113 protein-coding genes and 2 pseudogenes (2 of these 115 only partly in view) are annotated in these 112884 nt (G+C 53.7%); 56 read left to right on the top strand and 59 right to left on the bottom strand.

The window, feature by feature from the left end:
* The 4 genes from EC836_RS03160 to EC836_RS03145 form a co-directional block, all read right to left on the bottom strand.
* Positions 1-980, bottom strand: the 5' portion of a protein-coding gene (locus tag EC836_RS03160) for a protein-disulfide reductase DsbD (RefSeq protein ID WP_123330024.1). 253 nt of this gene lie to the left of the window's left edge; only the first 980 of its 1233 coding nucleotides appear in the window; its start codon is at positions 978-980; its stop codon lies beyond the left edge, outside the window.
* Positions 981-995: 15 nt separating this feature from the next.
* Complete coding sequence (locus tag EC836_RS03155; RefSeq protein ID WP_199734998.1) at positions 996-1565, bottom strand: peroxiredoxin; 570 nt, start codon at positions 1563-1565, stop codon at positions 996-998.
* 94 nt (positions 1566-1659) lie between these two features.
* Positions 1660-2988 (bottom strand): glycoside hydrolase family 10 protein, encoded by a 1329-nt coding sequence (locus tag EC836_RS03150; protein WP_199735025.1) that lies wholly within the window; start codon positions 2986-2988, stop codon positions 1660-1662.
* Positions 2989-3281: 293 nt separating this feature from the next.
* Positions 3282-4301, bottom strand: coding sequence for an alpha/beta hydrolase (locus tag EC836_RS03145; protein WP_123330018.1), 1020 nt, complete (start codon positions 4299-4301; stop codon positions 3282-3284).
* 591 nt (positions 4302-4892) lie between these two features.
* On the opposite strand from EC836_RS03145, the gene EC836_RS03140 reads away from it, so the two are divergent.
* The 7 genes from EC836_RS03140 (at position 4893) to EC836_RS03110 (ending at position 12283) form a co-directional block, all read left to right on the top strand.
* A complete protein-coding gene (locus EC836_RS03140) occupies positions 4893-6329 on the top strand; it encodes an FAD-binding oxidoreductase (RefSeq protein ID WP_199734997.1) in 1437 nt (478 codons plus the stop codon).
* A gap of 230 nt (positions 6330-6559) precedes the next feature.
* Positions 6560-7519, top strand: coding sequence for a LysR family transcriptional regulator (locus EC836_RS03135; protein ID WP_123330016.1), 960 nt, complete (start codon positions 6560-6562; stop codon positions 7517-7519).
* Positions 7520-7708: 189 nt separating this feature from the next.
* Positions 7709-8983, top strand: coding sequence for an amino acid permease (locus EC836_RS03130; RefSeq protein WP_123330014.1), 1275 nt, complete (start codon positions 7709-7711; stop codon positions 8981-8983).
* A 41-nt stretch (positions 8984-9024) separates the two neighbouring features.
* Positions 9025-10203 (top strand): cystathionine beta-lyase, encoded by a 1179-nt coding sequence (gene metC / locus EC836_RS03125; protein WP_123330012.1) that lies wholly within the window; start codon positions 9025-9027, stop codon positions 10201-10203.
* Positions 10204-10381: 178 nt separating this feature from the next.
* On the top strand, positions 10382-10579 hold the full coding sequence (locus EC836_RS03120) for a hypothetical protein (RefSeq protein ID WP_123330010.1): 198 nt from the start codon (positions 10382-10384) through the stop codon (positions 10577-10579).
* The gene (locus tag EC836_RS03115) at positions 10580-11347 is read left to right on the top strand and encodes a hypothetical protein (protein WP_123330008.1); all 768 of its coding nucleotides are present in this window, start codon (positions 10580-10582) and stop codon (positions 11345-11347) included. It abuts the gene before it with no gap.
* A gap of 186 nt (positions 11348-11533) precedes the next feature.
* Positions 11534-12283 (top strand): YoaK family protein, encoded by a 750-nt coding sequence (locus tag EC836_RS03110; RefSeq protein ID WP_123330006.1) that lies wholly within the window; start codon positions 11534-11536, stop codon positions 12281-12283.
* Between the two features lies 1 nt (position 12284).
* Here EC836_RS03110 and EC836_RS03105 read toward each other — a convergent pair whose 3' ends face one another.
* Entirely contained in the window at positions 12285-12893 is a 609-nt protein-coding gene (locus tag EC836_RS03105) for a TetR/AcrR family transcriptional regulator (RefSeq protein ID WP_123330004.1), read from the bottom strand.
* A gap of 221 nt (positions 12894-13114) precedes the next feature.
* Here EC836_RS03105 and EC836_RS03100 point away from each other — a divergent pair, with 221 nt between their 5' ends.
* Positions 13115-14344 (top strand): MFS transporter, encoded by a 1230-nt coding sequence (locus EC836_RS03100; RefSeq protein WP_123330002.1) that lies wholly within the window; start codon positions 13115-13117, stop codon positions 14342-14344.
* A gap of 88 nt (positions 14345-14432) precedes the next feature.
* On the opposite strand, the gene EC836_RS03095 is transcribed toward EC836_RS03100, so the two are convergent.
* Both EC836_RS03095 and EC836_RS03090 read right to left on the bottom strand, forming a co-directional pair.
* Positions 14433-15527 (bottom strand): Fic family protein, encoded by a 1095-nt coding sequence (locus EC836_RS03095; RefSeq protein ID WP_123330000.1) that lies wholly within the window; start codon positions 15525-15527, stop codon positions 14433-14435.
* Positions 15528-15707: 180 nt separating this feature from the next.
* Positions 15708-16154 (bottom strand): VOC family protein, encoded by a 447-nt coding sequence (locus tag EC836_RS03090; protein WP_123329999.1) that lies wholly within the window; start codon positions 16152-16154, stop codon positions 15708-15710.
* A 109-nt stretch (positions 16155-16263) separates the two neighbouring features.
* Between EC836_RS03090 and EC836_RS25095 the strand changes: the two are divergent.
* The 3 genes and pseudogenes from EC836_RS25095 to EC836_RS03075 all read left to right on the top strand — a co-directional run.
* A pseudogene (locus EC836_RS25095) lies at positions 16264-16380 on the top strand (Tn3 family transposase); the annotation flags it as partial.
* A gap of 605 nt (positions 16381-16985) precedes the next feature.
* Positions 16986-17198 (top strand): annotated as a pseudogene (locus EC836_RS03080) (ISNCY family transposase); the annotation flags it as partial.
* 213 nt (positions 17199-17411) lie between these two features.
* A complete protein-coding gene (locus EC836_RS03075) occupies positions 17412-18962 on the top strand; it encodes an amidase (RefSeq protein ID WP_123329997.1) in 1551 nt (516 codons plus the stop codon).
* 230 nt (positions 18963-19192) lie between these two features.
* Here the strand turns inward: EC836_RS03075 and EC836_RS03070 are convergent, their stop codons facing one another.
* The 7 genes from EC836_RS03070 to EC836_RS03040 form a co-directional block, all read right to left on the bottom strand.
* Positions 19193-20539, bottom strand: a complete 1347-nt coding sequence (locus tag EC836_RS03070) for a carbohydrate porin (protein ID WP_370346452.1) — start codon at positions 20537-20539, stop codon at positions 19193-19195.
* A gap of 96 nt (positions 20540-20635) precedes the next feature.
* On the bottom strand, positions 20636-21829 hold the full coding sequence (locus EC836_RS03065) for a lactonase family protein (protein WP_123330746.1): 1194 nt from the start codon (positions 21827-21829) through the stop codon (positions 20636-20638).
* An 11-nt stretch (positions 21830-21840) separates the two neighbouring features.
* Positions 21841-22959 carry a xylose isomerase gene (locus EC836_RS03060; protein WP_123329994.1) on the bottom strand — a complete coding sequence of 373 codons (1119 nt, stop codon included), beginning with the start codon at positions 22957-22959 and terminating at the stop codon, positions 21841-21843.
* A gap of 10 nt (positions 22960-22969) precedes the next feature.
* Complete coding sequence (locus EC836_RS03055; RefSeq protein WP_123329992.1) at positions 22970-23422, bottom strand: DUF6379 domain-containing protein; 453 nt, start codon at positions 23420-23422, stop codon at positions 22970-22972.
* A 23-nt stretch (positions 23423-23445) separates the two neighbouring features.
* Entirely contained in the window at positions 23446-24738 is a 1293-nt protein-coding gene (locus EC836_RS03050) for an MFS transporter (protein WP_123329990.1), read from the bottom strand.
* 333 nt (positions 24739-25071) lie between these two features.
* Positions 25072-26235 (bottom strand): ROK family transcriptional regulator, encoded by a 1164-nt coding sequence (locus tag EC836_RS03045; protein WP_233599090.1) that lies wholly within the window; start codon positions 26233-26235, stop codon positions 25072-25074.
* 182 nt (positions 26236-26417) lie between these two features.
* Entirely contained in the window at positions 26418-28088 is a 1671-nt protein-coding gene (locus EC836_RS03040; RefSeq protein WP_123329987.1) for a GMC oxidoreductase, read from the bottom strand.
* A 248-nt stretch (positions 28089-28336) separates the two neighbouring features.
* On the opposite strand from EC836_RS03040, the gene glk reads away from it, so the two are divergent.
* The 6 genes from glk (at position 28337) to EC836_RS03010 (ending at position 35066) form a co-directional block, all read left to right on the top strand.
* On the top strand, positions 28337-29296 hold the full coding sequence (gene glk, locus EC836_RS03035) for a glucokinase (protein WP_123330745.1): 960 nt from the start codon (positions 28337-28339) through the stop codon (positions 29294-29296).
* Between the two features lie 122 nt (positions 29297-29418).
* A complete protein-coding gene (locus EC836_RS03030) occupies positions 29419-30576 on the top strand; it encodes a Gfo/Idh/MocA family protein (protein WP_123329986.1) in 1158 nt (385 codons plus the stop codon).
* Between the two features lie 59 nt (positions 30577-30635).
* Positions 30636-31343, top strand: a complete 708-nt coding sequence (locus EC836_RS03025) for a DUF554 domain-containing protein (RefSeq protein ID WP_123330743.1) — start codon at positions 30636-30638, stop codon at positions 31341-31343.
* A gap of 241 nt (positions 31344-31584) precedes the next feature.
* On the top strand, positions 31585-32922 hold the full coding sequence (locus EC836_RS03020; protein ID WP_123329985.1) for an MFS transporter: 1338 nt from the start codon (positions 31585-31587) through the stop codon (positions 32920-32922).
* A 21-nt stretch (positions 32923-32943) separates the two neighbouring features.
* A complete protein-coding gene (locus tag EC836_RS03015; protein ID WP_123329983.1) occupies positions 32944-33915 on the top strand; it encodes a PDR/VanB family oxidoreductase in 972 nt (323 codons plus the stop codon).
* An 11-nt stretch (positions 33916-33926) separates the two neighbouring features.
* The gene (locus tag EC836_RS03010) at positions 33927-35066 is read left to right on the top strand and encodes an aromatic ring-hydroxylating dioxygenase subunit alpha (protein ID WP_199734996.1); all 1140 of its coding nucleotides are present in this window, start codon (positions 33927-33929) and stop codon (positions 35064-35066) included.
* A gap of 63 nt (positions 35067-35129) precedes the next feature.
* Here the strand turns inward: EC836_RS03010 and EC836_RS03005 are convergent, their stop codons facing one another.
* Entirely contained in the window at positions 35130-36347 is a 1218-nt protein-coding gene (locus EC836_RS03005; RefSeq protein WP_123329982.1) for a LysR family transcriptional regulator, read from the bottom strand.
* 130 nt (positions 36348-36477) lie between these two features.
* Here EC836_RS03005 and galB point away from each other — a divergent pair, with 130 nt between their 5' ends.
* The 4 genes from galB to EC836_RS02985 are packed head-to-tail and all read left to right on the top strand — an operon-like array spanning position 36478 to position 39927.
* Positions 36478-37215, top strand: a complete 738-nt coding sequence (gene galB, locus EC836_RS03000; protein WP_123329981.1) for a 4-oxalmesaconate hydratase — start codon at positions 36478-36480, stop codon at positions 37213-37215.
* Positions 37212-37934 carry a 4-carboxy-4-hydroxy-2-oxoadipate aldolase/oxaloacetate decarboxylase gene (locus tag EC836_RS02995; RefSeq protein WP_123329979.1) on the top strand — a complete coding sequence of 241 codons (723 nt, stop codon included), beginning with the start codon at positions 37212-37214 and terminating at the stop codon, positions 37932-37934. The genes galB and EC836_RS02995 overlap by 4 nt, the downstream gene beginning before the upstream one ends.
* Complete coding sequence (locus tag EC836_RS02990; protein ID WP_123329977.1) at positions 37931-39028, top strand: 4-oxalomesaconate tautomerase; 1098 nt, start codon at positions 37931-37933, stop codon at positions 39026-39028. Before EC836_RS02995 ends, EC836_RS02990 begins: the two co-directional genes overlap by 4 nt.
* Entirely contained in the window at positions 39025-39927 is a 903-nt protein-coding gene (locus EC836_RS02985; protein WP_199734995.1) for an NAD(P)-dependent oxidoreductase, read from the top strand. Before EC836_RS02990 ends, EC836_RS02985 begins: the two co-directional genes overlap by 4 nt.
* Positions 39928-40018: 91 nt before the next feature.
* Here EC836_RS02985 and EC836_RS02980 read toward each other — a convergent pair whose 3' ends face one another.
* Both EC836_RS02980 and EC836_RS02975 read right to left on the bottom strand, forming a co-directional pair.
* Complete coding sequence (locus EC836_RS02980) at positions 40019-41122, bottom strand: porin (protein ID WP_123329976.1); 1104 nt, start codon at positions 41120-41122, stop codon at positions 40019-40021.
* An 11-nt stretch (positions 41123-41133) separates the two neighbouring features.
* Entirely contained in the window at positions 41134-42444 is a 1311-nt protein-coding gene (locus EC836_RS02975; RefSeq protein ID WP_123329974.1) for a beta-propeller fold lactonase family protein, read from the bottom strand.
* 469 nt (positions 42445-42913) lie between these two features.
* Here EC836_RS02975 and EC836_RS02970 point away from each other — a divergent pair, with 469 nt between their 5' ends.
* Positions 42914-43888 (top strand): VOC family protein, encoded by a 975-nt coding sequence (locus EC836_RS02970; protein ID WP_123329972.1) that lies wholly within the window; start codon positions 42914-42916, stop codon positions 43886-43888.
* An 89-nt stretch (positions 43889-43977) separates the two neighbouring features.
* Here the strand turns inward: EC836_RS02970 and EC836_RS02965 are convergent, their stop codons facing one another.
* Entirely contained in the window at positions 43978-44913 is a 936-nt protein-coding gene (locus tag EC836_RS02965) for a LysR family transcriptional regulator (protein WP_123329971.1), read from the bottom strand.
* 98 nt (positions 44914-45011) lie between these two features.
* Between EC836_RS02965 and EC836_RS02960 the strand changes: the two genes are divergently transcribed.
* Both EC836_RS02960 and EC836_RS02955 read left to right on the top strand, forming a co-directional pair.
* Entirely contained in the window at positions 45012-45446 is a 435-nt protein-coding gene (locus tag EC836_RS02960) for a DMT family transporter (protein WP_123329969.1), read from the top strand.
* 9 nt (positions 45447-45455) lie between these two features.
* Complete coding sequence (locus tag EC836_RS02955; RefSeq protein WP_123330737.1) at positions 45456-45941, top strand: DMT family transporter; 486 nt, start codon at positions 45456-45458, stop codon at positions 45939-45941.
* Positions 45942-46031: 90 nt separating this feature from the next.
* On the opposite strand, the gene EC836_RS02950 is transcribed toward EC836_RS02955, so the two are convergent.
* A complete protein-coding gene (locus EC836_RS02950) occupies positions 46032-47177 on the bottom strand; it encodes an MFS transporter (RefSeq protein ID WP_123330735.1) in 1146 nt (381 codons plus the stop codon).
* Positions 47178-47380: 203 nt separating this feature from the next.
* Between EC836_RS02950 and EC836_RS02945 the strand changes: the two genes are divergently transcribed.
* The 3 genes from EC836_RS02945 to EC836_RS02935 all read left to right on the top strand — a co-directional run bounded on the left by EC836_RS02945 (position 47381) and on the right by EC836_RS02935 (position 50508).
* Complete coding sequence (locus EC836_RS02945) at positions 47381-48127, top strand: IclR family transcriptional regulator (RefSeq protein ID WP_123329967.1); 747 nt, start codon at positions 47381-47383, stop codon at positions 48125-48127.
* Between the two features lie 190 nt (positions 48128-48317).
* Positions 48318-48671: a hypothetical protein gene (locus EC836_RS02940; protein ID WP_123329965.1), complete on the top strand. Its 354-nt coding sequence runs from the start codon at positions 48318-48320 to the stop codon at positions 48669-48671.
* A 271-nt stretch (positions 48672-48942) separates the two neighbouring features.
* Positions 48943-50508, top strand: a complete 1566-nt coding sequence (locus tag EC836_RS02935; RefSeq protein ID WP_123329963.1) for an ATP-binding cassette domain-containing protein — start codon at positions 48943-48945, stop codon at positions 50506-50508.
* Here EC836_RS02935 and EC836_RS02930 read toward each other — a convergent pair.
* Complete coding sequence (locus EC836_RS02930; protein ID WP_123329961.1) at positions 50503-50673, bottom strand: nitroreductase family protein; 171 nt, start codon at positions 50671-50673, stop codon at positions 50503-50505. The two genes, EC836_RS02935 and EC836_RS02930, sit on opposite strands and share 6 nt — an antisense overlap.
* Before the next feature lie 36 nt (positions 50674-50709).
* The gene (locus EC836_RS02925) at positions 50710-51582 is read right to left on the bottom strand and encodes an EamA family transporter (RefSeq protein ID WP_123329959.1); all 873 of its coding nucleotides are present in this window, start codon (positions 51580-51582) and stop codon (positions 50710-50712) included.
* Between the two features lie 74 nt (positions 51583-51656).
* Between EC836_RS02925 and EC836_RS02920 the strand changes: the two genes are divergently transcribed.
* On the top strand, positions 51657-52154 hold the full coding sequence (locus EC836_RS02920; protein ID WP_123329957.1) for a MarR family winged helix-turn-helix transcriptional regulator: 498 nt from the start codon (positions 51657-51659) through the stop codon (positions 52152-52154).
* Between the two features lie 52 nt (positions 52155-52206).
* Here EC836_RS02920 and EC836_RS02915 read toward each other — a convergent pair whose 3' ends face one another.
* The 3 genes from EC836_RS02915 to EC836_RS02905 form a co-directional block, all read right to left on the bottom strand.
* Positions 52207-53232 (bottom strand): Gfo/Idh/MocA family protein, encoded by a 1026-nt coding sequence (locus EC836_RS02915; RefSeq protein ID WP_123329956.1) that lies wholly within the window; start codon positions 53230-53232, stop codon positions 52207-52209.
* A 69-nt stretch (positions 53233-53301) separates the two neighbouring features.
* Positions 53302-53676, bottom strand: coding sequence for a glyoxalase/bleomycin resistance/extradiol dioxygenase family protein (locus EC836_RS02910; RefSeq protein ID WP_123329954.1), 375 nt, complete (start codon positions 53674-53676; stop codon positions 53302-53304).
* A 173-nt stretch (positions 53677-53849) separates the two neighbouring features.
* Entirely contained in the window at positions 53850-54743 is an 894-nt protein-coding gene (locus EC836_RS02905) for a LysR family transcriptional regulator (protein WP_123329952.1), read from the bottom strand.
* Positions 54744-55048: 305 nt separating this feature from the next.
* Here EC836_RS02905 and EC836_RS02900 point away from each other — a divergent pair, with 305 nt between their 5' ends.
* The 7 genes from EC836_RS02900 (at position 55049) to EC836_RS02870 (ending at position 63725) form a co-directional block, all read left to right on the top strand.
* Positions 55049-55393, top strand: coding sequence for a helix-turn-helix domain-containing protein (locus EC836_RS02900; RefSeq protein ID WP_123329950.1), 345 nt, complete (start codon positions 55049-55051; stop codon positions 55391-55393).
* Between the two features lie 42 nt (positions 55394-55435).
* A complete protein-coding gene (locus EC836_RS02895) occupies positions 55436-56599 on the top strand; it encodes an efflux RND transporter periplasmic adaptor subunit (RefSeq protein WP_123329948.1) in 1164 nt (387 codons plus the stop codon).
* Positions 56599-59730, top strand: coding sequence for an efflux RND transporter permease subunit (locus EC836_RS02890; protein WP_123329946.1), 3132 nt, complete (start codon positions 56599-56601; stop codon positions 59728-59730). Before EC836_RS02895 ends, EC836_RS02890 begins: the two co-directional genes overlap by 1 nt.
* Positions 59731-59867: 137 nt before the next feature.
* Entirely contained in the window at positions 59868-61013 is a 1146-nt protein-coding gene (locus EC836_RS02885) for a multidrug effflux MFS transporter (protein WP_123330733.1), read from the top strand.
* Between the two features lie 131 nt (positions 61014-61144).
* Positions 61145-61822, top strand: coding sequence for a heavy metal response regulator transcription factor (locus EC836_RS02880; protein WP_123329945.1), 678 nt, complete (start codon positions 61145-61147; stop codon positions 61820-61822).
* Positions 61823-61836: 14 nt separating this feature from the next.
* Positions 61837-63222 carry a heavy metal sensor histidine kinase gene (locus EC836_RS02875; RefSeq protein WP_123330731.1) on the top strand — a complete coding sequence of 462 codons (1386 nt, stop codon included), beginning with the start codon at positions 61837-61839 and terminating at the stop codon, positions 63220-63222.
* A 116-nt stretch (positions 63223-63338) separates the two neighbouring features.
* Entirely contained in the window at positions 63339-63725 is a 387-nt protein-coding gene (locus EC836_RS02870; RefSeq protein WP_123329944.1) for a DoxX family protein, read from the top strand.
* A gap of 131 nt (positions 63726-63856) precedes the next feature.
* Here EC836_RS02870 and EC836_RS02865 read toward each other — a convergent pair whose 3' ends face one another.
* Positions 63857-64111, bottom strand: coding sequence for a DUF1471 domain-containing protein (locus EC836_RS02865; protein WP_123329943.1), 255 nt, complete (start codon positions 64109-64111; stop codon positions 63857-63859).
* A 650-nt stretch (positions 64112-64761) separates the two neighbouring features.
* Here EC836_RS02865 and EC836_RS02860 point away from each other — a divergent pair.
* Positions 64762-65397 (top strand): carbonic anhydrase, encoded by a 636-nt coding sequence (locus EC836_RS02860; protein ID WP_123329942.1) that lies wholly within the window; start codon positions 64762-64764, stop codon positions 65395-65397.
* Positions 65398-65603: 206 nt separating this feature from the next.
* Here the strand turns inward: EC836_RS02860 and EC836_RS02855 are convergent, their stop codons facing one another.
* On the bottom strand, positions 65604-66707 hold the full coding sequence (locus EC836_RS02855; protein WP_123329941.1) for a YncE family protein: 1104 nt from the start codon (positions 66705-66707) through the stop codon (positions 65604-65606).
* A gap of 134 nt (positions 66708-66841) precedes the next feature.
* Positions 66842-67771, bottom strand: a complete 930-nt coding sequence (locus EC836_RS02850) for a nucleoside recognition domain-containing protein (RefSeq protein WP_123329940.1) — start codon at positions 67769-67771, stop codon at positions 66842-66844.
* Between the two features lie 234 nt (positions 67772-68005).
* Between EC836_RS02850 and EC836_RS02845 the strand changes: the two genes are divergently transcribed.
* Positions 68006-68755 carry an HAD-IIB family hydrolase gene (locus tag EC836_RS02845; RefSeq protein WP_233599088.1) on the top strand — a complete coding sequence of 250 codons (750 nt, stop codon included), beginning with the start codon at positions 68006-68008 and terminating at the stop codon, positions 68753-68755.
* Positions 68756-68794: 39 nt separating this feature from the next.
* Here the strand turns inward: EC836_RS02845 and EC836_RS02840 are convergent, their stop codons facing one another.
* Entirely contained in the window at positions 68795-69397 is a 603-nt protein-coding gene (locus EC836_RS02840; RefSeq protein ID WP_123329938.1) for an XRE family transcriptional regulator, read from the bottom strand.
* Between the two features lie 43 nt (positions 69398-69440).
* On the opposite strand from EC836_RS02840, the gene EC836_RS02835 reads away from it, so the two are divergent.
* Positions 69441-70136, top strand: a complete 696-nt coding sequence (locus EC836_RS02835) for a B3/4 domain-containing protein (protein WP_123329937.1) — start codon at positions 69441-69443, stop codon at positions 70134-70136.
* A gap of 71 nt (positions 70137-70207) precedes the next feature.
* On the opposite strand, the gene adhP is transcribed toward EC836_RS02835, so the two are convergent.
* Complete coding sequence (adhP, locus tag EC836_RS02830) at positions 70208-71233, bottom strand: alcohol dehydrogenase AdhP (RefSeq protein ID WP_123329936.1); 1026 nt, start codon at positions 71231-71233, stop codon at positions 70208-70210.
* A 27-nt stretch (positions 71234-71260) separates the two neighbouring features.
* Positions 71261-72781 carry an aldehyde dehydrogenase family protein gene (locus tag EC836_RS02825; RefSeq protein WP_123329935.1) on the bottom strand — a complete coding sequence of 507 codons (1521 nt, stop codon included), beginning with the start codon at positions 72779-72781 and terminating at the stop codon, positions 71261-71263.
* Positions 72782-73059: 278 nt separating this feature from the next.
* On the opposite strand from EC836_RS02825, the gene EC836_RS02820 reads away from it, so the two are divergent.
* Positions 73060-74847, top strand: coding sequence for a sigma-54-dependent Fis family transcriptional regulator (locus EC836_RS02820; RefSeq protein ID WP_123329934.1), 1788 nt, complete (start codon positions 73060-73062; stop codon positions 74845-74847).
* 3 nt (positions 74848-74850) lie between these two features.
* Here EC836_RS02820 and EC836_RS02815 read toward each other — a convergent pair whose 3' ends face one another.
* A complete protein-coding gene (locus EC836_RS02815) occupies positions 74851-75309 on the bottom strand; it encodes an RES family NAD+ phosphorylase (protein ID WP_123329933.1) in 459 nt (152 codons plus the stop codon).
* Positions 75306-75749, bottom strand: a complete 444-nt coding sequence (locus EC836_RS02810; protein WP_123329931.1) for an antitoxin Xre/MbcA/ParS toxin-binding domain-containing protein — start codon at positions 75747-75749, stop codon at positions 75306-75308. Before EC836_RS02810 ends, EC836_RS02815 begins: the two co-directional genes overlap by 4 nt.
* Positions 75750-75992: 243 nt before the next feature.
* On the opposite strand from EC836_RS02810, the gene mqo reads away from it, so the two are divergent.
* A complete protein-coding gene (mqo, locus tag EC836_RS02805) occupies positions 75993-77648 on the top strand; it encodes a malate dehydrogenase (quinone) (RefSeq protein ID WP_123329929.1) in 1656 nt (551 codons plus the stop codon).
* Positions 77649-77743: 95 nt separating this feature from the next.
* Here the strand turns inward: mqo and EC836_RS24560 are convergent, their stop codons facing one another.
* The 5 genes from EC836_RS24560 to EC836_RS02780 all read right to left on the bottom strand — a co-directional run bounded on the left by EC836_RS24560 (position 77744) and on the right by EC836_RS02780 (position 81026).
* The gene (locus tag EC836_RS24560; protein ID WP_148050352.1) at positions 77744-78709 is read right to left on the bottom strand and encodes a hypothetical protein; all 966 of its coding nucleotides are present in this window, start codon (positions 78707-78709) and stop codon (positions 77744-77746) included.
* A gap of 170 nt (positions 78710-78879) precedes the next feature.
* The gene (locus tag EC836_RS02795) at positions 78880-79155 is read right to left on the bottom strand and encodes a VF530 family DNA-binding protein (protein ID WP_123329925.1); all 276 of its coding nucleotides are present in this window, start codon (positions 79153-79155) and stop codon (positions 78880-78882) included.
* Positions 79156-79221: 66 nt separating this feature from the next.
* Positions 79222-79488, bottom strand: a complete 267-nt coding sequence (locus EC836_RS02790; protein WP_123329923.1) for a barstar family protein — start codon at positions 79486-79488, stop codon at positions 79222-79224.
* A 1-nt stretch (position 79489) separates the two neighbouring features.
* Positions 79490-79996 (bottom strand): ribonuclease domain-containing protein, encoded by a 507-nt coding sequence (locus EC836_RS02785; RefSeq protein WP_123329921.1) that lies wholly within the window; start codon positions 79994-79996, stop codon positions 79490-79492.
* Between the two features lie 112 nt (positions 79997-80108).
* Positions 80109-81026, bottom strand: coding sequence for a sugar ABC transporter substrate-binding protein (locus tag EC836_RS02780; protein ID WP_123329919.1), 918 nt, complete (start codon positions 81024-81026; stop codon positions 80109-80111).
* Positions 81027-81238: 212 nt separating this feature from the next.
* Between EC836_RS02780 and EC836_RS02775 the strand changes: the two genes are divergently transcribed.
* On the top strand, positions 81239-81427 hold the full coding sequence (locus EC836_RS02775; RefSeq protein WP_199734994.1) for a hypothetical protein: 189 nt from the start codon (positions 81239-81241) through the stop codon (positions 81425-81427).
* A gap of 93 nt (positions 81428-81520) precedes the next feature.
* On the opposite strand, the gene EC836_RS24805 is transcribed toward EC836_RS02775, so the two are convergent.
* On the bottom strand, positions 81521-81667 hold the full coding sequence (locus EC836_RS24805; RefSeq protein ID WP_199734993.1) for a hypothetical protein: 147 nt from the start codon (positions 81665-81667) through the stop codon (positions 81521-81523).
* A gap of 164 nt (positions 81668-81831) precedes the next feature.
* On the opposite strand from EC836_RS24805, the gene EC836_RS02770 reads away from it, so the two are divergent.
* The 7 genes from EC836_RS02770 (at position 81832) to EC836_RS02740 (ending at position 85653) form a co-directional block, all read left to right on the top strand.
* Positions 81832-82155, top strand: a complete 324-nt coding sequence (locus tag EC836_RS02770; RefSeq protein WP_123329918.1) for an antibiotic biosynthesis monooxygenase — start codon at positions 81832-81834, stop codon at positions 82153-82155.
* Positions 82148-82540 (top strand): amino acid-binding protein, encoded by a 393-nt coding sequence (locus EC836_RS02765; RefSeq protein ID WP_123329917.1) that lies wholly within the window; start codon positions 82148-82150, stop codon positions 82538-82540. The genes EC836_RS02770 and EC836_RS02765 overlap by 8 nt, the downstream gene beginning before the upstream one ends.
* Before the next feature lies 1 nt (position 82541).
* A complete protein-coding gene (locus EC836_RS02760) occupies positions 82542-83279 on the top strand; it encodes a helix-turn-helix transcriptional regulator (RefSeq protein ID WP_123329916.1) in 738 nt (245 codons plus the stop codon).
* A gap of 518 nt (positions 83280-83797) precedes the next feature.
* Positions 83798-83914, top strand: a complete 117-nt coding sequence (locus tag EC836_RS25070) for a small membrane protein (protein ID WP_148050351.1) — start codon at positions 83798-83800, stop codon at positions 83912-83914.
* 440 nt (positions 83915-84354) lie between these two features.
* Positions 84355-84660, top strand: a complete 306-nt coding sequence (locus EC836_RS02755; RefSeq protein ID WP_123330727.1) for a type II toxin-antitoxin system RelE/ParE family toxin — start codon at positions 84355-84357, stop codon at positions 84658-84660.
* Positions 84657-84947, top strand: a complete 291-nt coding sequence (locus EC836_RS02750) for an addiction module antidote protein (RefSeq protein ID WP_123329914.1) — start codon at positions 84657-84659, stop codon at positions 84945-84947. The genes EC836_RS02755 and EC836_RS02750 overlap by 4 nt, the downstream gene beginning before the upstream one ends.
* A gap of 214 nt (positions 84948-85161) precedes the next feature.
* Entirely contained in the window at positions 85162-85653 is a 492-nt protein-coding gene (locus tag EC836_RS02740) for a GNAT family N-acetyltransferase (RefSeq protein WP_123329910.1), read from the top strand.
* A gap of 240 nt (positions 85654-85893) precedes the next feature.
* Here the strand turns inward: EC836_RS02740 and pckA are convergent, their stop codons facing one another.
* Complete coding sequence (gene pckA, locus EC836_RS02735) at positions 85894-87513, bottom strand: phosphoenolpyruvate carboxykinase (ATP) (protein ID WP_123329908.1); 1620 nt, start codon at positions 87511-87513, stop codon at positions 85894-85896.
* Positions 87514-87669: 156 nt separating this feature from the next.
* Here pckA and EC836_RS02730 point away from each other — a divergent pair, with 156 nt between their 5' ends.
* Positions 87670-88557 carry a LysR substrate-binding domain-containing protein gene (locus EC836_RS02730; RefSeq protein WP_123329906.1) on the top strand — a complete coding sequence of 296 codons (888 nt, stop codon included), beginning with the start codon at positions 87670-87672 and terminating at the stop codon, positions 88555-88557.
* A gap of 71 nt (positions 88558-88628) precedes the next feature.
* Here the strand turns inward: EC836_RS02730 and EC836_RS02725 are convergent, their stop codons facing one another.
* A complete protein-coding gene (locus tag EC836_RS02725) occupies positions 88629-89516 on the bottom strand; it encodes a LysR family transcriptional regulator (RefSeq protein WP_123329904.1) in 888 nt (295 codons plus the stop codon).
* A gap of 185 nt (positions 89517-89701) precedes the next feature.
* Here EC836_RS02725 and EC836_RS02720 point away from each other — a divergent pair, with 185 nt between their 5' ends.
* A complete protein-coding gene (locus tag EC836_RS02720) occupies positions 89702-90370 on the top strand; it encodes a sulfite exporter TauE/SafE family protein (RefSeq protein ID WP_233599124.1) in 669 nt (222 codons plus the stop codon).
* Between the two features lie 302 nt (positions 90371-90672).
* Here the strand turns inward: EC836_RS02720 and EC836_RS02710 are convergent, their stop codons facing one another.
* Positions 90673-91374 carry a lecithin retinol acyltransferase family protein gene (locus tag EC836_RS02710; protein ID WP_123329898.1) on the bottom strand — a complete coding sequence of 234 codons (702 nt, stop codon included), beginning with the start codon at positions 91372-91374 and terminating at the stop codon, positions 90673-90675.
* A 253-nt stretch (positions 91375-91627) separates the two neighbouring features.
* Between EC836_RS02710 and EC836_RS02705 the strand changes: the two genes are divergently transcribed.
* Positions 91628-92068, top strand: a complete 441-nt coding sequence (locus EC836_RS02705; RefSeq protein WP_123329896.1) for a GNAT family N-acetyltransferase — start codon at positions 91628-91630, stop codon at positions 92066-92068.
* Positions 92069-92298: 230 nt separating this feature from the next.
* Here EC836_RS02705 and EC836_RS02700 read toward each other — a convergent pair whose 3' ends face one another.
* The 8 genes from EC836_RS02700 to EC836_RS02665 form a co-directional block, all read right to left on the bottom strand.
* Positions 92299-93258, bottom strand: a complete 960-nt coding sequence (locus EC836_RS02700; protein ID WP_123329894.1) for an AEC family transporter — start codon at positions 93256-93258, stop codon at positions 92299-92301.
* Between the two features lie 18 nt (positions 93259-93276).
* Positions 93277-94296, bottom strand: coding sequence for an AI-2E family transporter (locus EC836_RS02695; RefSeq protein WP_123329892.1), 1020 nt, complete (start codon positions 94294-94296; stop codon positions 93277-93279).
* Between the two features lie 75 nt (positions 94297-94371).
* Positions 94372-95031 carry a methionine ABC transporter permease gene (locus EC836_RS02690; protein ID WP_199735023.1) on the bottom strand — a complete coding sequence of 220 codons (660 nt, stop codon included), beginning with the start codon at positions 95029-95031 and terminating at the stop codon, positions 94372-94374.
* The gene (locus EC836_RS02685; RefSeq protein ID WP_123329890.1) at positions 95028-95819 is read right to left on the bottom strand and encodes a methionine ABC transporter ATP-binding protein; all 792 of its coding nucleotides are present in this window, start codon (positions 95817-95819) and stop codon (positions 95028-95030) included. Before EC836_RS02685 ends, EC836_RS02690 begins: the two co-directional genes overlap by 4 nt.
* 1 nt (position 95820) lies before the next feature.
* The gene (locus EC836_RS02680) at positions 95821-96576 is read right to left on the bottom strand and encodes a MetQ/NlpA family ABC transporter substrate-binding protein (protein ID WP_370346713.1); all 756 of its coding nucleotides are present in this window, start codon (positions 96574-96576) and stop codon (positions 95821-95823) included.
* 68 nt (positions 96577-96644) lie between these two features.
* The gene (locus EC836_RS02675) at positions 96645-97676 is read right to left on the bottom strand and encodes an isopenicillin N synthase family oxygenase (RefSeq protein ID WP_123329886.1); all 1032 of its coding nucleotides are present in this window, start codon (positions 97674-97676) and stop codon (positions 96645-96647) included.
* Positions 97677-97695: 19 nt separating this feature from the next.
* Positions 97696-98745 (bottom strand): PLP-dependent cysteine synthase family protein, encoded by a 1050-nt coding sequence (locus EC836_RS02670; protein ID WP_199734992.1) that lies wholly within the window; start codon positions 98743-98745, stop codon positions 97696-97698.
* Positions 98735-99550 carry an ABC transporter ATP-binding protein gene (locus EC836_RS02665; RefSeq protein WP_123329885.1) on the bottom strand — a complete coding sequence of 272 codons (816 nt, stop codon included), beginning with the start codon at positions 99548-99550 and terminating at the stop codon, positions 98735-98737. The genes EC836_RS02670 and EC836_RS02665 overlap by 11 nt, the downstream gene beginning before the upstream one ends.
* Before the next feature lie 193 nt (positions 99551-99743).
* Here EC836_RS02665 and EC836_RS02660 point away from each other — a divergent pair, with 193 nt between their 5' ends.
* Complete coding sequence (locus tag EC836_RS02660) at positions 99744-100787, top strand: ABC transporter substrate-binding protein (RefSeq protein WP_123329883.1); 1044 nt, start codon at positions 99744-99746, stop codon at positions 100785-100787.
* A gap of 9 nt (positions 100788-100796) precedes the next feature.
* On the top strand, positions 100797-101810 hold the full coding sequence (locus tag EC836_RS02655) for an ABC transporter permease (protein WP_123329882.1): 1014 nt from the start codon (positions 100797-100799) through the stop codon (positions 101808-101810).
* Positions 101811-101869: 59 nt separating this feature from the next.
* Here the strand turns inward: EC836_RS02655 and EC836_RS02650 are convergent, their stop codons facing one another.
* From EC836_RS02650 to EC836_RS02635, 4 genes are all read right to left on the bottom strand, one after another.
* Positions 101870-102211, bottom strand: coding sequence for a helix-turn-helix domain-containing protein (locus tag EC836_RS02650; RefSeq protein ID WP_105593739.1), 342 nt, complete (start codon positions 102209-102211; stop codon positions 101870-101872).
* Positions 102212-102484: 273 nt separating this feature from the next.
* Positions 102485-102940 carry an Rrf2 family transcriptional regulator gene (locus EC836_RS02645; protein ID WP_123329880.1) on the bottom strand — a complete coding sequence of 152 codons (456 nt, stop codon included), beginning with the start codon at positions 102938-102940 and terminating at the stop codon, positions 102485-102487.
* Between the two features lie 211 nt (positions 102941-103151).
* Positions 103152-104024: an NAD(P)-dependent oxidoreductase gene (locus tag EC836_RS02640; protein ID WP_123329878.1), complete on the bottom strand. Its 873-nt coding sequence runs from the start codon at positions 104022-104024 to the stop codon at positions 103152-103154.
* A gap of 221 nt (positions 104025-104245) precedes the next feature.
* Positions 104246-105106, bottom strand: a complete 861-nt coding sequence (locus tag EC836_RS02635) for a helix-turn-helix transcriptional regulator (RefSeq protein ID WP_370346710.1) — start codon at positions 105104-105106, stop codon at positions 104246-104248.
* A 109-nt stretch (positions 105107-105215) separates the two neighbouring features.
* Between EC836_RS02635 and EC836_RS02630 the strand changes: the two genes are divergently transcribed.
* A complete protein-coding gene (locus EC836_RS02630; RefSeq protein ID WP_123329874.1) occupies positions 105216-106697 on the top strand; it encodes an MFS transporter in 1482 nt (493 codons plus the stop codon).
* Between the two features lie 20 nt (positions 106698-106717).
* Here the strand turns inward: EC836_RS02630 and EC836_RS24705 are convergent, their stop codons facing one another.
* On the bottom strand, positions 106718-106894 hold the full coding sequence (locus tag EC836_RS24705; RefSeq protein ID WP_158612766.1) for a hypothetical protein: 177 nt from the start codon (positions 106892-106894) through the stop codon (positions 106718-106720).
* A 164-nt stretch (positions 106895-107058) separates the two neighbouring features.
* Positions 107059-107985: a glutaminase B gene (glsB, locus tag EC836_RS02620; protein WP_123329870.1), complete on the bottom strand. Its 927-nt coding sequence runs from the start codon at positions 107983-107985 to the stop codon at positions 107059-107061.
* 272 nt (positions 107986-108257) lie between these two features.
* Between glsB and EC836_RS02615 the strand changes: the two genes are divergently transcribed.
* Entirely contained in the window at positions 108258-109442 is a 1185-nt protein-coding gene (locus tag EC836_RS02615; protein WP_123329868.1) for a sugar transporter, read from the top strand.
* 69 nt (positions 109443-109511) lie between these two features.
* On the opposite strand, the gene EC836_RS02610 is transcribed toward EC836_RS02615, so the two are convergent.
* Complete coding sequence (locus EC836_RS02610) at positions 109512-110420, bottom strand: LysR family transcriptional regulator (RefSeq protein ID WP_123329866.1); 909 nt, start codon at positions 110418-110420, stop codon at positions 109512-109514.
* 125 nt (positions 110421-110545) lie between these two features.
* On the opposite strand from EC836_RS02610, the gene EC836_RS02605 reads away from it, so the two are divergent.
* A complete protein-coding gene (locus EC836_RS02605; protein WP_123329864.1) occupies positions 110546-111103 on the top strand; it encodes an NAD(P)H-dependent oxidoreductase in 558 nt (185 codons plus the stop codon).
* Positions 111104-111236: 133 nt separating this feature from the next.
* On the opposite strand, the gene rhaM is transcribed toward EC836_RS02605, so the two are convergent.
* The 3 genes in view from rhaM to EC836_RS02590 are tightly spaced (at most 10 nt apart) and all read right to left on the bottom strand, a layout consistent with a single transcriptional unit that may run on beyond the window.
* On the bottom strand, positions 111237-111551 hold the full coding sequence (rhaM, locus tag EC836_RS02600) for an L-rhamnose mutarotase (RefSeq protein ID WP_123329862.1): 315 nt from the start codon (positions 111549-111551) through the stop codon (positions 111237-111239).
* The gene (gene rhaD, locus EC836_RS02595) at positions 111541-112383 is read right to left on the bottom strand and encodes a rhamnulose-1-phosphate aldolase (protein ID WP_123329860.1); all 843 of its coding nucleotides are present in this window, start codon (positions 112381-112383) and stop codon (positions 111541-111543) included. The genes rhaM and rhaD overlap by 11 nt, the downstream gene beginning before the upstream one ends.
* 10 nt (positions 112384-112393) lie before the next feature.
* Positions 112394-112884: the final stretch of an L-rhamnose isomerase gene (locus EC836_RS02590; RefSeq protein ID WP_123329858.1), read on the bottom strand. Its footprint extends 766 nt past the window's final position; 491 of the gene's 1257 nt are visible here — the last part of the coding sequence; its start codon lies off the right edge, out of view; the stop codon is at positions 112394-112396.

Raw genomic sequence — 112884 nt, 5'->3', positions numbered from 1 at the left:
ACCTGACAGGTTATACACCAGGAGGCGGTAAAGTTCACAAAGATAGCTTTACCCTTTCCGCGCTGGGCGGCAACGGTCTGCGGCGTCCATTTTTCCTGCGTGACTTCCGTTGCAGCGGCTTCTCCGGGCAGAGCATCCCCCGGCTTGATCAGGCCGGGAAGCGGGGCCAGCACGGCGACGATCAGCACGGCGGTCACCGCATACATCAGCTTATGGCCTTTCCCCTGCAGGTGACGATGCTGCGCCATACCGTACAGCCAGGCCGCAAAGCTCAGCACCACGGAGGCGGCCAGCAGCGTGGCCAGCGCACCGCTGCCCGCCTGCTGCGCCAGTACCCACACCAGCCAGGCGTACGCGCCAAACATCGGGAAGGCCAGCGCGCGCTTAAGAATATCCATCCATACGCCGGGTTTGGGCAACAGCCGTGCGAGCGCCGGGAACAGCGAAATCAGGGTAAAGGGCGCGGCAAAGCCCATCGCCAGCGCAAAGAAAATCACCAGTGCCACCGCCGGTGGCTGCACCAGCGCATAGCCAATGGCGCTGGCCATAAACGGCGCGGCACAGGGGGTAGCGACAATAATCGCCAGCGCGCCAGTCAGCGCGGAGCGAACAAAAGCGCCGCGCCCGACGTCAAGCGCGCCCACGCGCTGCGCCGACAGGCCGACTTCAAATACGCCCAGCAGGTTCAGCGCCGCGGCAAGGATCACCAGCGACAGCAGGGCGATCACCAGCGGTGACTGCAGCTGGAATCCCCAGCCCACAGCCGCGCCTCCCGCACGGGCCGCCAGCAGGATCCCCGCCAGCGCCATCATGGTTACCGTCACGCCCAGCAGAAAGCCCAGCCCCTCGCGGCGGGTGCTGGCGGAATTATCCGCATGGCGCAGCAGCCCGAACGCCTTAAGTGAGATCACCGGGAACACGCAGGGCATGAAGTTCAGAATAATGCCGCCAATAAAGGCGGCCAGCATGGCAGTTAACATCGCTGGCCTCGTGGCTTAGTGGGTACGTGGATGAGCCGTGTCGTACTGCTTCACGGCGGCCAGCGTTTTCTCGATATGGGTTTCCGGATTTCTGTCAGTGTAGCTCAGCAGAATCTTACCATCCGGGGCGATGACGTAAGAGGTGCGGTCGGAAAGGGTTTTGCCTTTCATCTGCATCTGGGTCTGATATTCACCGGCCACTTTCGCACCCGGATCGGCGGCTACCGCAAACTTGTCGCGGCACTCCAGCTTGGAGAAATCGCTGACCTGCTCGGTATTTCCGGCGGTCACGCCAATCACCGTTGCACCCATTTTCGTGAAATCATCGGTCGCTTCGGCAAAGTCGTGGGCTTCGATGGTGCAGCCCGCGCTGAAGGCCGCCGGGAAGAAGTACAGGACCACCGGGCCTTTTTGCAGCGCGTTTTGCAATGAGAAGGTAATCGGCTTGCCGGCCAGCGCGCCCTGCAATTCGAAATCAGGCGCTTTCGCCCCGGCGGGCAGTGCGGCGCCGGCATTAAAGGCGAGGGCGGACAGGCCCAGCGCGGCGGAGAAGGTCAGTGTAGAGGCGATTTTTTTCAGTTTCATTATCTGCTCCTGCGAAGTAAGTGAGTGCCGGTTTGGTTGACTCCTTTATCAGTTCGCAGCAGCAGACAGAAAAGTTGCGGCGGGGAGAAAAAAATTATTCTCCCCAGCGTTTTCTCAGGTAGTTGACCGCGTCCTGCGTCTGCGGTTGATTGAGGTAGTTCTCCCTGAAGAGGATGGTGCCACTGATTTGCGGCAGCGACTCATTCAGATCCAGCTGTTTCTTCAGCTCCGGCACGCCACCGCCGATGGTCCAGTCCGGCTCGTTCTTCGACGGCTCGCCGACTTTATACAGAGCAATGCCGATATAGAGACGGGTTTTGGTCGGTTTCACCACCTCCGCCCACCATTTTGCCAGCACGTCATAGCGGGCGGCATCGCGGGCGAAAGGCCAGTAGATCTGCGGCGCAATGTAGTCCAGCAGCCCCTGCTGCACCCAGCGCCGGGTATCCGCATAGGATTCGTCATAGGCGGCCGCGCCCCGCGTGTCGGAACCTGCCGCATCGTGGGAGCGATTGCGCCACACGCCTGCCGGGCTGACGCCAAACTCCACATTCGGTTTCAGCTGTTTAATGGTGCGGGAAACCTGCTCAATCAGCATCTGGGTATTGTGCCGCCGCCAGTCGGCTTTAGAGGCAAAGCCCTGGCCGTACTGCCTGAAAGTCTGACTGTCGTTCAGCGCCGAACCGGGCGACTCGGTATAGAAGTAATCGTCAAACTGCACGCCGTCCACCGGATAGCGCGCCACCACCTCGGCAACGATGCTGGTGATCCAGTCGCGGGCGTCGGGAATACCCGGGTCGAGAACATAACGATCGCCCGAAGTGCGGATCCAGTTGCGGTGCAGCACAAAAACGCTGGCCGGATTCTGCGACAGCGTGCGGTTCAGCTCCGTAACGGTTCCGGGTTTGGTATTAACGGTGACGCGGTAGGGGTTAAACCAGGCGTGAACCTTAATGCCGCGCCGGTGCGCTTCATCGAGCATAAACTGCAGCGGATCGTAGCCCGGATCCCGGCCAATTTTGCCGGTCATCATATCCGACCACGGCAGGATTTTTGACGGCCACAGCGCGGTGCCGTCGGGTTTCACCTGGAAGAACACCGCATTAATGCCAAGGCTTTTCAGCTTATCCAGCTTGTCGGTCAGCGCTTTTTTCTGCTGGCTGATGCGCTGGGCGTCATTACTGATATTCACCGACGCGATCGGCGGCCAGTCCAGGCGGGAAACGGTGGTTAACCACACACCCCGCATCGGCTGCTGGCTTTGCGGCACGGTCGGCTGCGGCGGATGGGCCACGGTCGGCAGCGGCGTGACGAGGGAAACCGGCGGCTTTCCGGCACAGCTGGCAAGGAGCAGCCCGGCCGCGATAAGCAGGCCTGACCGGCCTTTAGACCGAGGAGAGAGATGACGGAACCGGACGATGATCGACTTCCTTTTTCATATCAGCACAGTGGGAGGTATTTTCTGATTATCTGCAACGTTGTCAATGTAGCATCTTACGCACGATTCAGCGCTTCGCTTCCGGCATAAATTTACACGCTAAACGCCCACGATGATAACGCGTGAGCATGATTAATCTCAGTAAAATCGAAAACCGGGGATTTCAGGAAAGGTTAAGCGGGAAACAACAGCGGGGATGTGAAACAGTATCGATCCGGGCAAGCTCAGTCATTACCGCCGTTATAAACAGACCAGAGCTGAACCTGCCCGGGATGACACTATTTCAGATGCTGTTGCAGTTCGGCAGCGGCCTGCGACAGGGCCGTTTTCACCGTAGGCTCTTCGCTTAACGCGTTCAGTAAGCCATAGTCATGGATCATGCCATTGTAGCGGGTGACGGTCACCGGCACGCCTGCGGCATCCAGCTTACGGCCAAAGGCTTCACCTTCGTCACGAAGCACATCCAGCTCGGCCGTCTGGATCAGCGTCTGCGGGAAGCCTTTCAGCTGATCCGTGCTGGCCCGCAGTGGGGAAGCCAGAATGTTGTTACGATCCTCCGCGCTGTTGGTGTAGTTATCCCAGAACCACTTCATCATGTTGCGGGTCAGGAAGTGGCCGGTGGCGAACTGACGGTAGGACGCATCATCGAAGTTCGCATCGGTTACCGGCCACAGCATGACGTTATAGCGGATTTTTGGTGCGCCAAGCTGTTTCGCCTGCAGGGCAACCGCCGCCACCATATTTCCGCCCACGCTGTTACCGACCAGAGCCAGGCGAGTGCCGTCAACGCCGATTTCACTGCCATGCTCGGCCACCCAGCGGGTCGCCTGATAGGCCTGGTTGATCGCCACCGGGAAGTGCGCTTCCGGGGAAGGGGTGTAATCCACATACACGGCGGCCGCGCCGGAATCACGCACCAGATCGCGGATTAAACGTTCATGAGTCGGGTAATCGCCCAGCACCCAGCCGCCACCGTGGAAGAACATAAACACGGGGAGGGTACCTGTTGCATTTTCCGGCTTGACGATTTTCAGCCTGATGTTCTGACCGTTCACCTCAATGATCTTATCTGTGACCTGTGCGGCGGGGAGTTTTGCCCCCTGCTGAGCGCCGATCAGTACCTGGCGGGCTTCCTGCGGGGTCATCTGTTCCATCGGTTTACCTTTGCCTGAATTCAGCACGTCCAGAAAAGCTTTTACACCGGCGGTAGGGGCAGGCGTGTTTAGTGGCTGAGTGGTCGCTGCGGAAGCGGCTGAAGCAAAGACGGCGGATGTTAACAAAATCGATGCAATTCTCATTTTCGTAATTCGTCGCCATTCCTAAGCAGATGCGCTGCTTTATGCGCATGGACGATGAAGAGCTGGACATGCTGCGAACCTTCTCGAAAAAGCTGCTGGAAGACCTCTGACAGAAGCGATCTGCGCCAAAAGTTATCGTGAGCAGATCGCCTGTTTCTCCTTCATTAATCTTCTGTTTTCCGCTTAGTCCACCAATCATATACCGATAGACATCTCATCCAAACTTGCTGAAATCGCGCGCGGGATCGCCGCGCCGATCGCGGTCATTGCCGCTGTAAATTTCTTTCAATGCCAGAATCCAGCACTTCCCTCGTTTAAACCATTTTTAGCGTTTTCCGTCTGTCATTCACGATTTAGCGCAACTCCGATCGGCTTTAGGCCGGATACCGAAGTCGAACTCAAGAACAACCTAAACCCCTGATCTTAGTGTTACAAATCTGTTTAAAAGTGTCATAGCTGGTTGACAGAGTATTTACAAATGTAAATAATAAAAATACTTAGTGTATACATGTAATACACATAACAAATGCATGAAGCCTCGCTCTCGGGTTCTTCAAGGCATATCTGTTCTCATCACGGAGTTTATTCTTAATGGGTATTTCACGAAGAAAATTGCTGGTTGGTACCGGTATTGGCGCGGGTATCGTTGCAGCGGGAGGGGGAGCTTCCCTGCTGACCGACAATCTTCCCGCCGCACCGGATTCGTTGCTGAAAATTGATGCGCTGCCTTCAGACGACCCGACGCCGGGCTGGTTCCACACCAGCCGTAAACGTCAGCCGCAGCCTGCGCTGGTGGGCGATGCGAAGGCACCGTGGGTGGTGATTGGCGCCGGCTTTACCGGCCTGGCCGCCGCACGCCAGCTGGCGCTGAACTTCCCGGATGACCAGATTATCCTTGTCGAAGCCCAGCAGGTTGGCTTCGGTACTTCGGGCCGTAACGCCGGATTCCTGATCGACGTACCCCACGATATCGGCGCGCCGGACTATATCGGCGATAAGAAAATTGCCCGTAATATCCTGAACCTGAATCAGACCGGCCAGCGGATCCTGAAAGAGCAGGTGGAAGAGCACAACATCGTTGATGCGCAGATGCGCCACTCAGGTAAATATCAGGCCGCGGTGGAAGACAGCGGTATCGCGGTGCTGGAAGCCTATCGCGGCGGCCTGGAGTCGCTGGGACAGCCTTGCAAGATCATCGAAGGTAAGGATCTGCCTGACCATCTCGGCACCAAATTCTACCGTAAGGCACTGTACACCCCGGGCACCATCCTGGTTCAGCCATCAGGACTGGTGAAGGGCCTGGCGGACAGCCTGCCGGCCAACGTCAAGCTGTATGAAGAGACGCCGATCACCGCCATTGAATATGAGCCGGAAATCGTGCTGCATCACGCAACGGGCCGTATCTTTGCCGACAAGCTGATCCTCGCCAACAATGCGTTTGGTACGCACTTTGGTTTTGGCGAACGCACTATTTTCCCGATCTTCACCTATGGCAGCCTGACGCGTCCGCTGACCAAAGCGGAGCAGGACAGCATTGGCGGTCAGGAGTTCTGGGGCGTGATCCCGGCCGACCCGTTCGGTACCACCTCGCGTCGTACCCACGATAACCGCATCCTGATCCGTAACAGCTTCAGCTTTAACTCGGACGGACGCTACAAACCGGGCTATACCGAGAAGTATCGCTCAAACCACCGTCAGTCGTTTGAGCGCCGTTTCCCAACGCTGCAGGATGTGAATTTCGAACATACATGGGGCGGTGGCCTGGGGATGACCCGTAACGGTTCAAGCCTGTTCGGCGAACTGAGAAAGAACGTTTACGGCTCGCTGGGCTGTAACGGGCTGGGTACCGTGCGCGGCACCGCGATGGGCACCATGCTGGCCGACTGGCTGGCGGGCAAAAGCAACGACACCATCAACTTCCTACTGTCGCTGCCAAAACCAGAGTGGAACCCACCGGAACCGCTGTTGACTATGGGCGTAAACTTCACCCTGCGTAAAGGGATGCACGACGCGGGGGAGGAAGCCTAAGTCAGCCCCCCGGCACGTTATTGATGGCCGTATTCGTTAAGCGGATACGGCCATTTTTTCATCCGTTATAAATTGCATGATCTGCATTGCATGTTGAAAATAACACACTGCATAAAATGTGTGGGATAGATTAGACTCGATTTTTAATATCTGATTATATTGAAGAAAGAGATAAATATGCATTTCAGGGACATCCGCATATCACATTTATCAACGCACGACGGTGATAAATGAACATTCCAAACCTTTCCGGTTATCTGAATCAGTTTCAGATCTTTATTAAAATCGCCGAAACGGGCAACCTTTCCCGGGCCGCCAGAGAGCTGGGGCTGACGCCCTCCGCGGTGAGTAAAAGCCTTTCGCAGCTTGAAAGCATTACCGGCCATCTGTTAATCAACCGTGAGAGCCGCCCCTTCCAGCTGACCCTCGATGGACGCCGCATTCTGCAACTGGCGCAGCGGGTTATTGCCGATATTGAAAGTATTGCCGACGGCAGCCGCTTACCGGGCATGCAGGGCGAAACCCTGCGCATCAGCTGTTCGCTGGCCTTTGGCTGTACGCATATTCCCAGACTGTCGGGGGATTTTCAGGCGCTGTATCCGGGCGTCAGTATTGACGTTATGCTCGACGATCGCTTTATCAACCTTGAACGCGAAGATATCGACGTGGCGTTCAGAATTACCTCCGAGGCGGTGACGCAGAACGATGATGCGGAGCCGCTGATGGATATCCGCTGGTTCTACTGTGCTTCCCCCGACTATTTACGCCGCCATCCGCCGATTACCGTTCCTGCCGATTTACGCTTTCACCACTGCCTGGTGTATCCGCAGATGACGCACGAGGGTAAATGGATGTTTCGTCAGCATGCAAAGAGTGAAGCGGTGGCGGTGACCCCGCATCTTTCCTGTAATTCGAGCCTGTTGCTTTTGCAGAGGGCGCTGCTGCATGGGGGGGTGGCCTGCCTGCCGGACTATCTGGCGAGTCATTACATTCACGGCGGCAAACTCGTCCGGGTGCTGTCTGAGTACGATCCCGGGGTGACTCACCAGCTGCAGGCGAGGATCCGTCATTCGGCCAAAGAGAACAAAACGCTGCGCCTTTTTCTGGCCTTTATTCAGAACCGGCTGACGAAAAACTGTGATCAGACAATCACTCCCCGCGACACTAACTGTGAACCGTATTCACAGTAGACGGCCATAAAGCCGCGCCTGTCACAAATCATCTTTGCCGTGAAAAACACTTCATGGCAAACGATCGCCGTTCACGGAATATAAGTCTGCGGAACGAAGGAGTAAAAACTTCTGACGCGAGTTCTATTTCACTGCGGTTTTCTGCAATGCAGAACATTCGCAGGTATGTCTCTTGAACCGAGGTTTAAAATGACGATAAATAGTGAAGAGGCGGTAAATAATTATAAGATCCCATTCACCCGTTACGATCTGGGCTGGGTGGTGTTATGTATTGGCATGGCGATTGGCGCAGGGATTATTTATATGCCCATTCAGGCCGGTGTGAAGGGGATTTGGGTCTTCGTTTTTGCCATTATACTGAGCTATCCGGCAATTTACTGGCTGCAGGATCTGTATCTGAAAACGCTCACGCAGACCAAATCCTGTGACAGCTACGCCGAAATTATTACCCAGTATCTGGGGAAGAACTGGGGGGGCCTGCTGGGAATCGCCTATTTCCTGATGCTGCTGATGGGCATTCTCAATTATTCGATGAGCCTGGTCAACGACAGCGCCACGTATTTGCACAGCTACCGGCTTACCGAAACGTTCCTTTCAAAGACCAGCTGGTATCCGTTAATCCTGCTGGCGATCATCGTCGCGATTGCGAATCAGGGGGAAAGGCTGCTGTTTCGTATATCCGGGCCGATGATTCTGTTCAAGCTGGGGGTGATTGTATTCCTGGGTCTGGTCATGATGCCTTACTGGAGCCTGAGCAACATTTCGGCGTTCCCACCGCTGCTGACATTTTTACGCGATGTCCTGCTGACGCTGCCGTTTACGCTGTTTTCCATCCTGTTTGTGCAGATCCTCAATCCGATGAATATCGCTTTTCGCAAGGTAGAACGCGACCCGCTGGTGGCCTCATATCGTGCGGTCAGGGCAACGCGCATTGCCTATATCGTGCTGGCGGTCAGCGTGCTGTTCTTTGCATTCTCCTTTAGTTTTGCCATCACCAAAGAAGAAGCGATTTCGGCTTTAGATCAGAATATCTCCGCGCTGGCGCTGGCTTCACAAATTATGCCGGGCGATCTGGTTAATATTCTGTCGGTAACGCTGAATATTTTCGCCATCCTGACCGCATTCTTCAGTATTTATCTGGGGTTTAAAGAGGCCGTTGTCGGCCTGGCGGTAAATCTGATTTCACGGATTGCCGGCACGGATAAGGTTAACCGGGCGAAATTATCCTTCACCGTTGCAATCGGCATTGTCATTTTCCTCTGGGTTTGGGTCAGCTTTGATTTTTCCGTCATGCTGCTGATGCAAATTTCCGGGCCGATATTCGGGCTGGTGGCCTGTTTAATTCCCTTTTATCTGGTGGCGAAGGTTCCCGCGCTGGAAAACCTTCGGGCTAAACGGAATTACTATATTGCCTTCTATGGCATCCTCCTGTGCATATCGCCTTTTTTAAAATTCGTCGAATAATTCGCTGGCAGAGGCTGGTGGCACACTAAATGGACGTAACTATGAAAGACATGAAATCCGAAAAATTAACCTTAGCAACCCGACTGACACAGATCGGCAGAAACACGCAGGATCAGCGGGGCTTCGTCAACTGCCCGGTATATCGCGGTTCAACGGTTGTGTTTAACAGCGTGGAGGATCTTGAACACAGCCGGGCAGAGTTCGCCTACGGCACGCTGGGAACGCCAACGATTAAAAATCTTGAAGACGCCTGGACCGAGCTGGCGGGTGCGGCGGGAACGGTGATGTCACCCTCCGGTCTGGGAGCCGTGGCGCTGGCGCTGATGACCACGCTGAAGGCGGGCGATCATCTGCTGATGCCGGATACGGTTTACCGACCCACGCGAAACTTTTGCGATCTGACGCTGAAAAAATTCGGCGTGACGACAGATTATTACGATCCGCTAATCGGGGAAGGTATTGTCAACCTGCTGCGGCCGGAAACCACCACGCTGTTCCTGGAATCGCCGGGGTCACAAACCTTTGAGATTCAGGATGTGCCGCTGATGACCCGCATCGCCCGCGAGCGCGGAATTAAAACGATTATCGACAATACCTGGGCCACGCCGGTGTTCTTCCAGGCGCACCGCCACGGCTGCGATCTCTCTGTAGAGGCGGGAACCAAGTACCTGAGCGGCCACTCCGATTTGCTGATGGGGATGGTGAGCGCCAATGCCGAAACCTGGCCCGATCTGCGGGCTACCTATGACAGCATGGCGATGCTACCCGGCGCGGAAGACTGTTTCCTGGCGCTGCGGGGGCTGAGAACGCTGCATATCCGCCTGAAGGAAGCGGAAACGCGTGCGCTGAATATGGCGACCTGGCTGGCGGAGCAGCCGGAGGTGAAGACCATCTTACATCCCGCCTTCGAGAGCTGCCCCGGGCACCACCTGTGGAAGCGCGACTTTAGCGGTTCAACAGGGCTGTTCTCGATCGTCCTCGACCCGGCGTTCGATAAACCCGCAGTCACCCGACTGCTTGACGGTCTTGAACTGTTCGGCATGGGCTACTCATGGGGCGGATTTGAAAGCCTGATCATCCCGTTCAACTGCCGGGAGTACCGTACCGCAACGCAGTGGAAGGAGCAGGGTGCCACGCTACGCCTGCAAATTGGCCTGGAGGATCCGCAGGACCTGATGGCAGATTTACGCGCGGGCCTCGACCGCCTGCATGCGAAGTGATGGCGTTTCAGAAGGTGATTAATGCGGTAGATTAACGTTTACCTCCCGGTCCTGAATGACCGCAATCAGGACCGGGAACCTGAGATAAATCTTTAAACAGGTGACAGGCCCGGTGATATCCGTCATCAAGTGCCATACTGTTCTATTCAGTTTTGTCACAAGGATTTGTCCTCTTAATATGAAAAACTTATTTTCCTCACTGTTTGCCAGCCCCGAATCGCTGCTTCAGGTGATGAGCCGCCAGGATATTATGGAATCTATTCAGGAGGGCGATCGCATCATCGTTGATGAAGACGGCAATGTCTCCGTTAATCCGACCAGCCCGGAAGTGCAGGAGAGTTTCTTTCAGCACGTCCACACGTTAAAGGATGTCTGAATGGGTACCGCGATTTTTATGGTGCTGATGGTTTGTGGATACTGGTATACCAGCCGTGACCTCTCTACGCGGATTAAAATTAAACGCTCATTCGGCTGGGACGTATACTTCCTTGTGGCGCTGTACGGCTGCATATTCGTATTACAGGGCGTACTGGCGACCGCTATTATATGGCTTGGTTTACTGACTATTTCCACGATAAATAATCTGCTAAATCCCGCACCCGCCGCGCATCTCAGCCTTCACAGTGAGTTTATGACCTGGAGTTTTCTGGGCATCCAGGCACCCGTGGTGATCATGCTGGGGCTGGCAATTATCTTTTGCCTTTATCGCTCAAACTGGGCGGGCAGCGCCAGGTTGAATGCCGGTAGCAGGAAGGATCTCTATCAGCGGCTATCACGCTCTAACGGCCTCGAACAGCTGCTTTTTCAATGCATGGAAGAGGGCGAACTGGCCTGGGTGACGCTCAAGTCTCGCCGGATCTACATCGGGATGATCCATGCGGCCACCTTTGAAAACGAAGGGACGGCCAATATTGTCCTGATCCCGATGCTGAGCGGCTATCGCGATTCGAGAACCTTAAAGCTGGCGATCGAGCATAATTACAGCCACTGGTATGAACAGCATGGGATTGATTTCACCTCGCAGCCCAAAAACGTACTGTCATTCCGCAAGGTTATCCTGGTTTCACAGATTGAAAGTTTATCGCTGTTTGACCCGGCACTCGCTAATGCGCTGGCGCCAGAAAGCGGTATTGAAAAGGAGTAATATCCGTCCAGGCAGGCTTATTTATTGACATTAACTTAACTAACTTTTTATTAATTTTCATTGCGCCTTTCAGGCATAGGAATTATCTATTTATGCCGGTTAACCCCGCAATCATGCCCTATACTCAGCGTTCAAGAGGGTATGCTGTATGCCCTGAATGAAGCAACACCTGTGGAGACGTTAACGATGTTGCAGATGCTCATAAAGCGAAAGAAGGGCCGAACGCACAATGAAGACCGTAATTTAGCCTTATTATTAGCGACCACTGCCGGTATTCTCAACGCGATGGCACTGGGCGCTTTTGGTATATTTCCCTCCCATATGTCAGGAAATACCTCGCAGATTTCTTCTGAAGTCTCTAATTCTGATTTAGGTGATTTATCGTTTCTTGCCGCAATTATTATCGCCTTCGTTGTCGGGTCAATGGCCTCGCGGATGCTGGTAATTAGCGGCATCCGAAATAATATCCGAACGATATTCAGCATTATTCTGCTGCTAGAGGGGATCGCTCTGGCAATGATGTCGCTGTTTGAAAAGTTCTACTACTCCCACGCTAACAACCGTGAAGTGATTGTGTTTCTCGGCTTTCTGATGGGCCTGCACAACTCAACCTCCACGCAGCTCTCTAACGGGCGAGTGCGCTCAACGCATATCACCGGCACGCTGACCGATGCCGGTATCGCGCTGGGGTCGCTGCTGTGCGTCAGCCTGCGCAGGGATCCATCGCGCGACCTCCGGGGGCACAGCAGCCAGCTTTTTACTCATTTGGTAACCATTGTATCCTTCCTGGGCGGCGGCATCTGCGGCCTGCTGCTGTTCCAGCTGTTTGGTTTTAATTCCATGATTGCGATGGGTATTTTCCTGACTCTGGTCGCGATGCTGTCAATTTCCGCGACGGTTTATCAGGTAAGGCGGCGCGGCTTAAGTCCCTGCTAATTTATACTGAGGCATCCCATAGCTGCATGATCTGAGTAATCGCGCTATTGAGCCGATCGAGGCTGGCGCCATCTCGTGCCTGGATAGAGATTCCGAACAGGAACGTGGTGAACAGCATGGCGAGGGTGGTAACGTCAGTCTCCTTTTTCAGCTCTCCGCTGGCAACAGCGCGCTGAAAAGCGGACAGGATCCCTTCACTGGTCCGGTTACGCGAGCGGGCCAGCGGCTCGACAACATCGGCGTGCTCGGCGGAGGTCGCACTCATCGTGCCCAATGCCACCATACATCCCGGTGGATGGCGGGGATCAAACTGCATTTTTGCTGACGATCGCAGCGTGGTTTCTACCGCTTCACGCGGTGACAAACGGCGATCCCATAGAAATTCGGTAACCTGTCCGTAGGTGGCCAGATATCTCTGTACGCACTCGCGAAACAGCGCCTCTTTTGACCCAAACGCCGCATAGAAGCTGGGCGCGGAGATGCCACTGTTAATCGCGGCCTTGAGCTGGGCGAGTGATGTTGACTCGTAACCGTGCTGCCAGAACAGGTGCATGGCATCATCAATCGCTTTATCCCTGTCAAACGTTCTTGGTCGTCCCATCGTGGCCATTTCTTCCTCCGTTACCCGCGTGTGCGCATTACTATACTAAACGATACATATCTCGTTGACAAAAAAATTGCCACCCACTAATGTACCGATCGATACTTAAGTGGGATGACCAGAGAGTTATCAATAACCAATCAGCTATCGGCCGGTTAATTTGAGTGGCTGAGGGATGATTCATCGCCAAATATATACCGATCGATACATATACTAAATGAGAAGGACGTATGGAGAAAGAACTCGCTTTACCTTGTTCCACTGAAAAAGCCGCTTCACGATCGCACACTGAAGCGCAGGCACTGCCGGTTTCCGCGCTGCTGGCGCTGGCGATGACGGGATTTATCTGCATCATCACGGAGACCCTGCCTGCGGGATTACTGCCGCAGATGGCGGCAGGGCTGAACATTTCAAACTCACTGGCTGGGCAAACCGTAACGGCCTACGCTCTGGGATCGCTGCTGGCCGCCATTCCGTTGACCATTGCCACCCAGAGCTGGCGCCGCAGGAATGTGCTTTTACTTGCGATCGCGGGATTTTTTATTTTCAACAGCATTACCGCATGGTCCTCAAACTACTGGCTGACCCTTGCCGCACGCTTCTTTGCGGGCATGGCAGCCGGGCTGTCGTGGAGTCTGCTTGCCGGTTACGCGCGGCGGATGGTGGCCGTTCATCAGCAGGGGAAAGCGATGGCCATAGCGATGGTCGGGACGCCGATCGCCTTATCCGTGGGATTGCCGCTGGGTACCTGGCTTGGCGGCATAATTGGCTGGCGCAGCATTTTTTCGGCCATCTCCGCCCTGACCATCATACTGGCAGTCTGGGTGCTGGCCAAAGTGCCTGATTATCCGGGGCAGTCGCGCCATGAACGTATGCCGCTACGTCAGGTGTTAACTACGAAGGGAGTGCGACCGGTGCTTGCCGTGGTCATTGTCTGGATGCTTGCGCATAACATTCTCTATACCTATATTGCGCCGTTCCTCGCATCCGCAGGTCTGGCATCCTCCGTTGATACTATGCTGCTGATCTTTGGGCTGTCCGCGCTGTTGGCGATTGCCGTCACCGGGAAGTTGGTGGATCGACATCTGCGCAGCAGCGTACTGGTCAGCCTTGCGGTATTTGCGCTGGTTTCACTGATCTTTATGTTCTTTTCTCAGCAGCCTGTAGCGATCTACCTCGGTGTGGCGGTCTGGGGATTGAGCTTTGGCGGCGCGGCCACGCTGCTACAGACCGCGCTGGCCGATACGGCAGGCGAGGGTGCGGACATCGCGCTGTCGATGAACGTGGTGGCATGGAATGGGGCGATTGCGGCGGCGGGTATCACCGGTGGGATCCTGCTGGATAACTGGGGATCACCGGCGCTGCCGCCGGCACTGATTCTGTTACTGGTCGTCGCTTTTGTTATTACCTGGCGGGCAAGACAGCATGGCTTTCGAAAGGGAGCGCGAATGGGGCATTAATTCACACGCTGCCCGCTCTGCGGAGAACATCGTAACGCCGTGGCCGCTCTCGCAGGCACCTGAATAAATCACGGTTCGTATCCTTCATTCAGAACTGGCTTAAACCGTAGCGAGTGCTGCGCCCGCCGCCGGGACAGGCCAGCAGATATCCCAGTTCAACCAGCTGTGCCAGATGGCGCGTGGCGGTGGCCCGGCTGACCTTCGCTACCGCCTTATACTGGCTGTTATTGATGCCGTCGCTAAAGTCACCGTCCAGCAGGCGGTTCAGCACTTTAATCTGTTCGGCGCCAATCTGCGCGGCGTCGAACCGCTGCCAGTAGCGGGTTTTAAACACCGTTTTATCGATAACCGCCAGCGTTTCTTCTATCGACGCTCTGAGCATATCGATAAACCAGCTGAGCCAGACGGTGATATCCAGCTCGCCGCGCTGGGTATTTTCCAGCACCTGATAATAGTCCTGGCGATGCAGATTAATCGTGCGGGACATCGCATAGAGCCTGACAGTGTTGCTTTCCGCCTGCGCCAGCGCCAGGTCCATAATCAGACGGCCGATCCTGCCGTTACCGTCCTCAAAAGGATGGAGCGTTAAAAACCTCAGATGGGCTATTCCGGCTCGCAGCAGCGGATCCAGTCCCGGATCGTTGCGGCTGGCGTTAAACCACTGTAAAAACGCATCGACGTCGTCGGCAATGGCGGCGCTGTCCGGCCCTTCGAAATGAACGACCGGTTTTTCAAGGCGGCCCGAAACGACCTGAACCGGACCACTGCGCAGCTGGCCGCCGACGATCGGATACAGCAGCCCGGAGCCAGCGGGGAAGAGCAGGGCGTGCCAGTGCAGTAATCGCTCCAGAGACAGCGGCTGGTCCAGGTTTTCGATGGCGTCCAGCGCCGATGCCACCAGGCCTTCGGTTTTTTTATCTACCGCATAGGTCATGCCGTCCTCGATGCCGAGGTGATGCGCCAGCGAGGATCGCACCGAATGGGCGTTAACGCGTTCTCCTTCGATATCACTGGAATAGAGAATGTTGGCCAGAACGTTATCCAGCGTGCTTCTTGTTTCATCCAGCAACATGCTGCTACCGTAGAGTTTCCCCTGCAAAAAACGCGTGGCGCGCAGCAGCGGTTCGATCCGCTGACGGTCCCAGCTGAACGCCGGCCAGTTTTCCTGCTGCCAAATCCACATGATGCGGCTCCTGAGCTGAATAGAAGTCTTATTCTACTCATGTAATGAGTCAAATGTCATGAGTATTTGCATCATGGCGTGATGAAGATGAAATGGTGTCGCTACGTGAATTGTTCCTGGTTATCCCACACAATAAACTGCAGAATTCGCGTAGCATTGCCCGGAGACCGGGCAATTTCTTTACACTTTCTGAGCGATATCCCAGATAAAGCCAAATGGGTCTTTCACGCGGGCTTTCAAATCACCCCAAAACATTTCGGTGGGTTCATTCAGAATAGTCGCGCCAGCTTCAACCATCTCATTTACCAAAGTGACCGCATCATCAACGTACATGTAAAATATAAAAGGAGCCGGCGCTCCTGAAGTCACTGGACTGCTCAGGTCAGAATCCCATCCTTCTTTGTTGAGGGTAAAGTTGGTGCCACGATAGCGGATACGTGCAAACAAAATATCCCCGTTTTCCTCCTCAAGTTCTGCAATCGCCACCATCTTCATTGCCCCAGAATAAAAACTAACGGCAGCTTTCACATCAGGCACATTGAGTGCAGTTGTCAACCATGTCAGTCCCATACCTTCCCAGGGGTGAGTGCGATCTTCTACGTTATTGAACCAGTCCAGCTTACTCATTTCATTTTTCTCCTGAAAACAGCCAATTTTGTATCAAGGGTGGATGTTCACTTGCGGTACATAATTATACCTTTGCGGTGCAAATACACTGTATAAAATTCCAGTAAAAGCACGCAATGCGCAATGTTCAGCCCGTGATCCCAACTTTGTACTGGAAGGGATTCTGGAACAGCAGGCCGGGCTGAATCCGGTAGAAATTATGACGGACACGGCAGGTTCCAGCGATAACACTTTACATGCAGGAGGCGTTGTCACATCTTCGCAGATAGGAAAAAACTCCTGAAGAGGAGAATTTGGCAAGAGTAGGCCATCTTATGAGGGTAGAGGTGATATGGATGAGTTGGGTGCTGCTTCTGAGAGTTAATTTAACATAATATACATTATGCGCACCAATTCTGTAAGTCCCATTTGATAATGTCACTTTTTAGCTAGTTTATAATGTCACCCAGATGCGGCGCGTTTGCCACCTTTTCTGGGAGATTTCTGCTGATGCTGGTGACCATGTCGAATAAAGAACTTCACCGTCTTCCCGTCATTCAGGCTGTTATCGAAAAACGTCTGGATGAACTTGTCCGCCTCTGGCTATATTGAAATGCCCGCTTTATCGTCCTTTTATGAGTTCACGGCTGAGGACGCAACTGATGATGCAACTGATGACGGCTTACGGTTCGGAGTGCTTTACGATGAATGAAGTTAACCGCCTCAAGATCCTGCAGGATGTGATTGATTATCCGCGATAACTACGACGACTTTGGTCCGACGCTCGCCTGCGAGAAGCTGGCCGAGCTTCATGATGTTGTACTGACTAAATCTGCTTGAAGACAATGATAAAGTCGCCGGGTTATGGGGAAATATATTGAGGTTTACCATTATCCTGACGGAAGAATCGAACTCCGGGGAAACGATACTGCACTTCCCTGCTCTGCCTATGATCGACTGGCGGAGGTCGACCAGGGGGCGATTGTAGAGAACAAAAGGCTGGGACATGTTCTGGCGCTGGCTAAGCCACAAAAAAACTCAGAGAACGCCACCATATATCAATCTCCGTAGAGACTGTTCGTCACTGGATGATTGCCGACGGCCTCTAACCACCTGTTCTTGCCCTAACCTAGTGCGAGCGCTTATTTTTAGTGCAAACAATATTAGAAAAAATTATCAAAAATCACATCAAGGTCATTTCATACTCGCTATTTAGCTGTGCATCTTGGCACAAAAATTGCTTCACTCCTGAGATGCTACTATTCTTTAGGATGCAAAATGTTTAAAAAAAATTTATTGATTTCTGTCATTTCTCTTGTTTTTTCAGGGGCTTCACTTGCGTCAACGATAAGTAATGCACAAATTACCAGAATGAACCTGTCGGAATTACGTAGTGCGCTGGATAAAAAAGATATTACTTCAGAGCAGATTGTCAGTGCATATATGGCTGCGATTGATAAAGACAATCATCATGGTAAAAAAATCAATGCATTGATAACACTGAATACTGATGCACTGTCACAGGCAAAAGCGTGGGATGAAGCTAATCATGGAGGTAAGGCAAACGCACCTCTTGCTGGTATTCCTTTCATCGTCAAAGATAACTACGATACGAAAGGTATTCTTACCACAGGAGGAAACCTTACCCTTGAGACCAACAAACCAGCCAGGAATTCTTTTGTCGTACAGAAATTACTAAACGAAGGGGCAATTCTTATTGGTAAAGCCAATATGTCAGAACTGGCAGCATCCTATGGGTGGATGGGGTACAGCTCAGTCGGTGGGCAAACAGTAAATCCCTATAATCCTCTCCGTGATACATCCGGTTCGAGTAGTGGTTCTGCAGCAGCAGTTGCTGCCGGATTTGCCCCTTTTGCTCTGGGCACAGACACCAGTGGTTCAATTCGTGGGCCAGCCAGTGTTACCGGAACGGTTGGCCTTAGACCCACACTCGGATTAACCAGTCGTTCCGGGGTTATTCCACTCTCTCTGACATCGGATGATGTAGGGGCAATTACCCGTACAGTCAGTGATCAGGCTATTGTGCTGGATGCTATTCGCGGAATTGATCCGAGTGATAAAGCCACTGAGTTTGTGGAGCACCCAGTAGATAAATTCAGCCACTCTGTTGCTTCCGGCAGTCTTAAAGGGAAAAAATTTGCTGTACTGGATAACTTTGACGGAGGAAATCCAGATATAGACCGTATTAAAAATGAAGCGGTAAATCAGCTAATACACGACGGTGCATCAGTTACGCATATACGCCTGCCTGCGGAGTTTGAGAACCTCTGGAGCCTTGTTTTAGGGCCGGTAGGCACAGCAGAATTCCGTCCTCAGTTTGATGCTTATCTTACTACGCTGGGTAATGGTCAGCCTAAAAATAGTACTGAATTTTTATCTGTACTTAATAAATTGACCGATAATGGTAAAAAAACAATCAATCCGGGGCGTTATAAAGGGCTTATTGATAGTATTGAAACGATAACAACCGATTCACCTGAATATATCGGGATTCTTACACAAAGAATTCCACACCTTCGCAGTGAATTGTTAAAAATAGTGCAAGAGGGTGATTATGATGCCATCATTTTCCCAACGATGAGCTGCCCTGCCTCTGTGATTCACGGTAAAAGTGATAAAGATTATATCTGCAAATCTTCTGACAGCTATGCAGCTTCATATATCGCCTCTTCAACTGGATTCCCTGAGATTTCAGTTCCGGCCGGGAAAGCTATAGGAAATGTCCCTGTTGGTTTTTCCTTTATGGGGAAAGCAGGAGACGATCTGAAAATTATGCAGTTTGCTTATCAGTTTGAGAAAAATAATTGAGAGATAATCATCTCAATAGTTATACAGGCTACTTGTGATGAGTAGCCTTGATGTGCTCTCTATTGAGAGACACAGAAACGATAGCCACCTGCCCACCCTGCTCTTTCAGACTTAATCACAATAAAGGTGATATTTTTAACTTTGGAACTGAAAAACCCCATGCACGTTTCATTGCACGGGGTTTCTTTTTTAGAAAAATATAATAATTAAATTACGCAACTATTTAGCCTTCAGAAACGGACCGCAGTTTTAAGACCGACAACGACGGCATCCTGCGTTTCCTTGATTGCGCCAGGATGAATCCAATACTGAATATCAGGCTGAATATCTAACCAGGGGACCGGTCGGAAACGGTAATACAGATCAAGCTGAATGGAATGGCCAACGACCGGCGTGTAGCCCGGGTCGCTATAATCACTGATGCCATTTAAGGTGTTTTGTAAACGCTGCGCTCTTGCCTGATATTTACTCATGTCCAGATAACTTACGCCTAATCCTATCCAGTCGTTAGGTAAAGCATCAAACAGTCCTCTGTACCGCGCTGAAAGTGACGCAGCCACATGGAATGGATCGGTTCGCTGATCGCCTAATGCAAAACCACCGGCTAAACTCATCCCCCTGTTCAGAGCATCATGAGAACGCGTGATTTGCTGGTTGAATCCTGCCCACATAAACCAGGTGTTATTATGGCTCCTGGTTTCGTCTCCCGGGGCCGTATAAAGTTCATATTGGTCCGCATTGTTATACATCACCCCCAAATTGTATAAACCGGGTAGCCCGTTGACTTGGGTTTTGTACTGAGCTTCAACAGGTATCAGGACCCCTTTGCTTCCATGTGTAGAGAATGACCATGTACGGCCACGTTGTGTAGAAAGGTTATTCTTTTCCAGTACACCGGTTTTAAGCGTCAGTTCGGGGGTCACATCATAGGCAAAGGTTGTTCCCCATGTGTGAATATTCCATGTATCCCAGCTTCGTGCATATGATGACTTACCGCCACAAAGTGACAGCGTCTGGAAATCACAGGGGGCGATCTGGTCAAATGTTTGCTGATAATTCATCTGACCCACACGCCAGTGAAGGCGACGATCGTCAAAACTACGGCTGAAAGACAGGTATCCCAGACGTGTTATCGACCCGCCACCCCACACCTCCTGATTAAGGTCATTAAAGTAAGCGCGTGAATCCTGTACACGTTGGGTTGTTAAATTATTATCGTGGTTACGGTTGGTAATCAAACCTTCGATTTTAGCATCAGGAATACCGGTATAGCGTTCAAGGTCCTGTTCAAAAATGAAAACGACCTGATCAACGTAGGCAAGGTGATTGTCATGATTATATCCGCCGGCAACATTCGTCGCTGATTCACTGGTATAAACCAATCCAAAGTTAAACCCTTTTTCGGATAATCCAGATCTGATTCCAGCAGCATCGCCTAACATACCAGAGCTATTAGGTTCAAACCCAATAACAGAACCATCCCAGGTCGTTTGTTTTCCATCCTGTGCAAAAATTGAATGTGAACAGAGAGCACTTACGGCCACAGCCAATAAGAGTGCTTTGTTTTTATATTTCATTTTCATTCTCGCCTGTAGAGTAATGGATTTAGAGCGTGCATAAAAACCCCTCCTTTTTATTGCAAAAAGGAGGAGATTACTGCAGTTTATTAATATTTAAAGTGTAATAATTTCAATAAATGCAGGATTAGGCACATTGTAACTTGACTGATACTTTAAACTGCCATCTTCACTATCAACCAGGTAGGACTTAATGCTGTTATCTGAACGATCGGCCACAATTAAAAAGTCACCATCAGGCGAAAATGTGAAACTGCGTGCGGCGAGACCCGGATGAATTGATTTGGCCAGTTCAACATGACCTAGTCGTAATAACTTCCCTTCAGTTGTCACGCTAAACCATGAAAGAGAATCCTCACCCCGGTTGTTTAAATAAATGAAACGTCCGTTCGGGTGAACCCTTATTTCAGCGGGCTCATTCAACTCGCCGAAGGTATCAGAAACAGTCTGGATTTTATCCAGAAGCTCTAGCTGTCCCGTAGCGGAATCAAAGTTCATTGACGCCAGCTCAGATGAAATTTCGCACGTCAAATACACACGACTACCACCCGCGAATTCAAGATGACGCGGTGCCGTTTCAGGTGGAAACGGGTAACTGTGCACCCGTTCAAGGTTAGCGCCTACGGCATAGACATGAATACAGTCAGTTCCCTTGTCACAGACCAGAAGGAAGGTGCCATCCGGTGAAAAGACAGCACTGTGTGCATGCGGGCTGGCTTGCGCGTGGCCACCGGCTTGTGGTGACCGGTTAGGGTCGGTACCGTGTCCCTGAAGCACGATCACATCACTAATGCCGCCGATTTTTCCATCATCGTCCAACGAGTACAAAATAACAGTGGAATCATCATAAACATACTCCGATACCCATTTGCCATTTTTATGTACCACCTTCTCAACATGTTCAAAGTCACCATGATTTGCACACGCGAGACGGCGATTTTTACTGTCAAGGTTGAGATAGGTTGGACGAGGCCCCGGTGCCAAATGACTGTCGATTTTAGTCAGCACACCGGATTGACGGTCCACTCGAAATGCCACAACGCTTGCAGGTGGCTCTACGGGCCCTCTCCCATCATTTTTACGTTCATCAACGGAATAAAGCGTGTATGTTTTAGGATCAAACGACAGATAACCCGCAAGCTTAGGTGCTGTCGTACGGCTGACCGGTAAAAAAACTTCGCCATCACCCGTAACTTCTACAGCGAAAATTCCCCCGGGATCGTGTTCATCTCCATAAGTGCCAACGTAGGCGATGGTTTTTCTCTGGGTTGAGTGATGCTTCTGGCTCATATTTTTCTCACTCACGCTGAAATTAAACGCGTTAACATTTCCTGATGGCGACGAACCTGTTCGATCTCACTCATCATGTTTTCACGGCCACGGTCATGAAAATACCGCTGGCCTTCATACTCTGAATTCAGGTATCCCTGGAATCCGGCCTCTTTGAGCGCTGCAATTGGAGAAGCATAGTCAATAGAGATGTCCTGATACCGATCGGTAGTACCTGGAATTAAGGACATATTATAAAATTTAGCGTGAATATGCGTAATATGCTCGCTGATATCTTTCAGAGTATTCGCCGACGTTTGCGATAGCATTAATCCCTCGGCAGCAACGGTGTAGTCGATATCCTGTGGCGATTTAACCGCCTGTTCAGTCATCTCCTTGATTGCAGCAAAGCAAGGGCGGAATTCATCCGTGCAAACACCTGTTTTAACGTAGCGATTAAATTCCGAGCGCACGTTTCCTGCCGTGTGCCGCGCCATATCGACAACCTTGAAGGGGGCATCATTACGCTGGATCAGTTCGGCAAGTTTAACTGCGACTTCCGTTGCTTCTTGCTGAGCTCCACGGCGGATAAACCAATCAAGCATAACTTCAGAAGGCCGGGTTCCGAAAATGCCAAAGTCTGGGACTACGCCTAAATGGCGGGTGTGGTTTTTTTCGCAAAACTCAATGATCTCGTTAACGTTTTGACCTTCGAGAGGCATTGGCTGATGAATTTCACGACCAATTCGAATGTCGAGTGCTTCCGCGAGAGGCAGCGCCTTAATCATTATTTCGACAGGTACGACAGAAAGAACTCTCACAATTGAAAAACCGAGGCTGTGAGCAAGTTTAATGTCACTACGTAAGCGCTCTGCACATTCGTCATAGCTCATAACATGAGTACGGAACTGCAGGACATCCATGCCGGCATCCAGTGCAACGGGTTGTAGCTCATTGCGGTCGATTAAATCATACCACTTTTGCATAAACGCTTTGCCTGGCGCAGGATATTGCAAAGACATCTCATCGATGACTTCAATACCCCTTGCGCCATTAAGATTATTGGCAACTTCTTCAATTTGAGAATCCAAATTAGTTTCGCCAAAAAATTGGGACTGCTGATAGCTATATAAAGATACACCGCGTTTCATTGATATTTCCTCAGGCCAGTTCAAGGTCGTAGCTGACAATCTGCGGGGCTTTGTCGGATCCCGCACCGCTGCCAGGAACTGGCGGTGTTTTTACCCACTCTTCATCTGTTGGCAAATAGCCATATGCTGCCAATACCGACTGCTGGAATCGGACGGTGTGGCTCCCCGCATCAAGCCCCCCCGGATAAGCGACGTGGAGGATCCCTTCATCTCCATAGTCCCAGTGTTCATAAACCGCATTAGCAATTTCACCGAAATCACGCGGCGGTTTGCCATTGATTTCGAACGTTTGTAATTCACGTCCAAACTCCTGGCCATCGACCGAGATGAAGTAGCCGTTATGCAGTGAAAGGAAAACTCCCCGATAGTTGGCATTTCTTACCGCTAATTTGAAGCCAATTACCTTACCGTCAACCGTTTCATTTTTCAGGCTACCGGGTCGGATCAAAAAATTATCAAACATAACTACTCCTATACCGCAATACGCTATTTGAAATATCCGGTCAGCCCGGCTGCATTTCGTTTAAAGCCGACAAGCCAGACGATGGATGTGACGACGGCAATACCGATCGGTACGATCCACAATTGAGTCCAGGCAAGTGGGTTGTCTACCTGATTGCTGGCAACAATGCCGCCAAAAATATTTCCTGATACAACAGCACCAATACCTGAGCCCACGCCTGAAATGGCAATGATTAGCCAGCTCTGTGCCTGAGCCTTCATCTCTTTTGGGGTGATTTTGTCGATATACATAGCACTGAGAACAATAAAGAAGTCATTGCAGATACCATGTAATGCAATTCCAACTATCGCCCACTCTTTATCACTATGAGCGGCAACAATAAAGATAATGAATCGGACTCCCCACATCCCCATACCAATTAACAGGCCAAACTTCATGCCGATCTTCATCAACACAAATGGGACAAGTGCAATAAAGATCACCTCAGTAACCTGCCCTATAGCAAGAACGGCGGCGATATTTTCAATTTTAAGGGCGCCCAGGTAAGCGGAGGCAAAGGAGTTATAAAAACCCAAAGAGATGGATGTCATCACGGCACACAGCATCAGCACCGAAAAATTTCGCATTTTAAATAATGGGAAGGAGTGAACCCCAACAATGTCCCCCCAGTTAAGACGCGCATTTTTCTTCGTTGGAGGAGTTTTAGGGAGTGTCAGTGCATATAGGCCCATCACCACACTTGCGCCGCCTGCCAGCGTGAAAATATGGGGTGAAGCAGACAGCCCCAGCACGCCTACAGTGATACCCGCCAGAACCCAGGCAAGAGTGGCAAAGATGCGCAGGAATGGGAAAAGTTTTTGATGTTCACCGAGATGTTCAAAGCAGACTGTATTCGCTAATCCCAGGGTTGGCTGGAAGCAGAGCATGTACAGAAAAATCAGCACCAGCACCCATTCAGAATGGCCGCCCAGCACCATTGAAGGGAGTGCGAACTGAATGGCCGCACCTATAAAGCTGGCAATCGCCAACAATTTTTCGGCAGAAATGAACCGATCGCCAAGCGCTCCTACGAATGCGGGTGAAAACAGTGCAGCCACTGCGCTCAGGGCATAGGCAAATCCAACGATACCAGACAGGTTGTTAGTGATTAGCACCAGGCCCAGAGTTGAGAACCATGATCCAAACACGACGAACTGAATGAACATCAGCAGCCCCAGGCGTATGAATACAGGCTTTACATCGTAATTTAAGGTATTTGTTGTCATTTTATTTCCATCAGAAGTGCCTGACGCTTGGCCCGCCACTGGGTTACTCATTAAGAGTCTCTCCACGAAGGTGTTGAACTACATTAGGGGGAAATCGGGCAAAGGCTGCCCCGCCATACAGCATGAATAATTACAGAGAAAGGATTCAGTCATCAACGCGTCTTTGTGAAAAATGTGATCTAATCGTTTAAATTATGAATTTATATCCAGATCATACCGCAAAAACAATTCATATCATGAATGATTGGTTAATCTTAATTCGAGTTGATTTGATAGGCTTGACAAGGGGGTGTTCAGGCCGTGTGGGTAACCTGATATGGAAGGATTATGACAGAAGGTGACACGGCTAAAGAGCTACGCGTGTCACACGGGAATGGCCGGACTTCACATTGCTGTAGGAAAAGCCGATTGAGCAGAACCGCTTTGAGTCATCCATAATGGCAGGTCGCTGATACCCTGCCCTGAGATTGATAGCAGCGAAGCAATGCCCCCCAGAAGCACAGCATCTTTAGTCAGGATACCAGGAACAAACTGAATACCCGGTGATACGTTATCCAGATTATTTTCTTCGGTGGCCACGCGCAGACTATCTTTAATAAACTGCCATGCGCTCCCCAGCTCTCCCCCGATGGCAATTATGCCCGGAGCGACGATCTTAGCGGTATTTGCCAGAGCCTGACCGATATGATGGCCGGCTTCATACAGAACGCGCTGGCAGGCGGCGTCACCATTATGGGCGCTTTTTATCACTTCAGTCAGGGATGATTTTGCGTTCTCGGACCCCTCAAGAATGCGGAGAATGGCGCGCTCTGATACCAGCGTCGTCAGGCAACCGCGAGAGCCGCAGAAACAGACTGGCCCTCCTTTATCGATGACCAAATGCCCCAGCTCTCCCGCCATGCCGTTGCTTCCGTTATGCACTTTGCCATCGATGATCAACCCGCTCCCAATTTGTCTTGAACAGGAAAGATAAAGGAAACAATCAACGCCCCTACCGGCCCCCCATGTCCATTCGGCATAAGTGGCAAGATTGGCGTCGTTATCCACAAATACATCCACCTTCAGCAATGATTCAAGTCTTTCCTTAATGGCAATGTCTTTCCAGCCAGGAAGCCGTCCTGAAGACCAAACCGCAATAGTGCCTGTTTTTTTATCGACGGGTGCCTGAATAGAAACAGAAATACCCGCAACCGAACCCACTGAAACGCCTGCTTGTTTGGCCAATTGCTCAATGAACAGCACGAGTGATTCGGGGGTACTTTGTTGGCCAAGAAGATTCTCGGGATAAACAAGCAGATCGTGACGTACTTGTTCCTCAAAACTGAAAACGGCGCCCTGAATGTAATCGGCTCCGACCATGACAGACATCATCACGCCTTTGGTCGAAATCAAGGTAACAAGTGCTTCTCGGCCATTTATCCATTCAAAATCCGCGACTCCCTCTTTACGAAGCAACTGAATAACGTTGTTCACCGTAGCGGGTGACAGACCGGTTTTGCGGGCAATTGAGGCCTGGGAGGTGGGGCCTTCATTTCGCAGCAAATCCATTACGAGACCTACGCTTACGTTACGTAAGACCCTTTTGCTTGTTGTCATGAAGTCACCACTTGGAAAAATTTAGGGAAATGAGGGAAAAACGCATCTTACCGTTCAGAATTTGAATAATCAACCTGAGTTCCCTGCGGTTGTAAAGTGGCTGCGATCGTATAAACCGCAGCCTTATGAGAGGGTTATTTAAACTTGCCTTCGGCGTGGCCCCTGGCAATATATTCACAGGCGCGTACTGTGACGGCCATAATTGTCAACGTCGCTCCGGATACGCCGCCTGACGGGAAACTGCTGCCGTCAGTGACAAACAGATTAGGTACATCCCAAGACTGATTATAACGGTTAAGTACAGAGGTTTTAGGGTCATCACCCATGCGCGCCCCACCCGTCTCATGGATTGCTGCGCCCATACACATGCTTTTGCGAAAGTTCAAACGAAACAACAATCTGCTGAACCAGTCTGCATCAGGAAACGCCCCACGACCAAATTCTTCCACTCCTAAATACGAACCGCAGAACTCCAGTTCAAAGCCAGCATTCACCAACATGTCTTTAATTGCTTCAGTTTGAGCTTTTAATAATCTTTTCTCGTTGTCGTGCATATAACAGGAAATATGCGGTACCGGAATACCATAGGAATCCTTCTTTTTAGGATTCAGAGTGATGGTATTGTCCGCATAAGGGAGCATTTCCCCGAAGCCCATAATCCCAAATTTTGCATCTTTATCGTCACGTGCGTACAGGCGGCCAATTGTCCCCTGGAAAGCGTAACCCCGAACGAACTGGTTATTGCTGACCTTATCCAGATTTTCAAAGCGTGGAATGTAAACACCGCCTGTTACACCGTAGAAAGGATCCACTGGATGAGTATCATCGCCCTCAAAACCTTTTTTCCCCGGGATAGTACCGAAAATCATACTTGGCACCTGATCCATAAAATACTTTCCTAAGGTACCAGAGCTGTTGCCAAGACCATTCGGATGCTGTTGAGTCGCTGAATTCAGGAGTAATCGCACTGACTCAATGGTTGAGCCACACAGCACAACGATACTGGCCTGCAGCGTACCGACTTCCCTGGTTTCACGATCAATATATTCGACACCCGTCGCTTTACCCGTACTCACATCAACCCGTATCTTTCTAACCACCGCATTTGTTCGGATCGTTAAGAGACCGGTCTCCTGCGCGGCGATAATAGGCTGCGGAATACGTTTAATATTGGGTGGCATATAACGCCATGGAATGGGCTTTCGATCGCTCCAGCGTTCCTGAGTTTTCGCTTTAAAAAGAGCCTCTGCTGAGGTGAGTTTTGAATTTCCCATAAACTGACCATCAGGCACGTTCGCCAGAGACTCTTTAGTGCCATAGATACCCAAAAATTTTTCAACTTTATCGTAGTAAGGTGCCAGCTCGTTGTAAGAAAGTGGCCAGTCCTGCCCCTTGCCATCACGGCTGGCTGCTTTGAAGTCATAATCAGACCATCTAAGCAGCATACGCCCATAGGTGTGCAGACGACCACCAAGCTGCTTGCCACGGATCCATAGAAAAGGTTTATCCGCAGGCGTCGTATAAGGGTTTTCCCTGTCGTTAACGAAAAGATGGCGCTGCTGGCGGCCATACATCGCCACTTTAGACTGAATATGTTGACCAGTAACGGCTGCTTTAGCACGAGCCCAGAGCTGTATGCCCTTTTCTTTCGGCCCCTTAAAGTTCGGATTAAAATCTTCCGTCGAGATATTTCGGCCAGCCTCAACCAGCACCACCTTCAAACCTTTTTCGGTTAATTCTTTAGCGGCAAAACTACCTGCGGCCCCGGAGCCAATGACTAGCGCGTCGTAGTGAATGTTTTCCATCAAATCCTTCCGGCATCAATTTTTTATAGAATATTCAATTAGTGAATGGTTAGAGCAGTAACAGGCCATATCTTTATCACATTTTACCGAACGTTTTGTGAGATCACACGCACAAATGTATAAATAATATTTTTATTGAACGATTATGCCGGTTGTTGTAGAAAGAAGGTTCACTATTTGAATAATTACATACTTTTGATGGCTGAACGTTGATTATTTTAATCAATCTTCAGCAGTTGGAGCTGATGATGCCTGCTTATGCTTTGATTGGAGATATCGGTGGAACAAACGCACGCCTCGCCGTGTGTAATCTTGAAACAGGGAAAATTTCAAATGCTCAGCGATTTCTCACCTGTGATTATCCCTCTCTCGAAACGGTAATTGCTCGTTTCCTACACGAAACACCGCTGAAACTTCAGTATGCCTGCCTGGCAATCGCCTCTCCCGTTCAAGGCGAATGGATAAGCATGACCAATAACAGTTGGTCATTCTCTCCCGCTGCGATCAAAAAGCAGTTCGCCTTTGAGCAACTGGAAATCATCAACGATTTCACCGCGGTCTCAATGTCTATTCCGTCATTAAGCGAAGAATGTGTGATCAAACTGGGAGGCGGTGAAGGTGAACGCGACCAGCCCATTGCAGTTTATGGCGCCGGTACGGGGTTAGGGGTTTCCTGCCTCATTGAACGCAATGGCTGGATGGTCATTCCTGGCGAGGGTGGCCATGTTGATTTCGCCGCTACGACAGATGAAGAAGAGATCATTTGCAGCATTATGCGTTCACGGCTGGGCCACCTCTCAGCAGAAAAACTCCTGTCAGGCCAGGGGTTGGTCAATATTTATCAGGCAGTTGTGTTAGCCGATAAGCGCCAACCAGAAGCGCTTTCTCCCGCTGAGGTTACCGCTCGTGCCCTTAGCAACAGCTGTAAGGATTGTTCCAAAACTCTTACGTTCTTTTGTACGGCTATGGGCCATTTTGGTGGCAATCTTGCGTTGACCTACGGTGCGGCCGGTGGTGTTTATATTGCCGGTGGAATTGTACCCAAAATAAAAGATTTCTTCCTTAATTCTGGTTTCCGCAGTGCATTCGAAGACAAAGGGCGTTTCGGAAAATGGTTAAAACACGTCCCTGTCTATCTCATTATTCATGACTCACCGGGTTTGACCGGCGCGGCCGCATGGCTTCAACAACTACGTATTCCCCATTAACAACGGCTGGTGCTGGCTTAACGTCAGTGCTCGTACCCCTGACTGAACGGCGGATCTGGGTTCTAAAGCGCCACAGACCCATATCTCCTCCACAAGATTGAAATTTAATAACGGAGAAAACAATGATCAAGGTTGGCATAGTCGGTGCCGGATTTATCGGTCCAGCCCATATTGAGGCTATACGTCGTTTAGGCGTAGCTGAAGTTATCGCGATTGCGGCCCATACTCAGGAACTGGCCGAAAAAAAAGCGAAAGAGCTTAATATCCCTCATGCTTACAGCAATGTAGATGATTTATTGAATAATCCGGATATCCAGGTTGTACATAACTGCACGCCTAATAATGTCCACGCAGAGATTAATAAAAAAATCATCCGTGCAGGAAAACATGTATTTTCTGAAAAACCTTTATGTATGACGCTGGATGAGGCGCGTGAGCTATCAGATTTGGTTAAAGATAGCGATCTGGTGCACGGCGTGAGCTTTGTTTATCGCAAATTCAGCATGGTTCAGCAGTCAGCCGCAATGGTTGCTGATGGTGATATTGGCCGCGTTTTTCTGGTTCACGGCGGATACTTTCAGGACTGGATGATGCTGGAGACCGATTATAACTGGCGAGTGGAGCCAGAGCATGGTGGGAAGTCCCGTGCTTTTGCTGATATTGGCTCACACTGGTGTGATACCGTCCAGTATACCACGGGTAAAAAGATTACTCGTGTATTTGCCGATCTCTCAATTGTATGGTCTGAACGTAAAGCTATTCATGGAAATGCCGCGACTTTTTCCACTGAGAATAATGCAGAGGCCACCTATGACCTCAAAAGCGTGAAAACGGAAGACTTTGGTTTCATCATGGTGATGTTTGAAGATGGTTCTCGCGGTTCCTTTACGGTTTCACAGGTCAGTGCCGGCCGCAAAAATCAACTGTTAATTGTGATTAACGGCAGTAAAATGTCACTGTCATGGGATCAGGAAACACCTCAGCAACTGTGGTTAGGTCATCGTGACAAGCCCAATCAACTGCTTACTGATGACCCGTCGCTGCTTAAGAAAAACATTGCGGCATCGGCGAATTATCCTGGAGGCCACATCGAAGGCTGGCCGGATGCATTTAAAAATATGATGCAGGAATATTATTCTTATATTGCCTCGGGAAAACGTATACAGGATGAGAAACCTGGGTTTGCGACCTTCTTTGATGGCGCCAATGTCATGGCTATCATTGATGCTGTGATTGAAAGTAACGAACGTAATTGTTGGGTTGACGTCCAGGAAATATAAAGTCCTTCAGGCAAACCTCATTGAGGTTTGCTTTTATACGCCTCCACTGGGAAAAAAATGTGATAACAGGTCCTTATGTTAATAGCCTTGGCATCATTCTGGGTAGCCTAATCGGCTTTATACTGGCTCGTGCCGTTCCTAAACGTTTGCATGACAGCATGCCCATGATTTTTGGTCTTTGTTCAATGTCGATGGCAGTGATTTTGATATTGAAATTCTCAACACTACCAGTGATTATTTTATCCTGTATTATTGGGACGTTAATTGGAGAATTGATATACGTAGAGCGAGGGATTAATACAGCAGCTGCCAAAATGCGTAGTGTTGCCCAGTGGCTTGCTCCTGGAAGGCAAGAATCTGTAAGTCAAAAAGAGTTTCTCGAAGTATTCGTTGCATTGATTGTACTGTTTTGTGCCAGCGGAACAGGAATTGTAGGTGCCCTGAATGAGGGTATGAATGGTGATACTTCTGTGCTTTATACTAAATCTGCAATGGATTTTTTTGCCGCACTTCTGTTCTCAACCCGTCTTGGCTACGTTGTCGCCTTCATTGCCGTCCCGCAGTTAATCATTCAGCTCAGCCTCGCATATGCTGCGATTTTAATTCTTCCTTTAACGAGCGAACTTATGCGCAATGATTTTTATGCTGTGGGTGGTATGTTAATGATGGCAACCGGACTGAGGATTTGTGGCATTAAAATATTCCCTATTGCTAATATGCTTCCTGCATTAGTCATCGTCATGCCTTTATCCGCACTATGGAATTGATGAGGAAGATTAATCCTCAGCGATAATTTATTGTAATCCCCACCCGGACGGCCCGCTCTGGCAGTCCGTTTTCTATAAAAAGCATTCCACCTGAGAAATTCAGATGCTTTCGATCACAGAATAACTAAAACTCATATCTTTTATACAACTATTGAATCTCCCCTTTCTGCTTTTTTTTGTACTTTGAAATTAGCGGCGGTTTTCGCTGCACCTACACCCTCATAAAAAAGAGAATCCATCTATGAACGAGAATCCGATAGATGTTCGCGACTGGATTGATCAGCAAAAAATCAGTCGCTATCAATATTATGTCCTGTTTCTTGGCTTCATGATTATCTTCATTGACGGCTACGATACCGCCGTAATGGGATTCATCATCCCGACACTCAATCAGCAATGGCAGTTGACGCCCGGACATGCAGGTATGATCCTGGGGTCAGCAATGTTTGGCGTTGCTCTGGGTGCCATCGCAGCCGGCAACCTGGCCGACCGATTTGGTCGGAAAACAATTTTGCTTTCGGCCATGGCGCTGGTCAGCATAATGAGCCTGACAGGCGCATTTGCTGAAACGCCTGCGCAGCTTGCAGCATTCCGTTTTTTAGCGGGTTTAGGCTTAGGCGCAGTAATGCCTGTCTGTGTAACCCTGGTTGCTGAGTTTATTCCCACACGCCGCAAAAGCACCGTGTTAACCGCCATGTACAGTGGCTTTAGCCTGGGGTCTGGGGGGGCCGGGCTGCTTGCGGCCTGGATGCTGCAACATCACTCATGGGGAAGTTTATTGCTTATTGGCGGCATCATCCCTGCCGTCATCCTTCTGGTCTTAATGATGACCATGAACGAATCACCGATGTATCTATGGCGACGCGCTACCGATCGCAAAAAACTTTGCAATGTCCTTAATCTTATCGGAGGTCATTTCGACATCTCCCGGTTCGCTGTGCGCGAATATCCGTTATTCAGCCAAAAAAGTACTTTCGGCGCGCTGTTTTCGAAAGGCTATAGCAAAAAGACAGTGGTGCTTTGGCTCACCTATCTTTTTGGTTTATTCACGATTTATTTGTTAAACGGATGGATGCCTAATTCGCTGAATAAAGGCGGCTTCTCCTTAGCAGAAACGGCGTGGGTTGCATCAGGTTTTCAGCTGGGTGGCATATTGGGTTGTCTCGTGATCGGCTATTTGATGGACAAAATATCAGCGGCCAAAATGGTATCACTATTCTATCTGGTTGGAGCCACCTTTCTTTTTGCCGCGTTCGTCCTCGATAAGCAGTTCATTACGTTGCTGGTGCTCATTTTCCTCTCTGGCATTTTTATCAATGGTGCTCAGACCGGTATGCAATCTATCGCGCCGGCAACCTACCCGACGGCATTCCGCGCAACGGGCGTGAGTTGCATGCACGGTATTGGGCGAGTTGGCGCGATCGCCAGTTCAACGTTGGGCGGCGTGCTGCTGTACACCTTTCCGGGGGAAGGCAGCCTTTACTGCTTCCTCGCTACCTCAGCTTTAATCGCATCTATGCTCATCATCAATCTCAACACAGCGATTCAGCCATTAGCTGAACGACAGATTTCAAAGTAGTTTTTCAATGGGAGTAATGTTATGGCTTTTCAGACGATAAATGTCACCGTCTCATCGGTCAAAGCAGTGACAACAGATGTTCGTGAAGTCCGGTTATCGTCCAGTGAAGGTCAGCTGCTGCCGGAATATGGGCCAGGTGCGCATACTATGCTTTTTCTACGTGATGATGATGGCACCCTGCTGGTGCGCCATTATTCGTTAATTGGCGGAGATACGCAGGATGATCCCCGCAACGTATGGCGCATTGCCGTTAAACGTGAACAGTACGGCCAAACATCTAACTATATTCATACTCAACTGCAACCGGGTATGAGTGTGCAGGTGTCAGTTCCAGTAAACGCCTTCCCGCTTGAACGCAACAATGCCCCAACGCTGTTGATTGCCGGTGGTATAGGTATTACACCAATTTTATCAATGCTGCGTAGTCTGACTAAGCGCAGTAAGCCGGTACGGATGATTTACTGCGGTTTAAATGACCAGAACATGGCCTATCACAATGAAGTACGGACGTTAACCAATAGTAAGGCCGAGTTTCTTTATTCTGAGCAACAACAGCGTCTGCACTTCAGTCAACTGTTTAACGAAATTTCATCAGATACCCACATCTATATCTGTGGTCCCCTGCCAATGATTGAATCCTGTATCACCGCAGCAAAGCAGTTCAACTGGCCATTACAGCAACTGCACTACGAGTTGTTCCTGGCAAATAATCCTCTGCGTGACGGCTTTGATGTGTATCTACAAAAATCGCGTAAAACCGTCCATGTCCACGGCAACACATCGATTCTTGACGCCCTGAATAATGCCAACATTGATGTCTTATGGGATTGTCGCCGGGGTGAATGTGGGGTTTGTGCACAGCACGTCATTGATGCTGATGGGCCTATTGTCCATCGTGACGTTTGCCTTGATGACGATGACAAAAATAAAAGCGCATCGGTTTGCATCTGCGTGTCCCGCCTTAAGGGAAAAAAAATCACACTTGACCTGTAAGTGAGGAAAGCATGAGCAATACATTTGATATGAATTACGAACACCCGCGTATTCCGCTTAACGATAATGTCTTAGCGAACAGTGGTTTTGCCGACCAAAACACGCCGCTGGTAAAAAATTGCTGGTATGTTGCAGCCCTGTCGCATGAGGTCACGCGCGAGATTTTTAGCCGTCGTTTTCTTGGCATTGAGGTGGCGCTTTATCGCACCAATGCAGGAGAACCCGTTGCCATGCGTAACCGTTGCCCCCATCGCTCATTTCCTCTGGCGAAAGGTACGTTGCATGACGATAACCTGCGGTGCGGCTATCACGGTATGGAGTTTGCCCCCTCAGGCCGTTGCGTCAACCTTCCTTCGATGATCAATGTGCCAACCAATGCGGCGGTGCGTACTTATGACATTATTGAACGTGGACCACTGCTGTGGATATGGATGGGCGATCCCGATCTCGCCGACCCAAATCTCATTCCTGAGACGCCCTGGTTAGAGAGTGACGAGTGGAAAACCGTTAACGATCAGTTCCATATGAAATCTGATTATGTGTCGATGCATGAAAATTTACTCGATCAAACGCATTTTCCGTTTCTACATCCGGGTGCGATTGGCACACCTGAATATGCACGTTCTAAACTTGAGGCGCGAATCGAGGATAACAAAGTGATTATTGAGCGTCAGCTGCTGAACTCTCCGCCACCAGGTGTCTACGCCGAACCAACCAAATTAGGCGGTATTCCGGTCAATCGTTTCTCCACCGCGATGTTTGTTTCGCCTGCGATGCATATCGCGTTTGCGCGTATCGTTGATATCACCAGGCATCACGGCAGCGAAGAAACCTATCGTTTTAATATTTCACACATTTTCACTCCAGAAACCAATGGTAGTATTCATTACTGGTGGTTCTGCTCACGTAACTTCGATCTGCAAAATAAAGAGACGGATAAACATCTTTACGAATCCTCGCAAAAAGCCTATACCGAAGACGTCGATGCTCTCGAATGGATTCTTGACGTCGTCAATAGCGATCCTGAAAAGCAGTTTGACCTCAATTTCGCGCCAGACCGTCCCGGGCTGATGATGCGACGCATCCTGAACGACCTTGCACTTAGCGAAAGTGGCTTTGACCCAAAACAAGTCATCATGATGGCGCGATAACACGGCGTTGAAAATCCCGTCATGGTCTCACCTGACGGGAATGCCGCAGACTTCATTAATTTGTCAGAACATGTTCTTAATTGTATTTATCAACGCCTGTGCGGCTGGAGAATGGAGTGACCCTTGTCTGAAAATAAGGCCTATTTCGCGGCGGGTATCCTGCAGGCTGTAATTCAACGGTTGCAGTATATCGTTCTCTAATTCCCAGGCAAGCTGCTGCGAGGAGACAATCGCGATCATCTCCGTACGCAGCAGCAACCCCCTGACTATCGCCAGGTCCCCGCTTTCAACGACCGGTTTCAGTGCGTCCTGCCCCCGCTCGGCAAACGCTTTGTCCAGCAAACGCCGTGCTGGCGTCTTGCTGCGAGGCAAAATCCATTGGGCATTTGCAAAATCTTCCGGCCGCAGGGTTTTATTCAGTAAGGGATGCTGTGGCCCAACCAACATGACCAGTTCCTCTGAAAAAAGTGGAATGTTTTCAGTGTCAAAGAAATCTTCCCCCTTACGTAGCGCTCCGACAATGAAATCGATATCTCCCGAACGCAGCTCAGTGATCAACACGCTAAAAGCACTTTCGTTAGTAAAAATTTTTATTCCTGGATACTGCCCCACCAGTTGAGCAATCGCCTCAGGCAACAGACTGGTGCGGCTCAACGGCAACGCGCCGATGTTCACGGTTCCAGTCAGTACGCCCTGGCGTGCCGCAATATCTTCTTTAATATGGCTTATTTCGTTAATTGCGCGGCTAACTGCGGGGGCGATTTCTCGACCCGCGGCAGTCGGCATCAAACCGCGAGGCGTTCGCTGGAAAAGAGAGATGCTGGCCCCTTTTTCCAGTACTTTTAACGACGCACTTATCGCGGGTTGACTGACTCCCATCGCGTGCGCTGCGGTTATCGTGTGGTGAAAACGATGCAAAGCTACGAAGACTTCCAGCCTTCGCAAGTTGAACAACCAAATAGGTTCGGCATCCTCGCGCCGCTCGTTGCCGCGCGGTTTTAATTTTTCCAGTAACTTTGGGATCTGCCGTAGCTCATCTAATGCTTTCTGAGCGCGTGGCAGTATACATTTACCAAAATCGGTAACGATCATACCCGAGGCGTGGCGTTCAAAAAGCGTTACCCCAATTGTCTCCTCAAGCTCGCGAACGGAACGTGTTACGGCTGACTGTGTGCGAAATAAATTGTTCGCAGCTTCAGAAACGGTTCCGTATTTTGCGATCATGCAAAATGACCGTAATTGCATGATTTTTATAGAACCATCAGTTTCTTCAAACGTCATGATCAAAGCGCTCCAGAGTGAGGGCAAGTTCACAACATAATTAAAATGCATGGCTTAAGCAACGAAAGGAATTTTTCGCAGCTGTTTTTCAGGTGCACGATGCACCTAAACACAACAGCAGGTGAATTCAATGGAAAATAACCCGAAAAAAAGCGCACTGGTGGTCAGTGCACATTCAGCTGATTTTGTCTGGCGTGCCGGTGGCGCTATCGCGCTTCACGCTTCACGCGGCTATGACGTGCATGTTGTTTGTCTCAGCTTCGGCGAGCGTGGCGAATCAGCTAAACTCTGGCGTAAAGGCAACATGACGGAAGAAACGGTGAAACAGCATCGCCGTGCGGAAGCGCAGTCTGCAGCAGAGATCCTCGGTGCGAGCATTGAGTTTTTTGATCTGGGAGACTACCCGCTGCGCGCGGACAAAGAGACATTGTTTCGTCTGGCCGACGTGTTCCGAAAAATTCAACCCCACTTCGTGCTTACCCATTCCGTTGCGGATCCCTACAACTACGACCATCCATTGGCCGCTAACCTAACTCAGGAAGCGCGAATCATCGCTCAGGCGGAGGGATATCGTCCGGGCGAGCCGATTATTGGTGCCCCGCCGGTCTATAGTTTTGAACCGCACCAGCCGGAGCAGTGCAACTGGAAGCCTGATGTGCTGCTGGACATTACATCGGTATGGGATAAGAAATATGCTGCGATTCAGTGTATGGCCGGTCAGGAGCATCTTTGGGAATATTACACCCGTGTGGCACTGCAACGTGGCGTACAGGCAAAGCGCAATGTCGGGATTACCTCTGTTCGTGCAATCAGCCACGGTGAAGGCTACCAGAGCTTGTTCCCACGGGTAACGGAGGATTTGTCATGAACCATCTGAACCAGAAAGGCATCGTCGTACGTAATGTCGATCGTGCTGCCGCAGAGTTAGTGTCTCGCTTTGCCGCATATGGCGTCGCGACGGTACATGAAGCGCAACAGCGTCAGGGTCTGTTAGACCGTCGGATCCGCCCTATTCAGCAAGCCAAATCGATTTCTGGTAGTGCGGTGACTGTTTTGTTGACGCCTGGCGACAACTGGATGTTTCACGTTGCGGTCGAACAGTGCCAGCCCGGTGACGTGCTTGTGGTTGCCCCCACTTCTGAGTGCCATGACGGCTTCTTTGGCGATCTTCTTGCGACGTCACTGAAAGCCCGTGGCGTCGTGGCTCTGATTGGTGACATTGGCATCCGCGACAGTCAGACGCTGCGCGATATGAACTTCCCGGTCTGGTCGCGAGCAGTTTATGCGCAGGGAACCGTGAAGGAAACGCTGGGTTCGGTAAACGTACCACTGCTGTGCGCCGGTCAGCTGGTTTACCCGGGAGACATTGTGGTCGCCGACGATGACGGTGTGGTTATCGTTCCGCGTGCCCATGCAGAGAGTATCAACATAGCAGCACAAAAACGTGTGGATATTGAAGAGAACAAGCGCCAGCGACTCGCAGAGGGTGAACTGGGGCTGGATATTTATCAGATGCGATCGACGCTGCTGCGAAAAGGCCTGCGCTATGTTGATTCGCTGGAAGACCTTGAAAAAGGCTCATTATGAAACAAACGCTAATCCCCTGCATTCAGATGCGCGGTGGCACTTCAAAAGCTGCCTGTTTCCTTGCGAGCGATCTTCCTGCAGATAGTGCATTGAGGGATCGGGTATTACTGGCGGCAATCGGTTCTCCTGATATCCGCCAGATTGATGGTATTGGCGGAGCCGATCCCCTGACCAGTAAGGTCGCTATCATTTCCCGCTCGACCCGGTCCGATGCAGATGTCGATTACCTTTTTGCTCAGGTGAATGTTGATAAAGCGATCGTGGATTACGGACAAAACTGCGGCAATGTCCTCGCAGCAGTCGCCCCGTTTGCCATTGAAAAAGGTCTGGTTTCAGCCCAGGGCTCGCGTTCATACGTGCGTATTTACATGGTCAACACCCATCAAATCGCCGAAGCGGAACTCTCCACCCCGGATGGGATGGTTGAGTATGAGGGTGATACGCGGATTGACGGCGTGCCGGGCTGTGGCGCAGAGCAGATACTGACATTTAGCGATATTGCGGGATCAAGCTGTGGCTCACTATTTCCGACCGGACAGCCACGAGATCGGTTCGACGGCGTTGATACGACCTGCATCGATAATGGTATGCCCGTTGTGTTGATTCGCGCTTCAGATCTTGAACGTACCGGGCTTGAAACGAGAGAGCAGCTCGACCATGACGATGAGTTAAAAGCACGCCTGGAGTCTATTCGCATACAGGCCGGTAAAAGCATGAACCTTGGCGACGTTACGCACAGAACAGTGCCAAAAATGACACTGATTGCCGCACCAATGCACGGAGGTGCAGTAACAACGCGTACCTTTATTCCGCATCGTTGTCACGCCTCAATTGGAGTATTGGGTGCCGTCAGTGTTGCAACGGCATGCCTGATTGCTGGGGCTGTCACTCAGGGTGTCGCGATCGTAGCTGAGGGGGATAAACAACGAATTGTGGTTGAGCATCCTACCGGTGAGTATAGCGTAATGCTGGAGCGCGATCGGGAAGGTAACATCATCCGTAGCGGTTTGATACGCACCGCCCGCCTGCTTTTTACAGGTCAGGTCGCCGTGCCCGGTTCCCTTTGGGCTGGTCCCCTTAAGGAGAATAAATGATGCAAATTACCATTATTGGTTTCGGTGAAGCTGGCCGTATTTACGCTGAGGAACTAACGCGTCGGGGCGTGCAAGTTTCCATTTGGGACAAAAAATTTCTGAGCGCAGAAGCTGATAAACTGCGGCTTCTGGCTCGGGAAATGAATGTTTCCGTCGCCCCCAGTTTTCGCACCGCACTGGAAGGCACATCGCTGATACTTTCGCTGGTTACCGCAAACAACGCGCTGTCAGTCGCCCAGGAAGCTGCACGGTTAATGAAAAGCGGACAAATTCTGCTGGATTTTAACTCGGTGGCACCTGGCACCAAACGTGATGCGGCAGCGATGATAGCTGCCGGCAACGGTCGCTATCTTGATGTTGCTGTTATGGCACCTGTACCACCCAAACGCCTGGCTACCCCATTACTATTAGCCGGTGATGATGCAGTGGAAGTTGCACAGCAGTTAACGGTGCTTGGCTGTCAGGCAACGGCGGTCAGCGGTAAAGTGGGTGATGTATCGGCGATAAAAATGTGCCGCAGCGTGATGATTAAAGGCCTGGAAGCACTTACCGTTGAGTGTCTGAGTGCTGCGCAGCAGTACGGTGTGCATGATGCCGTACTGGCGTCACTGCATGCCAGTTTCCCCTCAACAGGCTGGGATGCCGGGCAGGCGGATTACCTGATCAGTCGGGTTGCGGAGCACGGCTTACGTCGTGCCGAAGAAATGACGGAGGTTGTGAGAACACTCAATGATGCGGGAGTAGCGGGAGAGATGAGTAAAGCGACGGGCTTAATTCAGGCGTCTTTGCCTGCTTTACTTGCGCAGCAACAGATTGTTTATTCAGACCTGCTACCGTTTGACTGGAAAGAAACATTCAACCAGATACATCAGGTCAGATCGTCAATCTCAACCCGCTAAGCATTTTTACACACTGATGATTTCAGTAAATGAGTACTGAGTTTGAAGTAGTGAGGATCAACGACACCTCACTACTTTTTCTCATTTTTACTCAGAAATAGTAGCTCATATTTAGAGCAGTCATATTATCGTTCCCGTTCAAGCCTCCAACCTGCGTGACATAGTCTGAACTTTCATCCAGCAAGTTAATATAGTAATCAACATACACTCTGAAATTTGGATTGAAATTATAACTTACACCCAGTTCAATATAGTGCGCGAGGTCACTTTCCCCGCCCTTAAAAGATCCTTCGGGCGACAGATCATAGCCTCGAGTATGGAACCAACCTATTGAAGGCCTGAATCCTGATTTAAAAACGTACTGTGCTAATGCTTCAATGCTTCGTGTTTTATTAGCAACTCCCGCCTTCCCCGTCGATCCCGTGCGGGTCGTGTTTGAAGTTTCAGAATAAAGTGTTGCCAGATAAACACTGTTAGCATCATATTTTGCACCAACAGCCCATGACTCAGCATTATTTCCTTTACCATCAGCCCGCTGTTCACTGGTTCTTGCTGAGTTACTGTAGGCAGCAATAACTTTCATCCCTTCAATAACGTCATACCCTAAAGAATAACCTATCCCATTTCCGTTGTCGGTATAGATATCGTTGGATTCATTCTTAGCTTGAAACTGTACCCCCACACTCAACCTATCTGAAATCCCCAAAAGCTCACTGCTTCTGAACGTCAGAACACCTTCAGATCTGCTATTCATGAAATTTCTATTAACGCTCCCCGTCCACGTCATGGCTGACCACGATGGGGCCATATCAGTCAAAGAACCGACATCATATAAAATCCCATTGTTGTAACCATAATCAACCGATCCAATTCTCTGGTATTTCAAACCAGCAAAAGCCAATCTCGTCTCCGTAGTTTGAGTCTCATCTTCTGCCGCATTGGTGTAAGCGCGATATTCCCACTGGCCAAATCCGGTCAGTTTATGACTAATTTGCGTCTGGCCTCTAAATCCTATTGAGCCAAAACCTGCTTCTTTTCGGGTATGACTGGTATCTTCCTTATAAATTTCTTTTGCGATCAATTTTCCGTACAGATCAACAATATTTCCATCTTTATTATAGATAACAGCAGAAAAAGAGATCGACGGTATTAACAAAACGAGTGATGGAACCCATGAAAAATAGTGTGTTTTCATAGTCGGCCCCATCAATACATTGAAGCAAATGAAACGAACGCTGGCTGTTGAATCGTTACATCTCCACTCATACTCAGATTGCCATTAGTTTCGTTAACAGAATAAATCTTAAGCTTGTTTTCAGGACGATCGGCTACAATCAGCTGTTTAGCATCCGGAGATAAAGCGAAACTCCGTGCGGCAACGCCAGGATGGAGCGATCTGGCTAAAGGTACGGACCCCTTCCATTCAAGTTTGCCATTTGGCTGAATACCAAACCAGCTAATATCATCGCTACCGCGATTATTGACATAAACAAATTTATGATTGGGATGAAGTCGAATTTCAGCGGGTTCATTATCGCCTTTATAACCTGGTGGAACCGCTGACACGTTATCGACAAGCGTTATCCCTCCATCTTTCGGGTCAAAATTCATCGACGCGACCTGATTTGAAAGTTCCAGATCTAAATAGAATCTCTTATTGCCAGAAAAAACGAGGTGCCGTGGAGCGGACACGTTAGGAAACTTATAGCTGTTTATTAACTTTAGTTTATCTCCAATCGCGTAAACTAAAACCTCATCTGTTCCCTTGTTACACACTAAAAGATATTTTCCGTCTGGGGATACCACGGAACTGTGTGCATGTGAACTGGCTTGAGCATGGCCAGCCAGCTGTTTTGATTGATTAGGATCCTGCCCGTGTCCTTTTAATACGATGAGATCTTTTATTGTATCGAGTTCACCACTCGATTTTAAGTTGTACATTATAACGGTGGCATCATCATAATCGTAACTCGATTGCCACTTACCATCTTTGAAAGTGACTTTTTCGATATGTTCAAACCCGCCATGATTAGCGGTAAACAACCGATTTCTTTCAGTATCAAGGCTTAAATATGTTGGGTTGGGACCGGGGGCTTCCAGTGAATTCAATGCCTCTAATCTACCGCTGCTTTTATCTATACTAAATGAATAGACTTTGGCTGGTGGCGATACGGGGCCCCTACCATCATTTTTTCTTTCATCTACCGAGTAAAGGGTTAATGTTTTTTGATTAACGATTTGATAGCCAGCTTGTGTGGGTTCATTTAAATGCTGAATCTGAATTAACTTCTTTCCATCAGTTGACAGCTCGAAAGCATAAATCCCACCAGTGCTTTTTTCACCAGAATATGACCCCACATAAACAATTGTTTTTTTTACGCCGGTCACAGATTCAGGTTTTTCCGCAGCTATGGCACCCGTTACAAAAACCGGTGTATAACTTAAAGATGCTAATAATACCGTGGTGATGAAAGTCTTATTAAAACGTTTATTTTTCAGAGGTATTATGATTTTCATTGACTAATCCTTATAAAACATCCTGCCCAGTAGATTTTCTTACGTGAATAAGTGGTAAGTGTTCAAGCCATGTTACCCACCGAAATGGTCTGCCAGACTTTAAACACTCCATTCATCTTCGCAATGATTTTATCCAATTTGTGTGATCAATCATTCATTAAATTCATGATTTCTCTTTTTGTGTTAATATATCATTCAATTATTGAATGATGGTGGCGCAGAGATTGCTCCTTTCAGTCGACGGAGCCTGGCTCAGGCAACGTGACTGAAACAACGTAAGGACATTGTTGTGGATAAGGATCTTCGACAGCTGACAGGATCTTTGAGAGTTTGGAGATGGCTGCATTATTGCAGGTAGGCTCACACTATAAATGCAATGCATACCCCTAAAAGTCTTTTTAAACAGACACTTTCAACCACCCGTATTAACGTATCCTTCAAATCGCTATAGCCTGACAGGAAGCCCATTATGACGAACCGATTGCCGGAACCTTGTTTCGATATTGCCCATCTTGCCCATGTCGAAATGTATACCGATAAATTCGAGGAGAGCCTTAACTTCTTCGTCAATGTTTATGGGCTCACCGTTTCAGCTCAGGACGAAAACCACGCCTGGCTGCGCGCCTGGGATGACTATGAATTTCATTCATTAAAACTTTCTCGTCACCATACGACGGGCGTTGGTCACATTGCCTATCGTGCCAGTTCTGAAGCCGCACTAATGCGTCGCGTTTCGGTCATTGAAGCAAGTGGATATGAGGTAGTCGGGTGGGTGGATGCCGAAAAGGGGCACGGACGTGCTTTCCGCTTCTCAGATCCTTTCGGCCATTTATTCGAAATTTATTACGATACGGTGCGCTATGAGGCTGGATCGGATGAACGGCCGGCTTTAAAAAACCTTGCCCAACGCTATCACGGTCGGGGTGCCTGTCCTCGTCGCCTGGATCACCTCAACTTACTGGCTTCTGATGTGGAGGAGTTCAAAAAATTTATGGAAACCTGTCTCGGCTCACGCGTCACGGAAATGATTCAGCTTGATAATGGCCGGATTGGGGGATGCTGGTTCACCATAAATAATAAAACTTACGATCTTGCCTGTACTGAAGAACATGCCGGAGGAAACGCACGACTGCATCATGTTACCTATGCCACAGACACTCGCGAAGATATTCTGCGTGCAGCTGATATCTTCCTTGAAAATCGCGTTCATATTGAAACCGGGCCACATAAACATGCAATACAGGGAACATTTTTCCTTTACGTCTGGGAACCTGCCGGGAATCGCATTGAGCTGGCCAACTCCGGTGCACGTCTGATCTTAGCACCGGACTGGGAGACGGTTGTCTGGACAGAATCTGAGCGTAAAAAAGGGCAGGCATGGGGATTAAAAACGATTGAGACATTCCATACCCATGGAACGCCACCTATTACGCGTCAGAGCTAAGTAAGAAGGCTTATCCTTTTAAAACACGATAACCAGATGACGTTTTATAGCGATAATTCCCTATCTGCCGATTAACGTCCCTGCCCCATTTATCCCCGCTGCCAGTAAGGCGGAGAACCGTAAACCCCAACGAAGTGGTCAATCACCGCCCGCACATTAAGCGGTGGATGGCGGGCGTTGGGATAGATGGCGGCGATATGCTGTGGCTCGGTGTGAATGGCCGCCTCAAAATCCGGCATGATGCGCACCAGCCCGCCTTTATTCAGGATGTCATTAATCAGCCAGTCGGGGAACAGCACCAGTCCCATCCCGTCCAGCGCGCTGGTCAGCAGAGATTCCGCATTGTTGGACGTCAGAATTCCCGTTACCGGATAGTGTACCCAGTTATCTCCTGGCTGACGGAACAGCCAGCGATTGGGGCCGGAAGAGCCGCGATACACCAGACACTTATGCTGGCTGAAATCGGCGGGCGTTAGCGGCTGGCCGTGCTGTTCTAAATATTTGGGTGATGCCGCCAGATAATAACGCTGAGTGGCGAATATCCGCGCATGGAAAGAGGAATCGGTCAGCGTGCCGATCCTGAACAGCACGTCGGTGGCATCTCTATGAGGGTCGATAAAGTCATCCGTCAGCATCAGCTCCATCTGCAACCGGGGATATCGCAGGGAAAGTGCCGTCAGCCAGGGGGCAATATGTCGCTGGCCGAAGAAAACCGGCGCGTTAATACGTATCAGCCCGGCGGGTTCGAGGGATCTGTCCTGCATCTCCTTGCGGGCTTTGTTCAGTTGTTCGGTCATGCTACGGGCGTAGTCAATAAACAGTCGGCCGGCTTCGGTAGGGATCACCGCCCGGGTATTGCGGTAGAAAAGCTGCTGGCCTAGGGTGTCTTCTAACTGAATAATCACGCGCGAGACCATCGATGCTGACACGCCTTCCCGCCTGGCGACGGCGGAAAAGTTCTGCTCATCGTACACGCCGATGAAAAATACCAGCGTGCGAAAATTTATGCTGCCAGCGTCAAACATTATCCCGATTCCTGCAAAGGTGTTTCATGAATTATACCGTTTTTCATGATTCCACGCTGCTATACCATCCTTTCCCTTCATTCTCGGGGATTTAATGTATGCAGCTTATTTTTATTTTGCTCGTCGTTGCTGGCGGGATGGGGTTGTCGGTAGAGGCGGGGTTACTGGGGCCGTTAGGACACGAAGTCGGTGGTTTATGGGCAACGTTCAGTGTTTTCGGCGTGGGTGCCGCGCTGACCTTTTTGCTGATGCTGTTCTTTAGCCCGCGTAACAGCCCTTCCTTCTTCACGCAGCCGTCATGGACGTTACTGGGCGGTATTCTTGGTCCGGTATATGTCGTGATCCTGACCGTGGCCGTGCCGGTGATCGGTATTGCGATGACGATGATCGGCATTCTTGCCGGGCAGGTTTTTAAAAGCGTGGTGATTGACCATTACGGGCTACTCGGTACGGCGCATCGCAAAATTGACCGTAAGCGCTTTATTGCGCTGATCTTTATTATTGCCGCACTGATTCTTGTGGCAAAAGGCTGAGGTGAAATGATGAACGTATTGATGATTATCCTGGCCGTAATCGGCGGTGCCGTGCTAAGCATTCAGGCAGCGATCAACGGCAAATTGGGCAGCCAGGTTGGCGTGTTCCGCAGCGCATTTCTGACCTTCTCGCTCGGTGCGCTGATCAGCGCTCTGCTTATTTTCTTCTTCGAACCCAAGTATGACCTAACCCTGCTGGACGTGCCGAAGTGGCAGCTGCTGGGCGCACTTTGTGGCGTGCCTTACATCGTTATTATGGTGCTGGCCGTTCAGCGTATCGGTGCGGCGGTGGCGACGGTGGCGGTTATTTTCGGTCAGCTGGCGATGAGTATGCTGATTGATAATTTTGGCTGGCTGGGCAACGAAGCCATCCACTTTTCAGCCACGCGGCTGGGGGCGGTTGTCTGCCTGGGGATCGCGCTTTACTTTATTTATTCCAGCAATAAAACCGATGCCGAAAAGGACGGCGCCAGCCAGGCTTCATCGGAAGCCTGAAGCCTGAAGCCTGAAGCCTGAAGCCTGAAGCCTGCTAATATTCTCCTGCACGAATGCCCTGCGGTAACAAAGATTACGTTGCTGCCGGGCTTATTCTTCGCGTTGCCCGCGCCGCAGTATCCACAGTGTCGCCATTACCGCAGTGCCAATCAGGGCTGCACCCGCAAAAATCACCGATGCATTGCCCGGAATAAACTCCATAAAGGAGGATAAAAACTGCCCGGAAAAGATCGCCATCGACAGCCAGGCCAGGTTTCGCCCGCGCACGCGGGCATCGCTCTGCTCAACGGTCATATGATTAACCAGCGGCACCGACAGCCCAAACCCGCATCCCATCATGATCCCTCCGGCGATAAACAGCGTCACACCGTCGGCAGCAGAAAATATCAGATGCGCGGCGGCATAACAGGCAAAAGCGACGTACAGCGTGCCGAACTCATCAAGGCGGTTCACCATTTTCGGCATTATTGCCGCGGCAAAAACGGCGATCAGCGAGATAAATGACAGGAAGTAGCCCGTTTCCGCCGCGCCGATATGAAGCTGATGAAACTGCTGCGGGATCACGATCACCCCGGTAAAAAAGCACAGCATGGAGGCTATAGCGGCGAAATACACCGTTTTGAGCTTACCGCTGGCCGGGACTGAATCCTGGCTCTCATCTCCGCTATTTTCCCCCTTCTCTTCAGCGGGCGGTTTGGGCACAAAGCGCAGCTGCATCGCCAGCAACAGCCAGGCAATGAGATACAGCAGAAACGGCCAGCGCCAGCCCAGGCTGGCCAGCAGCCCGCCGATAAACAGAAAGATTACGCCACCCAACTCGATAGACATGCCCTGAGAAGCTATCATCTTCATGCGCGCCTTCCCGCTGTAGAACAGCGAGATCAGTACCGTACCGGCGGCCATCACCACCGCCGTTGCGCCGCCAAGCAGCAGCCTGTCGAGCATCACTGGGATTGTGCCGTGAAGGAAAACGCCACCGCTTCCCAACAGGCCGTAGCAAAATAATCCCCACGTAAGTGCCCGGTAAGCCCCTACCCGATCAATAAAGCGGCCTGCCAGCGGACCAAATACCACCACGCCCAGCGACGGCACGGTTACCAGCCAGCTGGCCGCTGAGGGCGTACCCAGGTTTTCCGCCACCGCCGTCAGGCCGGGTACGATCACGCAGCCCACCATAATGGTCAGGCAGGCCACCGCCAGTAGCGTGAAGGCGCCCGTTTTCTTGATCTCATTCATCATGAACTCACTCACACCATCCGAATAATGGAACAAATATCCGATAAGTGGTCATTATATTCAGATCATATTCCAGCTAAGTCAACGGGCGAAAGGTAAACCGAATGTCAGCAAAGAGTTCCCTGCGTGGTGCATACGCATTTTGTCCACCAGGCGGATAACGCGTGGTATCCTGCGGCGAGACGTTTTAACCGGAGGTGCAGATGAGTAATGAGGCAGACAGCAGTGGTTCACAGGTTATTGCCCGGGCCGCGACGATCCTGCGGGCGCTGGAACTGCAGCCAAAAGGTATGACCATCTCCCACCTGTCGCGCGAAACGGGTTTGCCGCGCACCACCGTTCACCGGCTGGTCACTTCGCTGGAATCGCAGCAGCTGCTGATCGCGGGTAGCGCCGGCGTTCGGCTCGGACCGGCTCTGGCGCGCCTGGCGGCCTCCGCGCATACCGACATTATCGCGCTGGCACAATCCCCGATGGAAACGCTGGGCCGCCGGACGCGTGAAACGGTGGATTTATGCGTATATCGCGGCAGCCACGCCGTCTCCGTCAGCCAGTTCGTTTCTGACCAGGAGCTGCGCGTGGTCTCCGCGGTCGGTACGGCGTTTCCCTGCCACTGCACCGCCCACGGCAAGGCGATTCTGGCGATACTTGCCGATGAAAAAATTGCCGACCTGCTCGGCGGCCAGCCGGATGTGAGAACGGATAGCACCCTGCGAACGCTGCCTTCGCTGCTGGACGATATCCGGCAAACCCGTGCACGTGGCTATGCCGTCGATCGTGAGGAACACGCGCGTGGCGTCTGTGGGATAGGTGTTTACCTGAATACCGGGGCGGGTGAGCATTACGCGATTTCGGTCGCCGTACCGGCCCTGCGTTTTGACGAAAAGCTCGATCACCTGCTGAGTTCGTTAATGCAGTGCAAAGCCGAAATCGAAGCGCTGACGTGCTGATGAAATGAATTCTGCTGCTGTTTTCCAAGGTGAACCGCAAGCTGGCTACCCTCTCCCATGTTCAGGCTGAGCTAGAGACGATTTGGCATCTCCGTTCATTTACAGTTTTTTCCTAAAGCCATGGGGCACCCGTCATGGCAGACTTCACTACGTTGATAACACTAATGACGTTTTTTATGAGGGAATATTTATGAAAAAGACTATTATCGCTCTGTCAGCCATTTTACTGGCCTCTTCCGCATTTGCCGCCACACACGCAACCGATGAAACCGTCGCCAACGCGCAGGCCGGTGCTAACACCGCCAAAGAAAAACTGCACGAAGCGCAGAACCAGGGCGCCGAGCAGAAACTGAAAGCTAAGCATGCCGCCGAAGGTAAAAGCGACAGCCTCAGCAGCAAAGTGAGCGAAGGCTCGCAGAAGACCTGGAATAAAACCAAAGAAGGTTCCGAGAAAGGCTGGAATGCGACCAAAGAAGGCGCACAGAAAGGCTGGAACAGCACCAAAGAAGGTGCCAGTGATGTGAAAAAGAAAGTGACCGAATAATCACTCTTCTCTGATGATTCGTTTGATGCCGCAGCCCGTCTGCGGCATTTTCACTTCCACCGTCTGTTTACACCCTTCCCGTTTTTTGCCACTATCTTTCTTCACCTTTCCCTGAGGATGTCTGCCGACATGATTTAATGCCTGTATTCCATCGCAATATCTCCCGCATCTTTTCTGATGTGATTTTTGATATTGGGCAGGCAGCAATCCTCGTCAGTGTTAATTTCCGATCCGGCATTACGGCCTGCCCTGTTTATTCAGGAGCACAACCATGCCCGTACACTGCCATTTTTCAGAATTATCAATAACGTTCAACGACTCTGTACTGTTTCAACAGATAAGCGGCACGCTGACGCAGCAAAACCAGGGGCTGACCGGCATTAATGGCTGCGGCAAATCGGTGCTGATGTCGCTGCTGGCGCTGCGCCTTCGGCCTTCAACCGGCACGGTAGACTGGCAGACGCCGTTTTTTTATGTCCCGCAGCTAACGCGCCTGCCCGGTTCAACGCTGGCAGACGCACTGGGAATTGCTGACGTTCAGGCTGCCTTTCAGAGAGTGGAAAACGGTAGTGCCGACGTTGACGATTATGATTTCCTGGCCGATAAGTGGAACGAACCCCACCGCTGGCAGTCACTTCTGGACAGCACGGCATTGGGCCACCTTTCGCTGGAAAGCCCTTCTGCACAGTTGAGCGGAGGTGAACAAACCCGGCTGGCGCTGTGTCGGGCCTTTTTGCAGCGGGACTCGTTTTTACTGCTCGACGAACCGGAAAACCATCTCGACAGCGCCGGTCGCCGATGGCTGATAGCGCAGTTACAGCAACATCCCTCCGGCTCACTGTCAGTCAGCCACGACCGACAACTGCTGAACGAAATGCAGCGTATCTGCGAACTCAGTTCTGGCGGGCTGATGGAATATGGTGGTAACTACAGTGATTACGCGCTGCAAAAAGAGCGTCAGCTCAATGCATTACGCAGTGAGGAAAAGCAGCTGCAGTCCGACCTGCGTAAAGAAAAAGAGGAGCTACAGCGCACGCTGGAGAAAAAAGCTCAGCGGTGTCGCCAGGGCGATCGCGTCCGTTCTTCTGGATCGCAGTCTCTGCTCCTGTTGGATATGAAGAAAAATAAAGCGGAGAAACAACAGTCAAAAATCACCCAGCGCCACGAACGCGTAATGGATCGCCTGGATACGCAGCGCCGCACGGTGAACGAGCGCATTGAACGCATTACGCCGCAAATGCTGGAATTCCCCTATACCGATGAGCAAAAGCGCGTTCGGGTTAACTGTCAGGGGCTAATTTTACCTTTCGGCTCAACTCAACCGCATTCTCTTACCATTTCCGGCGGCGAGCACTGGCAGATCGCCGGTCGCAACGGCAGTGGAAAATCCACCCTGCTTAAAGTGCTGACTGGCCAACTGGTGGCCGCATCAGGGAATTACTCGCTTCATGGGCGCTGGCGCTATCTGGATCAGCATCTAAGCCTGCTTAATTCTGCACTGCCGGTGGTTGATGCTTTGTGTGAATTTGACCCGTTAATCCCCGCTGAAAACTGGCGCACCAGGCTGGGTGCCCTGCGCATCAGAGGGGATAAAAGCCTGATCCCGCTCGGGCAACTGAGCGGTGGCGAACAGCTTAAAGTAATGCTGCTGGCGTTAACCTGTTCATCACCGCTGCCGGATATCCTGCTGCTTGACGAGCCGGACAACCATCTGGACCTCGAATCCCGGCAGTTGTTAGAGGGCGTATTGAAATCCTACAAGGGAGCACTGCTGCTGGTCAGCCATGACGAAGAATTTGTGAAAAACTGCGGCGTGACGCAGACCCTGGAATTATGACAGACCATAGGCAATAAACCGCCAGTTCTGCATATTGAACGCCGTTGGCGCTTTGGTTGCCAGCTCAACTAGGGTGGTGATCGTTTCATCAGCAAGAGGACGATCGGCCTGAAAGCGGTTAATGGAAATACGTGATTCAATTGCATTTTGTACGGAAGATGACATGTAAATACCCTGCAAAAAGTGTGTTAAATGAAGTAATTAGCTGCGCCGGACCGTTGTCCACTGCACGGCGAAGACGCTAACCAGCACGACAATCAGGCCCACGAAGGCGGTGCCGGTCATTGACTGAGAGAGCACAATCCAGCCCAGCGCCACGGCGGCCAGCGGGCTGAGCAGCCCGAGCGAGGCAACAGCCACGCCGGGCAGTCGGGTTACGCCCCGGAACCACAGTGCGTAGGCAAGCAGCGCGCCGGCAAGGCTGAGATAGGCATAGGCAAACCACTGCGGCAGAGTGAGCACCGGAAGTGGCGCATCGGCCAGCCACGCGACGGGGGCCAGCATCAGTCCACCAATCACCAGCTGCCAGCCGGTCAGTGACAGCACGGGCAGATCGAGCTGCCAGCGACGTGTCAGCCAGACCCCGGTGGCCATACAGGCGGCACCCAGCAGAGCAGCAATGACGCCTATTGGTTCAAAGGTGGTTTGCGGCGACAGCAGCAACACCGCCATGCCGATCACCCCGGCCACGGCCGACCACAGCGTGATTTGTGCGGGTACACGTCGGTCCACCGCCCACGCCAGCACCATCACCAATAGCGGTTGAATGGCACCCAGCACGGCGGCCAGTCCTCCCGGCAGGCGATAGGCAGCAACGAATAACAGCGCCTGGAAAACGCCGATATTCAGCGCGCTCAGCACCACTAAACGCCACCCGTCGCGCCGCAGTGGAATGCGTCGGGTAAACAGCAGCAGCAGCAATCCGGCCGGTAAAACCCGGATAAGCGCGGCGGTAAACGGCCTGTCCGGCGGCAGGATTTCCGTCGTAACGATATAGGTAGAACCCCAGATCGCGGGGGCCAGCGCCGTGAGGGTCACGTCACGCCAGTAATGCAGTGAGGGTGTAATGTTCATGACTTTACCTTCAATTCAAGATATTATCAGTCTGTCGATCAGTTATCTTGAAGTCAAGACAAATGAGTATGCCAATGAAAAATCGTGAACATGATGCCGTGGATGAAATTCTGCAACAGTGGCAGCGCGAGCGCCCCGACCTGGACGCCAGCCCGATGGGGCCAATTGGCCGCATTAACCGCTGTGCCGCCCTGCTGCAGCATAAGCTGGAGGCGACTTTCGCCAGATTCGAACTGAGCATGTGGGAGTTCGATATGCTGGCCGCCCTGCGCCGTTCAGGTGCGCCGAACCTCAGCCCCACAGAACTTTTTTCAACGCTGATGGTGACATCGGGGACCATGACTCACCGACTCAAGCGGCTCGAAACGCGTGGATTTATTGAGCGCGTGCCCAACGCCGAGGATGCACGCAGTATGCTGGTTAAACTGTCGGATAGCGGGCGGGAACTGATCGATCGGGCGGTTGAGGAGCACATCGAGAATGAGCGACAGATCCTGTCGGGGCTGTCTGCCGAGACGCTAAGCGAGCTGGATAATTCGCTTTCAGCGTTTTTACGCACGCTGGAGAAGTGATCTCGCCACACTAACAATCAGGCCCGCACCTAAGCAACGGGCCTGAAGTTAATTACGCCAGCGTTACCAGACGCCCTTCCCGCGCGCTGATCAGCGCAGCATCCAGCACTTCCAGCGTCTGAATCGCCTGTTCGGTGGTGACCGGCGGCTCCACACCGCTGCGGACGGCTTCTACAAACGCTTCATAGTAAGCATGGTAATTCCCCTGCTCGGAAGGCATCGCTTCCTCGCCGCCCGCGGTGCGCAGCACGCCCCAGCGATCCTCTTTTTCATAACCCCATGCCGCCAGGTCGTCAGCCGGGCGCTGACCGGCGAAAATTGCCTGTGCCTGAACGTCGGTGCCGTTGGACGTATAGCTGCCCTTATCGCCGTAAACGATCAGCTCGCGGGTAGCCAGTCGGTTGAGTTTGCTGGCGGAGATATGTGAGTGAACGCCGCTGGCGTGGGTCAGCGTGATAACAAAGCTGGCGTTGGTCGGGCCGTCCGGATGGTCAACAATATCCGTATGGGCATACACCGTTTTCACCGGGCCGAGTAGCCAGAGGGTTTGATCGACCAGGTGGCTGCCAATATCACGCAGCAGGCCGCCCGCCTCTCCGCCTTCCAGCGTAAACGGGTCGTTGAGATCCATCCGGTTATGTAAACGCCACATTTTGCCCACGCGCTGCTGCTCAATCACCTTGCGCAGCGTCTGGATGTCGGCATCAAAACGGCGGTTGTGGTATACGCTCAGCACCACGCCTTTAGCTTTTGCCGCATCGGCCAGTTCGCGGCCGGTTTTTGCATCCGGTGCAAAAGGCTTATCGGCAATCACCGCCACGCCTGCGGCAATCGCTTCAAGAACCAGCTCACGACGCGTTGCCGGCGGCGTGGTGATCGTAACGATATCGATGCCTGCTGCCAGCATAGCCGTCAGGCTGGGATAGATCGGCACATCAGGGAAATCTGCCTGAGCGCTGGCGATGGTTGCCGGGGCGCGGGCAACAATTCCCACCAGTTCCAGTCCCTTTGCCGCCGAAATAAACGGTGCGTGGAAATTCTTACCGCCTGAACCGTAACCTACGATGCCTATTCTCATTCTGTTCCTCATTGTGGGTGGGTAATGATGAGTGCTATCTGAGTCTTGAAAAGTCGGAGACGGAAGGCGCTAAACGCGCAGCCGCTGACCGACATCAATGCGGTTTCCGTGGGGGTCGGCGAAGACAAAAGCACGCAGCCCGTACTCTTTATCCTGCACGTCTTTTATTATTTTTGCGCCATGCCGTTTGCAGAGCGCAAACATGGCATTGGCGTCATCAACCAGCAGATGGGCTATCGGGAAAGGTGCGGCTTTATGCCGGGGCTGGAGCGACAGATGCAGTTCGCTTTCGTCGCGTTTCAGGATCATAAAGCCGACGGGATCGCCATTTTGAAAGGTTTTAGTGAAGCCTAATCCATCAATATAAAAGCGCTGAGCGGTCTCCATATCCTGCACCGGCAAAATGGCAGCGATACGGCCAAAACTAATCGCAGTGAGTGTCATATACACCCTCAATATTTTCAGAGCGATCGCAATATCAGACGGTGCTGGTGCCGGAAGGCTTCGATCGAATGGCTGGACGTTGCCAGAACGGTTTTCAGCATATCCGGCAAGCGCCCTCCATTCAAACTGTTTTCACCCGTTTTCCGGGCAAATGTCGCTGAAAATATTCTGTTTTATCCCTGATAGCGAACCGCATCGATCAGCTTTGAAAATGCGGTGGTGTGCTGTTTCCGGCTGGGATAATAAAGATAATAGCCGGTGAAAGGTTCGCACCAGTCCTGCAGTACGCTTTGCAGTTTGCCTTCTTCGATATACGTTTTTACCGAATCCTCCGGCACACAGGAAACCCCCATGCCGGATAGCGCCGCATCGATCCGCGCGGAGAGGGTATTGAAGACTAACTGCCCTTCTACCTTCACCCGAATGGCTTTGCCTTCTTTGCTGAACTCCCAGTGATACAGCCCGCCGAGCGTAGGCAGCCGCATATTAATACAACGATAATTTTGCAGCTCGTAGGGCGTTTGCGGCACGCCGTGCTGGGCAAAATAGTCCGGCGTGGCGACAATCGCCATTCTCCAGTCCGGACCGATGCGCACCGCCACCATATCTTTTTCAATCGACTCACCCAGGCGTACGCCGGCGTCAAAGCGTCCGCTGACGATATCGGTCAATGTGTTATCGATCGATAATTCGACGTTAACATCCGGGTAGCGCTGCACAAACGGTTTCAGTAACGGCCACAGCGTGCTGGAAAGCGCGTGTTCACCGGCGGTAATACGAATATTTCCCGAGGGATTTTCCTGATTATCCGCCAGATCCTGCAGCGCTTTTTCAATCTCGGTAATCATCGGCGCGACGCTCTGGATCAGCCGTTCACCGGCTTCCGTTGAGGCCACGCTGCGCGTGGTTCGGGTTAACAGGCGGGTATTCAGGCGCTCTTCCAGACCACGAATGGAATGACTGAGCGCTGACTGGGATACGCCCAGTTTTGCTGCCGCGCGAGTGAAACTGCGCTCGCGTGCGACCATCACCAAATAGATGAGGTCATTAAAGTTTTCTTTAAGCATTGTCCGCCTTTGAACAGTGAATTTGACCCGCGCTTAACACTATACACAAAATGAAATACATGTGTATTTTTCACCAATCTTTCGGAATAAATTCACTTTATGTGAGGAAGGTCGGAACCTCATGCGCGCATTTTTGCGAGCCAACTCGCAAACTCGCCCGTCGCCAACGCTCATAAATGAATGAAACTCATAACGCCTATCGGTTTTACCCCGCTAATCAAGCGTAATCCGCGATGGTAATCTTCTCCCTCATCAGGCCGTTCTGGTCATCTTTTTAACCCTGAAACGATGGCGAAGGTGAAAGAATGGATCGACAGGAACTTATCATCCATGAGCTGATTGCATGGATTGACAGCAACATCCGTCAGCCCCTGAAAATTGAAGATGTCGCGCAGCGCGCGGGTTATTCGAAATGGCACCTGCAGCGTATGTTTAACCGTATTATGCGTATCAGTCTGGGCAATTATATTCGGGATAAAAAGCTGACGTCAGCCGCTCAGGATTTAATCACCGGCGGCGAAAGCGTAATAGATATCTCCACCAAGTATGGCTACGACTCGCAGCAGTCATTCAGCCGTTCCTTCAGCAGAAAATATCATGTGCCGCCGGCAACATGGCGTCGTTTGAATTCTCAACAATCCCATTTTTGAGGTTATTCCTCTCTTAATACCGGCTTCCGGGAGAAAATAATAATGCCCATCAACGTGGCAATTAAGCCTCTGGCTTTGCTATGCGCGCTGTTCGCTTTAAATCTAACCGGCTGTGATGATTCATCCGTTAACGCCCCCCCGGCAAAAGAGGTCCCTGAAGTGCAGGTGACCACGCTGGCCACGCAGTCGCTTCCGGTCACGTCGGAGCTGCCGGGGCGCATTCTGGCGTATCGCATTGCGGAAGTGCGTCCGCAGGTTTCCGGCATTATTTTGCGGCGTCTTTTCACCGAAGGCAGTGACGTTGTCACCGGCCAGTCGCTTTATCAGATCGACCCCGCTCCCCTGCGCGCCGAATTCAACCGCGCGGTCGCCGCGCTGGCACAGGCCAGGGCTAACGCACAGCTGGCGCAGGTGACCTTTGCACGCTATCGCTCGCTGATCGGTGCACAGTACGTTAGCCGCCAGGACTTCGACCAGGCGGAGGCAACGGCAGCAGAGTCGCGTGCTGCGGTGGAGACCGCCAGCGCGGCTCAGGAAACGGCGCGGATTAATCTGGCACGTACCACGGTCACCTCGCCGCTTAACGGCAGGATCGGGCGTTCTTCCGTCACCGAAGGCGCGCTGGTGCAGGAGCAGCAGAGTGATGCGCTGGCCACGGTGCAGCAGCTTGATCCGCTGTATCTGGATGTGACGCAGTCGAGCCAGGAATTTCTGCGTCTGCAGCAGGAACTGGCTTCCGGCAGGCTGCAGCGCCATTCCGGTAACGTTCCGGTCAGCGTGATCCTCAGCGATGGCTCACAGTATCCGCATCCCGGAACGCTGGCGTTTTCGGACGTTACCGTTGACCAGACCACCGGCGCAATTACCCTGCGCGCGATTGTGCCTAACCCCGATCGCCAGCTGCTGCCGGGCATGTTTGTGCGGGCGCGTATCGATATGGGCAGCGATCTACAGGGGCTGACCGTTCCGCAGCGTGCGGTCAGCCGCACCCCGCGCGGCGAAGCGACCGCACTGGTCGTGGGCCGCGATAACCGCGTTGAGGTTCGCCATCTCACCGTTTCAACGGCTTTCGCCGATCGCTGGAGGGTCACCAGCGGCCTGACGTCCGGTGAGCGAGTGATTGTTTCCGGGCTACAGCGCGCGCAGCCCGGAATGCAGGTTAATCCGGTGGATATTGCCGCCACGCCAACGGAAGGGGCTAACTGATGTCCAGATTCTTTATCGATCGCCCCGTTTTTGCCTGGGTTCTGGCAATTATTGTCATGCTCGCCGGGGGCATTTCCCTGCTTAAGATGCCTGTGGAACAGTACCCCGATGTGGCCCCCACCGCCGTGCAAATCCGTGCCACCTATCCTGGTGCCGATGCCACTACCCTGCAAAACAGCGTTACCCAGGTGATTGAGCAGAATATGAGTGGGCTCGACGGGCTGATGTATATGTCCTCGACCAGCGACTCTTCCGGCACGCTGCAGCTGACGCTGTCGTTTGAAAACGGCACCGATGCGGATATCGCCCAGGTTCAGGTGCAGAACAAGCTTCAGCTTGCCACGCCGCTGCTGCCGCAGGAGGTTCAGCAGCAGGGTATTACGGTGCGTAAATCTTCCAGCGTGTTCTTCCTGGTGCCGGGCTTCGTCGATGACACTGGCCGGATGAGCATGGAAGATATCGCCGATTACGTGGCGACTAACCTGAAAGATCCCATCAGCCGCATCAACGGCGTGGGTGATACCACGTTGTTCGGCTCGCAGTACGCCATGCGCATCTGGCTGGATCCTAACAAGCTGAATAACTACCAGGTGACGCCGGTGGATGTTATTGCACGGATCCGCGCGCAGAACGCCCAGATTGCCGCCGGTCAGCTTGGCGGTGCGCCGCCGGTGAAGGGGCAGCAGCTTAATGCGTCGATCATCGCGCAGACCCGGCTGACCTCCCCGGAGGCGTTCGGCAATATTCTGATGAAGGTTAACGCCGACGGTTCGCAGGTCAGGCTGCACGACGTAGCGCGCATTGAGCGCGGTGGCGAAAACTACAACTTTGTGGTGAAGATCAACGGTAAACCCGCCTCGGCGCTCGGTATTCAGCTGGCGACCGGCGCGAATGCGCTGGATACGGCAAACGCCATCCGCGAACGGATCAACACGCTGAAGCCCCTCTTCCCGCAGGGGCTGAAGGTGGTGTATCCGTATGACACCACGCCTTTTATCAGTATTTCGATCAATGAAGTGGTGAAAACGCTGATTGAAGCCATCGTGCTGGTGTTTCTGGTGATGTACCTGTTCCTGCAAAGCTTCCGCGCCACGTTAATCCCCACGATTGCGGTGCCGGTGGTGCTGTCGGGGACGTTTGCCATCCTCAGCGCGTTTGGCTATTCGATTAATACGCTGACGATGTTCGGCATGGTGCTGGCGATTGGTCTGCTGGTCGATGACGCGATTGTGGTGGTGGAAAACGTCGAGCGGGTGATGGCGGAAGAAGGCCTGAAGCCGAAGGCGGCCACGCGCAAATCGATGGGGCAGATCCAGGGGGCGCTGGTCGGCATCGCGCTGGTGCTCTCCGCGGTATTTGTGCCTATGGCGTTCTTCGGCGGCAGCACCGGGGTTATCTACCGTCAGTTCTCAATCACTATCGTGTCGGCCATGGTGCTCTCGGTGCTGGTGGCGCTGATCCTCACCCCGGCCCTGTGCGTCACCCTGCTCAAACCGCTGAAGCCGGGCGAACACGGGCAGAAACGCGGTCTGTTTGGCTGGTTTAACCGCAAATTTGAGCAGAGCACGCAGCACTACAGCAGCTCGGTCGCGCGTATGCTGCACCGCAGCGGCCGCTATCTGCTGATCTACGGCGTGCTGGTGGCGGGGATGGCGCTGCTGTTTGTGCGCTTACCGACCTCCTTCCTGCCCTCGGAGGATCAGGGCGTGCTGGCAACGCAGGCGATCCTGCCCGCCGGGGCAACTCAGGAACGCACGCAGGCTGTGCTGGATCGCGTCAGTGACTACTATCTCAACGAGGAAAAAGACAACGTTGAGAACGTGCTGACGGTGAACGGCTTCGGCTTTGCCGGGCGCGGACAGAATGTCGGTATCGCCTTTATCGGCCTGAAGGACTGGTCCGAACGCGCGGGCGATGACAATAAGGTGGATGGCATTGTCAGCCGTGCTTCCAGGGCCTTCAGTCAGATTATGGACGGCAGCGTGGTGGCGTTTAATCTGCCGCCGATTATCGCACTAGGTAACGCCACCGGCTTTGACTTCGAGCTGATCGACCAGGCCGGGCTTGGCCATGAAAAACTGCTACAGGCGCGGAATGCCCTGCTCGACCTGGCGCGTCAGCACCCGGAGACGCTGACGGCGGTCCGCGCTAACGGCATGGAGGACAGCCCGCAGTTCAAACTGAATATTGATGAAGAAAAGGCCACCGCGCTCGGGGTGGATTTGACGGACATCAACAGCACCCTGAGCACGGCGTGGGGCGGCAACTACGTCAATGACTTTATTGACAGCGGCCGGGTCAAAAAAGTCTATGTGATGGCCGATGCCCGCTGGCGCATGCTGCCGCAGGATCTTGATAACTGGTTCGTGCGCGCGGCCAACGGCAAGATGGTGCCGTTTGCCAGCTTCTCTACGGCGGAGTGGATTTACGGCTCGCCGCGCCTGGAGCGCTATAACGGCCTGTCAGCGGTGGAGATACTCGGCCAGCCCGCCGCAGGGAAAAGCTCCGGTGAAGCAATGGCGCTGATGGAACAGCTGGCGCAGCAGCTGCCCGAGGGCATTGGCTTTGACTGGACCGGGATGTCATATCAGGAGCGGATGACCGGGGAACAGGCTCCGGCCCTGTATGCGCTCTCACTGATTGTGGTGTTTCTGTGCCTGGCGGCGCTGTACGAAAGCTGGTCGGTGCCGTTTTCGGTAATGCTGGTGGTGCCGCTCGGCGTGTTCGGCGCGCTGGTCGCCACCCTGCTGCGCGGGCTGAATAACGATGTCTATTTCGTGGTGGGTTTGTTAACCACTATCGGACTGTCGGCGAAAAACGCCATTTTGATCGTCGAATTCGCGAAAGATCTGATCGAAAAAGAAGGCAAAGGCGTGATCGAAGCCACGCTGGAGGCTGCGCGTATGCGGCTAAGGCCCATCCTGATGACCTCGCTGGCCTTTATCCTCGGCGTACTGCCGCTGGCCATCAGCACCGGCGCCGGAAGCGGCGCGCAGAACGCGGTTGGCACGGGCGTTATCGGCGGGATGGTCGCGGCAACCCTGCTGGCGGTGTATTTCGTTCCGCTGTTCTTTGTGGTGGTGCATAACCGCTTCGGCGGCAAAGCGCGCGGCGAAGACGACGACGCCTGATTCACCCTGTTGACCGGCAGCCGTTCGGGTTTCCCGCCACTGCCGGTCACTTCTTATGACTTAACGAGACAACCCACGTGAATGATTCCACCCGTGCCAAAACCGGCATCGCCTTTATTGCCATCCTTAGCGCGCTGATGGCGTTTACCTCGCTGTCGACGGATATTTATCTGCCCGCGATGCCGGAGATGTCCCGTTCGCTGCACGGCGATGCTGCACTAACCGTGACCGGTTTTCTGATCGGTTTTGCTGTTGCCCAGCTGGTCTGGGGGCCGATCAGCGATCGGTTTGGCCGCAAACGGCCGCTTTATATTGGCATGATCCTGTTTACCGTCGGTTCGGCGGGCTGCGCCCTGTCTACCGAGATGCATCAAATCGTTTTCTGGCGCGTATTTCAGGCCGCCGGTGCCTGCACCGGGCCGATGCTGGCGCGCGCGATGATCCGCGATCTGTTTAGCCGCACGCGTGCGGCGCAGATGCTTTCTACGCTGATTATCGTCATGGCCATCGCGCCGATTGCCGGCCCGCTGCTCGGCGGGCAAATTATCCGCTATTCGCACTGGCCGGTGATTTTCTGGTGCCTATCCGCCGTAGGTGTACTGATGTTTGTGGCGCTGTTATGGCTGCCGGAAACCCTGCCGCCGGAAAAACGCCGCGGTGCTTCGCTCGGCGGCGCGTTTGCCACCTATCTGCAACTGCTGAAAAACCGCAGCTTTATGCGGTACACGCTGTGTGTGACTTTTTACTATGTGGCGGTCTATGCCTTTATCGTCGGTTCACCTTCGGTCTACATCAGCGGGTTCGGCGTGGATCCTCAGCACTACGGCTGGCTGTTTGCGGTCAACATTATTGGCGTGGTGGGCATGAGTTTTATCAATAAGCGGCTCGTTCAGCGCTTCCCTCTGGAGCAGATGCTGAAGACCGCCGCGACGGTTGCTAGCGTAATGGCCGTGCTGATGTGTCTGACGCTGGAAATCTTCCCCGCCGGGATGATAGCGATGGCCGCCTGTATCTTCGTCTTCTTCTCGATGAACGGCATTATTGCCGCCTCGGCAACCGCCGCAGCGTTGGATGCGGTGCCCGGTAACGCCGGTTCGGCTTCGGCGCTGATCGGCGCTTTGCAGTACGGCAGCGGCATTATCTCATCGCTGATGCTGGCATGGCTGAATAACGGCACGCCGTGGGCGATGGTCGGAATTATGACGGTATTTACTCTGCTGAGTGGTCTGATGGCGCTGGGGAGGAAGAGCACTCGGTCGCATCCTGGCGACAATACGCAGTAAAAGACCGCAAACCGGGTGAGCACTCAGGGTTATTTTGCTGACAAAAATGTCAGCAAATAGTCAGCCAGCAGACCGGTGCAGTCTTTATAATAGCCGCCGTAAACCGGGCAAGAACAGAGAAGCATCCGATCATGAAAATACTGCTGGTAGAGGACGAAATCAAAACGTCTTCCTATATCACTATGGCGCTGCGAGAACAGGGATTTGTCGTCGACACCGCCCATGACGGCAGAGACGGCCTGTTTCTGGCCGTCGAATACGATTACGACGCGATTATCCTTGATGTCATGCTGCCGGTGATCGACGGCTATGAAATGCTGGCCAGCCTGCGCGAGAGCAAAAGAACACCGGTGCTGATGCTTTCCGCACGCGGCTCGCTTGATGAACGGGTCAAAGGCCTGCGCCTGGGTGCCGATGACTACCTGCCGAAACCATTTTCGCTGACCGAGCTGATCGCCCGATTGCAGGCACTGCTAAGACGCCGTTCGATGGACAGCTACGACATTGCCCATCTGCAGGTTCACGATCTGACGATCGATTTGCTGGCGCGGCGGGTGATCCGTGACGGCAACCGGATTGATTTAACCCAGAAAGAGTTCGCCCTGCTCAGCCTTCTGGCGCGGCATCAGGGCCAGGTGATGTCAAAAATGATGATCGCCGAGCAGGTGTGGGATATGAATTTTGACAGCGATGCCAACGTCGTTGAAGTCGCCATCAAGCGACTGCGGACCAAGGTCGACGCACCGTGGGAGGTCAAACTGCTACACACCGTGCGCGGCATGGGCTACGTGCTTGAGTTTCGGGACTAATCACCATGCTTAATCTGTTCAGGAAATCCCTCGCCGCCCGTCTGACGTTAATGTTTACCGTTGCCACGGTGAGCATGGCGCTGGCCTATGCCGTGTGCCTGCGTGTGACGCTGCAGGAATCGCTGGAAAAACAGATGCATAACGAGCTGCAGTTTCGTTATTCGCTGGTTGAGCCAATGATTGTCTCCCGAACATCGACCTACGACTGGCAGATCCTGAAAGCGAAATTCGTCAATCTCGCCACCTCCGAGGGAGGACGCGTGCACTACTGGATTGTCAGTGACGACGCGTTTTATCATCTTGGCGGGCCGGTGCCACAGGGGGTGAATCTGAGAGCGCTGGAGGATGGCTTCAGTAAGGTCGATTTGCCCGATGCCAAAAAATGCCCGCTGTTTCTGATAGCCCGCACCCTGCCCGCCAGCGGCAATCGGCCCGCACTTCGTTACGTGGTGGCGATCGACTCCACACCCTACATGGGCACGCTGGAGGAGTTCACCCGCGTGCTGCTGTTTATCACCTTCTTTGGGGTGATTATGGTGGCGCTGCTGGGCTACTGGATTTCCCGCGCGGGCATGAAACCCGTGAAGGCGCTGAGCGCACAGTCGCATCAGTTGGTACCGGGTAAGAAAAAGCAGCGGCTGTGCATCGATTCGCTGCCTGAAGAGCTGCACGCGCTGGCCGAAGCCTTTAACGGCGTGCTGTCCCGCCAGGAGAAAGCCTGGGATCAGCTGGAAAGCTTTAATGCGGATGTTGCGCACGAGCTGAAAACGCCGTTAACCAATCTGATTGGCCAGACGCAGCTGGCGCTTTCACGCGATCGCAGCGTGGAACAGTTGCAAAATGTGCTGGGTTCAAATCTGGAAGAGCTGGAACGTATGTCATCCATTATTAATGACATGCTGTTCCTTTCCCATGCCCAGACCGGCAAGTTTTCTGCCCAGCTATCCTGTGTTTCCCTGTATGACGAATCGCAGAAAACGGCGGAATATATTGAGCCGTCCATGACGGAACGCAATTTGTCGGTACGCATCAACGGGGACGCTACGGCACACGTCGATCGCAGATTGTTTACCCGCTCGCTGGCCAATCTGCTCAGCAACGGATCGCGCTACGCCCGCGAGGGAAGCACCATTGAAATCAATATTACGCAGTCTGATACGCTGATTTCGGTTTCTGTGCTGAATGAGGGTGCGCAGATTGCATCCGATCACCTCGAACGCCTGTTTGAACGCTTTTATCGCGTGGACAGTTCCCGAACGCAGAGCAGCAGCAATCACGGGCTGGGGCTGTCGATTGTTAAAGCGATCGCGCAGGTGCACGGCGGAGATGTCTTTGTTAACAGCCGTCACGGCATTAATACCTTTGGTTTTACCCTGCAGTCATCCCACCGCGCGGATTAATCTGACCCCATCAGTGCAACCTGACGGTACTGTCAGCCAGCGGTCACGTTAATGACAGTCCCGGTTTGCGAGGATGATAGCGAATATTCACGCCTCCTCGCAGACAGGGATCTATCATGTACGAAAAAACCGTGTTGATTATTGCCCGAATTATTATCACCCCATTATTTATTTACAGCGGTCTGGGCAAGGTTTTACATTTTTCCGATAACGTGGCCAAAACGCCTTTCGGGGATACGCTGGTTGGTCAGTTAATGATCGTAGTGGCGATTATTATTGAACTGGGCGGCAGTCTGTGCTTTCTGACCGGATATCGACTTAAATCCGTATCCCTTATTTGGATCGTCTATGTATTCCTCACCAGTATTCTGTTCCATCAGTTCTGGCTTTATACCGGCGCTCAACAGAGCAGTCAGTTTATCGCCTTTGGTAAAAATCTGAGCATCATCGCCGGACTGCTTTATTTCTCCCTGTTCTCCCCCGATCGTCATCGCGCCAACTGAACCGCGCCGGTATGCAGCCCGGTGTGCCATCGCGGCCACCGGTTTTCCAGTCGATGAACACTATTCAGATGATAAAAATCCGGCCTGAAAATCAGGCCGGCTTTGGTCAACATGGAAATTAACTTAACGGGTTACTGATAAATAATCGCCGTCCCGCTCAGCAGATTATGGCCTCCGGCAGCGATGATTTTATAGCTGCTGGCATGCTGTTTATCCGCTTCGCGCTGAATCATGTTTTCAAGATTTGACAAGGTGGTCGCACCGGAAACGGAGACCGTTCCTATTTTCACCCGGCCGCTGGTATCATTAATCGCTTCCGCGGCGTTGGCGAACGATGAAATAACCAGCGCGCCGGTCAGTAATGTCATAGCAATACGCTTTTTCATAAAATCTCCCGTTTGAATTCATTTTCTCTGATGGGATAATTATATTTCACCGACCCTGTTCTTACGCTGACATGAAAATGACATTACTGTCATAATCCGCCATTCATTCGTTTCTTTACCTGTGGTTTTCCTGGATTGACAATATTGTTTCAGTCTGTTTATTTTTCCGGTTAACTTATCGACAAAATATCAGGACCGAAATACTCATACTCTTCGGAATGTCCTTTAATGCTCTCATAACTGGAACTGATGATACTATCCGCCCTTTTACCTGCTGCCTGAATGATGGCAACGCCGATGTTTCATTTTGGATTTTGATCACTCAATATGTATGTTGTAACTAATTGGATTTTTTATGAACCGCATCACCTGTTTTTCGCGCCCTCAGGTCCAATCGCTGAACGATGCGACAAAGTGCAGATGCAAAGGGTTCGCCATCGCGGTAATGGTAGGATGTTAACCGGATGGCAAAGAAGCGGCAGATCGCGCGCTGCGCGCTATACTATTTCGTGGAAAGATATCACCTGACGTTATCCGTCAGTGATGCCCCTGCAGCGGAAGCTGGGGTGCCGTTTTTTCTGATATGTTGCACGCGGCAGTGCTTCAGTGTCAGAATAATATTTCACGATAAAAGAAGGTAGAAATCTGCTATGCAGCACATTGTTGAAGGTTTTCTGAATTTCCAGAAAGATGTTTTCCCTAATCAGAAAGAATTATTCCGCAGCCTTGCTTCCAGTCAGAATCCCAAAGCGTTGTTTATCTCCTGCTCCGACAGCCGTCTGGTGCCTGAACTGGTCACCCAGCAGGAACCCGGACAGCTCTTTGTCATTCGCAATGCCGGCAACATCGTGCCCTCTTTCGGTCCTGAGCCCGGTGGTGTTTCTGCGACTATCGAATATGCGGTTGTTGCCCTGGGCGTAACCGATATCGTTATCTGTGGCCACTCTAACTGCGGTGCAATGAAAGCGATTGCTACCTGTCAGTGTCTGGATCCGATGCCTGCCGTTCAGCACTGGCTGCGCTACTCTGATGCGGCGAAGGCGGTGGTCGAGAAAAAAACCTACGCCACTGAAGTAGAGAAAGTGAATGCGATGGTGCAGGAAAACGTGATTGCACAGCTGAACAACATCAAAACGCACCCGTCCGTGGCGGTTGGTCTGCGTGATAAGACAATACACCTGCACGGCTGGGTTTATGACATTGAAAGCGGCGCGATCCGCGCGCTGGATAAGAATACCCAGGAGTTCGTGCTGTTGTCCGAAAATCCGGGCGTGTGCTACGAGTAAGCGCTACAGGGGCACGGATGCCCTGCTGCCCCCGCCATAACGAATCTGCATCGCACCCTTTCTGTCCTGCTTTCATAACCCTTACGCTGACTGGTTTAAAACTGCCACCGGGCTAGCACTTGTGGTGCAACGGTGTGAGGGTATGTAAAAAGACGGCGAGGAAATCGTCGGGGCAACAAGTTCCCCGACGGAAAGCAGACTAAGACTCAGTTCAAAGTAATACGCGCAACGCTGTCCGGCCCTTTCGCCGTGTGCGATTTATCCAGAGCCTGCTTCACACTAACGTAAAGCGTCTGACCGTCCGGAGAAAGCTCAAGGCTGTTCGGATGGCTGTCAAACGACCAGCTGTTTTTCACCGCGTAAGTGGTGGCATCCAGCTGTAGTACCTTCTTCGATTCGCGCTGGCTGATGTAGATTTCGTTGCGTTTGGCGTTAAACTTTACCGCCAGCGCGTCGCCCGGCAGGCGCTTGATCACTTTGCCGGAACGCTCGTCAAACACCAGCGTTTCTTTCGCTTTCGAATTGTCGGTGACAAACAGGCGTCCGGTGGCAGGGTCTTCCGCCATATTCAGGAACAGATACGGCTTATCGTCACCTGCCGTCCAGCGCTGTTCGGTTTTGCGGGTGCGCGGGTTGATCACCAGAATTTCACCCCCGCCGTTGGCTGCGTAAACCTTATTGGTCAGCGGTGACCAGATAATCCCGGTGACCCATTTACCGGCGTTTTTAATGGTGGTTTTCAGCGTCAGCGTTTTCGCATCAACAACCCAAATCACACCGGGATCGCCCACGCCACCAACGTACAACAGGCCGTCGTGCGCAAGAATTTCACGGCTGCCTAACGCATCCCCTTTCTTGCTGCGGTCTTTAAACATCAGGCGCTGTAATACTTTCCCGCTCTGCGCGTCGACTTTGGTAATGCCGCCATCGACCGTGTTGGTGATGTAAATCGCGCTGCCGTCGGCATCCTGTGCTACGCCGAAGTTTTTCAGATCGGTATGCGTTTCGCTGAGCGTTTCCAGCGTTTTTGGATCCAGCCGGTAGATAACCCCGCCGTTGGAGGTTTTAAAACCCTGAGCGCTGGCAACGTACAGTCCACCAGCCGTCGAAGAATAGGCCATCTCATACAGTCCGGCAGCGAGTTCGCGCTGGGTGAGTCGGCTGTCTGCTGTTTGGGATCCAGCGGCGGTGGCGGCAGGTTGCTGCGCGGCCTGCGCCTGTTTCTGCGGAGCCTGACAGGCCGTCAGGCTGAGTGAGGTAACAATCGCCGCAGCGACAAGGGCTATACGTGGGGTGAAAAACGATCTCATTTCTGGCTCCATCAATGGACAGGCGTCCCGCCCGGGTTAACCAGCGCGGACGCACACAAGAGAATGAGAATAATAAGCATTTACAAATCTTATGTAAATGCCTTGCTAACGGAAGGATGAATGAAATGAACCATTCAGAACATCGTGCTGTGCAACACCGTACGCAGCAGAATACCCACCAGCGCGCCCGGCAAAGCAAAGCGGAACAGCCGGACAAAACGGCTGGCAATACCGAGGTAGATGCCGATGCCGGGCAAATCCAGCGTCTGCACCATAAACCCGGCGGAGGCGTTCACCTGCTGCGCGGTCATTAATCCCCGATGCAGCAGATCGGACACCACGCCGAAATACGCCGTTCCGCCCGCCAGACATTTGGTCAGCGCTGGCAGGATAAAAATATCCGAAACGTGAAAGAAGCCCAGCACCGGAGAAATCAGTCGGGTTAACAGCTCAATTGCCCCCGCTTCTTTCAGAATGCCAACCACGGTCAGCGAAAGGATCAACATCGGTACCGAACCCAGCGAGAGTCGTATAGCGTCCGATCCGGCGCCGTTAATAATGGCAATCAGCCCGGTAGATGATTTATCCTCGGGCGGCGTGTCATCGCGCTGCAGTGAGGCAACCGACAGCCTGCGGCCGAAGAAATACCAGGTGATGGCGGCGGCAGCCAGTCCACCCGCCACCGAAATACCCAGCGCAGCGCCCCAGTGCAGACCAAATGGGATCAGCGGATAGAAGACGTTTCCCTGCCCCATGGCAAATAGCATCGCTAGCGTCGCCGCCAGATGACGATCCGAGGCCCCTCTTTTTTCCATGATCGCCAGCGCGGCGAGCGGTGCGGCAAAGCTGACAAAGTTAAGCTGGATCAGCGCAAAGATCCCCATCCCGGTAATACCAAACGGCTTCAGTACCGGCGTCATCAGCTGCACGATGCGGTCGAGAATTCCCCTGACCTCCAGGTATTTCATAATAATCAGCATAACGACCATAATGGGGATCAGCGTATAAAGCGCCACGTTCACCGAGGCTTTACCGGCTGACATAATGATCCCAATGATATCCATCAACAACTCCGAGCGGGGGAAATTGCCAGTACGTTAACCCAGCCCGGGATTGACCGCTATGCCCGTAAGGATTCTTTTTTTTAATACCGGCTTAACGGGTGAAAATAACAACGCTGATAAAATATAACGCTTCGGAATCATCCTGGTTGTTAAAACACCCATTTTCGGTGAATAACAAGTCCGGGCATGCTAATCTCTGACTGTAACAAATATCGCATATATAAAGGGAACGCGGTGACAACCTATATCTTTGACCTGGATGGTACCATTATTACGAACGGGCAACCGTTACACTGTAACCTTGCGGAAAATATTATTTCCCTTTCCCATCACGCCCGCGTTATCTTCGCCTCTGCCCGTCCGGTGCGAGATATGCTGCCGCTGTTGCCGAACGAACTGCACGGCTGCCTGATGATTGGCTGTAACGGGGCGATGGCCTGGCAACAGGGAGAATGCCTGTTCAGCAATCGTTTTGAGGATCGGCAGGCAGCAACGATCCTCGGCCTGCTTCAGCAGCATCAGGTGCCTTATGTACTCGACGGCCACTGGAGCTTTTCTACGTCGCAGACCGCGCATACTTTCCACGACTACATGCGCACTCTTTCCGACAGTGAAATCCCGGAGAGTGAACTGATTGATCAGGGAGTCAGTAAAATTCTTATTCTTGACGGTGAATTCCGCGAGAAGATGGATGTATTTTTACACCAGAAGGGTTTCGAATTTTCTCTGCATCACCATCGACACGAGAATATATTCGACATAACGCCTCGCGAGCAGAATAAGTATCTGGCGCTGAAGATGCTGGGCGTGGATTTCAACCGCAGCATCGCCTTTGGCAATGACAGCAATGATTTCGAAATGCTGAATAATGCCGGGATCTCTATCTTTACCGGCGAGCCACATTATTACCCAGGTGCAAGCCATTATTGTAAAACCGAACATCTTCCGGCCCTTCTGCGTGAGTTTTCAGTAGTTCAGGCCTGACCGTGTGTCCGGGGCCTTAGATGGACGGCCCCGGATTGGTTAACTGTGTCGTTCACTGACCGACATGGTAAACACCAGAAGTCGATCGCTGTGATTGGCATAGCCGTGCGGTATATCGGTTCTGGCCACGGCCGCATTGCCCTCGGGCACCTGGAGTTCACTTTGTTCCACCGTCAGGGTGAGGCTTCCCTCTTCCACATGCAGCAATTCAACGGTACCCGACGGATGCCCGGATGAGGTAAATTTCTCCCCCGGATACATTTCCCAGCGCCACAGCTCCAGCATATCCGGACCGCGCGTTCCTGCAAGCAAACGGGCCGATCCGCCGCTATCCCCCTGCCACAGAACCGGCATGTCTGGCCGTTTCACCAGGAAGGCCGAGGGTGCCGCCGTCACATTGACAATATCCGCCACCGACAGACTCAGTGCAGCAGCAATCTTACACAGGATGGCGATACTCGGGTTAGCGCTGCCTTTCTCAATCTCCACCAGCATCCCCTTAGAGACACCCGCGCGACGCGACAGCTCATCCAGAGAAAGCTTCTTATCTTTGCGACGGGTTTTGATCGTGAGTGAGACGGCCTGATTCACACTCAGCATATCCGCACCCGGATCGGTCATTATATTGACTTTATTGGTCATCGGTCACTACTATAGGATAAATTAGTCACCCGTGGAGTATGCAATGTTTGCCGTTTTACCGTCAATCGACAATCAGATCAGTGAAATCGCACCGGGCTTTAGGGCCTTAAGTATCAGCGTTGAGGCAGCCCCCGTTACCCAGCCACAGATCGCCTCGCAGATGCTGACAGACGCCTGCCGATACGTCAGTGAACAGCAGCCCGACTGGGCAGTGGCGCATCTGGCCGCCTGGGCAGAGGTCTTCCAGAATTTTGGTGCAAAACCGAAGCGCACGCCCTGTTCCGCCGAAGCGCTGCGCAAGCGCGTACTGCGTGACGGCTCGCTACCCGCTATCGATCCGGTGGTTGACCTGTATAACGCCATCAGTCTTCGCTTTGCCATTCCGGTCGGCGGTGAAAATATTGACGCCTATGTCGGCCAGCCGCGTCTTTGCGTGGCGGAAGGCAACGAACAGTTTGATACTGTCAAAGATGGGGAAACGACGCTGGAAACGGTGGACGCGGGAGAGGTCATCTGGCGCGACGATCTCGGCGTGACCTGCCGTCGCTGGAACTGGCGTCAGGGAATCCGAACCCGTCTGGATGCCCGCGCCGGCCGCATGTGGTTTATTCTCGAAAGCCTGCCCGCCATGCCGCTTTCCGCCGTAGAGGAAGCGGGAGATGCACTGATTGCCGGGCTGGAAGCGCTGATGCCGGGTGCCGTCTGCGACTCACGGTGGCTGGGCAACACGCAGAACTGACTCCCCAACGTAAAACGGGCGCAGCATACAGCTCTGCGCCCGTGGCAAGATATGACAACGACCTTCCGAAATTACAGCGCCAGGTCGACGACGATACGTCCTTCAATCTTACCGGCGTGCATACGGGCAAAGATATCGTTGATGTTGCTCAGTGGCTCAACGGCAATGTTCGCGGCCACTTTATGGCGTCCGGCAAAGTCCAGCGCTTCCTGCAGATCTTTACGGGTACCCACGATGGAGCCGCGAACGGTGATCCCATCCAGCACCATATTAAAGATCGACAGGTCGAAGGTGCCCGGCGGCAGACCGTTCAGCACCATGGTGCCACCACGGCGCATCGTGCCGATAGCCTGCTCAAACGCCTTAGGAGATACCGCCGTCACCAGCACACCGTGCGCGCCGCCAAACTCTTCGTGGAACACTTTTGCCGGATCGACGTTGCGGGCGTTAGCAGTCACAGTGGCACCCAGACGCTTCGCAAAGGCCAGCTTGTCGTCATCGATATCCACCGCCGCGACGTTCAGGCCCATCGCCACCGCATACTGCACCGCCATATGGCCCAGACCGCCGATACCGGAAACGACTACCCAGTCGCCCGGTTTGGTGTCGGTCATTTTCAGGCCTTTATACACGGTCACACCGGCACAAAGGATCGGGGCGATTTCGTTGTATTCGACGTTATCCGGCAGGATACCGACGTAGTTGGCGTCAGCCAGGCAGTACTCTGCAAAGCTACCGTTAACGGAATAACCGGCGTTTTGCTGCGAATGGCACAGGGTTTCCCAGCTGTCCAGACAGTGTTCGCAGTGGCCACAGGCGGAATACAGCCAGGGCACGCCCACGCGATCCCCTTCGTTTATGTGCTTTACGCCTTCACCTACCGCCACCACATAACCCACACCTTCATGACCTGGAATGAACGGCGGCTGCGGTTTCACCGGCCAGTCACCTTCTGCAGCGTGCAGGTCGGTATGGCACACGCCGGTGGCAACCACTTTCACCAGCAGCTGGCCGGGGCCAACTTCCGGGATCGGTACCTGCTCAATGACCAGCGGTTCGCCAAATGCCTTCACTACTGCGGCTTTCATCGTTTTCATCTTGTCACTCCGTAAAAGATAACAGGCTCAGAACAGCCCTAAAGGTGCCGTGTCGTAGCTGACCAGCAGATTTTTGGTTTGTTGATAGGCAGACAGCGCCATTTTGTGCGTTTCACGCCCCACGCCGGACTGCTTATAGCCGCCAAACGCCGCGTGAGCCGGATAGATGTGGTAGCAGTTGGTCCACACGCGCCCGGCCTTGATGCTGCGACCCATGCGATAGGCCAGATTGGTATCGCGCGTCCAGATCCCCGCCCCCAGACCAAACTGGGTTTCATTGGCAATCGCCAGCGCTTCGGCTTCGTCCTTAAAGGTGGTCACTCCGATCACCGGCCCGAAGATCTCCTCCTGGAAGCAGCGCATCTGGTTGTTGCCTTTAATCAGCGTCGGCTGAATGTAATAACCGGTATCCAGCGCCGGGGTAATCGAGGCGCGATCGCCACCGGTTAGGATTTGGCCGCCTTCCTGGCGGGCGATATCAATATAGGAAAGGATTTTGTCGAACTGCTGGCGGGAGGCCTGTGCGCCGATCATCGTATCGGTGTCCAGCGGATCGCCACGGCGAATGGTCGCCACTTTCGCCATCACGCGTTCCATAAACGGCGCGTAGATCGATTCATGGATCAGCGCGCGCGACGGACAGGTACAGACTTCGCCCTGGTTAAAGAAGCCCAGCACCAGCCCTTCCACCGCTTTGTCGATAAACTCCGGTTCGGCATTCATAATGTCGGCGAAGTAGATGTTCGGTGACTTACCGCCCAGCTCGACGGTGCACGGAATAATATTCTCCGCCGCGCAGGCCATAATATGGCGACCGACCGGGGTGGAACCGGTAAAAGCGATTTTCGCAATGCGCTTGCTGGTCGCCAGCGCTTCACCGGCCTCGCGGCCAAAGCCCTGTACCACGTTCAGCACACCGGCCGGGAGGATGTCACCGATTAGTTCCAGCAGCAGGGTAATGCCCAGCGGGGTCTGTTCTGCCGGTTTCAACACCACGCAGTTGCCCGCCGCCAGCGCCGGAGCCAGCTTCCACGCGGCCATCAGCAGCGGGAAGTTCCACGGGATAATCTGTCCGACCACGCCCAGCGGCTCGTGGAAGTGATAAGCCGTGGTGTGCTGGTCAATCTCCGCCGCGCTGCCTTCCTGAGCGCGCAGACAACCGGCGAAGTAGCGGAAGTGATCCACCGCCAGCGGCAGGTCCGCGTTCAGCGTTTCGCGTACCGCCTTACCGTTGTCCCAGCTTTCGGCAACCGACAGGTATTCCAGATTCGCTTCAATCCGATCGGCAATCTTCAGCAGCAGGTTGGCGCGATGCTGCACGCTGGTTTTTCCCCAGGCGTCGGCCGCACGATGAGCGGCGTCCAGCGCAAAATCAATATCGCGGGCATCGGAACGCGGGAACTGGGCAATATCGCTACCGTTCACCGGCGAGGTGTTCATAAAATACTGACCGCTCAGCGGCTCGACGAATTTGCCATCAATAAAGTTACCGTAGGCCGCTTTGAAAGAGACCAGGGCGCCGGGCGTTCCGGGATGTGCATAACGCATCGCAAACTCCTTAATGTAGGGTAAACAGGCAGCCGTGAATGAATCCTCGTAGCGGGTGTTTTTTTGGCTGCATTCAGGTATTGCAGGTAGCGTGCCAGTTTTTTTAGCTTGCGATATTCTAAATAATGATGATACTTATCATGCTGTTACAATGCTAATAACCTTTTTTTCGGCATGGGCTATCGGATAATTTCTCTATCTGTGTCGCAAATCGCAACACCAAAAAAACCAGATAGCTACAATGCTGCAACACATTCGCTACAGGCATGGGGTTACCAATGCAGGGAAATACGTCAGCTGCCAGCACATCGAACGTCGCCACTACGCCGCTATTGAACGACTCATGGTTTCGCAGCCAGCTCTACGGCCTGGACCGTACCGCTGATGACTTTCCCCGTATTCGCCCCGGTGAACTGGCCGATGTGCTGGCCAGCAATGCCGGCCTGCAAAATTTTGCCCAGTACGCGGTAAAGCGGCTGGCGGAAAAAGTTTCCGGTAAGCAGTCGGTGGTAATCCTTTCCGATGCCAGCGGACTGGTGCTGAATACCTTCGGTGATATGCATGCCTTACAGAAGGCCCAGCGCTTTGCCCTTGCCCCCGGTAATCTGTGGAGCGAATGTGGCCGCGGCACCAACGCGATCGGCACGGCGCTGGCGATTGATGACGGCTGCGAAATCTTTGGCGATCAGCACTATCTCACCAGCAACCAGGGCCTCTACTGCGCGGCGATGCCGCTACAGGCACCGAACGGGCAGATTGCCGGCGTGCTGGATATCTCCGGCCCAGCCCATTATCCCCATCCCGCCACGCTGGCCTGGGTGAAAGAGGCAGCGAAGCAGATTGAATATCTTTGGGTGAAGCAGAGCCTGCATCCCGACCAGTGGCTGATGAGCCTGCATCCGCAGATTCAGGGCATCGATCACGTTGAAGAGCTGCTGCTGGTGTTTTCTGACAATGTGCTGATGGCGGCCAATCGGCTGGCGATGCGAGAGCTGGAGTTGAGCGCCGATCTGTTTGGTATTCTCACCTTTGCCGATCTGTTCCCGCAGGCCGAGCAGGCCGCGAACTGCGTGCCGCAACCGGTGCAGACCCGCAGTCAGCAGCGTTTCTTCTATCGCCTGCGTGCCCCGGCGCGGGTCAACTTCCCGGTTGCCCCCGCCGCCGCGCCGGTGCTGCCGTTCTCGCTGGGTGCCGCCGGGGATAAGATGGTTCGCCTGCTCAATGCCGGGGTTTCGCTGTGCATTCATGGCGAAACTGGCAGCGGCAAAGAGTACGTCAGCCGCGCGCTGCATCAACAAAGCCGCTGGCGGGAAGGCAAGTTTGTTGCCATTAACTGCGCGGCCATTCCTGAATCGCTGATTGAATCCGAGCTGTTCGGCTATCAGCCCGGCGCATTTACCGGGGCCAGTAAAAACGGCTATATCGGTAAAATCCGTGAAGCCGACGGCGGCGTGCTGTTCCTTGATGAGATTGGCGATATGCCGCTGGCGATGCAGACCCGATTGCTGCGTGTATTGCAGGAGAAAGAGGTGGCGCCGCTGGGGTCGAGCCGCAGCTGGCCGGTGAATTTCGCGGTTATCTGCGCCACCCACCGCAATCTGCCGCAGCGGGTGGCGGACGGCGAATTCCGCGAGGATCTGCTCTACCGCCTGCAGGAGTTCTCCCACACTATTCTGCCGCTGCGCGACTGGCCCGCACTCCCTGAGTTTATCTCACAGCTGTGGCTGGAGCTGGGCGGCGGCGAGCGCGGTATTATCATGACGGCAGAACTGCTGGATACGCTGGCGCAACAGCCCTGGCCAGGAAACGTGCGGCAGATGCGCAGCCTGATGAAGGTGCTGTTGGCGCTGGCGGATGATAATGAAGTGCTGGACGGCGACAGCCTGCCGGATGAGTACCGCCTGTTGCGCAGCGAGCCGCTACCGGCGCTGCAGCAACATGATGAGAAATTGATTGCTGCGACCCTCGAGCGCTTCAGCGGCAATATCAGCAAGGCCGCGCAGGCGCTGGGCGTGGCGCGCAGTACGCTGTATCGCCGTGCGGCAAGGCGTGAGACCGGCGAGTAGCCATTATTTCAGTCGGCTGTCGAACTGGAAGTCAATTTTCACCGCCCTGCTGACAATCGCTAAAAACTGCGGGTGCCGTGGATTAAGCAGGAAGTTAAACTCCACCGGCGACAGCGCGCTCGGCACTCTGAGCGCCACCGCATCACCGCTTTCCACCCAGCGATCGCCGATCTCCGCCAGTTCCAGCGGAGCTTCCGCTGCCGCCCAGCTGGCGGGAAGAATTTGGTTATCGATCATCTGAATCAAATCATCATCGACGTCAATGGACAGCAGGGTAAAGCTGTCCAGCAGATTCGCCGCGTGCAGGTGCACCAGCGTTTCCAGCATGGTCAGTGAAGCCGCCTCGGCGGCGTACACCATCGCCGTGCCCACGCTGTTCCAGCGGCCGCCCGCCTCCTTGGCTCCCTGCCCGCTCCAGGCACCGGCCGCGAAGCGGGTTTTGGTCAGGCGGTAGAGGATCAAGACCAGACTCCGTGCTCCAGACGGGTGATCAGGCGCATCACCTCCCAGGCACCAGACTCCGAGGCCAGCAGATCGGCCGGCGCTTTCCATCCCAGCGCACGGCTGGGTTCATTCAGCCACTTCTGCGCGGCAAGCTTATCGCCTTCAAACAGATCGACGGCGCGATCCAGCACGCGAATAAAGCGCACCAGCCGCTCGCTCTGATCCGGGCTGAAGCGCTTTTTGATATTGCGGCTGAAAGTGGTGCTGGGAATACCGGTGATCCGCCGCAGTTCGGACTGCGTGATATGCGCCCAGCTGGCGATGCGGTTTGCCACATCCCCCTCCAGGCCCTTATCAATTTCGCCCACCAGCAGAACGCCGTCGGCCACGTTAAGGCCCACGTGCTGCCACAGCGTTTCCACGCGCGGCACGGATACTTCAGGCGTAAACATTCTCATAGCAAGCCCTCCAAATGGTTATTTCAGTATAACCAAATGGGCATGAAAGGCGCAAATTTAACCTGAAGGCGGGAGCGTGGAGTTTGTTGAGCCTTGGAACGGTGTGCTAATCGGCAAATATCACGCCATATCAACGAAATATGACCATTTGTGAAAAAAAGTGAAGAAAATTTTTATCTGGATCACAAATTACGTTAAAATATTAATCCAATTTTTAAACTTTAATTGATGTGTGTTAAAGAAATGTCTAATTCCAGAAGATTTATCCCCGTTCTTTCCCTGTCAGCGCTGCTCGTCTGTTCTGCCAGTTATGCTGAAACGCCAGTTAACCAGAAAACCGACGTCCTGCTGATCGGCGGCGGCATCATGAGTGCTTCGCTGGGTACCTGGTTACAGGAACTGCAGCCAGACTGGAAACAGCTGATGGTTGAGAAACTGGACGGTGTCGCCCTCGAATCTTCCAACGGATGGAACAACGCCGGTACCGGCCACTCGGCCAATATGGAGCTGAACTACACGCCGGAGCGCGCGGATGGTTCCATTGACGTCAGCAAAGCGCTGGATATCAACGAACAGTTTATGATTTCCCGCCAGTTCTGGACGGCGCAGGTTAAGCGCGGCATCCTCAACGACCCGCACTCCTTCATAAACTCTACGCCGCATATGAGCTTTGTCTGGGGTGACGCTAACGTTAACTACCTGACTAAGCGTTATCAGGCGCTGCAGCAGACCACCCTGTTCCAGGGGATGAAGTTCTCCACCGATCAGAATCAGATCAAACAGTGGGCTCCGCTGGTCATTGAAGGCCGCGATCCGCAGCAGAAAGTGGCCGCGACCTGGACCCCAGTCGGGACCGACGTCAACTACGGCGAGATCACCCGCCAGCTGATCGGCAGCCTGAAGAAAGATAAAAACTTCACGCTGGAAACCTCTGCGGAAGCCACGGAGTTCGCGCGTAACGCCGACAACAGCTGGCACGTGACCATCACCGACGTGAAGAGCGGTGACAAGCACAGCGTCGATGCGAAATACGTGTTTATCGGTGCAGGCGGCGGCGCGCTGAAGCTGCTGCAGAAAACCGGTATTCCGGAAGCGGACAACTATGCGGGCTTCCCGGTGGGCGGTTCCTTCCTGGTGTCTGAGAACCCGGAAATCACTAAACAGCATCAGGAAAAAGTCTACGGTCAGGCTTCCGTCGGTGCGCCACCGATGTCCGTTCCACACCTTGATGCCCGTTTCCTTGACGGTAAGCGCGTGGTGCTGTTCGGACCGTTCGCGACCTTCTCTACCAAGTTCCTGAAAAACGGTTCGCTGTTCGACCTGCTGAGCACCACCACCACCAGCAACTTTATGCCAATGACCCACGTGGGCATGGACAACTTTGACCTGGTGAAATACCTGGTCGGCCAGGTCATGCTGAGCGACGATGACCGTTTTGACGCGCTGAAAGAGTACTATCCGAACGCACGCAAAGAAGACTGGAAGCTGATTCAGGCCGGTCAGCGCGTGCAGATCATCAAGAAAGATGCGGATAAAGGCGGCGTGCTGAAACTGGGTACGGAAATCGTGACCGATCAGCAGAAAACCGTGGCGGCCCTGCTGGGTGCGTCCCCGGGCGCCTCTACCGCTGCGCCAATCGCACTGAACGTGGTGAAAAAACTGTTCCCTGAGCAGTTTAACAGCCCGGAATGGCAGAGCAAGATCCGTGCAATCGTTCCAAGCTACGGTCAGGAGCTGAACGGCAACGTTGCGCTGACTCAGCAGGTGTGGGATGACACTGCCGCAACGCTGCAGCTGACCAAGCCGCCGGTGATCCAGATGGGTCACGCAACCGACGCGGCCCCGCAGGCTCAGCCGGAAAAACGCGCTGAAAGCGCAAAACAGGATATGGCGCTGTAAGTTAACGCCCCTGCAGCCCCGGCATTCGCCGGGGCTTTTTTTTATCCCGCCGCAGCCATCAACGCTACCAGCCTTCCGCGATAAGCTTCCTGCTCTCAGCTATTCCCTTTTTTTGTCAGCGTAAAGCCCGGTTTATCTTTGGTGACCGCATAGGAAATTTTGGTTACGGCCCAGGATGAGGTGGTGATATCCAGCGCAGGGATCGTCACGCGCCCCATGCCAAACAGTGTGCGAACGTAGCCACCCAGCTTATGCTTACCCGATGCTACGCTCAGTGACGTCACTTCGCCGCGCTTGAGCACGCCCGCTTCCTTGCCATCCAACGTGAGGATAATCGACGAACCGTCGTCGGTCTTGGTTAACGCATGGTAAACGTGAATGACCGACTGCGCGGGGGGTTTATTCACCGGGTCGATTTGCATCTGAGCTGCGGTGGTGACCACCGGAACAATCGGGGGGGTGATGCCGGCGGTTTCTGACGCCGTACTCTCCGCAGAGGCAGCGGGCGTCGAGGCTGTCGATGTAGCTGCTGAAGTAGTCTGATCCTGCGCGCTGGCGGTGTCTGCAGAAGCAGCCGGAGCTGCCGAAGCCTGAGCCGCGCTGCTATCCGCTGAGTCCGCCGAAGCTGTCGTTGTAGCCGTTGTCGTCGCCGCGGCCGTGGTCGCAGCGGTGCTTTGAACCTGCGCGTTCGATGTATCTGCTGCTGCGGACTGAGTGGAGGCACTTGCCGCATCTGCGGCAGCATTCTGCGGCGCTGCCGCTGCCGCTGCGGCCTCGGTTTGTGCTGCCGGAGCCTGAGAAGCCACAGCCGTCGGGCTGCCAGCATTAGCATCGCCGCGGGTTGACGTTGAAGCCGAAGCCGGAGTGCTCGCTGATGCAGTCGATGCAGTCTGATTTTGATCCTGAATATGCGTGGTATTCACATAAACGCTGGACGTCTGAGCGCTGGCAGGGGAACTCTCATCAACGGAACTGACCGAGGCCGTGCCGGAAGATTGGGTTGCACAGCCACTCAGAATTCCTGCGGCAACGATAACGGTCAGGGTAGAACGGGTAAACATCCGGCGATTTCTCCAGCCAATAATAAACGGTCAATTATAGCGCCCCTCACGTGCCGGGGTAAGCGGAACAGGATTAAGCCTGTTCCGAAACTGCATCGATCGGGCAAAAAAAAGCCGCTATCCGCTAGAGATACCGGCCTTTACCTTAATGTTGCCATGGCTATCGCAGATTATTCATCCCGCCCGCGATGATTCGCCCACGGACTGTCTGCCGGGATCTCCGGCGGCTCATCAAGCGAGGCAATATACAACGCTTCAACTTCGGTGCGCGCCCACGGCGTACGGCGGAGGAACTTCAAGCTGGACTTGATGCTGGGGTCGCTTTTGAAGCAGTTGATATTGATGCGTGCAGCCAGACCGCTCCAGTCGTAGCGCTCCACCAGACGGGTCAGCAGGGCTTCCAGGGTCACGCCGTGGAGCGGGTCTTTTGAGTGATTCGCAGTCATATTCTGTCCGGGTCGGTAACGATGCGCACACCATACTGGCGGCACTTCGGATATGCAAGTGATGCGCTAGCGGGTTCTGACGCTAAAGGCCCCCGCCGTTTCGGATTCAGCTTCGCGCATCACCGTAACAATGCGCTGTAGGCCTGCTTCGGCGGGATGCTGCGGCAGATGCCGCAGTACAATGCGCAGCGGCAGCGGCACCTCACCGGTCAGCACGTCCCACAGCGCATCAAGGTTATGGCCGAAGCCATCCAGCGCGAATTTCTCCGCGAACTGCCGATAGAAATCCTGCTCGTCGCGCACGTCGAGTAAATCAAAGCTGACCAGCTGCATCTCAGTTCACCTGTTCAAAGTGGCGATAGTGATCGCGGGTAACGTATATCAGCCCGTCGCTGGACCAGAGCATCCGGTCGCTGCCGCGCCGCCCGCACTGATAGTTCACATCCGCTTCAAACCATTTCCGCCCCGCTTTTTCCGGCAGGCCGCCTTCGCGGTTGCTGAACCGATCGCCGCCGATGGCCCTTCCCGGCAGCACCTGGCACAGATTACCGCGTGACGGATCCCAGCCCTGGCGGCGCGCCTCACTCTTACGCATATAGTAGTCCGGCAGGCGCTGGTGCTGCTGAAGGTAGTTGGCTACGCGATGTTGCTGCGTCAGTTCATTGATATCATCAGTTTGCGAGGCGTCTGCCTGTAGGGCATCCTGCCCGGTCTGCTGCTGAGTATGCTGTTGTTGAGACGGCGATGGCTGCTGGCGCGGGCCGTGTTCGGCTGACGGCCTCAGCCCGGCATAGCTGGCGACGAGAGCAAGGATTCCGGCGATAATCAGTTTTTTATTCATAATCCGTTCAGTTACTGGCGTTCTCAGAGTGAGAATCAGAATGTTCGTTTAAGGATTATAAATAAAAAAGGGACCGCTGAGGTCCCTTATCTGACATTGCCTTGTCGGTAGATTATTTATTCTCGTACTGCTTCATATTAGCCTGGGTCACTAGCTCAAACGGGATCCAGTGGTAGGAGTCCAGCTTTTCGCCTTTAACCATGCGCAGCGCCACATCAACGGAGGCTTTACCCTGGCCAACGGCGTCCTGGAATACGGTGACCTGCATCTTACCGCTGGCCAGCGCTTTCAGGCCGTCCGGCGTGGCATCAATCCCGCCCACCAGCACTTTGCTGTCTTTTTTACCGGCCTGCTGAAGCGCCATAATCGCGCCAATCGCCATCTCATCGTTGTTCGCGGCGACGATATCAATCTCTTCGCCGTTGGTCAGCCAGTTCAGCATCAGATCCATCCCCTCATTGCGGGAATAGTTCGCGGTTTGCTTCTGCACCACCTTCATTTTCGGGTATTTGGCCACGACCTGTTCCACGTCTTTGGTACGCTGCAGCGCACCGGCGTCGGTCAGGTTGCCGATCATCACGGCAACTTTACCTTCGTAGTTTGCCTGGCGCGCCAGCTCTTCCATTTGCAGGGTGCCCGACTGCTTCTCATCGGAACCGACAAAAACGACGCCCGGCGGCAGTTTCGGGTCGCCCGGCGTGCGGTTGACGTACACCAGCGGAATTTTCGCCGCGGTGACCAGTTTAGTCATCGCTGGCGTACCCGCCGAGTTTACCGGGTCGACAATAATCGCATCGACCCCGGCGCTGATAAAGCTCTGCACCTGGTCCGTCTGGCGCCCGACATCGCCACGCGCGTCTTCAAACTGCACCTTCACGCCGCGGTCTTTGGCTTCTTTATCAATTGCATGGCGGATAATGGTCAAAAAGTTCTGGTCAAAATAGGCCATCGACACGCCGATGGTTTCTGCCAGTGCAGATGTGGAACAGCTCAGTGCAGCGACCAGCAAAATTTTCTTCAGATGTTTCATTATTCTTCTCCAGAGGCAGATCGGGGTGAAGGCTGCGGACGCAAAATGAAATGCGAAAACCGTAGGTGGAGAATAATGAAATAAATGATTCCATCGCAATCGCTATCTAACAAAATCTTAACATCCGTCACGCTTTGCGGTAAGAATCGATTTTTTAGGTTACCCTGCGCATCTTGTTTTCGTCAGTGCTGACACCATCAAAAGGAGACAGGGTGAAAATCAAACTATTGCTTTCGCTCGCTTTACCCCTTGTCATTATCGCCTGCTCGGAGAAGAAGCCACCGCAGCCGCACGAAGAAACCCCAGCCTGCCGCAATTACCGGATGATGATGACCGCGCCGATCCCGCCGGACGTGCACAATCGGCTGAAGCTCGCCTGCGAGGCGAGCATGGCTGAGTAAATATTCGCGCTAATCATTCAGGTTGAAACCTTTGCCCGCTCTGGTGTATGTGCGGGCCAGGATTGTAGATTCAATACTTCTCACCGCCCGGATTTACTGTTTATCCAGTGGATCTCTCTCATCATCGTCGCTGTTATCCGGCGCTCGTGGAATTTCCCCGTGTTCCCGCGGATCGTCTTTCGCCGGATGATCCTTCTCTTTTCTGCGCTGCTGGTCGGATTGGTGTTCAGACTTCGACATTGCTTTCTCCTTTTACTGGCGGAACCTTAAGTTTAGACGATGATGACGCCCTCCACGTTCCCCCTTTTCCCCAACTGCAACAGGCATAGTTCGCTCGTCGCCGAAGCATAAATATCTGATAGCGATAAAGTGAAGCCCAGTTTTCACAACCACAGGGCAGAAAAATGATTGCCGTACTTTTTGAAGCAGATGTGACCCCGGCACAGCAGGCGCGTTACCTGCAGCTGGCCGCAGAGTTAAAACCGCTGCTGGCGGATATCGAGGGTTTTATCTCCATTGAACGGTTCCAGAGCCTGACGACCCCGGGCAAGATACTTTCGCTATCCTGGTGGCGGGATGAAGATGCGGTACGCCAATGGAAAAGCAACGTGCTTCATAAAGCCGCCCAGGAGGAGGGTCGCCGGTCAATTTTTGCTTTTTATCGGATCCGAATCGTTGAGCTAAGCCGCGAATACTCATCAGAAAACAGGGACAAAGCTCATGCATGATATCCATATGCTTTTGAAGAATGCTCCCGGTGAGCTGGCGGCGATGGGCAGGCTGCTGGGGCAAAACGGCATCGGCCTGGAAGGCGGCGGCGTATTTACCACCGACAGCCAGGCTCATGCTCACTTCCTGGTCGAAGACGGGGTCCGCGCCAGAAAGGTGCTGGAAACCGCGGGCTTTCAGGTGGCCGACGTGCGGGTACCGCTGATTCGTAAACTCAAACAGGAGCGGCCCGGTGAACTGGGTGAGATTGCCGCCGTACTGGCTGATAAAGGCATCAGCATTCTGGTGCAGTACAGCGATCATGCAAACCAACTGATTCTGCTGACGGACAATGATAAGGTTGCCGCTACGCTAACCGAGAAATGGGCGGTCAACCCGGATTAATATGCTGAAACCCGTCGAGTCAGTTGATGACAGTCATGCACTTGAACACGCCATGGCGGCCGTTGCGGCGGCGATGGCGGACCCTTCGCGGGTGAAAATGCTCTGCGCGCTGATGGATGGCCGGGCGTGGACGGCAACGGAGCTAAGCGCGGTGGCCGATGTTGCCTCTTCAACTGCCAGTGCCCATCTTTCTAAACTGGTTAGCAGTCATCTGATTTCCTGCCTGTCGCAGGGGCGGCATCGCTATTATCGGCTGGCCGGTCAGGATATTGCCGAACTGCTGGAAAGGATGATGGGAATTTCGTGGCGTTCGCCCTCCGCTGCCAGAGTCACCACGCCACCGTCACTGCGCCATGCCCGTACCTGCTACGACCATCTGGCCGGTGAAGTCGCGGTCGATATCTTCGACGCGATGGTAAAGCAGGCGTGGCTGACCGCTGACGGCACCGTGCTAACGGATTACGGACATCGGCAGTTCGCTGAAATGGGTATCGCACTCAACCGCAAAACCCGGCGAAAGCTCTGCTGCGGCTGTCTGGACTGGAGCGAACGGCGGTTTCATCTCGGCGGTGAAGCCGGTGCCGCCTTCTTCAGCCACGCTGAGCGTCAGGGGTGGCTGACCCGGGTGACGGGATTTCGGGAAGTGATTATCACATCGGCGGGCAGGTTGAGCTTTAAAAAATGGTTTAACAATGTTCAATCCGCTGTGAGATCGGGGCCCGGGTCAGGGGATGATTGAGCACGCCGGACCGGCAAAAGACGCCTCCATGCGGGCCTCGGAACGCGCCGTATATGGCGCGTTACGTCCGGCTTAGCTCAATCATCCCCTGCCCCCTTATATCTCTGCGTTGGCTGTGCGAACTAAAGCGCTCTCCCGATCGCAAGAATACTGTCCGTTTCGATCAGCATATTATGCTGGAATCGAAAATACAGACCCGGGAATCGGTTTGACACCCTACGAGAAAAACAGCGCGATCGTGCTACCAACAGCGTGATTTAAGCTCAAACTGCAGAATATTGTAAAAACGCAGTCAGAGAGCTATTAGTCCGAATCAGGAACGTCGAAAGATTGTGCGGTGTATGTCGTAAAATGGGCCAGATCAACGGGCATAGCGGATAACGGAAATATAATCATACCTGACTAAAAAATTACGTTACATGTTGAGGAAAGCATTGCAGGAATTATCTTATGTTTAGCACCACCAATACCGCATAAACTCGCTTCCTTGTATTTCATACTAACGCAAGAGGTATTAGATGAAAGACTGGCTGCTTCTTATATTTGCTATCGTACTTTTGATAGTCACTGTTTATAGCTTTGTTTCTTATTATCGCCAGAGAAGAGCAATCAAATTACAGTTCAAGCGTAAGTAGTTTTTCCCAGCTTATTTTAATTTCACCAGGCATCAACGGTTTTTCGCACTTCAAATAAACCCGAGTCAAGGTCAGACATTCCCGGTTTGCAACCTTCTCGGGTTTGTTTGCTCGGAGGGTGCAATACGAAAAATCGCAGTAAAATGATAACAGCCCTGCCCGGTTCGAATAATCCCCCCAACACAGCTGCGAGCAACATGCTCTGAGAGCTTAGATAATCTTAATTATTTAATCCGTATTAAAGTAAAACCCTGACATCAGTAGAAATTAAAGATAACGATGTTGAAGGCATACGAAAAAATTACGGGATAGTTTTTAGCATACGCGAGGGTACCAACCGCTGATAAAAACTGCATCATAATCGCAACTGAACCCTCCCTGGGTTTAGCAGACGGCTGAACCAGATTGAAAAGATGTAGCTCATGGGCTACATTATAACAATGAAAGATATCATTCGCAGCGACACCTTTTCAAACTGGTTGTCATCGCTAAGGGATCGGCGAGCAAGGATGCGTATAGCTGCGCGAATTGATCGCATGGCCGGAGGAAACTCCGGTGATGTTGAACCCGTTGGCGAAGGGATCAGTGAAGCAAGAATTCATTATGGTCCTGGTTATCGTCTTTACTTTCTCCAGGATGGGGACACTATCATTGTATTGCTATGTGGTGGCGACAAAAGTACTCATACACGCGACATACAGCAGGCCAAAGCAATCGCCCATAACTGGAAGGACGCTCATAAATGAACGAAAAGTTCTCTAAGTGGGATACTGCAGAGTATCTTAAAAATGAAGAAGATATGTCTGAATATTTGAATGCCTGCTTTGAAGAAGCTGGCGACGACCCTGCATATATTGCAAAGGCGTTGGGAACCATCGCGCGCGCGCGTGGCATGTCACAGATTTCCAGGGATACAGGTTTGTCCCGAGAAAGCCTGTATCGTGCTTTATCGGGTGAGGGAAATCCAGAATTTGGCACGGTGATAAAAGTGATGAAAGCGCTGGGCTTAAGGCTGCACTCAGTCCCCTTCTGAATGTAAGCCAGGAGACAATAAACACTTCGCCAATCAGAAGGCGCATGGCAGGATAAGGCCTCTTAACGCGAGGGCAGCAACCATGATAAAAAAAATTGTTTCAGCGATAGTGATTTGCTTCGGTATCGGGCTTTGGTACTTCGGCGTTGACCTGCACAGCTTCTTCAATGAGGCCTTTGCTCCACCAAAGTGAAACTGCATCAGGACGGATTTCATGGAAATCAGAAGATTCAGGAACGGCGATGAGTCGGCGCTACTCCGCGTATTTTTTTCGTCGATACACAATATTGCGTCCGCGGACTACACGCCCGAACAAATCGACGCCTGGGCACCGAAAGACAGGGATCCACAGCTGTGGGCCAGCCACATCAGCCAGCTGCGGCCGTTTGTCGTTGAGGTAGAGGGAGAAATTGCAGGATACGCCGATGTTCAGCCGGATGGCTATATTGACCATTTCTTCGTATCGGGTAGCTACCCGAAACAGGGTGTCGGCACGCTGCTGATGAAAGGCATCCATGAAGAGGCCGAACGTCTTGGACTGACAGAGCTGACTTCAAACGTCAGCAAAACGGCTGAAGGTTTCTTTCTCCGCCACGGTTTTCATGTGGTCGAACGTGGTTTCCCCGTTCGGCGCGGCGTAACGCTGCAAAATGCGTTAATGCGTAAAGTGCTGGAATTCGTACCCCAGGAGCAGATCCGAGGCTAATCACTATTCTGCATATCCGCAGACGTCAGGATCACCGGCAATTTTGATGACAATATAACCGCCCTGAAGGGACGGTTGATTAGTATTATGGGGTTATTTTTTAAGCAAATAGCTGATATAAAGAGTAAAACGCTGCCCTGCTTTTTTTAAGCAGAACAGCGTCGAGTCTGTCAGATTTCAGCGCTTTACTCTCAGCGGCAGCGCATCAACCTCTCAAGCACTGAGCAGAACTCAGTCCTGCTACAGTCGCGGCCCGGCCTGGGCAATACGTGCACCGGCCTCGTTGTCGCTGTACTGTTTGAAGTTACTGATAAACAGCTGCGCCAGTTTCTCCGCCGCGTCCTGCCACTGCGCCGGGGATGCCCAGGCGTTACGCGGATCGAGGGTGGCGGCATCCACACCGGCAATCTCCTGCGGAATGGCAAGACCAAATATCGGCAGCGCTTCCTCACGCAGTGCGCCCGTTTCACCTTCCAGGATGGCATTAACGATCTGGCGCGTATCCTTCAGCGACAGGCGCTGACCCGCCCCGTTCCAGCCGGTATTCACCAGCCAGACTTCCGCACCGCTCTGCGCGACCTTCTCCTGCAGCACATCGGCATACTGCGTTGGGTGCAGCAGCAGGAAAGCCGCGCCGTAGCAGGCCGAGAAGGTTGGCGTTGGGGCGGTGATCCCACGCTCGGTACCCGCGAGCTTAGAGGTGAAACCGGACAGGAAGTGATACTGCATCTGTTCCGGCGTCAGGCGGGAAACCGGCGGCAGCACCCCGAATCCATCCGCCGCCAGGAAGATAATGCGTGAAGGATGACCGGCGCGGGAAACCGGCTGCACGATATTCTCGATATGCGACAGCGGATAGGAAACGCGCGTATTCTCGGTTTTGCTGCCGTCGGCATAATCGACGCTGCCATCGTCCCTGACCACCACGTTTTCCAGCAGCGCGTTACGGCGGATGGCACCATAAATTTCCGGTTCGGACTCCGCCTTCAGATTGATGGTTTTGGCATAGCAGCCGCCTTCAAAATTGAATACGCCGTCGGCATCCCAGCCGTGCTCATCATCACCAATCAGCTGGCGGCGCGGATCGGTTGACAGGGTGGTTTTCCCAGTGCCGGAGAGGCCAAAGAACAGCGCCACGTCGCCCTTTTCACCGCGGTTTGCTGAGCAGTGCATGGACGCAATGCCCTTCAGCGGCAGCAGGTAGTTCATCACGGAGAACATCCCTTTTTTCATCTCGCCGCCGTACCAGGTTCCGCCAATCAGCTGGATATTTTCCGTCAGGTTGAAGGCGACGAAATTCTCGGAATTCAGCCCCTGCTCCTGCCACTGCGGATTGATGCAGCCCGCGCCGTTAATCACCGTGAAGTCCGGGGTGAAGTTTGCCAGCTCCTCGGCGGTGGGAGCGATAAACATGTTTTTGACAAAGTGCGCCTGCCACGCCACTTCCGTCACAAAGCGCACCGCCAGGCGGGTATCGGCGCTGGCACCGCACCAGGCATCAACGATATACAGCGCTTTCTCCGACAGGTATTCGGCAACCCGCGTTTTCAGGTGCGCCCAAACCTCAGCAGACATCGGTTTGTTATCGTTACGCCCCGTGCCCGCATCAGACCACCACAGGGTATTGCGGGTAACGTCGTCGCGGACGATGTACTTATCGCGTGGAGAACGGCCGGTGAACTCGCCGGTATCCACCGTCACCGCGCCAGACGTGGTCAGCGTACCGCGAGCTGGCCCCTTAAGATCGGCTGCCGTTTCATGCTCGAAGAGCAATTCGTAATCCGGGTTGTAGATAACCTCGCTGACATCATTGATGCCAAGGCTTGACAGATGTTGCATGACAGATTTAATGGCGCTCATAGAATACCCTGACTCAGTGAATGAATGGCGAGGTGGCCGCTACCGCCCCGACTGTGCTGCGGATAGTAACACCACCGTCATAATGCAGAAATTGCATTTAAATCATCTGTCATGTAAAAATTGCATAGAGATTGGGGCTGAAATCGGAGTGAAGAAGTGCTAAGTAATCTCGAAGTAAAGTGGCTTTATGATGTGATTGCGCTGGAGGAGTGCCGCAGCTTTACCCTGGCGGCAGAAAAACGAAATATTTCTCAATCCTCCTTCAGCAGAAGGATTCAGGCACTGGAGTCCAACCTGGGCTTTAGCGTCTTCAACCGCAATGTGAATCCCCCCCAGCTGACGCCGCAGGGCCGAATATTCGTCGGCTATGCCAGAAATATGCTTGACGATATGGACTTCCAGATTAGCCGCATCAAGGGTGAGGATAAGCTGAAGCAGAGCATCCGAATTGATGCCGCCCCTTCGCTTTCCGTTCTGCTGCTGCCCGATCTGCTAGCCGACTACCGCGACAGCCCGGATAAAGTGTTCTTTGTTGAATCGATTAACGTCAACGATGCGGTGTTTAATCTGAAAGAGGGGAAAAGTGACTTTATCCTGTCATTTTATAACGAAGAGCTGATGAACTACCCGTTTATCAATCATAAAATCTTCGATTCCGCTCTGCATCTGGTCTCCCCCTGCGATCCGCACGGCAAGCCGATATTCAGGATAAACGGCGACACGCTGCCGCTGGTCAAATATGCCAATGACAGCTACATGGGGCGTCAGGTTAATCAGGTGATCGACCGCATTCCGAACACCACCTTTCTTCTGACATTTGTCTCCTCAATGAGTGAACTGCTGAAAAGGATGATCCTGAAGGGCGATGCCGTTGGCTGGCTACCGGATTACTCGATTCAGCGTGAACTGGAGGAAGGAAAACTGGCAATTATGGACCCTGGCCTTACGCTCAATATTTCGGCTTATGTTTATCGCTCCGGTGCGCGTTTGAATCTGACGGCAGAACGCTTCTGGCGCTATATGAAGGAGCGAAATAAGGCATGACAGGAACGACTTTACATTCTGTAAATCTGGGGGGCACGGAACGGCTAAGGCTGGCAGAATATTGAGAGTTATCAATACTGGATGCTGAGAAAATCCAGCAATCCTTTCATGGCCGGGCTCAGTGAATCCGCTGTTTTATAGCAAATGCAGATCCTTCGCCGTGCCCACGGGTCGGTTAGCGGCAGGATATGGAACGGGAATTTTTTACCAAAGCGTTCGGCCAGTGCCAGGGGAAGAACCCCTACGCCAATCCCACTGCTGACTATCTCCCCCACCCCTTCAAAACTGCTCATTCTTATGCGATAAGTCAGTGGGCGACCAAGGCATTTCGCATGTTCACTGATGTGATCCTGAAGCGCATTACCAGGGTATAACCCAATGAAAGGTTCAGCAATTGCTTCGGAAAGAGAGAGGGTTTCCCTGTCTGCAAATGGGTGAGAAGGCGGGACGATAAGCGCGAGCCTGTCATCCGCTATGGGTTTAACTATGAGTCCTCGGGCATCTACCGCATCTGAAACGAGACCGGCCTCGGCTGTGCCATTGCTTACGCGGTTGATAATATCCGCACTGGTTCTCTCCTCAAGCTCAATAGCCACATCCGGGTGCGCTGAAAGCCACTTTGCCAGCCTGCCGGGCAGAAATTCTGCCATCGCTGAGGTGTTGGCATATAGCGTGATCTTTCCTCTGAATCCTTTTGCGTAAGCACCAAGCTCGGCTTTAAGTCGCTCGTGCTGGGACAGAATTTCCCGTGCATGGCGGACGAGGACCTCACCGGCTTCTGTCAGGCTCACTCCCCTTGGATGCCGGAAAAAAAGCGTTACTCCTGTGTCATCCTCGATACTTTTCAGTCGCTCACTGGCCGATCCTACGGCCAGGCTGGCATGCCTGGCACCATGGGTTATGCTGCCGGCATCCGCGATGCAGACGACAAGTTTCAAATCAGAAAGATCCAGCCTCACAGGATACCCACCTCAGCCTTCGGTTTTTCCGAAGCATGACGCGCTTAAACCAGATTGTCCACCGGCGGCTGAGATGGTTGAATCACGGAAAATCCTACTACGGGGCAAAATATGTGAGCGGACAGCTGTTTATCACTCTTTCACTGATATTTATCTTTGCCGGTTTTGTAAAAGGCGTAACCGGGATGGGGCTGCCTACGGTGGCGATGGGGCTGCTTGGCATGTTTATGCCGCTGCCAATCGCAGCCGCACTGCTGGTACTTCCTTCTTTCGTAACCAATGTGCTGCAGCTGTTAACCGGCCCTTCGGTGAAGCGGATTGTTACCCGGCTGTGGCTGATGATGCTGCTGATTTTGGCGGGAACCGTGGCGGCATCGTCGATGATTGTCACCGTTAATCCCGCCTGGTCAGCGTTTGCTCTTGGCGGCGCGTTAATCGCTTACGCTGTTTTTGCGATGTTATCGCCGTCGCTGACGGTCTCTCAGGCAAAGGAAAAATGGCTTTCCCCGGTTATTGGTGGCGCAACCGGCATCATCACCGGCGCGACGGGCGTATTTGTAATGCCCGCCGTTCCCTTCCTCCAGTCTCTTGGCCTGCGGAAAGATGAACTCGTTCAGGCCCTGGGGCTGTCATTCACCGTCTCTACCGTGGCGCTTGCCGTGGGGCTGTTTCTTCATGATGCTTTTCGCATAGAGCAGCTTTCGCTGTCCCTTTTTTCGCTGGTTCCTGCTTTAGCCGGGATGTGGCTGGGGCAAAAAGTGCGCGCACGCATCAGCGCCAGACGCTTCAGGCAGTGTTTCCTGCTGTTCCTGATGGTGCTTGGACTGGAGTTGGTTTCACGGCCGTTTGTTTAGTTTGTAGATCCTGTAGGCGGCTGGGAAGAAATGCAGTTTTCCTGGATTGATAGCGTAAATCAGGCGAGTTGATGCTTATAGTCGCCACTGGTTATGGTGTGGCGGCTATGAGCGAGGAGCAGACGTTCACAACTATCATCGCCATTGATAATGCTCTACTCACCTTCCCGTGTGCTAACCGACAGGGAGCAGATCACCGTATTTTACATAGCCCTCCAGCGTTGCATCCGCAACGTCGATTCCGATCACCCCGGAGAACTCATCGACACTACGACAACGGCGTTTAAATGCTTATTTGAGAATTAGTCGCTAAGCCATGACCATACTTTATATACACCATACCCAACTAAAGCTACGCCTCCCGCGGCAAGCACAACGGGGGCCGCAGCTACTGTAGCTGCTGAAGCTCCAGTTAAGCCAACAATAGTACTCGCTCCACCAGAGAAAGCTGCTGTAGTTAACCCTGCACCACTAGCAACAGACGATATACCGGTCAATGCTGAAGTACCGGATGTCATTGCCCCTGATGCTATAGCTCGCGTAGCAACCTGACGGCTTGCCATGGACGCCGCAGTTCTTAATACCGTGGGGGCTGTTTGAGTTATTTTATAATAGCTGTAAGCATTGACCCCCGCCTGCCCTACAGATACTGCCATAGTCTTCACTGTTTTGGCCTGAGCACTTTCACTAACGCCAGTCACACACCATGTCGCAAAATGCTCACAGTTGTTGTTGAATATATTATATCCATCCTCACCCAGTCTGGATTTAGCCCTTTTCACAATATCTACATTGGAGTAAACACATTTAGCATCCAGATGTTCGATAATGGCAACTTCGCTCTGGTTCTGATTGAAGTCTTCAAACGAAGTCTCACAGATTTTACCTTTGCTTAACCCACTTGCCAGACCTGAATAATGGATAACTTTACCACTCCCAATGTAAATACCATGATGAGTATATCCGGTACGTTTGGATGAAAGGTGTGCGCCAAGGGTAAACATCGATTATTCCATTTTCAGCTAATCATATCCGCCGAGTTTATACCCGAAAGTATTGTTTGGAAATCACCAAGCGTTCAAATTATTTTGTAAAGACTTTTTCCCCTTATGACAGGAGAAGTTAAACGAGGTTAATGATGTCCGCGTTAAGCGAGGAGCGGAAGTTAGCGGTAATTTCACAAAAGATTCTATATCCTTAGAGAAAATCACTCGTTAATCATCAAAATTATACTGTCTCATCCATGGAGTAATACAAATGAATATCAGGACAAGACTAGCTCTATCCTCTGATATAGAAGGTATTTTTGACGTCAGGACTTCGGTTAAAGAAAATTATCTCAATCGAGAAGAAATGGAGCTGATGGGAATTACTGAGAGCAGCGTCATCGATATGATAGAAAACAGTTGTTGCGCATGGGTTGCCGTAGATAACAGCAAAGTGATTGGTTTTTCGATGATTATGCTCGATGAAGGATCTCTTTTTGCGGCCTTTGTTCTTCCTGAATATGAAGGCCGAGGTGTAGGTCGCCGCCTTGTTGAACTCGCAGAGCAGGAATTATTCAAACATTATGAGGTTGCCTGGCTTGAAACCGACAAAAACAGCCGTGCGGCAGAATTTTACAGGCGGCTGGGCTGGGTTGAGAAAGAAAATGTGAGCGAATCCGACATTAGATTAGAAAAACTTCGCTACGTTTAAGCAAAGATCTCTTTCGTAAATGTCCGCTTCTGGCACAAAGCGGACTCCCGTATCCAATACTCCCCAGCAAACCGGATCGCCATTCAGATCAGTTAACAACCGTCTCGGACCTTCCGGAACATCCCCGCATATCCATTCATCGCGTTACAGTAGTAAAAATAATTCAGCCAGCTGAATCGAGTTGATGAGCAAAAAGGATAACGACGATCGCGCTAAGAAATCCAGAACATTCACCCGTAAACCCAGTCCATCGTAAGTATCAGAACTGGCGTGGAAATTGCTGAAAATAACGTCGTCAAAAGCATGCTTGTCGCAGCCGGTCCGGTCAGAGCGTTAAACTGCTGGGACATCAGGTAAACGTTCACGCCCACCGCCATTGAGGCCAGCAGAACAACCACTTTACTCTCCAGCGGCGGCAGGCCCAGCAGCCAGGCAAGGCCCCAGACCACCAGCGGATGCACCACCAGCTTAATCACGCTGAGTGCGCCGCCGATGGCAAGGCCGTCTTTAATGCGGTAAGAGGCCAGGCTCATACCGAGCGCCACCAGCGCCAGCGGCACGGCGATCTGGCCGAGCATGGTTACCGGCTGGTCAATCATCTGCGGCAGCGGTAGCCCGGTCAGGCTGAACAGCGTGCCGCTGAGGATCCCGATAATCAGCGGGTTGCGCAGCACGCTGACTGCCGTTTTACCAAAGCCCTTTACGCTCAGCGAACCATGCTTAAACCATTCCACCGAAACCGTTGCCAGCGTCCACAGCAGCAGGCCGTTAAACACCAGCACCAGCGCCACCGCAGGGATCGCCTCGTCGCCGAGCATCACGCGGGCAATCGGCAGACCGAGCAGAACGTTATTGGAGAAGATGCCGCCCAGCGCAAACACCGAACCGGACACGCCATCAAGACGGAACACCCGACTGGCAATCACCCTGCCGAGAATAAATACCAGCAGGCAGCCGCCAAAGAACGCCAGCAGCAGGCGGGCATCCACCGGCGGGCCGCTGCTGAAATCGCACATCAGGCGGAACAGCATCGACGGCAGCGCCACGCGGAACACCAGCCGGTTCATCGCTTCGGTAATACTTTCCGGCCAGCGCCGCCAGCGCACCAGCAGCCAGCCGAGGCCGATCAGCACAAACAGCGGTATCGCGATAAGAAACTGGTGCCACAGCGAGCTGCCGAACGCTAACATAAAAATCCTTGATGAAGGTTAGATCAGCCGCGCTGCCCGCAGTTCACTTTTCAGATAGGCGTAATACACCGGTGCCGCCACCACGCCCGCCAGCCCGAAGGCGGATTCAAACACCAGCATCGCCAGCAGGATCTCCCAGGTTTTGGCGCTGATGCGAGTGCCGAAAATACGCGCGTTGATAAAGTACTCCAGCTTGTGGATGAGGATCAGATAGACCAGCGCAATCAGCGCCGCCTCAAGCGAGATGGAAAGCCCGATCAGCACGATCACCGTATTGGAAATCAGATTACCGATAATCGGCAGCAGCCCGGCGATAAAGGTCAGCACCACCACGGTTTTGGCGAACGGCAGATGCAGGCCGAACAGCGGCAGGATGCCAAACAGGAAGCCGCAGGTCAGCACGGTATTGACCAGCGAGACTTTGATCTGCGCAAACACCACATTATGGAAGGAGTCCGCCAGGGTACGCAGGCGATCGAGCATCGCCTCTTTCAGCGGCGCATCTTCGCTGCGGCCCTTGCTGTTGCGTAGGGAAATAATCGCCCCAAGCAGCATACCGATCAGCATGGTGGCGAAGGTGTGCGCGGCGCTGCGGCCAAAGGTCTGTACCACCACCAGATGCTCGCGCAGCCAGGTAATCACCTTATGCTGAAGTTCATCGATATCCGCAGGCAGATAGCGGGTGACCACCGGCGACAGGGTATGTTGGGCATCTTCAAGGATTTTGGTGGCGGTGGCGTGGAACATCGCGGGGTTCTGGAAGTCGTGCAGCAGGAAGCTAATCAGTTTGGTGATGCCGGTGACCAGCCCGAGAATAATCACCATGCTGAGGAATAAGATGCTGATCCAGCGGGCAATCGGCCCTTTCACCAGCCGCTCAATATACGGGGTCATCGCCAGAATGATTTCATAGACGATGAACCCGGCCAGGAAACACGGCAGCAGCCGCAGTGGGAAAATGGCAAACAATGCGATAAAAATCAGCCCATAGCTGGCGGTCTGGCACCACTGCGTCTTGATGGCATGACGAATTTCCATGACGTACCCTGTCTGAAAGAAGAAAAGTAATGCGAATTCAGACAGTATACTATGCCATCACGCCAGGGTGCTGAATTAACGACGATGCGCCAGGCTTCTCACCAGCCGATCGCCGGTCATTTGCACAACCTGCACCAGCGCAATCAGCACCACCACGGTGGCAATCATCACCGGCTGATTAAACCGCTGATAGCCGTAGCGGATCGCCAGATCGCCCAGCCCGCCGCCGCCGATCACCCCGGCCAGCGAAGAGAAGCCAATCAGCATCACCACCGTCAGCGTAATACCGGCCAGCAGCGCGGGAAGCGCCTCCGGCAGCAGCACCTTGCTGACCACGTGCCAGTCGCTGCCGCCCATCGACAGCATCGCCTCGATGCGCCCTTTCGCGACTTCATCCAGCGCGCTTTCCACGATGCGGGCAAAGAACGGTACCGCACCAATGGTGATCGGCACAATCGCCGCGCTGCTGCCGAGCGTGGTGCCGACGATAAAGCGGGTGGTGGGGATCAGCGCAATCAGCAGCACGAGGAACGGCAGCGAACGGCCGACGTTAACTATCGCCCCGACGACCGCATTGACGCGCGGCAGCGGCAGAATGCCACCGCGGCGGCTGATAAACAGCAGTACGCCCAGCGGCAATCCGATGGCGAGGGTAAACAGCCCGGAGAAGCCGACCATATACAGTGTTTCCAGGGTGGCCTGCAGCATCAGCTGCCACAGGTCTTCAAGGCTCAGGCTACCGCGCACAGTGGGCCTCCTTCAATGCCGTGGCGCTGTAAGAAGCGGCGTTCGCTCTCCGCATCGTGCAGCAGCGCGTTGCGTAAGCGGGAATCCTTCTGGCGCAGCAGCGAACTCAGCGCCCCGCTCTCCTGCAGCCGCCCGCGTTCCAGCAGCGCGGCGTGATCGCAGATCGATTTCACCACCTCCAGCTGATGGGTGATCATCACCACCGTCAGACCGAACTGCTGATTGATCTGCTGCAGCAACGCCAGCACCGAGGCGGTAGTTTCCGAATCCAGCGCGCTGGTGGCCTCATCGCACAGCAGATAATCGGGCCGGGCCGCCAGCGCGCGGGCAATCCCCACGCGCTGCTGCTGTCCACCGGAAAGCTGTGACGGCCAGGCGGCCGCCTTATCGCTCAACCCTACCAGTTCAAGCAGTTCGTTTACCCGCTGCTGACGCTGCGGGCGTTTCACCCCGGCAATCTCCAGCGGCACCGCGACGTTATCGGCCACGTTACGCGAATGCAGCAGGTTGAAATGCTGGAAGATCATCCCGCTGCGCTGACGCTGCTGCCGGAGTGCGCGTGGCGTCAGCGCGGTGATATCCTGGTCGTCGATCAGCACGCGCCCGGACGTTGGCCTTTCCAGTAAATTCAGACAGCGGATCAGGGTACTTTTCCCCGCACCGCTGCGGCCAAGAATGCCGTAGATGGCCCCATCGGGGATTACCAGCGACACCTCATCCAGTGCCGGAGGTTGCCCCCCGGCGTAAATTTTACTGACCTGCTCCAGGCGAATCATTTTATTTACCCGCTACCGGGATCACCGATCCGCGATAGTTCTGTTGAATAAAGTCGGCAACTTCTTTTGACTCCAGGTCCTTCGCCAGCTGGCGAATACGCGGGTCATCGGCCAGTTTTGGCGTGGTCGCCAGAATGTTGGCGTACGGGTTGTTGGTGGCGCTTTCCAAGCCCAGCGCATCTTTCGACGGCGTCAGTCCTGCTTCCAGCGCGTAGTTGCCGTTAATCACCGCGAGGTCAACGTCATCCAGCGCGCGCGGGATCTGCGGCGATTCCACTTCCAGGATTTTCAGTTTCTTCGGGTTCTCGGCGATATCTTTCGGCGTTGCCTGATCCTTCGACGGATCGTTATAGCCCGCTTTCAGCTTGATCAGCCCCTGCGCTTGCAGCAGATACAGCGCACGGCTCAGGTTGGTGGTGTTGTTAGGTACGGCGATGGTTGCACCTTCCTTCACATCCTTCAGGCTTTTCACCTTGCGGGAATAGATGCCCAGCGGTTCGATATGCACCGTCGCGGCCACGGCGAACTTCTGGCCCAGCGCTTTTTCCTGGTCACGCAGATACGGCACGTGCTGGAAGTAGTTGGCATCCACATCGCCGTGCGCCAGCAGCTCATTGGCGTTCACGCCGCTGCTCAGCTCGATAATTTTAAGATCCAGCGACGGATCGAGTTTTTTCACAAAGTTGAGGATCTCGGCGTGCGGCACCGGATCGGCAGCCACGCGCAGCGGTTCGGCAGCGTTAACGCTGAAAGCCATCGCCACGGATAAAGCAATCCCTGAGAATGATAAAGCGGCAAAACGTGTGTTCATTGTTATTCCTTAAATCAGGCTGTGTGTTGAGGTTGTTGTTGTTGTAATTCGTCGTACCAGCGCTGCGCCACATCGGGATGAGAACGCAAACGCCCTTTCAGATAGTTCCAGCCCACATCGCGCAGTAGCGGATTGAGCGGGTCGCTGGCCGGGCCGAGCGCCAGGCGGGCAAGCGGTTCAGGCAGATTAAACACCGGCACCACCGCATCGAGCTGCGCGCCGAGGAAGAAGGCGATCGACAGGCGATCCTGATCGGCAGGCGGTGCGACCACACGATGCACCGTGGCACGCAGATAGCCGTTGCTGGCCAGCTCGAGCAGTTCGCCGATGTTCACCACGAACGCACCGTTCAGCGGCAGCGCATCGACCCACTGGTCAGGGGCGACTTCAACCTGCAATCCGCGCTGCTGATCCTGCAGCAGGAAGCTGAGGAAGCCGGAGTCTTTATGCGCACCCACGCCCTGGCTGGAGGTTTCCGCCGTCTGGCCCGGGTAGCGGATCAGTTTGATATGTTCGTTTGGCTTATCGCCGTACAGGGAATCGAAAGCGTCGGGAGCCAGCTCCAGCGCGCGGGCAAAGGCCCGCAGCAGCCGCAGCGACATGCTGGTCATCGCCTGCTGCCACGCCAGCAGCACCGGCTTCAGCTCCGGCAGCGCCTCCGGCCAAAGGTTCGGACCCTGCAGGCGTTTCCAGCCCGCGTCACCGTTGCCTAACGGCAGCGGCGCGCGTTCAGCCCCGACATCAAACTGCTCACGCCAGTCCGGCTGGCTGCGCGTCAGTTCGGAACCGGCGCGGTTGTAGCCGCGAAAATGCGGCGAGTGGATCATCGCCACCTGCTGTTTATCCGCCTCCGACAGCGCGAAAAAACGGCGGGAAAGCTGCTGCACCTGTGCCGACAGTTCGGCATCAATGCCGTGATTGATCAGATAAAAGAAGCCGACGTCGCGGGCGGAGCGGCCCAGCTTATCGAGGAACGCCTGCTGCTGTTCGGGGGTGCCGTCCAGCTGCAACAGGTCAAGGATCGGTAACGAGGTAATCTGGCTCATGAAAATTCTCTGCGTCGGGTTATGAAACGTTTTTTATTTGATGATTGCTGACCAGCGCAGCAACCTGCAGCTGGCCTGGGGTAATGTCATGGTTAAACAGGCCTGTGGAGAGATAGCTCAAGCCGCTGTCGGCCAGCACCACCACGATGCGTTTGCCGTGGTTTGCCGGGCGCAGCGCCACCTCGCGAGCGGCGTACAGCACGCCCCCGGCGGATTCGCCGATCAGAATGCCGTCGCTGACCGCCACTTCACGGGCGGCGGCGGTTGCCTGCCAGTGCTCCACCGGGAAGGCCTCATCGACGATGCTGCGGTCGAGGGTGGGCGGCACGCGCTCCGGCAGCACGTCGCTGAAGGCATGAACGCCGGTTAATTCACGCTGCTCAGGGCGATCTGCGGTCGGAATCGAATGCGGGCCGGGTTCGACGGCAATCACCTGAATCGCCGGATTATGCTGTTTGAGATAGCGGCCAATACCGGAAACCGTACCGCCGGTGCCCACCGCCGCGATAACGATGTCCACCTGCCCTTCGGTCTGCTGCCAGATTTCCGGGCCGGTGGTGCGATAGTGCGCCCCCGGGTTAGCCGGATTTTCCAGCTGGGCGGTATGGAAGACGTTGGGCTGACGGTTGATCACGTTCTCCGCCAGCCAGCGCGAGGCGGCAACAAAATCGCCGTCGCTCTGCTCCAGCACCTCGGTAAAGCCCTCCACCTGGCTGAACGGGATCACTTCTGCCCCCAGCGCGCGCAGGATCTGAAAGCGCTCTTCGCTCAGCTTGTCGTGCAGATAGACGCGGAACGGATAGCCTTTCGCCGCCGCGATGGCCGCCAGCCCGATACCGGTATTACCGCTGGTCGAGTCGGCGATGGTATCGCCCGGCTTAAGCCTTCCGCTGCGCTCGGCCTCTTCGATCATCGACAGCGCAATGCGGTCTTTCACGCTGTGGTTAGGGTTGAAATACTCCAGCTTGGCGAGGATCTCCGCTGGCAGCTCAAACTGCTGACGAAAACGCGACAGCCGCAGCAGCGGCGTGTCGCCGACCAGCTCAGTAATGGAATTATTAATGGTCATTATCAGCATCCTCGGTCACTTCAGTGGCTTCAGCACCCAGCAGCGCCAGCGCTTTCGATCGCAGCGCGATCAGACGCGGATCGTTGCGGCGGCGGGGGTACGGCAGATCGACATGAATGGTTTCAATAATTCGCGCCGGGCGCGGGCTGAAGACCACCACCCGGTTCGCCATCAGCAGCGCTTCCTCAACATCGTGAGTCACCATCAGGGCGGTAAAGCGCTGTTCGCGCCACAGTTCCACCAGCTCGTGCTGCATACGAATGCGGGTCAGCGAGTCCAGCTTGCCCAGCGGTTCATCAAGGATCAGCAGCCGCGGATGATTCACCAGCGCCCGGGCCAGCGCGGCGCGCTGCGCCATGCCGCCCGACAGCTGATGCGGCCAGGCGTTAGCAAACTGACTCAGGCCCACTTTTTCCAGCGTCAGGTCGATGCGTTCGCGCCCTTCCGGCGTCAGCTTGCCCTGGGTTTGCAGGCCGATGGCGACGTTGCGCCACACCCGACGCCACGGGTAGAGCGTCGGGTCCTGAAACACGACTACCCGGCTGGGATGTGGTGCGGTCAGCGGCTGGCGATCCTCAAAGATCTCGCCCAGAGTAGGATGATCCAGCCCGGCCACCAGCCGCAGCAGCGTGGACTTGCCGCAGCCGGACGGCCCCAGCAGCGCAACGAACTCGCCTGCTTCAACCTTCAGCGACACGTTGTCCAGCACCGCGAGGCTCTGCCCGTCGAGATGAAAAGCGTGGCTAACCTGATTGATGGTGATTTCCAGCCCGGAAGCCGTATCCAGTTGTTCTGCCAGTGACATCGGTCCACCTCATTAATCCGTAATAAGATGACTATTCCGTTTTTTTTACCGCGCGTGAAATATCAATAGTGGCAAAGGTTTACAGCCCGGTGGATAACGTGATTTCGCAATTGAAAATGAGGGATTGTTATTTTGGCGATGTAAAAAAAATTGCCATAGTGCGGACATAATTCAGTCAACAGGGATAACAGGCATGACAATTTCACGTGGGATTTCACGGCGCGGTTTTATTCAGACTCTGGGTGTGGTGGGTGCAGGACTGGTGGCAGCACCGGCGTTACCGGTGTGGGCTGCGGGTGAAGACACCAGCAAGTTAACCACCGTCAAGCTGGCCTGGGGCCAGACGGCGGTGTGTCAGTCGCCAATATCGGTCGCACTAAAACAGGGGTTCTTTAAAAAGTACGGCCTAAACGTTGAACCGGTCAACTTTAGCGGCCCGACGGATGCGCTGCTACAAGCGATTGCTACCGGCCAGGCGGATGGCGGTATTGGTATGGCGCTGCGCTGGCTGAAGCCGCTGGAACAGGGCTTCGATGTCGATCTGACCGTCGGAACGCACGGCGGCTGTATGCGTCTGCTGACCAGCAAAGACAGCGGTATTAAAAGCGTGCGCGACCTGGTAGGCAAAAACGTGGCGGTAACCGATCAGGCCAGCCCGCTGCGCAACTTCTTTGCGATCCAGCTGGCGAAGCTCGGCATCGATCCTGATACGCAGGTGAACTGGGTGCAGTATCCCGCCGATTTGTTCGGCGAAGCGCTGCGTAAAGGTGAAGTGCAGGCGCTGGCAGCCGACGATCCGCAGGGCTGGCTGATCAAAAAGCACGACGGTCTGATAGAAGTTGATAACAATCTGAACGGTGAATATCACAACCTCGCCTGCTGCGTGCTGGGACTGCGCGGTTCGCTGGTGCGCGAACAGCCGGAGGTGGCACGCGCCATTACCCAGGCGATTATCGACGCCCAGCAGTGGACGGCGGATCACCCGGCAGAAACCGCGAAGATCTTCGCGCCGTTCGTTCCGGGAAACGTTTCGCCGGACGATATCGCCGCCATGCTGCGCGAACATACCCACAATCATCACTCCACCGGCGAACAGCTGCGTAAGGAAGTGGTGACCTATCTGAACGAGCTGAAAACCATCAAGGTGATCCGCGAAGATACCGACGTGCAGCGTTTCGCGGCTCACTATGTACCTGACGTGTTGCCTGCTGCCCCGGCGCATCAACATTCAGCATAAGGAGGAAGTATGTCCAGTGAAACCCTGACTCCACCGCGGACAGACAGCCGATCCGCTTCGGTCCGGCTTAACCCGGCGCTGATCCTGGCGGTTTTTGCCTGGTGGGGGCTGGTGGCACTGATGATTTACTGGCCGGATAAGCCGGTGGGGTTCGCCCCACCGCGTTTTGTTGCTGAAACGCACCGGGTGTTTTTCATCCTTGCTGCCGCACTAACCTTAATCGTTGCCCTGGGTCGCCTGCTGGCGATCCCTAAGGTGCTGGCACCGTTTCAACGCGGCGGCCGCTGGCTGGTGGCGCTGGCGATCCTGATCGGCATCTGGGAAGCGGCGACCGCCAAGCTGGCGCTGCTCCCTGCCCCGTTCTTCGCGCCGCCTCGTGCGCTGGTTGAAGCCTGGGCCACGGACTGGTTCCGCCTGGGCGACAGCGTGCTGAATTCACTGCGCCTGCTGGCGCTGGGCTTTATTTTCGGCAGCATCACCGGCTTTATTACCGGAGTGGCGATCGGCTGGTCGCGAGGCCTGGGCTACTGGGTGCATCCGCTGCTGCGCTTCCTCGGCCCGGTGCCGTCGACCGCGCTGCTGCCGCTGTCGCTGTACTTTTTCCCGTCCAGCTTCTCCGCTGCCGTGTTCCTGATCGCGCTGGCAACCTGGTTCCCGGTGACGGTACTGACCTGGTCGGGCGTCGCCAGCGTTGACCAGCGGTACTACGACGTGGCGCGCACGCTGGGCGCCAATACGTTGTTTCTGGTGCTACGCGTGGCGGTACCGGCATCGCTGCCGCAGGTGTTCGTCGGGCTGTTTATGGGGCTGGGCGCATCGTTCTCGGTGCTGGTCGCAGCGGAAATGATGGGGGTGAAGTCGGGACTGGGCTGGTATCTGCAGTGGGCTCAGGGCTGGGCGGCCTATGCCAATATGTACGGGGCGCTGATCGTAATGGCCCTGCTGTTCTCGTCGCTGATTAGCCTGCTGTTTGCCATCCGCGATCGTTCGCTGGCGTGGCAGCGTGGAACGGTGAAGTGGTAAGTAACTAACACTGCCGGCGGTGGAGCGGGATCCCGCTCCGCCTGCCAGCATTAACACTATCAGGCGTGAGCGGCGATTTGCACCTGGCGGCGCCATGCGCCCGGCGACTGACCAAACTGACGTTTGAAACTGCGGTTAAACGACTGCTGTGAATCAAAACCAAAGCTGATAGCGACATCCAGAATCGGCTCACCGCCCCGGGCGAGGCGTTCAGCGGATTTTTTCAGGCGGCGTTCACGAATATATTCACCCAGCGCATAACCGGTGTGCTGCTTAAACATCCGCTGTAAGTGCCACTTCGAATAGCCCGCGCGATCCGCAACGGTGTCTAAATCCATCTTCCCTTCAATATGGGTATCGATCCACTTTACAAGATCGTTAATAAAATCATCATGGCTCATCGGTCTTCCCCTGATGCTGGTAAATTTGGTGTTGTTATCAACCTGGTCGTGCCCCGACCTGATTCTCTGTGAGAGTAAAAGGCAACTATGATAAGTGCACTTAACAACGGTAAGACAACGCCGTTTTTAATGCAAGTTTTATTGTTGCATTAAATGCTGTTTAATCGTAATTCATCCATTATGAGCGACAGCAGACGGGCAAAACTTAAATCAGCAGACGTGAACAACCCGCAGCGATAAAGGCCTGCGGGAGAAAATGTCTGAGAGGGTCAATCAGGAGGCGCAGCGCGCTTCAGCGTCGGTCCAGTCACGCTGCATAATTTCACGCAGCGCGTCGGCAACGGTACGTCGGGCCAGCACGTCAAGGGACGCCTGCTCGGCCTCTTTCGCCAGCTCTTTGAAGAAGCGACAGGCGTTCGCGCTGACTACACAGCGGGCCGGCACTTCCGGTCGGCTGGCCATCAGCGGTTTATCATTGGTCACCGAGGTGTAGATTTCACACAGGGTGATCTGCTCTGCGGGGCGACCAAGACGAATGGTGCCACAGCGGCCCAGCGTGGAAACAATAATACCGTCGCGAGTCAGCGGCACCATCAGTTTACGCACGAAACTCGGGTTGGCGTCGAGGCCATCGGCGAGAATCTTGCTGGTGCAGCGCCTATCCTCGCTATCCGCCTTGGCAATACACAGCACCATTTGCAGGGCGGTAGGAAAACGATTATCAAGCATGATGTGATCCTGGCTTTTTGCCGTCCATCTGCGGATGAAACACTGGAATAAAAAGCATTAAAAATCAGTTAACTATAAAAAACATCAGGCTAATAATATAACAAACCTGGTTACACTTTTGAAGTCGCGCACTAAGCACTATGGGCTATTGGTTCTATCATAATGATTTGACGGGGAATATTGTCGGGGTGCCGAACAGCACCCCGTTAAATCAGACGTTATTTTCCTGTAAATAGCGATAAATCACCGAGAGATCTTTCTCACCGTAGCCCGCATCTACCGCTTTCTGCCACAGGGCAGCGATCGTTTCCAGACCCGGCATCGCAGTATCCCCTGCGGCCTCCAGCGCCAGGCGCGCATCCTTCAGCGCCCAGGTCAGATGCATCTGCGGCGGATATTCGCCCCCGGCAATCATCGCCAGCTTGCCTTTCACATAGGGTGCCGCCAGCGGACCGCCGTCCAGCACCTGCCAGAAGTCATCCGGCGAGAAGCCCAACTGCTCGGCCAGGCGGGTACTTTCTGCCAGCCCTTCCACCATCGAAACCAGCCACGCATTGGCCACCAGCTTCATTTTTGACCCGGCACCGGCTTCACCCAGCCATTTCGCGCCTTTGGAGATTGCGGCAAATACCGGCTCAATGGCTGCCGCACGCTGACGGTCGCCGCTGGCGAGGATCAGAATTTGTGCATTTTCCGCCGGCGCTTTGGTGCCGGAAACCGGCGCGTCGATAAACACCGCATCGGGCCGATGCTGATTAAATGTCGCGATAAGCTGTTCCGTGGCCGCAATGCCGATGGTGCCCATCTGGCAGACCACCGCGCCCTGCTTCAGCTGCGGTAGCACATCGTTAAGCACCGCCTGAGTGGTTTCGCCGTCGGAAAGCATGGCAATCACCACATCGGCTGACGCCACCGCCTGCTGGGCAATGTCCGCCAACTGCAATCCTGCGGCCAGCAGATCTTCGCCGCGCGCCCGGGTTCGGTTCCAGCCAAAGACGGTAAAATCATTTTTCAGCAGATTAGCGGCAAAAGCATGCCCCATCGCGCCAAGACCCAGTACGGCAACCGTTGGACGTTGATTCATCAGTGTGACTCCCTGTTAAATGAAAACGGCGGCATAATCATGCCGCCTGACCCGTCCAGGGTAACTTAAAAAAAGAAGGAATGGGGACTTTTTTGCTGAATATGGCGACGCCGTCGTTCAGGTATTTTCTGTTAAATAGAGAGACTCTGTCGTTATCAGTCATTGTCTGCTAACCAGAGTTACTCAATCGTTACCCGTCATTTTCTGCGGAATCGAGCGGCTCAGTCGGTAATGCTGCGCAGCGCGGCGGCACTCTCTTCATCGTTCGGGATGTACACCAGTAGGCGATCGCCATTGCGCGGCGCGGACCACCAGTTATTCTGTCTGAGCGTGATCGTGCCGGTTTTAGGATGATGAAAACGCTTAACCTGATTATCAATCGCGCGAATTTCATAGCGCGGCCACAGATCGCGAAACTCCTCCGACTCCGCCATCAGCCGCTCCAGCAGAGCCTGCCAGCGCGGGTCGTCAAGGTGATCTGCCATCTGAGTGCGGAACAGCGCCACCATATGTGGCATCAGAATATCCTGATCGGCAATCGCCGCCCGCCACTGAGGATGGGTAAACGCCAGCAGAATACAGTTACGGTCGGCCTGCGGAATGGTTTCCAGTTCGACATTCATCAGCCGACACCATGCAGGGTTGTAGCCGAGGATGTCGAAGTGCAGCGACTGAATAATCGCCGGCAGCGGATTCAGGCTGTCCAGCAGAATTTGTCCGTGGGCGGAAACGGTAGCGCAGGTTTTCGCCGCGACCGACGCGGGTGACGCGTGTCCGGCCAGCTGGAACAGGTGCTGGGTTTCTGCCTCGTTACACTGTAACGCCGTGGCTATCGCCGACAGCGTTTTGGACGATACATTAATCTCCCGTCCCTGCTCCAGCCAGGTGTACCAGGTGACGCCAACGTCGGCCAGCTGTGCCACCTCTTCCCGCCGCAGCCCCGGCGTTCGGCGCGGGCGATGATGCGGCATACCGAGGCGCATCGGGTCAAGGTTTTCACGTCGGCTGCGCAGGAAGGTGGCCAGCAGCTGACGATTTTTTTGCGCGGTGCTGGCGGGGATCTGAATTTCACTCACGGGCAGTTTCCTCGTAGACGGGTAGCGCCAGTACTATGATAAGCAGGATCTGGTACCCGTTTAATTTTTCCCTGATGCTATGCCCGGTCACTGATTAACACAAGGGTTATGCAAGATGAAAAGCGGGATTGATTCCACCACACTCGGGCAAAGCGGGCTGATTGTGCTGCTGGCGGGTCAGCTGTTGCCGATGATAGATTTCTCCATCGTTAACGTGGCGCTGGACGCGATGTCCGCTACCCTACATGCCACCCCTATCCAGCTTGAGCTGATCGTTGCCGTATACGGCATCGCCTTTGCCGTCAGCCTGGCGATGGGCGGGCGTCTGGGTGATAACTTTGGTCGCCGTCGGGTATTCAGCACCGGCGTGCTGCTGTTCGGCATCGCCTCACTGGTCTGCGGTATTGCCCCCAACGTCTGGGCGCTGCTGCTGGCACGGGCTTTACAGGGCATTGGCGCCGCGCTGATCGTGCCGCAAATTCTCGCCACCCTGCACGTGACGCTGCACGGTCGCGAGCACTCGCGGGCACTGGGGCTTTACGGCGGTATTGGCGGCATGGCGTTTATTATCGGTCAGGTACTCGGTGGGTTTCTGATTAATGCCGATCCCGGCGGCTACGGCTGGCGCAGCGTTTTTCTGATTAATATTCCGCTGTGCCTGGCGATCCTGCTGCTGGCACCGCGCAGCATCCCCGAGACTCAGAACGAACGCCGCGTCGCCATTGACTGGCCGGGCACGCTGTACCTGGTCGGTGCGATCGGCTGCCTGCTGACTGCGCTGGCGCTTGGGCCGTTGCTGCACTGGAGCTGGCCGTGCCTGGTGTTGCTGCTGGCGTTTCCGCTGCTGCTGCGCCGTTTATGGCAGGTGGAACGGGGTATTGAAAAACGCGGCGGTGCACCCCTGCTGCCACCGGCTTTAATGCGCCTGCACGGCGTGCGTTTTGGCCTGACGATTGCGGTGCTGTTCTTCTGCTGCTGGAGCGGGTTTATGTTCGTGGTCGCACTGACTCTTCAGTCAGGACTCGGCCTTACTGCCTTCCAGTCCGGCAACGCCTTTATCGCGCTCGGCGTCGCCTACTTTATCAGTTCGCTACTTTCCACCCGCGTGGTTGAACGGCTGGGTAAAGTTCCTACACTGATTACCGGCTGCCTGATCCAGATGAGCGGGCTACTGATTCTGGCCTGGACCTTCAATCACGGCTGGCCCAACGTTGGGATTGTACAACTTATTCCGGCGACCGCGCTGATTGGGTTCGGCCAGGCGTTTATCGTCAGCTGTTTCTTCCGCATCGGGCTGGCGGAAGTGCCAAAAAGTCATGCAGGTGCGGGCAGTGCGATGCTTTCCACGGTACAGCAGGCGGCTTTCGGTCTTGGACCGATGGTGCTGGGTGCGGTCTACAGCCACGCGCTGCTGCCAGAAGGGAACTACCAGCACGCGGTCCTGCTCGCGCTGGGCGCGGAGTGGGCAATCATGCTGGCACTGGTTATCAGCGCGGTTATTTTGCGACGCGGTACAACCCAGGAAAACGCTAACGTTCAGGGAAATGCACCGGCGCTAAAGCCTGCCGTTTGCGCCGTCAGGGATAAAGCAGAGTAATATTGATGCGAAGTGAACGTTCACTGAACCACCCACTTCGCCTCGACCTGCTGTGTGGGATGGAAGCGCAACCGACTGCCGCTCATGGTCCATACTTCAATAATCTGCGGCGTGGTGCGGATCATCGCCAGCTTAACCAGATTGCCATACTGCCGCAGCTGATGGTTCAACGTCAGCTGTCGCGCAGGAATGCTCATATCATTGTTCACGTTGCCCAAGCCTCGTAATGGAAAGGTTAATTCACATTGCGAAATATTAGCAAATTGTGCTGCAAAAGGCTTTGAGCTGGATCAACAATTGATAACCCGAGTTAACCCACTCATTTTTTTAGCAAAAAATCCATACCCTCCTCCTTATCGGGTCAGAAAATCGAACGGCCGATGCGCTCGGCCAGCAGCTCCAGCGCGGCGGTTCCCGCCAGAGAATTGCCGGAAGCGTCCAGCTCCGGCGACCAGACCGCGATGCTCATTTCACCCGGAACGATGGCAATAATCCCGCCGCCCACGCCCGATTTGCCCGGCATACCGACCCGCCACGCAAATTCCCCGGCACCGTCATACATTCCGCTGGTCACCATCAGCGCATTGATCTGCCGCGCCTGCTTCGGCGTCAGCAGCGGTTCGCCCTGCCCCAGGCCCCGCCCCTGATTGGCCAGATATAAAAAACAGCGCGCCAGTTCGCCGCAGCTCATAGTCATCGCGCAGTAGTGAAAGTAGGTTTGCAGTACCGTCTGAACATCGTTAGCAAAGTTACCAAACGACTTCATCAACCAGGCAATGGCGGCGTTACGCGCGGAATGATCGAATTCCGAGCGGGCAACGTGACGATCGTAGTGAATATCCGGCTGCTGCGTCAGCACGCGCACCAGCTCCAGCATCCGCTGACGCGGCGCGGTCAGGCGGGTTTCCAGCATATCGCACACCACCAGCGCACCGGCGTTAATAAACGGATTGCGCGGTTTCCCCTGCTCCAGTTCCAGCTGCAGCAGGGAATTGAACGGCTGACCGGACGGCTCTTTCCCCACCCGCCGCCAGATTTCGCTGTCCTGATAGCGTGTAAGCGCCAGGGTCAGGGAAAGCACCTTGGATATTGACTGAATCGAAAAACGCTCTTCGGCATCGCCTGCCTGATACAGGGTGCCATCCAGCATGCAGACCGCAATGCCCAGCCGATCGGCAGGCACGCCGGCCAGCGCAGGAATATAGCTGGCCACTTTACCTTGACCAATTAGCGGCCGTACCTGCTGCAGGATCTCCTCCAGCAGGGCATTATTCAGAATGCTCACGATATCTCTTCCTCGACGGGTGCCTTTACGGCCTGATTTTCCTGGCGATTCTGCCGCTCGATCGTTAAAAGGTCAAACCTACTAATGCAAAACTGCGATGACTGAGAGTAATAGTAAAGTAACAATTGATTCGCTTAAGTTATATATAAATTCCGATTTACAAATTTATTGAATTTTCTGTTTCATCTGTCACATAAATAAAAGACAATATCCCTACTAAATTTATGATCCATAATTTGGATTAACACTTCATCAACACATCGTTAACTTCAATAATGCATCCAAACACTGTTTCTCGTAAGACCGCATGGCTACGCGTGGTTATGCTGGCTATTGCTGCGTTTATTTTTAACACCACCGAATTTGTCCCTGTCGGCCTGCTGTCTGATATTGGCGAAAGCTTCTCAATGCAGACATCGCAGGTTGGCCTGATGCTGACCATCTATGCCTGGGTAGTGGCACTGATGTCACTGCCGATGATGCTTTTAACGCGCAACGTTGAGCGTCGTTTCCTGCTGATGGTGATTTTTACCCTGTTTATTGTCAGCCATGCGCTGTCGTCCGTGGCGTGGGATTTCACCACGCTGGTGGCCTCCCGCATTGGTATCGCCTTCTCGCACGCCATCTTCTGGTCGATTACCGCCTCGCTGGCCATCCGCGTGGCACCGTCCGGTAAAAAAACGCAGGCGTTGAGTATGCTGGCGACCGGCACGGCGCTGGCGATGGTGCTGGGCCTGCCGCTCGGCCGCATGATCGGCCAGCTGCTGGGCTGGCGTATGACCTTTGCGGTGATTGGCGTCGCGGCGATGATCACCATGGCCCTGCTGTTCAAGCTGCTGCCAAAACTGCCGAGTGAGCATACCGGATCGTTAAAGAGCGTGCCGATGCTGTTCCGTCGCCCGGCGCTGGTATCGCTCTATTTACTGATTGCGATAACCGTTACCGCGCATTACACGGCCTACAGCTATATTGAGCCATTTATTCAGAGCGTCGCCGGATTAAGCGGAGGCTTTACCACCTTCCTGCTGTTAATTTTCGGTGCCGCCGGCATCGTTGGCAGTGTTCTGTTCAGCCTGTTCGGTAATAAATATCCGGCCAGCTTTTTACTCGGCGCGATACTGTTAATCAGCGTGTGTATGCTGTCGCTGTATCTGGCCGCCACGCACGATCTGGCGATCTCCACCCTGTGCATCATCTGGGGCATGGCGATGATGGTTATTGGCCTGGCGGTACAGGTACGTGTGCTGGCGCTGGCCCCGGACGCCACCGATGTGGCAATGTCGCTGCTGTCGGGTATTTATAATATCGGTATCGGCGGTGGCGCGCTGCTGGGCAGCCAGGTCAGCGTGCATCTGAATATGGCCAGCATTGGCTATGTCGGTGGCGCTATCGGCGTGCTGTCGCTGTGCTGGTGCGCGTGGAGCATGAAGCGTTACCCGCAGCTGCGAATTAACGGCTAACTCAGTACACCCTGTTAACGATAAAAAACGAAAAGCCCCTGACTGGCAATACACCATCAGGGGCTTTTTCTATCCCTTTTTCGCGTTTAGCCGCTCAACAATAAAATCAATGGTCGCCCGGACTCTCTTCGCGCGCTGGCTTCTTGGCAAATAGTACAGATACACGGCTGGAAAAGTCGGCCAGAAGTTTTTCAGCACCGGCTTCAGATGTTCATAGCCGGACATTTTATCGCGCAGCGGTTCGAACAGTCGGCCAATGCCGATGCCCTCCGATACGGCATCGCGAATGACATCAATATCATTGCAAATCATCGCGTTATCCATATCGGGTGATATCGTCACGCCGTTATCCTGCAGGAACAGCTTAGAGATGCGTTTCGAGGTGCCGAAGCGATAGGTGATTAACCGGTGTTTCACCAGCTCGTCCGGTGCGGCTGGCATGCCGTTGCGCGCAAGGTACTCCTCTGACGCATAAAGCCCCAGCCTGAACGGCGGAAAAATTTCCCGGGCCACCATCCCTTCGCTCACCGCGTTGCCGAAGCGAATACCCAGATCGAATCCCTCTTCCACCAGACTGACGCTGCCGTCATTGACCGACACCTCCAGCTGAATGTCCGGATAGGTGCCATAGAACTCGGCCAGCAGCGGTTGCAGGATCAGCTGCCAGGCAAATCGGGGGAGCGTAATTCGCACGGGGCCGGACGGCGCACCGCCGCTGTTCAGCACCTCTTCCAGCGCCAGATCCAGCTCGGCCATTGCACTTTCCGTTCCGCTAAGCAGCGCCAGCCCGGTCTCGGTCAGGCTGATTTTTCGTGTCGTGCGGGCAAACAGCGGCACGCCGGTTTTCTGTTCCAGCAGACGGAGAGATTTACTCACCGAAGGCACGGTGACGCCGAGCTTGCGCGCCGCCGCCGAAATGCTTTGCTCACGCGCAATGGTATGAAATACCGCCAGCTGACCGTAGGTTGTCGTGTCCATTATTAACTTTGAGTTAACAGTTCAGGTGATGAAAGTAGTCTACTCCGCCTTCGACGATTGTCCTAAATTACCGCCAGCCGACAGGGCAAGGGAATTATCCGTCACTCATTGAAAACAGAGGCACTATGACCAGGGCTTTAATTATCTCAGGGCATCCGAACCTGAACGAATCCATCGCCAACGCCACCATTCTTGATGCGGTCGCCACCGCGCTGCCGGAAGCGGAAATCCGCTATCTCGACGCGCTGTATCCCGATTACCGGTTTGATATTGCGGCAGAACAGCAGGCCTTACTGAAGGCGGATGTGATTGTCTGGCAGTTTCCGTTATCGTGGTATGCCCTTCCCGGGCTGATGAAACTGTGGATCGATGAGGTGTTTTTGTATGGCTTCTCGCACGGTTCCACCAGCCAGCTGAACGGGAAAAAGCTGCTGCTGTCGTTTACCACCGGCGCGCAGGAAGCGGACTTCGCCCCGGAAGGATGGTTTGGACATCCCTTAGACGCGTATCTTTTGCCTTTCAGGACCACCGCGCAGCTGTGCAATCTGGACCTGCTGCCGCCGATTTACACCTGCGGTGTGGGTTATTTATCGCGTATTGAGCAAAGCCAGATTCATCAACAGAAGGAGGCCGCCAGGGAACATGCCGCGCGGCTGGTTGCGGCTATCAAGGCGCTGAGTTAAAAGCAGCTGCCAGTGTATAAGACGTTAACCTCGCGAAGAATTAACGGCGAAATCAACATCCCGCGTTAGCGAAAAAAACGAGAAAGCCCCTGATTCAGGGGCTTTTGCTCTTTATGATGTTGAGAAACGTACCTTACGGCAGGTGAAACACCGACGTCAGCTCGCTGCTGACCGGGCTGTGGTCCGCATTCGACGGCATCAGTTCGCTCATCGACCGCCACCAGCGCTGGCACACTTCCGTTTCTGCCACCGCATTCCAGCGCGCCTCGGATTCGATCTCCACATACGCAAACAGCAGATTGCGCGACGCATCAAGGAAAATGCTGTAATTCTGCGCCCCGTGATCCTTCAGCGTTTGCGCCAGCTCCGGCCAGATTGGGCTGTGCCGCTGCTGATACTCCCGATGCTTATCGGGATGGACCTGCATGACAAACGCCTTACGCAACATGAGAATGCTTCGCTTCCAGCGCTGCCGCCCACGGTTTAACCCCGAAACGCTCACCCAGCGCGACCAGCTCCTCGGTGGTAATGCTCTGCCTCATCCCGCCCATCGACAGCACTTTAACCACCACCTCAGACGATTTTTCGGCAGTGTCGATCAGACCAAAGGTTTCATCCAGCGTCGGGCCGGTACCGAAAATGCCGTGGAATGGCCACATCACCAGCGTGTGTGAGGCCATCTGCTCGGCGGTTTTGGTGCCGATGCCGTCGGTGCCCGGCACCATCCACGGCACGATACCCACGCCGTCCGGGAACACCACCAGGCATTCGGTACTGCCTTCCCACAGCAGGCGGGTAAAGCTGGCGGCGTTAAGCTCGGCCACGTAGCTCAACGCCATAAAGTGCGTGGCGTGGCAGTGCATAATCACCCGGTCCACCCCGTTGGAGACTTTTTTTCGCACGCTGTGCGACTGGAAGTGCGAGGCCAGTTCGGAGGTCGGCACGCCGCCGTTGCTCAGCCCCCAGTGAATGGTGTAGGCCTGGCCGTCGGCGCTGACGCGCAGCAGCACCAGGCTGTCGGCCGGATCGAGCTGCACGTTGCGGAAAAACTTGCCGGATCCGGTGACCAGGAACCAGCAGTTTGCCAGCTCCGGCGCGGGCTGGCTGAGCTCCAGCGTGCGCGGTTCGGCGTAAAAATCAGCGGCGAACGGCTGCACTTCTTCGTCCAGCAGGCGCAGCGAGACGTTGCCGCCATTGCGCTCGTCCCAGCCCTTCAGCCACATATCGCTGGTTGCTTTGACCATGTCCCGGATGAACCAGGAATTTAGAATATGATGCATGTGTTTACCCTTAACGTTGGCTGAGAATCTGTTGTTCATAATGACGGACGTCGCCTAACCAGCCGGCTCCCGCCGGGACGTCATGGCGCAGGCACCAGGCTTCCCAGACCGCCTGCCACGGCAGGGATTTCTGCTCTTCCAGCAGCGCCAAGCGGGCGGTGTAGTCGCCCTCGACTTCCAGTTTTTTCAGCCGATCGACCGGCTCCAGCAGCGCGCGCAGCAGCGCTTTTTTCGCATTGCGCGTGCCGATGACCCAGGCGGCGATGCGGTTGATGGAGGCATCGAAGAAGTCCAGGCCGATGTGCACCTTGTCAAACAGCTTCTGGCGGACAATTTCGCTGGCGATCGCCTGGGTTTCATCATCCAGCAGCACCACGTGATCGCTGTCCCAGCGCACCGGGCGGCTGACGTGCAGCAGCAGGCGCGGTACGTAAAGCATGGCGGTAGAGATCTTGTCGGAAATCACTTCGGTCGGATGGAAATGCCCGGCGTCCAGCGTCA

Origin of the sequence: Erwinia sp. JUb26 (assembly GCF_003751505.1) — a bacterium.
In the GTDB taxonomy this organism is placed as follows: Bacteria; Pseudomonadota; Gammaproteobacteria; order Enterobacterales; family Enterobacteriaceae; genus Erwinia.
This window is presented reverse-complemented; position numbering and strand designations above follow the sequence as displayed.

Excerpts from the sequence above, each read along its gene's own strand:
- EC836_RS02700 (WP_123329894.1), bottom strand. The coding sequence starts at position 93,258 with ATGTTAGCGTTCGGCAGCTCGCTGTGGCACCAGTTTCTTATCGCGATA.
- EC836_RS03140 (WP_199734997.1), top strand. The coding sequence starts at position 4,893 with ATGGGTATTTCACGAAGAAAATTGCTGGTTGGTACCGGTATTGGCGCG.
- EC836_RS24560 (WP_148050352.1), bottom strand. The coding sequence starts at position 78,709 with ATGTTTACCCGTTCTACCCTGACCGTTATCGTTGCCGCAGGAATTCTG.
- EC836_RS03145 (WP_123330018.1), bottom strand. The coding sequence starts at position 4,301 with ATGAGAATTGCATCGATTTTGTTAACATCCGCCGTCTTTGCTTCAGCC.
- EC836_RS03065 (WP_123330746.1), bottom strand. The coding sequence starts at position 21,829 with ATGAGCCAGAAGCATCACTCAACCCAGAGAAAAACCATCGCCTACGTT.
- EC836_RS02795 (WP_123329925.1), bottom strand. The coding sequence starts at position 79,155 with ATGACTGCGAATCACTCAAAAGACCCGCTCCACGGCGTGACCCTGGAA.
- EC836_RS02790 (WP_123329923.1), bottom strand. The coding sequence starts at position 79,488 with ATGCAGCTGGTCAGCTTTGATTTACTCGACGTGCGCGACGAGCAGGAT.
- EC836_RS02810 (WP_123329931.1), bottom strand. The coding sequence starts at position 75,749 with ATGAGAATGTTTACGCCTGAAGTATCCGTGCCGCGCGTGGAAACGCTG.
- EC836_RS03050 (WP_123329990.1), bottom strand. The coding sequence starts at position 24,738 with ATGAGTAACCCAGTGGCGGGCCAAGCGTCAGGCACTTCTGATGGAAAT.
- EC836_RS03040 (WP_123329987.1), bottom strand. The coding sequence starts at position 28,088 with ATGGAAAACATTCACTACGACGCGCTAGTCATTGGCTCCGGGGCCGCA.
- EC836_RS02885 (WP_123330733.1), top strand. The coding sequence starts at position 59,868 with ATGGCGTTTACCTCGCTGTCGACGGATATTTATCTGCCCGCGATGCCG.
- EC836_RS02955 (WP_123330737.1), top strand. The coding sequence starts at position 45,456 with ATGAACGTATTGATGATTATCCTGGCCGTAATCGGCGGTGCCGTGCTA.
- EC836_RS02930 (WP_123329961.1), bottom strand. The coding sequence starts at position 50,673 with ATGTCATCTTCCGTACAAAATGCAATTGAATCACGTATTTCCATTAAC.
- EC836_RS25070 (WP_148050351.1), top strand. The coding sequence starts at position 83,798 with ATGAAAGACTGGCTGCTTCTTATATTTGCTATCGTACTTTTGATAGTC.
- EC836_RS03120 (WP_123330010.1), top strand. The coding sequence starts at position 10,382 with ATGAAAAACTTATTTTCCTCACTGTTTGCCAGCCCCGAATCGCTGCTT.
- EC836_RS02740 (WP_123329910.1), top strand. The coding sequence starts at position 85,162 with ATGGAAATCAGAAGATTCAGGAACGGCGATGAGTCGGCGCTACTCCGC.
- EC836_RS02940 (WP_123329965.1), top strand. The coding sequence starts at position 48,318 with ATGAAAAAGACTATTATCGCTCTGTCAGCCATTTTACTGGCCTCTTCC.
- EC836_RS02965 (WP_123329971.1), bottom strand. The coding sequence starts at position 44,913 with ATGTTTGACGCTGGCAGCATAAATTTTCGCACGCTGGTATTTTTCATC.
- EC836_RS03075 (WP_123329997.1), top strand. The coding sequence starts at position 17,412 with ATGTTTAAAAAAAATTTATTGATTTCTGTCATTTCTCTTGTTTTTTCA.
- EC836_RS02850 (WP_123329940.1), bottom strand. The coding sequence starts at position 67,771 with ATGGATATCATTGGGATCATTATGTCAGCCGGTAAAGCCTCGGTGAAC.
- EC836_RS02670 (WP_199734992.1), bottom strand. The coding sequence starts at position 98,745 with ATGACCATTAATAATTCCATTACTGAGCTGGTCGGCGACACGCCGCTG.
- EC836_RS03155 (WP_199734998.1), bottom strand. The coding sequence starts at position 1,565 with ATGAAACTGAAAAAAATCGCCTCTACACTGACCTTCTCCGCCGCGCTG.
- EC836_RS02610 (WP_123329866.1), bottom strand. The coding sequence starts at position 110,420 with ATGGACACGACAACCTACGGTCAGCTGGCGGTATTTCATACCATTGCG.
- EC836_RS02755 (WP_123330727.1), top strand. The coding sequence starts at position 84,355 with ATGAAAGATATCATTCGCAGCGACACCTTTTCAAACTGGTTGTCATCG.
- EC836_RS02970 (WP_123329972.1), top strand. The coding sequence starts at position 42,914 with ATGACGAACCGATTGCCGGAACCTTGTTTCGATATTGCCCATCTTGCC.
- EC836_RS02640 (WP_123329878.1), bottom strand. The coding sequence starts at position 104,024 with ATGAATCAACGTCCAACGGTTGCCGTACTGGGTCTTGGCGCGATGGGG.
- EC836_RS02695 (WP_123329892.1), bottom strand. The coding sequence starts at position 94,296 with ATGGAAATTCGTCATGCCATCAAGACGCAGTGGTGCCAGACCGCCAGC.
- EC836_RS03105 (WP_123330004.1), bottom strand. The coding sequence starts at position 12,893 with ATGGCCACGATGGGACGACCAAGAACGTTTGACAGGGATAAAGCGATT.
- EC836_RS03060 (WP_123329994.1), bottom strand. The coding sequence starts at position 22,959 with ATGAAACGCGGTGTATCTTTATATAGCTATCAGCAGTCCCAATTTTTT.
- EC836_RS02655 (WP_123329882.1), top strand. The coding sequence starts at position 100,797 with ATGTCCAGTGAAACCCTGACTCCACCGCGGACAGACAGCCGATCCGCT.
- glk (WP_123330745.1), top strand. The coding sequence starts at position 28,337 with ATGCCTGCTTATGCTTTGATTGGAGATATCGGTGGAACAAACGCACGC.
- EC836_RS02645 (WP_123329880.1), bottom strand. The coding sequence starts at position 102,940 with ATGCTTGATAATCGTTTTCCTACCGCCCTGCAAATGGTGCTGTGTATT.
- mqo (WP_123329929.1), top strand. The coding sequence starts at position 75,993 with ATGTCTAATTCCAGAAGATTTATCCCCGTTCTTTCCCTGTCAGCGCTG.
- EC836_RS02960 (WP_123329969.1), top strand. The coding sequence starts at position 45,012 with ATGCAGCTTATTTTTATTTTGCTCGTCGTTGCTGGCGGGATGGGGTTG.
- EC836_RS02820 (WP_123329934.1), top strand. The coding sequence starts at position 73,060 with ATGCAGGGAAATACGTCAGCTGCCAGCACATCGAACGTCGCCACTACG.
- EC836_RS02865 (WP_123329943.1), bottom strand. The coding sequence starts at position 64,111 with ATGAAAAAGCGTATTGCTATGACATTACTGACCGGCGCGCTGGTTATT.
- EC836_RS02615 (WP_123329868.1), top strand. The coding sequence starts at position 108,258 with ATGCATCCAAACACTGTTTCTCGTAAGACCGCATGGCTACGCGTGGTT.
- EC836_RS24805 (WP_199734993.1), bottom strand. The coding sequence starts at position 81,667 with ATGTCGAAGTCTGAACACCAATCCGACCAGCAGCGCAGAAAAGAGAAG.
- EC836_RS02915 (WP_123329956.1), bottom strand. The coding sequence starts at position 53,232 with ATGAGAATAGGCATCGTAGGTTACGGTTCAGGCGGTAAGAATTTCCAC.
- EC836_RS02825 (WP_123329935.1), bottom strand. The coding sequence starts at position 72,781 with ATGCGTTATGCACATCCCGGAACGCCCGGCGCCCTGGTCTCTTTCAAA.
- EC836_RS03055 (WP_123329992.1), bottom strand. The coding sequence starts at position 23,422 with ATGTTTGATAATTTTTTGATCCGACCCGGTAGCCTGAAAAATGAAACG.
- EC836_RS02900 (WP_123329950.1), top strand. The coding sequence starts at position 55,049 with ATGGATCGACAGGAACTTATCATCCATGAGCTGATTGCATGGATTGAC.
- EC836_RS02910 (WP_123329954.1), bottom strand. The coding sequence starts at position 53,676 with ATGACACTCACTGCGATTAGTTTTGGCCGTATCGCTGCCATTTTGCCG.
- EC836_RS02905 (WP_123329952.1), bottom strand. The coding sequence starts at position 54,743 with ATGCTTAAAGAAAACTTTAATGACCTCATCTATTTGGTGATGGTCGCA.
- EC836_RS02675 (WP_123329886.1), bottom strand. The coding sequence starts at position 97,676 with ATGAGCCAGATTACCTCGTTACCGATCCTTGACCTGTTGCAGCTGGAC.
- EC836_RS03095 (WP_123330000.1), bottom strand. The coding sequence starts at position 15,527 with ATGTGGATTTGGCAGCAGGAAAACTGGCCGGCGTTCAGCTGGGACCGT.
- EC836_RS02980 (WP_123329976.1), bottom strand. The coding sequence starts at position 41,122 with ATGAAAACACACTATTTTTCATGGGTTCCATCACTCGTTTTGTTAATA.
- EC836_RS03045 (WP_233599090.1), bottom strand. The coding sequence starts at position 26,235 with ATGGATTTGCTGCGAAATGAAGGCCCCACCTCCCAGGCCTCAATTGCC.
- EC836_RS02760 (WP_123329916.1), top strand. The coding sequence starts at position 82,542 with ATGCTGAAACCCGTCGAGTCAGTTGATGACAGTCATGCACTTGAACAC.
- EC836_RS02950 (WP_123330735.1), bottom strand. The coding sequence starts at position 47,177 with ATGAATGAGATCAAGAAAACGGGCGCCTTCACGCTACTGGCGGTGGCC.
- adhP (WP_123329936.1), bottom strand. The coding sequence starts at position 71,233 with ATGAAAACGATGAAAGCCGCAGTAGTGAAGGCATTTGGCGAACCGCTG.
- EC836_RS02750 (WP_123329914.1), top strand. The coding sequence starts at position 84,657 with ATGAACGAAAAGTTCTCTAAGTGGGATACTGCAGAGTATCTTAAAAAT.
- EC836_RS02705 (WP_123329896.1), top strand. The coding sequence starts at position 91,628 with ATGAATATCAGGACAAGACTAGCTCTATCCTCTGATATAGAAGGTATT.
- EC836_RS02665 (WP_123329885.1), bottom strand. The coding sequence starts at position 99,550 with ATGTCACTGGCAGAACAACTGGATACGGCTTCCGGGCTGGAAATCACC.
- EC836_RS24705 (WP_158612766.1), bottom strand. The coding sequence starts at position 106,894 with ATGAGCATTCCTGCGCGACAGCTGACGTTGAACCATCAGCTGCGGCAG.
- rhaD (WP_123329860.1), bottom strand. The coding sequence starts at position 112,383 with ATGCATCATATTCTAAATTCCTGGTTCATCCGGGACATGGTCAAAGCA.
- EC836_RS02765 (WP_123329917.1), top strand. The coding sequence starts at position 82,148 with ATGCATGATATCCATATGCTTTTGAAGAATGCTCCCGGTGAGCTGGCG.
- EC836_RS02785 (WP_123329921.1), bottom strand. The coding sequence starts at position 79,996 with ATGAATAAAAAACTGATTATCGCCGGAATCCTTGCTCTCGTCGCCAGC.
- EC836_RS02920 (WP_123329957.1), top strand. The coding sequence starts at position 51,657 with ATGAAAAATCGTGAACATGATGCCGTGGATGAAATTCTGCAACAGTGG.
- EC836_RS03100 (WP_123330002.1), top strand. The coding sequence starts at position 13,115 with ATGGAGAAAGAACTCGCTTTACCTTGTTCCACTGAAAAAGCCGCTTCA.
- EC836_RS02855 (WP_123329941.1), bottom strand. The coding sequence starts at position 66,707 with ATGAGATCGTTTTTCACCCCACGTATAGCCCTTGTCGCTGCGGCGATT.
- EC836_RS03070 (WP_370346452.1), bottom strand. The coding sequence starts at position 20,539 with ATGAAATATAAAAACAAAGCACTCTTATTGGCTGTGGCCGTAAGTGCT.
- EC836_RS03110 (WP_123330006.1), top strand. The coding sequence starts at position 11,534 with ATGTTGCAGATGCTCATAAAGCGAAAGAAGGGCCGAACGCACAATGAA.
- EC836_RS02780 (WP_123329919.1), bottom strand. The coding sequence starts at position 81,026 with ATGAAACATCTGAAGAAAATTTTGCTGGTCGCTGCACTGAGCTGTTCC.
- EC836_RS02710 (WP_123329898.1), bottom strand. The coding sequence starts at position 91,374 with ATGTTTACCCTTGGCGCACACCTTTCATCCAAACGTACCGGATATACT.
- EC836_RS03020 (WP_123329985.1), top strand. The coding sequence starts at position 31,585 with ATGAACGAGAATCCGATAGATGTTCGCGACTGGATTGATCAGCAAAAA.
- metC (WP_123330012.1), top strand. The coding sequence starts at position 9,025 with ATGAAAGACATGAAATCCGAAAAATTAACCTTAGCAACCCGACTGACA.
- EC836_RS03130 (WP_123330014.1), top strand. The coding sequence starts at position 7,709 with ATGACGATAAATAGTGAAGAGGCGGTAAATAATTATAAGATCCCATTC.
- rhaM (WP_123329862.1), bottom strand. The coding sequence starts at position 111,551 with ATGTTGCGTAAGGCGTTTGTCATGCAGGTCCATCCCGATAAGCATCGG.
- EC836_RS03005 (WP_123329982.1), bottom strand. The coding sequence starts at position 36,347 with ATGACGTTTGAAGAAACTGATGGTTCTATAAAAATCATGCAATTACGG.
- EC836_RS02985 (WP_199734995.1), top strand. The coding sequence starts at position 39,025 with ATGATGCAAATTACCATTATTGGTTTCGGTGAAGCTGGCCGTATTTAC.
- EC836_RS02995 (WP_123329979.1), top strand. The coding sequence starts at position 37,212 with ATGAACCATCTGAACCAGAAAGGCATCGTCGTACGTAATGTCGATCGT.
- EC836_RS02680 (WP_370346713.1), bottom strand. The coding sequence starts at position 96,576 with ATGGCTTTCAGCGTTAACGCTGCCGAACCGCTGCGCGTGGCTGCCGAT.
- EC836_RS02660 (WP_123329883.1), top strand. The coding sequence starts at position 99,744 with ATGACAATTTCACGTGGGATTTCACGGCGCGGTTTTATTCAGACTCTG.
- EC836_RS02975 (WP_123329974.1), bottom strand. The coding sequence starts at position 42,444 with ATGAAAATCATAATACCTCTGAAAAATAAACGTTTTAATAAGACTTTC.
- EC836_RS02840 (WP_123329938.1), bottom strand. The coding sequence starts at position 69,397 with ATGACCAATAAAGTCAATATAATGACCGATCCGGGTGCGGATATGCTG.
- EC836_RS02860 (WP_123329942.1), top strand. The coding sequence starts at position 64,762 with ATGCAGCACATTGTTGAAGGTTTTCTGAATTTCCAGAAAGATGTTTTC.
- EC836_RS02925 (WP_123329959.1), bottom strand. The coding sequence starts at position 51,582 with ATGAACATTACACCCTCACTGCATTACTGGCGTGACGTGACCCTCACG.
- EC836_RS02935 (WP_123329963.1), top strand. The coding sequence starts at position 48,943 with ATGCCCGTACACTGCCATTTTTCAGAATTATCAATAACGTTCAACGAC.
- EC836_RS03015 (WP_123329983.1), top strand. The coding sequence starts at position 32,944 with ATGGCTTTTCAGACGATAAATGTCACCGTCTCATCGGTCAAAGCAGTG.
- EC836_RS02890 (WP_123329946.1), top strand. The coding sequence starts at position 56,599 with ATGTCCAGATTCTTTATCGATCGCCCCGTTTTTGCCTGGGTTCTGGCA.
- EC836_RS02720 (WP_233599124.1), top strand. The coding sequence starts at position 89,702 with ATGGGGCTGCCTACGGTGGCGATGGGGCTGCTTGGCATGTTTATGCCG.
- EC836_RS02770 (WP_123329918.1), top strand. The coding sequence starts at position 81,832 with ATGATTGCCGTACTTTTTGAAGCAGATGTGACCCCGGCACAGCAGGCG.
- EC836_RS02945 (WP_123329967.1), top strand. The coding sequence starts at position 47,381 with ATGAGTAATGAGGCAGACAGCAGTGGTTCACAGGTTATTGCCCGGGCC.
- EC836_RS02990 (WP_123329977.1), top strand. The coding sequence starts at position 37,931 with ATGAAACAAACGCTAATCCCCTGCATTCAGATGCGCGGTGGCACTTCA.
- EC836_RS03115 (WP_123330008.1), top strand. The coding sequence starts at position 10,580 with ATGGGTACCGCGATTTTTATGGTGCTGATGGTTTGTGGATACTGGTAT.
- EC836_RS02650 (WP_105593739.1), bottom strand. The coding sequence starts at position 102,211 with ATGAGCCATGATGATTTTATTAACGATCTTGTAAAGTGGATCGATACC.
- EC836_RS02835 (WP_123329937.1), top strand. The coding sequence starts at position 69,441 with ATGTTTGCCGTTTTACCGTCAATCGACAATCAGATCAGTGAAATCGCA.
- galB (WP_123329981.1), top strand. The coding sequence starts at position 36,478 with ATGGAAAATAACCCGAAAAAAAGCGCACTGGTGGTCAGTGCACATTCA.
- EC836_RS02685 (WP_123329890.1), bottom strand. The coding sequence starts at position 95,819 with ATGATTCGCCTGGAGCAGGTCAGTAAAATTTACGCCGGGGGGCAACCT.
- pckA (WP_123329908.1), bottom strand. The coding sequence starts at position 87,513 with ATGAGCGCCATTAAATCTGTCATGCAACATCTGTCAAGCCTTGGCATC.
- EC836_RS02870 (WP_123329944.1), top strand. The coding sequence starts at position 63,339 with ATGTACGAAAAAACCGTGTTGATTATTGCCCGAATTATTATCACCCCA.
- EC836_RS02630 (WP_123329874.1), top strand. The coding sequence starts at position 105,216 with ATGAAAAGCGGGATTGATTCCACCACACTCGGGCAAAGCGGGCTGATT.
- EC836_RS03090 (WP_123329999.1), bottom strand. The coding sequence starts at position 16,154 with ATGAGTAAGCTGGACTGGTTCAATAACGTAGAAGATCGCACTCACCCC.
- EC836_RS02605 (WP_123329864.1), top strand. The coding sequence starts at position 110,546 with ATGACCAGGGCTTTAATTATCTCAGGGCATCCGAACCTGAACGAATCC.
- EC836_RS02880 (WP_123329945.1), top strand. The coding sequence starts at position 61,145 with ATGAAAATACTGCTGGTAGAGGACGAAATCAAAACGTCTTCCTATATC.
- EC836_RS03135 (WP_123330016.1), top strand. The coding sequence starts at position 6,560 with ATGAACATTCCAAACCTTTCCGGTTATCTGAATCAGTTTCAGATCTTT.
- EC836_RS03010 (WP_199734996.1), top strand. The coding sequence starts at position 33,927 with ATGAGCAATACATTTGATATGAATTACGAACACCCGCGTATTCCGCTT.
- EC836_RS03030 (WP_123329986.1), top strand. The coding sequence starts at position 29,419 with ATGATCAAGGTTGGCATAGTCGGTGCCGGATTTATCGGTCCAGCCCAT.
- EC836_RS02895 (WP_123329948.1), top strand. The coding sequence starts at position 55,436 with ATGCCCATCAACGTGGCAATTAAGCCTCTGGCTTTGCTATGCGCGCTG.